The organism is Streptomyces melanogenes (assembly GCF_014649795.1).
Taxonomy (GTDB): Bacteria; Actinomycetota; Actinomycetes; order Streptomycetales; family Streptomycetaceae; genus Streptomyces; species Streptomyces noboritoensis.
The window spans coordinates 1-115,343 of sequence record NZ_BMTS01000022.1; the positions used below are offsets into that span (position 1 = coordinate 1).

The following is a 115,343-nucleotide window of genomic DNA, read 5'->3' on the forward strand; positions in this document are numbered from 1 at the left end:
GAGCCACCACCGCCCGCCGCTCCCGCCGACGCGAGCGTCATGCCCCGGGGCTGCCCCGCCTGATCCAGCAACCGCTGCCAGCTCTGCGCGTACACGTACTCCCCACCCTCCCCGGCGGCCCTCCCGCCACATCCGCAACGACGTTAACGGGTCCGACCTGGGGGTACGCAAGCGCAAACGAGGTCCTGAGCAGGAAAAACGCGGCAGCACGTAGCACTGGTGCCGCAGTCCGTGCAAGAGCGGTCGGGCTCAGCCCACTGAGTCCGCGATATCAGCAGGCTCGAACGGTATTTGGCCATCTGGCTCAGATCGATCTTCTGGGCCGCGTCACCCGCGCCCTGACCGACCCGCCCGTCCGGACGCGGCCTGGGCCGCCAAATCCCGCGTCCCCGACCCCGCCACCCCACCACCAGCACGCCCCCGCCCCACCACCCCACTCCGCACCACCACTTGAAACGCCCCCAGCAGCAAGACCGTCACAAGCGCGCTGTGCCACAGCAAGATGTCCAGGTGGCCGGCCGAGAGGTAGGCGCCTGCGGCTACCGCGGCCAGGGCGCATACCGCTCGGTCCACGATGCTTTCCACTGAGAGGAGCGTGGCGCGTGGGGCGTCCGGTGGGACCGCGTCGTTCACCAACTTGCGTTGGATCGGGTACGCGAAACCCGTCGCGGCGGCGAAGAGGCAGAGCAGGGCGATGACCGCCCATGAGCCTCCTAGCGTCATCGCTGCCAGTGTGCCCGCGAGCACCAGGCTGAGGATCGAGACCCAGGCCACCGGTGGCAGGCGACGGCTCAGCCACTGGGGACGGGCCGAGGCCACCGCCTCCGCGACCGTCATCGCGGCCAGTACTCCGCCGTGCGAGGCCTCGCCGATGCCGTGGTCCAGCAGGATCGGCTGGAAGAGGTTGACCTGGCAGATCCGGGACAGCGTGAAGACCGCCACGCCCTGCACCATCACCAGGGCCAGCCACGGCGAAGCCGCGACGCAGCGCAGCGCGGAGCCCGCGTCCCGCAGGAACGCCCCACCCCTGTCCCCCCGGACCCCCTCCCCCGCAAGCCGCGGCAGCGCAACCGCGCACGCCAGAGACCCCGCCGCGCTGGCCGCGCTGAGCACGTACGGCGCCGCGTGCGCGAACGTCATCAGGGGCCCGACCAGCGGCCAGCACACCACCTTCGCCGCCAGGCCCAGGGCCCGCGCCGTGCCCTCCGCCTTCAGGTAGTGCTCGTCGCACTTCTCGGCCCGTAGGCCGTCGTAGAGGTACGCGCTCGCTGCCCCAGAGGTCAGGGAACGGCCCGCGGCTATGGCCAGGAAGTGGACCAGGAAACCCGTGTACGAGGCGCTGAGCACCGGCGCCAGGTTCGCCGCCGTCATCACCACCGCCCCGGCCCGCAGGCAGTTGCGCGCGCCGATCCGGTCGGCGATCAGGCCCGTCGGGATCTCGAACAGGCAGAAGGCCACGTAGTAGATGCTCTGGATGCCGAAGATCTGGCCGTTCGAGAGCCCGGCCGCCTTCTGGTACGCGTAGAACACCGGCATCCACCACAGCAGGTTGAACAGCAGCTGGAAGCCGTAGTTGAGGCGGATGATCCGGCGGGCCGTGTCCGTCAGCGGACCAGCCCCCCGCTCCGGGCCGATGCGCCGCCTCACAGCGCGTACGGGCGGATCTGGACCAGTCGGAAGTCGCCCCGTTCGGTCATCAGCCACTCGATGTCCAGCGGCCTGTCCACGTCCACGTCAGAACCGCCGTCGGACCCGCTGAAGTGGGACTGCAGCAGCCGCCCCGTCAGCGACAGGTCCGCCAGCCGGGCGCGGGTGGCCGCGGGCAGTCCGTCGCCCCAGGAGCCCAGGGCTACGGTCCGGCCGCCGCCCTCCACCGTGTTGTACAGGTACTGCTGCGGCAGCACCGAGCCGTCGACGACCCGCTCCGGGGAGCCGGGGGAACAGTTGAGGTACACGTTACGGAAGTCCTCGCGGCGCGTCGGGTCGCAGGTCACCAGGACGCCGCCGAGCGAGGCGGGCACGTACTCCTGGATGATCACGCCCATGTACGTGTCGTCGAGCGAGATCCCGACCTGGTGGCGCAGCCGTACGCTGCGGGGCGACACCAGGGAGGCCCACACCTGGCGTACCGCGTCCAGGAGTTCGGCGGTTCCGTGCACGGCGGTGACGGAGTCGTAGACGCCCGCCGCCGAGAAGCCCGGGAGGTCCTCGGCGTTGGACGAGGAGCGCACCACAAGCCGCCCTCGCGCGGCCGCCGGGGCTGGGAAGGCCTGGCTGATCTGCCGGGTGACGGACTCGGGGACCGGCGTGTGCCGGATCAGCTGCTGGAGTTGCAGGCACAGCGGGTCCAGGACGTCGGTGGCGTCCAGTTCCAGCGCCATCTTGAGCTTGCCGATGCCCTGCTGGAGCGCGGGCGAGGAGGCGAGGAAGTGCTGTTGGAGCGAGAAGGGGAGCGCTACTCCCTCCGGGGCGCCCACTGTGCGGGACACGAAGTCGGCTGCGCTGGAACGGAGTTCGGCCATGGTTGGCGAACTCAGGCCCAGCCTCGCCGCGAGGTGCCCGTACAGGTCCTCGCGCGGCGGGCGCGGTTTCCTGTAGAAGGCGGTCAGGTCGGCGGTACGGCTGTCGAGTACGTGGTGCAGCTCGCCCAGGTTGGCCGCCTTGGTGCCGTACCGGTCGCGGTCGGCGGCGCGCAGCCGGTGCAGGGCCAGTACGGGGGCGTCTTCGAGCAGCGGGGGTTCGAGACGTATGCGCTGCTGGTGCCAGGCCGGAGCCCGTAGGGCCGGTTCCCCCTCCAGCCGCTCCAGGGAGATCTCGTCCTCGCGCACCCGGTAGCGGACCCACGCGCCGTCCAGGCCGTCCTGCTCGACGAGCTGCTCCAGGTCGAGCACGATCGCGTTGGGTATCCCCCAGCCGGAGGCCAGGACGTTGGTGTGGGAAAGCGGGGTGATCGGCGCGGTGTTGAGGAATCCGGCCACCCGGGGCACGTCGTCCGGCAGGCACGGCATGGCCACGATGTCCGCCCAGCCGAGCCCGGCCTCCTCGGCCGCGTACTCCTCGTACGTACGGAAGAACCGCAGCCGTCCGGTGGCCTCGCCGGGGTTCAGCGGCGTCCGGGTCCGGGAGCCGAAGAGCTCGTGGCTGAGGATGCGCGGCACGCGGCGTTCGCTGATCGCCGCCAGCTCCTCCTCCTGCCCGTGGTTGGCGGGTTTGAGGAGCAGCGGGAGTCTGCCGTCGACCCGTGCCCGTACGAACTCGTAGAAGAACGCGAGGAGTTCGCCGTTCATGGTGTCGGCCTCGGTCGTCTCCAGGACGAGGAAGGTGCGCTCGCGGCCCTCCGCGTCCTCGTCGGTGTGCAGGGAGAGCACACCGAGCAGGAAGCGGCGCTCGGGGTCCATGTAGACGGAGGCGTTGAAGGCGTCGAGGTCCGCGTCCAGTGCGGCGAGTCCCATGCCCAGGACGCGGGTGGCCACGTAGTTGACGTGGAAGGGGTGCGCGGCCGTGTCGAGCAGGTGCCAGGTGGCCTCGGCGCGGTCGACGACGACCTTGAGGTAGGGGTGACCGGCCAGGACCCCGGAGAGGGTACGGAAGAGCGGCAGGGAGAGGTTCTCGCCGACGACCGTGCGGTCCACGGCCGGTTCGGCGGCACCGGTGACCAGCTGGGCGGTCATACGGAGACCTCCTCGGGCTGTACGGCACAGGGCCGCACGGCGGGCAGGACCCGCGGCAGGGCGTCCACCAGCGTCTCGAAGTCGCGCAGCACCGTCCGCGGGTCGGTGGCGGAGAGCAGGCACAGGGCCGCCATGGTGTTGGCGCCCGCGGCCGGGTCGTACACCGGCACGACGCTGCCGTCGGCGAGCGAGCTCTCGGCGACCACCGACAGCTCGCTGCCCCGGCTGAGCGGCACGACCGCCGAGACCGCGGGGAAGTCCCAGACCCTGCGGTCCCGCCAGGCCTCGCCCCGGCCGTCGACCGCGAGGACGACTAGGGAGCCGGCCGCGCCGTGCGCCTGCGCCGGGGTGAGGGCCTGCTCGGGCCAGTCGACCGGGCGCCCGATGAGGTGGTCGACGAGCATGCCGACGAGGTCGAGTCCGAAGACCTCCTCGATCTGCGGCACGGTCATCGCGCCGCCGAACCGGGCGGCCGTCTCAATCAGCCACATGCCGCCGTCCGCGCCGAGCTTGATCTCGGTGTGCGTCCCGCAGTCGCGCAGGCCGAGGGCGTCGACGGCCTCGCGGGCGAGCGCCACGATACGGTCCTGGGCGTCCGGGGAGAGCAGGGCGGGGGTGATGCCCGCGCGCTCGGTGAACGGTTCGACCGTGGGCATCCGGCCGCTGAGGCAGACCGGGTGGAAGGTGCCGTCCGCGACGACGCCCTCGACGCTGACGTAGTCGCCCCAGCCGGGCTCCTCGAACCAGTCCGATACGGATCCGGTGACGATCCGCTCCACCACGAAGTCCCCCTCGGCCTTCGCCACATGGAGTTCGGCGAAGCCCAACTGGGCGGATTCGGCCATCACTTCGCGCGAGCGGCGCCAGGCGGTGGGCACCTCGCGCGGGGAGCGGATGATCTGGTGCGCGGTGGAGCCCGCGCTCCAGGCTGCCTTGAGGAGCAGCGGGCACGGCAGCTCGGCGGCCGCCTCGCGCAGGTCCGCCTCGGTGGCGACGGCGCGGAACTCGGGCTGCGGCAGGCCGTGTTCCTGCCAGGTGCGCCGCATCAGCCGCTTGTCACGGGCGAGCGCGGAGGCGCCGCCGGCCCCCGCGAGACCGAGCGCTTCGCACGCCTCGGCGACGGCCACGACCGCGTACTCGGAGAAGGTGAGCACCGCGTCCGCGCCGACGGCCTCGGCGCGCGAGACGATCAGGGACACCAGGTCGGAGCGGTGCGCGTCGGCCGGCTTCACGACCGAGGCGCACAGTCTCCCGGCGGAGCCCGCCACGGCGGGAGGCAGAGCGCTGAGCGCCAGCAGGTGCACTTCCGCCCTCGCGGCCGTCCGGGACAGGACGTGCCCGAGCGGCGGACCACCCTTGGCATGCACTAACAGCACCTTGCTCACTGAAGTTCGTCTCCATTCGTCCGTGTCGGTACGTGCCGTACGCGTCGCATCTCTCGTGTGTGCCGCCGTACGTGTCGTCGTACGGCTCGGTGATGCGCGTCGGGCGCGGGGAATCTCCCGGTGTACGTGTCGGGGCGTGTTCACCCGCACACTCAAGAGGACCACGCGACGGCCGTCCCAAACGCCACCAGGGGCGTCTGGGACTCAGGCAAATGCCTGAATAGCAAAGCCATTTGGGGCGTGAGAGGACTCCGAGAGGCTCTCAGGGGCCGCCACTTCGGCCGAGAACCGAGCATGCGCGGGATCGGGACGGGATACCCATCGGGAGGTGACTGTGCGTCAACCAGTGGCGTACGGGCCGTATGGGAACGGAGGGACCGCTGTGGACGATGCCGGTGCCGCCTTCGCGGGCCTCGTGGACCTCGCCCCGGCCGCCGCCTTCATCCGCGACTGCCAGGGCCGCTACCTGTGGGCCAACCACGCCTACGCGCACCTCTACGGCGCCGTTCCGGAGGAACTCGTCGGCAAGTGCATCGAGGACTTCGACGCACCCGCCGAGGCCGTCCAGTTCCGCGCCCTCGACCAGGAGATCCTCAGCCGGGGGACGCCGGTGCGCCACACCCTCGACTACCGGCGCCCGGACGGCAGCGCGGGCCGGGTGGTGGGCCACCGGTTCCCCGTCCGGGAGAACGCGCGGACCTGCGTGGCCGGAATCTACGTGGACGTCACGGACCAACTGCGCGCCATGGTCCAGTGGCAGGAGGCCGAGGACAACCTCCAGGCCCTGCGCGACCACAGCGGGCTGCCCTGCGCGCTCCTTTCGGCGAACGGGCGCGTGGTCGAGGCGAGCGCGGCGGCCGCCGAGCTGTTCCGGATCGGCCTGCCCGACCTGGTGGGCCGCCGCGCGCACACCCTGCTCGCCCCCGACCCGGGCCTCGACCGGCTGCATCGCAGGTGGAACGGGCTGATAGCGCGCCGCACCAGGCGACTTGAGACGTCGGCGGTGCTCGTCGACGCGCAGGGGCGGCAGCGCCGCGCGGAGCTCCATCTGACGACGGTGGGCCACTCCGCCGCCCGCGCGCGGCACGTCTGGGCCGTGGTCACTCATCTGAGCCTCGCCCACGAGGCCCATCCGTCACTCACCGCCGCGCAGGTCCGCATCCTCTCGCTGCTGGCGGCGGGCAGCAGCAACGGCGACATCGCCAGCTCGCTGAAGCTGTCCCGGCAGACGGTCGACTACCACCTCAGCCGACTGCGGGACGTCCTGGGCGCGGCGACCCGCCCCGCCCTGGTCGCCCGCGCCTACGTACTCGGCATCCTCGCCCCGCGCGCCTGGCCCCCGCGCTCGGCCACGGCGGCCCATCCGCTCAGCACGGCCTGACCGGGCGCGGGGCCGCGCGGTCAGGAGGTGGCCGCGTTGCGCCACACCGTGAGGTCCACGCCGACGAACTGGCTCGGCGACTCCTTGGGGGCGAATCCGCGCACGGTGACCAGGCCGTAGTGCCCGGAGCCGGTCTTCACGCAGATCCGGGACCCCTTGCCGAGCTTGTCCTTGGTGATCGACGTGGTGTACCGGGTGTTGGCGCGGCAGCCGTCCAGGGTGCCGGGCTCGCCGGCGTCCAGCAGCGCCATCGTGTTCTTGGACCGGTTGGTGGCGAGGGCGTCCCCGTTGACCATGTCGGCCGCGTAGCCGAAGTCGCCTTCGTAGAACACGTCCATCTTCTGCGGCTGGGGCGGCTCGTCGGCGAACTTCACGGAGTAGCCGATGGGGATGCTCATGTTGTTGTGCGTGGCCGCCTTCGGCGCCGCCGGGGCCTTGGTGCTTCCGCTTCCGGCGCCCGCTCCCGAGGCCGCGCCGCCGGGCTGCGCCGACGAGGTGTCCTTCTTGGCGCTCTTGTTGCTGTCCTGACCGCCGTCCGAGTCGCTGCCGGAGAGCTGCCCCACCAGGTACGCGCCGCCGCCGATGAGCGCGGCGGCGACCGCTGCCGCGACGACGAGTGCGGCACGGTTCCGCTTGCGCGACGGCTGCGGCGGCACCTCGCCCACCGGAGCGTGAACCGACTGCGGCTGTACGGGGTGCGGCTGCGCAGGGTGCGGATACGCGGCCTGTGTCGGCGCGTACACCGGCGGCGGTGTGTGCGGGGCGGCCTGCGTCGGCGGGTACACCGGGGGTGCGGCCTGCGTCGGGGAGTACGCCGGGGGTGCGGCCGCGGCCGCCCGCGTCGGCGGATGGGTGGGCTGCGGCGGCGGGGTCGGGGCGGCGGCCTGGGTGAGGTCGGCCGCGTACGAGGAGGGCAGCCAGCCCTCGGGGCGGCGCAGCGCCGGGTCCTGGGACGCCCGGCCGCACATCTCGATGACCTGGGCGGGGGTCGGCCGCCGCGCCGGGTCCTTGCTCAGACAGGCGGTGACGATCTCCCGCAGCTCGCCCGGCAGGCGCGACAGGTCCGGGTCCTCGTGCACGATCCGGTAGAGGACCGCGTGCGAGGAGCCGTCGCCGAAGGCCGCGGCCCCGGTCGCGGCGAAGACCGCGATCTGGCCGAGCGCGAAGACGTCGGTCGCCTCCGTGCAACTGGTCCCGGCCGCCTGCTCGGGCGACATGAAGGAGGGCGTGCCGACACTGACGCCCGTACCGGTGAGCGCGGTGGCGTCCGCGGCCCTGGCGATGCCGAAGTCGATGACGCGCGGCCCGTCGACCGCGAGCAGCACGTTGGACGGCTTGAGGTCGCGGTGGACGATGCCCGCCTGGTGAATCACCTGGAGCGCCTCGGCGATCCCGGCCACCAGCAGCAGGACGGTCGCCACCGGCATCGCGCCATGGGAGGCGACGGCCGCGTGCAGCGAGGGCCCCTGGACGTACGCCGTGGCCAGCCAGGGGTGCGGGCCGTCGGTGTCGCTGTCGATCACGGGCGCGGTGTAGAGGCCCTGCACGCGCTGCGCGGCCCGCACCTCCTGCTGGAACCGGCGCCGGAAGTCCGGGTCCTCGGCGAACTCAGGGCGGATCACCTTGATCGCGACGGGCCGCCCGCCGGGCGTGTACGAGAGGTACACCTTGCCCATCCCACCGGCACCGAGCCGGGCACTGAGCAGATATCCGGCCACGGAACGAGGGTCGTCCTCGGCCAGCGGCTGAAACACCCCGGGATCCGCTCCCGGACCCCCCGCTCCGCCCACACGGACCGATTGATGCTGATGATCCGTCACAATTGCCCCCGCATGTCCCTTTACTTGGCGCTTACGGCGCCGAGCCTATCGAAGCGCGCGGTGGACACACGTCCGAGGCAACGTCCTGCCGCCGTTCACCCGGCCTCTCGTACAGGTCGCATCGCGGGCGGCCGTCCGGGGGCGGACGGGAGCGGCGGCCGCACCCGATGCAGCAACGGCCCCGTCATCAACGTAGTGATCACCGCCATCAACACCATCGCCGTGAACAGCCGCGTGTCGATGACCCCGAGGCCCAGGCCCACGTTGAGGATGACGAGTTCGGTCAGGCCTCGGGCGTTGAGGAGTACGCCGAGGGCCGTCGCCTCGCGGGGGGTCGCGCCCGTGAGGCGGGCCGCTCCGAACGCGCCGGTGAACTTGCCCAGGCAGGCCGCCACCAGGACCACCGCCGTCATGGCCAGGCCGCGGCCGCCCAGGCCGGAGATGTCCACGGACATGCCGGTGACCGTGAAGAAGACGGGCAGGAGCAGCAGGCTGGTCTGTTCGATGCGTTCGGGGACCTGCGGGGCCGTCTCGTCGATCCGGGCGCGCGGGACCACCGCGCCGAACGCGAACGCGCCGAAGACCGCGTGCAGGCCGATCTCGTCGGTCGCGACGGCGGTCAGCAGGACCCCGACGACGAGGACGGCGTGGGTGAGCGCGATGCCGCCCGCCCACGGTCTGGCGGGGTCCAGGAGCCAGGCGAGGCCCGGGCGTACGAGCAGGACGAGTGCGGCGAGCAGCAGCGCGGACTCCAGCGCCATCCGGGCCAGCGGCCACGGCCCGCTCGCGCGGACCACCACGACCACGGCCGCCAGGATGCACCACGCCAGGAAGTCCTGGACGGCCGCGCAGGCGAGCGAGATGGAGCCCAACGGGTCCTTGTACAGGCCGCGTTCGGCCAAAATGCGGGCCAGGACCGGGAAGGCGGTGATGGACATCGCCGCGCCGAGGAAGAGCGCCGGGCCCAGCGGCCCGTCCGTCTTCAGCTCGGACTTGCTCAGCCACGGGTAGATCGCGTACGCCAGGCCCGCGCCCAGCGCGAACGGCAGCGCCACCGAGCTCAGCGAGACCGCCGCCACCTGTCGTTTCGCGGTGGGTGTGCGCAGATGCCCGATGTCGAACTGGTAGCCCACGCCGAACATGAAGAGCACCAGGCCCAGTTGGGACAGGAGCTGGAGGTAGGGCAGCGTGGCGGGTGGGACCAGGTGGGTCTCCAGCTCGCCCGGGAAGAGGGAGAGCAGGCTCGGGCCCAGCAGGATGCCGCCGACGATCTCCCCCATCACGGCGGGCTGCCGAATTCGCTGCGCCAGCCGGGCCAGTACGAAGGCCACCGTGAGGATGACGGCGAGGGCGAGGAGGAACCGTCCGGTGGGGGGCGCGGTGGATCCGGCGAGTAGGAGATGCGTCTGCACGTCGGCTCACTCCTGTCGGGCCGCAGGGTGTGGCGCTGTTCTACAGGCGATTTACGCAATCGCACAACTCCCGTTCAACACCCCGTTCAACCGCGTGTTTTTTGACATTGAACAGGTCTCGTCACCCCTCACCATATGGCTATAGAATTCCGGCGGACCCAAACCCCGTACGGGACTTGGAGGGAGTTGGCGGATGGATCGCGACGAGGAACTCCGGATCCTGGACCGCGCCCTGGAGCACCTTCGCGACAAGCGACTCCCGCTGACCGACACGGACACCCGGGTCAGCGTCGACCGCTATCGGTCACCGGAGTGGTACCGGGCGGAACTCGACCGCATTTTCACCAAACTGCCCTCAATGCTGGTGCACAGCTCCGAGATTCCGGCTCCCGGCACCTTCGCGACCCTGGAGCATTTCGGCAGGCCGCTGATCGTCAGCCGCGACCAGGACGGCGTGGCGCACGTCTTCCTCAACGCCTGCCGGCATCGCGGGGCGCGCCTGGAAAAGGACCCTTCCGGCGAGCGCAGACAGTTCATCTGCGGTTATCACGCCTGGCGTTACGACCTGGACGGTACCCTCGCCGCGATCCCGAGCCCGCACTGCTTCCCCGGTGTCGAGCGGGGAAAACGCAACCTGGTGGCGCTCCCGGCGGTGGAGGCGTACGGATTCGTCTGGCTGATGCCCGAGGAGAATCCGGGCCGCGTCGACCTCGACGCGTTCCTCGGCGACTTCCTTCCCGACATCGCGGATCTCGATCTTTCCTCGTACGAGATCTACGGGGCCGAGAGCCAGGAGTGGGAGATCAATTGGAAGCTGGTCGTCGAAGGCACGCTTGAGGGTTACCACTTCCCGTTCCTGCACGCTAAGAGCGCCAACCCGCTCTTCGAGAACAGCACGTTCTTCTTCGACTCGTTCGGACCCCATCTGCGGTCGATCCTGCCGAAGCGGTCGATAAACTTCATCACGAAGACGGAACGCAGCGAACGGCGTCTTCTGTCGGTGGCGAACGTGATCCACACGATCTTTCCCAACGAGACCGTGCTGCACCAGTCGGACCACTTCCTGTGGATTACCAGCCACCCGCTGGGCCCGACCCGTACGCTCGTGAAACTGCGCCTCATCGTGCCGAAGGGATCGGTGCGGGAAGGCAGCGTCGAGCAGTGGGAGGAGAACCGGCAGCTGACCTATCAGGTGCAGTACGAGGACCTCGAAATCTATCGCGAGATCCAGATCGGTCTGACGACCGGCGCCAACGAGGAACACTGCTTTGGTACGCAGGAGTTCGCGCTCCAGAAGTACAACGAGGCCATCGAGGCCCATCTCTTCGGAGAGTGATGCCCAGCCCAGCAGCCCTCGCCAAGAATCACTTCGTCGGCAGTCGCCGTTTCGCCGCGTACAGCGCGCCCCCGGCCAGCAGCCCCCAGAACGCGCCGCTGATCCCGAAGAACTGCACCCCCGACACCGTCACCACCAGCGTGACCACCGCGGCCTCCCGGTCGCCCGGGTCGGTCACCGCTCCCACCAGCGAGTTGCCGAGCGCGCCGAGCAGCGCCAGGCCCGCCACCGCCTCGATCAGGGTGGGCGGGGCCGCGCCGACGAACGCGACCGCCGCGCCCGCGCCCAGGCCGAGCAGGACGTAGGCGCCGCCGCCGATCGCCGCCGCCCGGTAGCGCTTGCGGGGGTCGGGGCCCGCGTTCTCGTCGGCGCACAGCGCGGCGGTGATCGCGGCGAGGTTGACCGCGTGGCCGCCGAACGGCGCCGAGGCCAGGCCGAAGGCGCCGGTCCAGCCGAACAGCGGTCCCGGCTCCGGCTCGTAGCCGTTGACGTTCAGGACCGCGATGCCCGGGATGTTCTGCGAGGCCATCGTCACCACGTACAGCGGCAGGGCGATGCCGATCACGGCCGCCGCCGTGAAGTCGGGGGTGACCAGGACCGGCTTGGGCCACAGCGGTCCGAGGTCGGCGGCGGAGATGTGGGTGGTCGCGGTGATCAGGACGATCGCGACGACGACCGCGGCCGGTACCGCGTACAGCTTCTTGAAAGTGCCGACGGCCGCCCAGACGACGACGATCGCCAGGCCCACCGCCGGTTTCTCCTGGACCGCCTTGGCGGGGGCCAGGCACAGCGGCAGCAGGATCCCCGCGAGCATGGCGTTGGCCAGCGGTTTCGGGATGGCCGAGACCCAGCGGCCGAGCGGCTTCCACAGTCCGGTGACCACGATCAGCGCGGCGGTCACCAGGAACGCGCCGACGGCCGCGCCGAATCCGCCCTCGACCGCGGCCGAGCCGGCAAGGAGAGCCGCGCCCGGTGTCGACCAGGCGACGCTGATCGGCATCTTCAGCCGCAGGCTGAGGAAGATCGCGCAGGCGCCCATCGAAACGGAGAGGGCCATCAGGCCGGACGCCGCCTCGGCGCGGTTGGCGCCGACCCGGGTGAGGCCTTCGAGGACGATCGCGAACGAGCTGGAGAACCCCACGAACGCGGCGATCAGCCCGACCGTACCGGCCCTGACCAGCTCGGACGCCAGGCCCGGGCGCTGCCGCGGCTCCGGCTCGGGGTTTGGTGGGCCGTCGGCGTTCGCCGCCTCCGTCTCGGACGTGGTCACGGCAACTCCTCGTATCCGCTCTGTACGACGATGTCGCGCATGACCTCGCTCGCTCCGGCGGCGACGGTGGCGGCTTGGGCGTCATGCACGGTCTGGACGATCGGCGCGCCCTCGCGGAAGCCCTCGGAGCCGTGCAGATGGCGGCATTCCTCGGCGACGGTCCGGGCCACTTCGGTGGCCTTGAGCTTAGCCATCGAGCAGGCGGTGATCGAGAGGGGGTCGCGGGCGTAGCTCCAGGCCGCGTGGTGGGCGAGCTGGCGGGCCGCCTCGACCTCGGTGAGCAGATCGGCCATCTTGTGGCGGACGGCCTGCTTGGCGCTGAGCGTCGACTCGAACATGCCCCGGTTCTTCAGGTATTTCCACGTCATATCCAGGCAGTTGGCCGCGTCGCCGACCGCCGAGATCCCCGCCGCAAGCCGCTCCAGCTGCATGTTCCGCATGATCTGTACGAAGCCGGAGTTGCGGCGGCCGATCACGTTCTCCCTGGGCACCCGCACCCCGCGCATGCTGATGTCGGCCATGCCGGAGGCCCGCCAGGCGATGGAGTCGTTGGGAAGCACGTGGACGCCCTCGGTGGCGCGGTCCACGACCAGCAGGGTCAAGCTGCCCTGGTTCACCGGGCGTTGACCCGTGCGGGCCGCCGTCACGAAGAAGTCCGCGAAGGCGCCGTTGACGATGAAGCGCTTCTCGGCGTGGACCACCAGATGGTCGCCGTCCTCGACGGCCGTCGCCTCCAGTCGGCCGAGGTCCGAGCCCGCCTGCGGTTCGGTGATCGCGAGGGCGGCGATCAGGTCGCCCGATACGGCGGGGCGCAGATAGCGCTGGCGCAGCTCGGGCGAGCCGTTGGTGGCGAGGTAGCTGGTGCCCATGTAGGCGTGGAGCGCGACCGCGAACCGCACTCCCCCGAAGCCGGTCCGGCCCAGCTCCTCCAGGAAGACCACCGAGTGGAAGAAGTCGAGACCGGCGCCGCCGACCGAGGTGGGGTGGTTGAGCCCGAGCAGCCCCTCGGCGGCGAAGGCCTGCCAGGCCGAGCGGGGCATCGCGCGCCGCCGCTCCCACTCCGCCGCGTACGGCACGACCTCCTTGCGGAAGAACGTACGGACCGAGGCGCGGAACTCCTCGTGTTCCGGGGTGAGATGGGGAGACGGTCCGCTCAGCAGGTCCGTCATGGCGCGCCCCCCGTCCCCAGCCGCCCGCAGATCGCCGCGAGCACGGCCTCCTCCTCGTCGCGCAGGAAGAAGTGCCCGGCGGGAAAGGACCGGATCGCGAACTCCGCCGTCGTGTGGTGCTTCCAGGCCACCATGTCCTCGTACGGGTCGATGTCGTCGCCCTCGCCACACAGCGCCAGGACCGGCGCGGCGATCCGCCCCGGCGACGGCTCCCAGGTCTCGGCGAGCCGCAGATCGGCCCGGAGCACCGGTTCGAGGAGCTTCATCAGGGCGCGGCTGGCGAGGACTTCGGGCGGGACGCCGTTCATCTCGCGCAGTCGTCGGTGCAGGGTGGGCCCGTCCATGGTGTGCATGGGCGGGGTGCGCGGTGCCACGCCCGGCGCGCGGCACGCCGAGACGACCAGGAGCTCGGGCGGGCGAAGGCCGTCGGCGGCGAGCCGGTGGGCGAGTTCGTACGCGAGCCGGGCGCCCAGGCTGTGCCCGAAGAAGGCGTACGGCCCGCGCTCGGTCTCCGGGGCCAGGGCCTCGGTCAGCGCCCCGAGCGCCTGCGGCCAGGAGTCGAAGGGCCGCTCGCGGAAGCGCTGTTCGCGCCCGGGCAGCCGGATGCCGGTGACCCCGACGTCCGGCGGCACCCGCTCCTGCCAGCCGCGGAAGACCTGGGTGCCGCCGCCCGCGTACGGGAAGCAGAACAGCCGGGTGGTGACCGCGGCGTCGCCGGAGAACCGGGCGAACGGGCTGCCCGTCGCGGTCCCGGGCGGCGCGGCGGCGCGGGGCGGGGGGCGCACGGCTACGCCATCGCCTCGTCGACGGCCTTGGCCAGACTGCTCAGCCTGGCGTCCTCGTAGAGCGTCTCGGGCAGCAGCACGTCGACGGCGAAGCGCTCCTCGACCCGGGACAGGAACTTGATGGCGGTGAGCGAGTTGCCGCCGAGCTCGAAGAAGTCGTCGCCGACGGCCACTTCGGTGATGCCGAACAGACCGCGCCAGATCTCGGCGATCGCCTCCTCGGTCGCGGTCATGGGCGGCGTACCGAGCGCCGCCTGCGAGTCCTGGGAAGTCATGGTCTCTCCTCCGTCCGGTCAGTCCCGCGAGGCCACCGGCCGGGCGGCCGGGGCGGCGGGTGGTGGGGTGTGGCTGTCGTGCGCGGCGAGCAGCGCGCGGCCGTCGACCTTGCCGGTCGCCGTCAGCGGCAGCGCCTCGCACAGGTGGATGCGGGCCGGGACCAGATACGCGGGGAGCCGGGTCCGCAGGTGGTGGCGCAGGGAGGTGGGTGTGACGGACTGGTCGTCCGTCACCACGAAGGCCACCAGGGCCCGTTCGCCGCGCTCGGAGCTCACCGTCACATGGCTGCGCCGTACCGAAGGGTGGTGGTCGAGGTGGTGGGCGACCTCGCCCAGTTCGATCCGGAAGCCGTTGATCTTGACCTGGTCGTCGTCGCGGCCCTGGAAGACGAGCGAGCCGTCGGGGAGCAGGGTGCCGTGGTCGCCGGTGCGGTAGAGCCGTTCGGTCACACCGTCGACCAGCCGCTCGACGAAGCGGTCGGCGGTGAGCTCCGGCATGCCCACATAGCCGGGCGAGAGTCCGTCGCCCGCCAGGCAGATCTCGCCGGTACGGCCCGGCTCGCACAGGGTGTCACCGTCGATCACATAGAGGCGGGTGTTCTGGATGGGGGTGCCGATCGGCAGCAGCCCGGAGTCGGGGAGCAGCCGGTCGACGGGGTGGTAGGTGGCGAAGGTGGTCGCCTCGGTGGGTCCGTACACATGGACCAGACGGCCCGGTCCGTACCGCCGCAGCGCCGCCGCCACGTGCGGGATCGAGTGGAGCTCGCCGCCCATCAGGACGGTCTCGGTCCCGTCGACGGCCTCGGGCGCCTCGTCGACCACGGCGTTGAACAGGGCCGTGGTGAGGAAGACGACGGTGACGCCGTGTTCGTCGATGACCCGCCCGAGCCGGGAGAGCCGCACCAGGCCCTCCGGGTAGAGCACGCACGTACCGCCGTTGAGCAGCGCGCCCCAGATCTCGAAGGTCGCCGCGTCGAACGTGACCGGCGCGAGCTGGAGCAGCCGGCTGTCCGCGTCGAGCCGGGCGAACCGGGCGCCGAGGACGAGCCGGGCGATGCTGCGGTGACGGACGGCGACGCCCTTGGGGCGGCCCGTGGAGCCCGAGGTGAAGTTGATGTACGCGAGGGAGTCACCTGTGCTCTCGACCGCCGGGACGGTCCCGGCCTCCTCCAACTTTCCTTCTACTGCAATGACTTGACATTCACTCAGCCGCTGGGAGAGCTGTTCATGGCGATCGGTCAGCACCCAGCGGCAGTCGGCGTCCGTGAACAGGCCGTGCAGGCGCTCGTCCGGCCAGCCCACGTCGAACGGCAGATACGCGCCCCCGCACTTCAGCACCGCGAGCAGCGCCACGATCAGCTCGGGCGAGCGCGTCAGACAGACCCCGACGGTCGCCCCGGGCGGGAAGCCCTCGGCGAGCAGTCGGCGGGCGAGCCCGTTGGAGAGCCGGTCCAGCTCCCCGTAGGTGTACGCGCGCCCGCCCTGCACGACCGCGGGCGCGTCCGGGTCGCGGGCGGCGCTCGCGGCGAAGAGCGCGGGCACCGAGCTGTCCCGGGGGTAGTCGGATGCGGTCCGGTTGATCCGGCGGTGGAGGGCGAACGCCTCCTGGGTGCCGGTGAGTCGGGTCCCCGTTTGTCTTTCCAGCGCAGACACCCCTCGGGATGTGGCGACGACGGTCGTGGTCGGACGGGGGTCAGTGGGCAGGCCGGAAGGGCGTGCCGTTGACGGTCCGGTCGACGAAGCGGTTGTGCTTGTACGTGTCCTCGCCGGAGACCAGCACGCAGCCGAACTTGTCGAGGCTGGCCTCGCCGCCGAACTCCTGGAGGGCGTCCGAGAACGGGTAGACCTGCACCTGGGTGGGCAGATAGCGGGCCGCGTACCCCAGACGCATGTTGTCGGTGAGGCCCGCGTGCGGGTGCGAGGCGTGCATCAGGGTCGACCAGAAGACGATGAACTGGCCCTGCTTGAGCACCATCGACTTGGCCTTGGACTCGTCCGGGCTCCAGTTCGGGTCCTTCTGGAGCTGGCGGTAGTCGTAGCCGAAGAAGCCGCGCCGCACCCCGCCTTTCTCCACCTTGCCGATGGAGTCGGCGTCGTACGTCATGACCTTGGACTCGTCGTAGTTCATGGTCCGGTGCGAGCCGGGGATGAACTGGAGGCAGCCCATCTCCACGCTGGCGTCGGTGAACGCGGACCAGACGGTGATGGTGCCGCCGAACTCGGAGTCCTCGGGCCAGACGATCTGCGGGTGCTTGGATCCGGCCACGTTGGAGAAGTTGTCGGCCTGGTGCCAGTCGGTGCCCTCGTCGCCGGGGTACTTGGGGAAGAACTCGGTGCGCCAGCAGAGCACGTCGGGGCCGAGCAGGGAGGCCACGCGGTGCACGATCTCGGGGCGCGTGATGTGGTCGGCGAGGTAGTCGACGTCCAGGTGGCGGTCGTAGTTGGCGAGGTTGGTGACGCCGGAGACCGCCTTCTCCTGCCCGTAGATCGCCCGCTTGGTGTTGAGCAGCTTGGGGCGCAGGGCGCGGAGGTTCTTCTCCATCTCGGCGGGTTCGTACATGTCGAACGGGCCGATGTAACCGTCCCGGTGGAACTGTTCGATCTCCCGTGCGCTCAGGGAGAAATCGGTGCTCGTGGTGCCGGCCAGGTCGTCCATGCATCACCTCTGTGTAAGCGACACTCCGCTACGGCAGCGGACGGGTAAATGCGTGCTGTTCCGGTCAACTCTCGCCATCAGAGGGCGAGTTGTGACCTGTTTAACACAGGACCGCCTTCGGACGCTTCCATTCCCTTCGGAGTTGCACAGGCGCACACGTCGCGGTGGACATCGTGCGGGTGGCGGGGGTACGGAGCCGCCGGGCCGTAGCACGGAACGGATCGGACGGAGGCGGCGGCGCGGCCCGCCGGGACCGCGCACAATCGGCCGCGCGAGAGAGCTTCGGGCGTACGCTAGCAAAGGCCCTGAAAACGGGCAGTGGGCGGATCCCCGGAGCCGCGCTCCGCGCACGGCGGGTTTTCCCCGGGCGTGCGACGGCCCGCCAGGGCGCGCGACTTGCGCCTTTCGGCCCTTGACGCGGCATCCCGGGGTAGAGAAGACTCCTGCTGATAATCCGCATCACTGACGATGCCCTCCGGGGCCGTTCCGGGAGGACCCCGTGCGTCTGTCCCCGCCCTTATCCACGCCGCTGCGGATCGCGTCCGCGACGCTCTGGCTCCCGGACCGGCGCGAGACCACCGAGGCCGCGCTGGCGGCCGGCCGGGTCGACGAGGAGACGGCGGCCCGCCTGCGCTACCGCGAAGTGTCCGTCAGCCGCGACCACGCGGCGCCCGAGATGGCGGTCCTCGCCGCCACCGACGCGCTGGCGGCCGCGGGATGGGACGGGTCGGGCCTCGGCATGGTGGCGCACGCCTGGACCTACCACCAGGGCCACGACTTCTGGTCGCCCGCCCACTACGTCGCCCACCACATCGGGGCCCCGACCGCCAACGCCGTGGGTGTCCAGCAGATGTGCAACGGCGGAGCCGCCGCACTCGAAGTCGCCGCCGCCCGCATGATCGCGGACCCGGGCGTGGCGCGCGCCGCGGTCACCACCGGCGACCGCTTCCCGCCGCCCGCCTTCGACCGCTGGCTCGGCGACTACGAACTCGTCTACGGCGACTCCGGGACCGCCCTGCTCCTCGACCGGACCCAGGGCCCGTACGAGCTGCTGTCGGTGGCCACCGTGGCCCGTTCCGAGTACGAGACGATGCACCGCGGCGACGACGAGTTCAGCTCGATGCCGCGCACCCTGCCCCAGGTCGACGTGCGCCGCACCAAACGGGCCTTCGTCGCCTCCGGGGCCGAGCCCGCCTTCGACGCGGCGCTCATCGAGGCGGTGGTCGAGGTGGTGGGCACCGCGCTCGCCGAGGCGGGGCTCGCCCCCGACGACCCGAAGGTGCGGTTCCTGACACTCCCCCGGCTCGGCGCAGGACCGCTGGAGGAGTTCTTCCAGCCGGCCGTGGACCGCCTCGGCCTTCGCCACGCCGAGGTCCTCGACCTGGGCGGCGGGACCGGGCACCTGGGTGCCGGGGACTCCGCCGCCAACCTGGCCACCCTGCACACCGAGAAGCGGCTCGCCCCGGGCGAGGTGGCGCTGCTGCTCAGCCTGGGCGGCGGGTTCAGCTGGTCGTGCGTCGCGGTGCGGGCGGTGACCCGATGAGAGCACGGGCGGCGGGCGGGAAGCTCACCGACCGCGGGGTGGTGGCCGTCCTGTGCGCCGGGTTCTTCCTGCTCGACTTCGACCTCGTCGTCATCAACCCGATCCTGGTCCCCGTCTCCAAGGACTTCGACGTCAGTCTGGGCACCACCGCGTTCGCCCTCACCGGCTATCTGGCGATGGTCGGCATCATGCAACCGGTGCACGGCGCGATCTCGGACCGCGTGGGCCGGGTGCGGGTGTTGCGCACCGCGCTCCTCGGCCTCGGCGTCGCGGACCTGGCGGCGGCCCTGGCTCCCAATGCGGCGCTGCTGATTACGGGCCGCGCCATCGCGGGCGGCTTCGCCGCCGCGCTCATCCCGGTGACCGTCGCCTATGTGGGCGACCACATCCCGATGGAGCGCCGCCAGCGCACGATGGCGGCGATCATGTCCTCCAGCGCGGTCGGCGCCGCCTCCGCGACCGTCGTCGCGGGCGCGCTCACCGAACTGCTCGACTGGCGCTGGCCACTGCTCATCCCGGCCGTCGCGGCCCCGCTGCTGGCCCTGGTGTACACCCGGCTGCCGGAGGCGCCCCGGGTCAAGGGCGCCGAGGGGCCGAGCGTACGGGAGCGGTTCGCCCAGGTGCTCGGGGACGGCTGGTTCCGGTTCCTCATCCCGTTCACCTTCATCGAGGGCGCGGCGATGATGGGCCTGTTCAACTTCTTCAACGCGGCCCTCCAGAAGCACGGCAGCAGCGTCCTGATGTCGGGCCTGGTGACCAGCGCGTACGGCGTGGCGGCCATCGGGGGCAGTGGGGTGGTCCGGGCCGTCGACGCCCGGGCGACCGGCGCGGGCATGTTCGGCTGGGGCACCGGGCTGCTCTTCGTCGGCTACCTCACGGCCGCCTTCACCCAGTCGGTCGCGGGCATCCTGGTCGCCAGCGCGCTGGCCGGACTCGCCCTCGCCGTCGGCCAGTCCGCGCTCCAGGCGTGGGTCCTGGAGGCTGCCGCGCCCGAGGCGCGCGGCAGCGCCGCCGCGGTCATCGCCTGCTCGGTCTTCACCGGCGCCGCCATCAGCACGGCCGCCGTGGGCCCGCTGGCCGGGCGCGGCGACTTCGGGCTGCTGTTCGGCATCGCGGCCGCCGCGACCGTGACGGTGTCGGTCGTCGGCACCCTCGCGCGGGCGCGCTTCGCCCGCTCCGACCGCGCCCTGCGGATGCCCGCCGGGCCGCCCGTGGACCAGGAAGCCCCGAACCCACTCAAGTGAAGGAGAGTCATCCATGGCGCTGTTCGCGGTGATAGCCAAGCGGGCCCCGGTCGGCATCGGCATCGAGGAGTTCCAGGAGAAACTGGCCGAGGGCTTCCGCTACACCCAGGAGCTTCAGGAGAAGGGGCTCATCAGGGACCGCTGGATCCTGGTCGGTGCCTCGGCGGGGCTGAACGTCTACGACGTCGAGTCGCACGAGCAGCTGATGCAGCTGCTGTACCGCAGCCCCGCCGGACTGCACCTGGAGTACGAGGTGTATCCGCTGATCAGTCCGCCGAGCTACGACCCGACGGCCGAGGGTCCGGCCCACTGAAGAACGCCCGCTCGATCCGGCTCAGCGAGCGGAAGTCGTCGAGGTCGAGGGTCTCGACGTCGACGGGCCGCCCGCTGAGCCGCTCGATCAGCACGATGAACTCCAGGAAGCCCAGCGAGTCGATGAGCCGGCTCTCGATCAGGTCGTCGTCCGGGCCGATCCCGGTCGCCTCCGGGTGGCGCCTGCCGATCCAGGCGACGACCTCCGCCAGTTCGGCGGCCGGCGCCCTCACCGCTCGGCCCCGCCGGTCAGGGCGCCCGCGTCGAGCGCGGAGGCCGCCTCCACCACGGCCTCCGTCGCTGCCTCCCAGCTTCCGTACCTGGCGTACAGCACCGACAGCCAGCGCTCCAGGCCGAAGGCGGCGCAACTGGTGTGCACGGCCTGGCCGGTGCCGTCGAGGGTGATCCCGCACCGCTCGCCGAAGAAGTTGCGGTGGACGTTGAGCGAGGCGATCGCCAGGCCGTCGACGAGGAACTCGTGCTTGACCGGCGAGAGCCGCTGGAGCAGCGCCCGCTGCCCGCCCCGGTCGTAGAAGGGGTCGGTCGCCGCCTCCTTGCGCACGGCGAGGCCGAGCGCGTCCGCGAGGGCGGTGATGCGCTCCTCGAACCGGCGCAGGTGCCCCTGGGTGAACTCGTACGAGCCGAGCGCCACGATCTCGCGCATGTGGAAGCCCAGCAGGCGCCGCAGCCCGTCGTAGTGCTCCTCGCGGCGGAAGCAGCGCCCGAGCACGGTCACCGTCGTACCGTCGGGAACCGTGCGGCCCTCGTGGTGCAGGTAGACGGCGAAGCACGCGGCCGTGGGGAGACCGAAGAACGCGGGTTCGAGGGCGTCCGAGGCGAACTCGTCGTGTTTTTCGCCCTCTTGATGCTGCGTCAGGTCGAGCGTGCTCACCACGAGTGCCTGGTGCGGGAAGTTGTCGTACACGTCGAGGCGGGAGAGCGCGGCGACCGGCAGCAGCGGCGGCATGATCATGGGGGCGGCGCCACTACCCGTTCCCAGGCCCTCCAGGAGGGCGTCGAGCCGCTTCAGCAGGACGGTCGCACCCGGCGAGAGGGCCTGCAGGCCCGGGGCGTCCGCCGGGGCCGCGGTCATGAGACGACTTCGGCGGTGGCGCCGCCGAGCGCGAGCCGCAGGACGTCCTGGGCGCAGCCCCAGGACAGGCCGACGGCGATGCCGCCGTGGCCGTAGTTGTGGATCACCCGCGCGGAGCCGACCGGCTCCACTTCGAGGCGGGTCTGCGGCCGCGAGGCCCGCAGGCCGACTTCGACGCCGGTGACGGCGGCCCCGGCTATCCGGGGCTCCACGGCGATGCAGCGCGCCAGGATCTCCTCGGTGCGGGCCGGGTCCGGTTCCATGCTCCACACCTCGCGCTCGGCGGTGCCGCCGCACACCAGACGGCGGCCGTGCGGGAAGTAACTCGTGGAGTTCGGGCCGGGGTTCTGCTCGAAGAAGAACTCGTCGATCCCCGGGTTCTCCACGATCACGTGCTGGCCGCGCACCGGGAAGACCTTCGGGTCGTCGGCCAGGGAACGCGCGCCCACCCCGGTGCAGTTGACGACGAGAGGCGCCTCGGCGGCCGCCGCCTCCAGCGAGTCCACCACGCCCACCTCGACGCTGCCCCCGGCGGCGGTGACCCGCGAGGCCAGGTACTCCAGGTACACGGGCATGTCCACGATCGGCAGCTCGACCCGGAACGCCACCGGGAAGCCGCCGCTCTCCACCTCGCCGCAGGGCGTGTAGCCGGGCAGATGGGCGGCCCACTCGTGGCCGACGGCGGCCTGCCGGTTGGCCAGGCGGCCACGGGTCAGCCGGACGCCGCTGTCCGGCTGCTTGGCCAGCGCGGTGAACTCGGCCAGGCTCGCCTGGTGCCAGGGCCGGGTGATCGCGGTCGGCGAGAACTTGGCCTCCGCCTCGGTCTCGTCGGCGATCGCCGGGCCGCCGATGATCGCCCCGGCCACGGCCGACGTGGTCTCGCGGGGCGGGCGCTCGGCGACGACGCGGACCGTGAAGTCGCGCTCGGCCAGACACACCGCCGTGGTCAGTCCGGCCACACCGGCACCGATGACCAGGGCTTCGTTGCGCTCTGTCATGGGATTGCACCTCTTCATGTCTTCATGGGGAAGATGTCGTGGAAGATGTCGTGAAGGTGTTCGAGACAGCTGTACGGGGACGCCGCACGGGAAAGACGTTCCTCGGCGCCCGGGTGTGACACCCGGCGCCCTATTCGTGGGATATGGCGACGCAGGACCAGGTGAAGCCGTTGCCCGCGCTCAGGAACAGCGCCACCTCGCCCGGCGCGAGCCGGTCGTCCGCCTGGAGGGTGGCGAGGTTGGCCACCGGGTCCCCGGCGCCGAGGTGCCCGGTGTCGCGGCCCAGGTCGAGCAACTCCGTGTGGGGCAGGGCGAGTTCATGGACGGACGGCCCGTAGAACTGGCTGAGCGCGCCCGTGCTGAGGCGGGGCAGGACCAGGTAGCGCAGTCTGGGGTCGGCCGGGGTGAGCCCGGCGTCCGCGATGGCGTCGAGCACCACGCGCTGCACGGACCGGCGCAGCACGGCGACGAACTTGGGCCAGCCGCCGCCCGCCCGGAAGGAGAGTTTGGTGCGCCGGGCGCTGATCGTCCCGTACGTGCCGCGCGGCGCCGGGGTGAAGGCGTCGTCGCCCCGGTAGAGCACCTCGTACTCGGGGACGCTCACGGACGCGATGGCGAGCAGCCGGTAGGGGCCCGCGTCGCGGTCGAGGAGGAGCGCGGTGGCCGCGTCCCCGTACGCCACGTCGATGTCGCCGGACCAGCGGTCGAAGCCGGGCTCCACGAACCGGTCGGCGGTGGTCACCAGGCACCGGTTGACCGTGGGGTCCAGGGCGAGCCGGGCGGCGGCCACCTCCAGGGCGGCGACGCCCCCGTTGGAGGTCTGCTGCACCCCGATCGGGGTGGCGTGGCGGGCGCCGATGCCGTGGGCCACGTAGTGCGGCGCGGACCAGAAGTCATGGCCCTGGTGGTAGATCCAGGAGTGGACGACCAGGCCCAGGTCGTCGCCGGACCAGCCCGCGTCGGCGAGCGCCTTCTGGGCGGCGAGCACGGCCATTTCGGGGGCCGCCCGGTCGGGGCTCTCGCTCAGTGCTCTGTAGCCGAGCCGGTCGGCGGTCTCCTGGTCGAGCCGCCCGTCCGCCACCGCCCGTGCGGTGTCCAGACGGCGGGACGGGAGCCAGAGCACGGCGGCGGCTATGCCCGGCGGTTCGGGTAACGGCGGACTCAGTCTCACGGGGCTGCCTCCTCGGACGGGCCCGTCGACTCGGGCCGTACCTCCCGGCTGCCCACTATATTGTCAGCGGTATTGATTGTCAGGCATCTGTCTCTCAAGTTGGCGCACAACCGGCGTGTTTCAGGCGTTGCGCGCCGGGGCGGCGCCGGGTGTCGTTCACCGTGCGCCGTCGTTCTGCTTGGTTGACGTGGTTCCCCAGTGCGTTCCCCCGTGCGTTCCCCCAGTGTGAGGAGATACGAGGTGTCCCACCCGCCCGCCCCTCTCGGCGCCGACGCGGTCGTGCCGCTGTCGCCGATCGGCTATGTCGTCACCGATTACGCCCGCCCCCAGGAGACGCCGCCGCAGGCGACGCTGGCCTACGGGGACCAGGGCCACGTCGTGCTCTACGAGCCCTATGCGGGAGGCCTCGACGGCATCGCCGAGGGCTGGTACGCATGGCTGCTGACCTGGCTGCACGACCAGACCGAGGAGGAGACCGCGCCCCTCCAGGTGGTGCCGCGCGGCTGGGAGGGGACGGGCCGCACGACCGGCGTCTACGCCACCCGTACGCCCAACCGGCACAACCGCATCGGCCTGAGCCTGGTGCGGGTGCGCGAGGTGAAGGGCAATGTGCTCCACTTCGACGGCGTGGACCTGGTCAACGGCACACCGGTGCTCGACATCAAGCCGTATTCGCCGACGTCCGACACCCCGCCCGAGTCGGACTAGGCGGGGTGCCGGAGGGTCAGAACTCGTCGACGGTGTGCGGGAGTCGGTCCGGGCGCAGCGCCGCGCCCAGGGCCGCCGCCGCGCCCGGGGTGTGCTCGGTGATCAGGCCCGCCGCCACGAGGTGGCGCGGGTCGGTGCCGCCGAGGTAGCAGGCGCCGAGGTCGCGCACGTCCAGGGCCAGGTCGGGCCGGGCGTCCGTCGGTCCGTACGAGGCGGTGTACGACGCGGGGTCCGTGCCGGTGCCCGGTCCCGGCGCGACCGTGAGCCGGAAGCGACCCGCGTTGGCCGGTACGCGCTCGTCGCGCACCTCGACGACCAGGTCCGCCGGGGCCGCCCAGGAGCGCGCGGTGAGCGCGGCGCGCACATCGAGCAGGCGCAGCCACAGCGCCGGGAACGTCTGGGTGACGCGGACCTGGTCGCGGTCGGCCGCGAAGTGATGCAGCGGGTCGTCGGGGGCGCCGCCCCAGTACCGGACCCGGCCGGTCAGGTCGATCGCGGCCAGATACCGCCACAGCGCGGCCGCGCCCGCCGGGGTGTCGGCCTCCAGCTCGTCGACGCGGACCAGACCCGGCGTACCGGCGTCCTCGTCACCGCCCTTGGTGCGGTACACCGCGTACCCGCCGAGGGGCTCGTCCGGGGAGCCGAGGGCGACGATCCTCGGCGGGCTCAGCTCGTCGTCCTCCTGGTCCTTGTCGGCCAGCCACTCCTTGCGCCAGCGGACCGCGTCGCGGGCGATCCGGCCGGGCGTGCGGGCGCGGGTCGCGTCGTAGTACGGCCCGAGGAGCGCGGGGGCGTCCAGCGGATCGACCAGCCGCAGCGGACGCTCGTCGGGGGCGACGCGCAGGGCGAGCGGACGGCTGGAGTCGATCTCCACGGTGGCGCCGTGGGTGGCCGAACCGTAGCCGTAGCGGCCGTAGATGGCGGCCTCGGAGGCCCACAGCGCGGCGACCGCTCGCCCCTCGGCGGCGGCGCGGCGGAAGAGCTCGGCCATCATGCCGGTGAGGACACCCCGGCGGCGGTGGGTGGGGGCCACGCACACGAACGTCAGCCCGGGGCAAGGGAGTTCGCCTCCGGGGACGGAGATCGTGAACCGGAAGGCGGCGAGGAAGCCGACGAGGACGTCACCGTCGTAGGCACCCACCCGGTCGCAGTCGAGGAGTGCCTCGCGGTGGTACTTGCGGATCTCCTCGTCCTCGGGCCGTTCGTGGAACGCGAGGTATCCGAGTGCGAGAGCGCGGTCGACATGGGCTTCGGGAACATCGCGGAAGCGCAGTTGATCCATTCCTCGACACTAACCCGGCCGAATCGGACAGTCATCCGAATTTCGGGGCGGGCGGCTCAGCCGGGTGAACCGGCCGCCACCTTGCCGCGGTCGACGGCCCCGCGCCCGGCGAGCGGCACGGTGACGGTCCCGGCCGCCAGGAACAGCGTGCCGAGCAGCAGCCAGCCCGGCGCTCCCCCGTGCGTGACCAGCGCCGCGACCAGGAGCGGGCCGCCCGCTCTCGCCACGTCGGAGCCGAGGCTCCAGGCGCCCAGGAACTCGCCCAGGCGATGGGGGTCCCCCCTGCTCGTTAGAGAGCTTGGGGGAGGGTCGGCGAGGCCGTACGAGATGCCCCAGCCGCTCGCCGAGGAGAGCAGTTCGCCCGCCGTCAGCAGGACCACGCCGACCGCGAGCACCAGCACGGCGGGCACCGGCGGCAGCGCGGCCGTGGTGGCCGTGGCCGCGCAGGCTCCGAGCAGCGCCCAGCCGGCACGCCGGCCCGCGACCGCCGCCCCCGCAACGGTGTCGCTGCCGCGCGCGGCCCGCACCTGGAGCAGGATCACCAGCCCGGTGTTGAGCAGCATCAGCACCGCGACCGTCCAGGTCGGCGCGTGCGTACGGGACGAGATCCACAGCGGGAGGCCGAGGTTGAGGATGTCGGCGTTGACGTAGAGCAGCCCGGAGAGCGCGGCGAGGGCGAGGAAGCGGCGGTCGCGCAGGGCGCCCCGGCGGCCGGCGGGCCGGTCGGCCGCCTCCGGTGCCGCGCGCGGGCCGTCGTCCGGCATCCGGACCACGATGGCGGCGACGATCGCGTACGAGAGGCAGTTGCCCAGGACGAGGGCCGCGTATCCGGTACGGGAGTCGGCGGCCAGGGCGGCGCCCGCGCCCAGACTGCCCAGCGAGAAGCCGATGTTGAGCATGACGCGGGTGTACGCGCTGACCGCGACCAGCGCCGAGTCGTCCGCGATGCGGGCCAGGTAGGCGCCGCGGACCGGCCGGGACGCGCTCTCGGCCAGGGCGATCGCGCAGACGACGGCGAGGAAGGCGGCGAAGCCGTCGACGAGCAGGTATCCGGCGAAGGCGACGGCCCGGACGAGCACGGTGGCCAGATAGACCCGGCGGTGGCCGAAGCGGTCGCCGAGCCGCCCGGCCGGGACGGCGACGGCGGGTCCGAGCAGGGCGGCGATGGTCAGGCCGAGGCCGACCTGGGTGGCGCCGAGCCCGACGACCCGGGTGAAGAAGAGGGCGGCGCCGGTGTGGAAGAGGCCGTTGCCGATCCAGTCGACGAGGGTGGTGAGGGCGTATGCGCGCAGCGGGCCGCGGGGTGGCAGCAGGGCTGCCACCCCGGAGGAGGTGGAGGACATGCCCCCAGCCAACGGCCTTCCGCCGCGCGGCGACAGACATTTAGGCTGGGGCTCAATGCTCAGCTACCGACTCGGCGTCGACGACCTCGCCGACATGCGCTTCGCCTGCTCGCCGCTCCTGGAGACCGCGACCAGCCTGTGGGCGCTGCGGCGCGCCGACAAGTACACGCTGCACCTGCCGTGGGTGCGGCGCACCCGGGCGGCGCTGGAGGCCGCGTCCGGGCTCGACCGGGAGTTGCTCGGGGAGCTGACCGTGCGTGGCAGCGGCTGGATCCCGGACTTCGTCACGCCGCGCCCCGACTCGCCGCTGCCGGAGGTGGGGGACGAGCTGCGGCGGGTGCGGGCGACGCCGCCGTCGAAGGCGCTGGCGGACGTACGGGCGGCGTACGCGGGCCGCGAGCTGCCGCCGCGCCTGGCCGAACTGGCCGTGGATCCCCGCGGGTTGCGGGACGCCGTCGCCGATGTGGTGGAGGCCTACTGGCTGCTGGCGCTGGCGCCGCACTGGCCGCGGATGCGGGCCGTCCTGGAGGCGGACATGGTGTGGCGGGCGCGGCTGCTGGCGCGCGAGGGGGCGGCGGCGCTGCTCACGTCGCTGGATCCGACGGCGGTGTGGCGGGGCGGGGAGCTGACGCTCTTCGTGCACCGCGATCTGCATCTGGGGGCTTCGGTGGACGGGCGGGGGTTCTGGCTGGTGCCGACGCTGTTCGCGCAGCACGCGATCAGTCCGGTGGGGCCTGCTGAGCCGCCCACCATCGCGTATCCGGCGCGGGGGGTGGGGACGCTGTGGGAGGCTCGTCCGCCGCGCCCGCCGGGTGCCCTGGCCTCGCTGGTGGGCGCCCCCAAGGCGGCGCTGCTCGTGTCCCTGGACGGCCCGGCGTCCACGACGGAACTGGCCCGCCGCCTGTCCGTCACGCCGAGCGCGGTCTCCCACCACCTGTCCGTGCTGCACCGGACGGGGCTGGTGAGCCGGGCTCGGGCGGGGAGGGTGGTGCTGTACGCGCGGACGGGGCTGGGCGACGCGCTGGCGTCCCCGGAGGAGAGCCCCTCCCCGCCCCTTCCCTGAACCCTCCGGGGGTGGGGGGTTCGTCTGCGGACCGTGGATGGCTGGTCGCGCAGTTCCCCGCGCCCCTGAAGATGCCGCTACGCGGCAATCCCCTGAGCGGCCCGAAGGGGCGCATCTAAGGGGCGCGGGGAACTGCGCGACCAGTTGGGGACGGCCCGCAGACGACGAATCAAGCCGCCCGGCCGAGGGCTTTCGGGAAGGGGCGAGGTGGGGTGGGGTGGGGTGGGGGAAGTTACGCCACCGAACCTATCCGGCCCACCGGCGCCTCCGGGCCGTCGTGGTGGATTGGGGTGTGCGCGCCCGTCAGCGACGCGCCCGTCCCGCCACGGCGGTTCGCCACGATCTCCGCCGCGATGGACAGCGCCGTCTCCTCCGGCGTACGCGCACCAAGATCGAGGCCGATCGGCGAGCGCAGGCGGGCCAGCTCAAGCTCCGTGACGCCGACTTCACGCAGCCGCGCGTTGCGGTCCTCGTGCGTACGGCGCGACCCCATCGCACCCACGTACGCCACCGGCAACCGCAGCGCCAACTCAAGCAACGGCACATCGAACTTCGCGTCGTGGGTCAGCACGCACAGCACCGTACGAGAGTCGACCTCCGTCGACTCCAGGTACCGGTGCGGCCACTCCACCACGATCTCGTCCGCGTCCGGAAACCGCGTCGCCGTGGCGAACACGGGCCGCGCGTCGCACACCGTGACCCGGTAGCCGAGGAACTTCCCCACCCGCACCAGCGCCGACGCGAAGTCGATCGCACCGAAGACGATCATGCGCGGCGGCGGCACGCTCGACTCGACCAGGACCGTGAGCGGCTGCCCGCACAGCCGGCCGTCGGCGCCCAGCGTCAGCGTGCCCGTGCGGCCCGCGTCCAGCATGGCCCGCGCCTCGTCCGCCACCGCCCGGTCCAGCTCGGGGTGGCCGCCGAGGGCGCCCTCGTACGTACCGTCGGGGTGGACCAGGAGCGGGCGGGCCACCAGGTCGGCGGGGCCCTCGGTGATGCGGGCGACCGCCGCCGCCCCGCCGCGCGCCGCCGTGGCCAGTGCCGAAGCGAACACCGCCCGGGCGGGCGAGTCCGCGGGGACCGGGGTCACCAGGATGTCGATGACGCCGCCACAGGTGAGGCCGACCGCGAACGCGTCCTCGTCGCTGTAGCCGAAGCGTTCGAGGACGGGCTCGCCGTCCTCCAGCGCCTGCTGGCACAGCTCGTAGACCGCGCCCTCCACACATCCGCCGGAGACCGAGCCGATCGCCGTGCCGTCGGAGTCCACCGCGAGGGCGGCGCCGGGCTGGCGCGGAGCGCTGCCGCCGACGGCCACCACGGTGGCGACGGCGAAGCTGCGGCCCTGCTCGACCCACCGGTTGAGCTCTTCGGCGATGTCCAGCATGTTCGGTCTCCTTAACCAGCGGATGGGTGGAGGGCGTCCGGTCGTACGCCCCGGTCGGTGCCTACTTGACGTTCAGCCAGCTCTCGATGGGGCTGAGGGCGAAGTAGACGAGGAAGATGCCGGACAGGGCCCACATGAACCCGCCGATCTCCCGCCACTTGCCCTGCGCCGCCTTGATGACGGTGTAGGCGATGACGCCCGCGCCGACTCCGGCGGTGATGTTGTACGTGAACGGCATCAGGGCCACGGTGAGGAACACCGGGATCGACACCGAGCGGTCGTTCCAGTCGACGTGCCGCGCCGCGCTCATCATCATCGAGCCGATCACGACCAGGGCGGCCGCGGCCACCTGGGCCGGGACCAGCTGGGTGAGCGGGGTGAAGAAGAGACAGGCCGCGAAGAAGAGACCGGTGACGACCGAGGAGAGGCCGGTGCGCGCGCCCTCGCCGGCGCCGGTCGCGGACTCGATGAAGACGGTCTGGCCGGAGGCGCCGGAGACGCCGCCGATCGCGCCGCCCGCGCCGTCGATGAACAGCGCCTTGGACAGGCCCGGCATCCGGCCCTTGTCGTCGGCGAGCTTGGCCTCCTGGCCGACGCCGATGATGGTGGCCATCGCGTCGAAGAACCCGGCGAGCACCAGGGTGAAGACGATCATGCCGACGCTGATGGCGCCGATCTGGCCCCAGCCGCCGAACTCGACGTCGCCGAAGAGTCCGAAGTCGGGCTTGGAGACCGCGCTGCCGTTCAGGCCGGGGGCGGCTCCGCCCCAGTCCTTGTCGGACAGTCCGCCGGCCTTGGTGACGACGAGCGAGAGGACCGTGCCGGTCACGATGCCGATCAGGATCGCGCCGGGGATGTTGCGCGCCTGGAGGGCGAAGATCAGGAGCAGGGTCACCGAGAAGAACAGGACCGGCCAGCCGACCAGTTCACCGGTGGCGCCGAGGGTGACGGGGCCGCCCTGGCCCTTGCCGACGAAGCCGGCCTTCACCAGGCCGAGCAGGGCGACGAACATGCCGATGCCCATGGTGATCGCGTGCTTGAGGGGCAGCGGGATGGCGTTCATGATCATCTCGCGGAGGCCGGTGACGACCAGCAGCATGATGACCACGCCGTACATGACGCACATGCCCATGGCCTGCGGCCAGGTCATGTTGGGGACCACCTGGGTGGTCAGGGCCGCGGAGACGTTGAGTCCGGCGGCGAGCGCGAGCGGGACCTTGCCGATGAAGCCCATCAGCAGGGTGCTGACGGCGGCCGCGAGGGCGGTGGCCGTCACCAGGCCCGCATGGCCCAGCGTGTGCTTGTCGACGTCGGGCGTCGAGAGGATCAGCGGGTTGAGCAGGAGGATGTAGCACATCGCCATGAAGGTGGTGATGCCGCCGCGCACCTCTTGCGCGACCGTGGATCCTCTGTCCGTTATGTGAAAGTACCGGTCGAGCCAGGACCTTCCGGCGGGGACGCGCGAGCCGGAGCCCGCCTCCTCGGCGGTGGTCTTGGGCTCCACAGACTGCTGGGTCATGGTGCCTACTCCCAAGGTTCAAAGGGGCACCCGCATAAGACTTGAGATCTCAGTCAGACAAGCTGCGGGATTTGGGATGGTGCGTGGGCTGCACGACCCGGGGGACGGCCCGAGACGAACGTTTCCGCGTACGGCGGGGGTACCGGTCCGGTACCGCCGTACGGGGATGCTGCTGGGTCATTCGGGTACTGCTCATGGGGTACTGCCTTGTGGTGCTGGTGGTGCGGTGGTGAAGGACCGCGAGCGGTGCGGTACTTCTGTGCTCCGGGCGGTGCGGGCGGCTGGGAAGTGTGACGTTCCTGGGAGGCACGCACCGCCCGGAGGGTTCGGGGGGTCAGGACGACTCGGTGCCCGTGAGGTGCTCGGGGCGGACCGGGGTCCTGTTCAGCTCCAGGCCCGTCGCGTTCCGGATCGCCGCGAGGACGGCCGGGGTGGACGACAGGGTCGGGGCCTCGCCGATGCCGCGCAGCCCGTACGGGGCGTGCTCGTCGGCGAGTTCGAGCACGTCGACCGGGATGGTCGGCGTGTCGAGGATGGTGGGGATCAGGTAGTCCGTGAAGGAGGGGTTGCGCACCTTCGCGGTCTTCGGGTCGACGATGATCTCCTCCATGACCGCCACGCCCAGGCCCTGGGTGGTGCCACCCTGGATCTGGCCGACGACGGACAGCGGGTTGAGCGCCTTGCCGACGTCCTGGGCGACCGCCAGCTCGACGACCTTGACCAGGCCGAGCTCGGTGTCCACCTCGACGACCGCGCGGTGCGCGGCGAACGAGTACTGGACGTGGCCGTTGCCCTGGCCGGTGCGCAGGTCGAACGCCTCGGTGGGGCGGTGGCGCCACTCCAGCTCCAGCTCCACCGCCTCGTCCTCCAGGACGTCGACCAGGTCCGCGAGGACCTCGCCGCCGTCGGTGACGACCTTGCCGCCCTCCAGGAGGAGCTCGGCGGTGGCCCAGGCCGGGTGGTAGGAGCCGAACTTGCGGCGGCCGATCTCCAGGACGGCCTCGCGGACGTGCTCGCAGGTGTTCTTGACCGCGCCGCCGGTGACGTACGTCTGACGCGAGGCCGACGTCGAACCGGCCGAGCCGACCTGGGTGTCGGCCGGGTGGATGGTCACCTGCGTGACGCCGAGCTCGGTGCGGGCGATCTGCGCGTGGACGGTGACACCGCCCTGGCCGACCTCCGCCATCGCGGTGTGCACGGTCGCGACCGGCTCGCCGCCGACGACCTCCATGCGCACCTTGGCGGTGGAGTAGTCGTCGAAGCCCTCGGAGAAGCCGACGTTCTTGATGCCGACCGCGTAGCCCACGCCCCGTACGACACCCTCGCCGTGCGTGGTGTTGGACAGGCCGCCGGGCAGCGCGCGCACATCCGCCTGCTCGCCGGCGGTCGCCCACTGCTGCTCGGGCGGCAGCGGACGGGCCTTGATGCGGCGAAGCAGCTCGGCCACCGGGGCCGGGGAGTCGACCGGCTGGCCGGTCGGCATGATCGTGCCCTGCTCCATGGCGTTCAGCTGCCGGAACTCGACCGGGTCGATGCCCAGCTTCGCCGCCAGCTTGTCCATCTGGGCCTCGTACGCGAAGCACGCCTGGACCGCGCCGAAGCCGCGCATGGCGCCGCAGGGCGGGTTGTTGGTGTAGAGCGCGATCGCCTCGATGTCGACGTCGTCGATGACGTACGGGCCGACGCTCAGGGAGGAGGCGTTGCCGACGACCGCCGGGGAGGCCGACGCGTAGGCGCCGCCGTCCAGGACGATCTTGCACTTCATGTGCGTGAGCTTGCCGTCCTTGGTGGCGCCGTGCTCGTAGTAGAGCTTCGCCGGGTGGCGGTGGACGTGGCCGAAGAAGGACTCGAACCGGTTGTAGACGATCTTGACCGGCTTGCCGGTGCGCAGCGCCAGGAGGCAGGCGTGGATCTGCATCGAGATGTCCTCGCGGCCGCCGAAGGCGCCGCCGACGCCGGAGAGCGTCATGCGGACCTTCTCCTCGGGCAGACCGAGGACGGGGGCGATCTGCTTGAGGTCCGAGTGCAGCCACTGGGTGGCCACGTACAGCTCGACGCCGCCGTCCTCGGACGGCACGGCGAGACCGGACTCGGGGCCGAGGAAGGCCTGGTCCTGCATGCCGAAGGTGTACTCGCCCTTGACGATCACGTCGGCGCGCTTGGCGGCCTCGTCGGCGTTGCCGCGCACGATCGGCTGGCGGTGCACGATGTTGGGGTGCGGGACGTGGCCGATGTGGTGGTCGTCGCGGCCCTCGTGGACCAGGATCGCGTCGGGGGCGGTCGCGGACGCCTCGTCCGTGATGACCGGCAGCTCCACGTACTCGATCTTGATCTTGGCGGCGGCGCGGCGCGCGGTCTCCGGGTGGTCGGCGGCGACCAGCGCCACCGGCTCGCCGTGGTGGCGGACCTTGCCGTGGGCCAGGACCGGGGTGTCCTGGATCTCCAGGCCGTAGTTCTTCACCTCGGTGGGCAGGTCGTCGTAGGTCAGCACGGCGTAGACGCCGGGCATCGCGACGGCCTCGGAGATGTCGATCGACCTGATCTCGGCGTGGGCGACCGTGGAGCGCAGGGTCTGGCCCCAGAGCATGTCCTCGTGCCACATGTCCGAGGAGTACGCGAACTCGCCGGTGACCTTGAGGGTGCCGTCCGGGCGCAGCGTCGACTCGCCGATGCCGCCCTTGGTCTTGGAGCCCTGGGTGATGTTGGTGGGAGTACCAGTGGTGGCCATGATCGTCAGACCGCCTCTTCCTGACGGGCGGCCGCGAGGCGGACCGCGTCGAGGATCTTCTCGTAACCGGTGCAGCGGCAGAGGTTGCCGGAGAGGGCCTCTCGGATGTCCTGGTCGGACGGGGAGGCGTTGCGCTCCAGGAGCTCGTCGGCGGCGACCAGCAGACCCGGGGTGCAGAAACCGCACTGGACGGCGCCGGCGTCGATGAACGCCTGCTGGATCGGGGACAGGGCGCCCGCCTCTCCAGTCTGGCCGTCGACGGGCTTGGCCTGCCAGCGCTGGGCGGCGTCGATGGAGGTGCCGCAGGCCCCGGAGGCGCAGCCGCCACCGGGGTGGGCGTCCTCCCGGTGCTTGGCGTAGTCGGCCAGGCCCTCGACCGTGACGACCTCGCGGCCCTCGACCTGACCTGCCGCGACCAGGCACGAACAGACCGGCACCCCGTCCAGGCGGACCGTGCAGGAGCCGCATTCACCCTGCTCACAGGCGTTCTTCGAACCCGGAAGACCCATGCGCTCGCGCAGGACGTAGAGGAGGCTCTCGCCCTCCCATACGTCGTCGGCTTCCTGCTTGCGGCCGTTGACCGTGAAATTGACGCGCATGGTTATGCAGCTCCTTCAAGCGAGCGGCCGGTGCCGCGGTACTGCTCCCAGGTCCAGCCGAGCGTGCGGCGGGCCATGATGCCCACGGCGTGCCGGCGGTACTTGGCAGTGCCTCGTACGTCGTCGATCGGGTTGCAGGAGGCGGAGGCGAGCTCCGCGAACTGCTTGGCGATCGAGGGGGTGATGATCCTGCCGCTCTCCCAGAACCCGCCCTCGTCGAGCGCGGCGTTCAGGAACTCCTCGGCGGCCTTGGCGCGGACCGGGGTCGGGGCGGCCGAGCCGATGCCCGTGCGGACCGTGCGGGTCTCGGGGTGCAGCGCCAGGCCGAAGGCGCAGACCGCGATGACCATCGCGTTGCGGGTGCCGACCTTGGAGTACTGCTGGGGGCCGTCCGCCTTCTTGATGTGGACGGTCTTGATGAGCTCGTCCGGCGCCATCGCGTTGCGCTTCACACCGGTGTAGAACGCGTCGATCGGGATCAGCCGGGAGCCGCGCACCGACTCCACCTCGACCTCGGCGCCCGCGGCGAGCAGCGCCGGGTGGGCGTCACCGGCGGGCGAGGCCGTGCCGAGGTTGCCGCCGACACCGCCGCGGTTGCGGATCTGCGGGGAGGCGACGGTGTGCGAGGCGAGCGCCAGGCCCGGCAGCTCGGCCCGCAGGTTCTCCATGATCTGGGTGTACGACACGGACGCGCCGAGCCGTACGGTCTCCTCGCCGACTTCCCAGGCGCGCAGCAGCTCGATGCGGTTGAGGTCCAGAAGGTACTCGGGCCGGCGGTGGTCGAAGTTGATCTCGACCATCACATCGGTGCCACCCGCAATGGGCACAGCCGTGGGGTGCTCGGCCTTGGCGGCGAGCGCCTCCTCCCAGCTGGCGGGGCGAAGGAAGTCCATGAGTGGCTCTCTTCTTCTCAATCGGGGTCGTTCGCGCGAGTCCCGGGGACGGCAGGCCCTCGGCTGTTGAGGTCGTTCATGTGCTGTTAACGCTGTGTGGCCCCAGTACACAAGCCTCACTCCGCCGGGTGCAGTCACCGAAACCATGAAGGAGTTGGCTGGTCTCCATCTACGTCTTGTAGATTCGTATGAAAGGCGGTGCTCAGTAACCCCACCGCTTTCCACCGGCAACAACAAGACAGATCGGCGGCGACACGCGATGCGGCTGCGCGCACTTCTGGAGACCGACGCGCTGGGGCTGCGGCTGCTCGGCGGCGAGGACGAGCTGGACCGCACCGTACGCGGTGTGATGACCACTGACCTGCGCGATCCGAGCCGCTATCTCTCCGGCGGCGAGCTGGTCCTGACCGGCCTCGCCTGGCGCCGCGACGCCGACGATTCCGAGCCATTCGTACGGATCCTGGCCGGAGCCGGGGTGGTCGGCCTGGCGGCCGGCGAGGCCGAGCTGGGCGCGATCCCGGATGACCTGATCCGTGCGTGTGCACAGCACCGGCTGCCGCTGTTCGCGGTGAACGAGTCGGTCGCCTTCGCCACCATCACCGAGCACGTGGTGCGCCAGGTCTCCGGCGAGCGGGCCGGGGACCTGGCGGCCGTGGTCGACCGGCACCGGCGGCTGATGACGTCCGGCCCGGCGGGCGGCGGCCCCGAGGTCGTCCTGGACCTGCTCGGCTCCGACCTGGACCTGCGGGCCTGGGTGCTCTCCCCCACCGGGCGGCAGATCGCGGGCGCGGGCGAGCCGCTCGCCCCGTCCGTCGGCGCCACCCTGGCGGGCGAACACCTCGGTGCGACCCGCACCGGCCGCCGGGGCCCGCACCGGGCGCTGGTCCAGGGCACCACGTACTCGCTGTTCCCGATCCGGCACAGCGGGCGCGGGGCCGCCCCGGCCGCCCGCGACGTGCGCGAGACGGTGCTGTCGGACTGGCTGCTGGCCGTGGAGGCGGACGCGGGCGACTGGCCCGCCGCCCGGCTCGACCTGCTCCAGGGCGTCACCCAGCTGATCGCCGTGGAGCGCGACCGCCGCGACGCGGCCCGTACGGTACGCCGCCGGCTCGCCCAGGAGGTCCTGGAGCTGGTGCAGACGGGCGCCGCGCCCGCCGAGATCGCGGCCCGGCTGCGGGTCGCCGCTCCGGTGCTGCTGCCGGGCCTCGGCTCGGCGCCGCACTGGCAGGTGATCGTGGCCCGGGTCGACTGGACCCAGTCGGCGGCCGCCGGCACCGAGGTCGCGGGCGGCCCGGTCGCCCAGGCCCTCCTTGAGGAAATACTGGTCGACCCGGCCGTGACGGGCTCCGAGTCCTCGGACCGGATCGCGGTCGCCCACGCGGGCGACGAGGCCATCGCGCTGGTGCCGCTGCCCGCGGTCGGCGAGGGCACGGACGGCGGGCTGCACGCGGACGCGCTGCTCGCCGCGGTCCAGGCGCCGCTCTCGGCGGGCCTGGCCGACGACGGGCGCCTGACACTCGGTGTCAGCGCCGCCGTGCACTCGGCGGAGGGGCTGCGCGGCGCCCTGGAGGAGGCCCGGCACGCCCGCCGGGTCGCCGCCGCCCGCCCGGGCCGGGTCTGCGCGGCCGGCCACCACGAGCTGGCCTCGCACGTGCTGCTGCTGCCGTTCGTCCCGGACGACGTGCGCCGCGCCTTCACGGCCCGGCTGCTCGACCCGCTGCGCGACTACGACCGGCGCCACCGTGCCGAGCTCATCCCGACCCTGGAGGCGTTCCTCGACTGCGACGGCTCCTGGACCCGCTGCGCCACGCGACTGCATCTGCACGTCAACACCTTGCGCTACCGGGTGGGCCGGATCGAGCAACTGACGGGTCGTGATCTTTCGCGCCTGGAGGACAAACTGGACTTCTTCCTGGCCCTGCGGATGAGCTGAGGGGGCGCGCGGACGGCGCGGCCGGGCCGGAACACCACCTGGACGCACCGCAATTCGCCGTTTGTGAAGGAATTCACGCATTGCCCTTGGCCCGGCGTGCCAATCCGTGCTGAGATTCGCCACACGACTCAACAGCTCGGACTCAACGGCTCAATGGCGCGCTCGGGGAGGGCAACGTGGCGTACTCCGCCATGTCTGATTCCGGAACGACTGCAGAGAACGGGGATCCGCTCCAGACCGCGGTATGGCGGCTGCGCTCGCGCGGCTGCTGGACGGACGCGGCCGCCCTGCTCGAACCGCACGGCGCCGAGCCCGCCGCGGCGCTCCAGCGGGCCGCGCTGCTCACCGAGCGCTGTCTGTACACCGGGGACGGCTGGGCGGAGGCCGAGGAGGCGCTGCGCGGCGCCGAGGCGGTGGCCGGGGACGACGAGGAGCGCGGTGCGGCGGCGTGCGAGCGCGGCCAGCTCGCGTACGCCTCGACGCTGCTCGGGGTGCGCGACCGCGCCGACGAGGCCCGGTCGGCGCTGGGCCGGGCGGCCGCGCTGATCGCCCCGGCCGCGCGGAGCCGGGCGCTGCTCGACTTCCGGCGTGGGCTGCTCGCGGAGAACGTGGCGGACGCGCCGCAGGCGGCCCGCGCCGCCTACCGCCGCGCCCACGCGGGCGCCACCGCGCACGGCGACACGCTGCTGCTCTCCTTCACCTGGCGCCATCTGGCCGGACTCGCCCTGCGCGACGGGGAGTTGGCGGAGGCGCGGCACGGCTTCGCGGAGTCCCTGCGGATCCGCGAGGAGCTGGGCTATCTGGTCGGCACGGCCCCGGCGCTGGCCGCCCTGGCGGACGCGGAGCCGGAGCCGGAGGCGGCCCGTCTGCGCACGGAGGCGGCGCGGCTGTTCCGCCTGCTGGGTGGCGTGCCGACGTGGCTGGCGAGCCATCTGACGCCGACAGCGGCGGCCACGTGACCGATTAGGCGCGTCTTTGTCTGCGGGCCGGTGGTGGGCTGGTCGCGCAGTTCCCCGCGCCCCTAAAGGCGGATGCCGCGAAGCGGCATTTAAGGGGCGCGGGGAACTGCGCGACCAGCCACAGCGGACCCGCGCCCGACCGCGCAGCGTTAAAGCGCCGACCCCGTGAAGTGCTCCCGCACAAGGGTCTGCACAACCGTCAGATCCTGGGCGATCAGTGCGTCCAGCAACGCCAAGTGCTCCGCCGCGTCCGCCACCAGCTCCCCCTGCCGGGCGACCGGCGCGGCCGTCAGGGGCCACTGGGAGCGGCGGTGGAGGTCCTCCGCCACCGCGAGCAGCTGCTGGTTCCCGGCGAGCGCCAGGACCGCACGGTGGAAGGCGCGGTCCGACTCCGCGTACCCCGCCCGGTCCCCCACCGCCGCCGCCTGCGTCGTCGCCTCGGCCAGCGGCCGCAGCTCGGCCCAGCGCGCGGCGGGCACGGACCGGGCGAGCCGCAGCATCACCGGCACCTCGATCAGCGCCCGCACCTCCGCCAGCTCGGCCAGCTCGCGCGGCCCCCGCTCGGTGACCCGGAAGCCCCGGTTCGGGACGACCTCGACGGCGCCCTCGGAGGCGAGCCGCTGCATCGCCTCGCGCACCGGGGTGGCCGAGACGCCGAACCGCTCGCCCAGCACCGGCGCCGAGTACACCTCGCCCGGCACCAGCTCGCCGTCGACCAGCGCGGCCCGCAGCGCCTCCAGGATCTGGCCACGTACGGAGTAGCGGCGGACCTGGGGCGCGGGCGGCTCGCTGTGGGTGTGCTCACCGCGCGCCTCACCACCCCGTACGGCCGTGAAGGGATCACCCTCCACCCGGGCCTGCGCGGGCACACGGGGAGACCCGAACGGCGGCACCGCCGTCTCGCGTGCTCTGCCCTGCTCCACCCCAGGCCCTCCTACCGCTCGGTATTCCCCCAGCACCATAGGCGGACAAAGCGGCAGTTCAAACATCGCGCACATCCGCTAAGGTAAGCCTTACCTGCAAACGATCGTGATTCGGTGGTCCCTGCATGACTGTGTCCACGCTGCTCCCGAGCCCCTTGGCCGCGTCCTACGCGCGCCTCGCCGATGTCTACCCCGGCGTCCGGGTCCATGAGCTCGCGGACGGCGAGCGGGCCCCAGAATCCCCCGGCTGGGTCGGCGCGCACCAGCTCGCCTCCGGCGGGGACGCCCTGGACGCCTTCCTGGGCTGGGACGACGAGCAGGTCCTGCGCGACTACGGGCAGCGGGCCCGCCCCGACGTCATCGCCTCCTTCGGCTTCCACCGCTACGCCTGGCCCGCCTGCCTGCTCATCACGGTGCCGTGGTTCCTGCACCGCCGGGTGCCGCGCGTGCCCGTCGAGGACGTCTCCTTCCAGCGCACGCTGGGACGGCTGACCGTGCGGGTGCGCGAGTTCGCGTGCCTGCCCGGGGACCCCGCCGCCGCCCTGCCCGGCGCCCGGGTCGTCCCGGACGAGGAGGCGCTGCGCGCCGAGGTCCGCGCGGCCGTCGCCGAGCACCTCGGCCCGGTCCTCGACGGCTTCGGGCCCCGGATGCGGCGCGGCAGGCGGGCGCTGTGGGGCATGGCGACCGACGAGGTCGTCGAGGGGCTCTGGTACGTGGCGGCGCTGCTCGGCGAAGAGCGGCGGGCGATGGGCGAGCTGGAGCTGCTGCTGCCTGGTTCCACCAAGCCGTACGTGGGCGCCGCGGGCTTCCGCGAGCTGAGCGGTCCGGCGGGCGAGCCGCTGCCGACCCGCGACCGGGCCAGCTGCTGCCTCTTCTACACCCTGCGCCCCGAGGACACCTGTGTCACCTGTCCGCGTACCTGCGACGCCGACCGGGTGGCCAAGCTGAGCGCCGCGTCCTGAATCCACGCCACTCGTCCGGGTGAGCCGGATTCGAACCCAACTCGCCCCAGCACCACGCCAGTTCGAGCAGATCGCACCTATCCGTATGCCACTGGCCGCCAATGGCGGCCTCTTGCCCCGAAAACGCCTGCGGCCCGGTGCGGCAGGAGCACTATGGCGCCCGGAACGCCTTACGTGATTCAAGGGACACCGCATGCGACTGACCGACATATCTCTGGACTGGCTGCTTCCGGGCGGCGTGATGATCGTGGGGGTCGTCGTGGCGTTGGTCGTCCTCACGCGCGGCAAGCGCTCGGGTGAGAGCGCGTCCGGCGACGACACCTGGGAGCGCAGCGAGGAGCGCCGCCGCCGCAAGGAAGCCGTCTACGGCACCGCCTCCTATGTGCTGCTGTTCTGCTGCGCGGCCGTCGCCGCCGCGCTCTCCTTCCACGGTCTGGTCGGCTTCGGCCGGCAGAACCTCGGCCTCACCGACGGCTGGGAGTACCTCGTCCCCTTCGGCCTCGACGGCGCCGCCATGTTCTGCTCGGTGCTCGCGGTGCGCGAGGCCAGCCACGGCGACGCGGCGCTCGGCTCGCGCCTCCTCGTGTGGACGTTCGCGGGCGCGGCGGCCTGGTTCAACTGGGTGCACGCGCCGCGCGGCATCGCCCACGCGGGCGCCCCGCAGTTCTTCGCCGGGATGTCGCTTTCGGCGGCGGTGCTCTTCGACCGCGCGCTGAAGCAGACCCGCCGGGCGGCGCTGCGCGAACAGGGCCTGGTGCCGCGCCCGTTGCCGCAGATCCGGATCGTCCGCTGGCTGCGGGCCCCCCGCGAGACGTTCGGCGCCTGGTCGCTGATGCTCCTGGAGGGGGTGCGGACGCTGGACGAGGCGGTCGAGGAGGTCCGCGAGGACCGGCGGGCCAAGGAGCAGAACCGGCTGCGCCGGCGCGAGCAGGAGAAGCTGGAGCGGGCGCATCTGAAGGCGCTCAGCCGTCAGGGCCGCGGCAGCCTGGGCCGGGTGCGGCCGGGCGGCCGCCAGGTCGACGTCCCGTCCATGGCGAGTGCGGGCTCCGGGCAGCCGAAGGCTGTCGCGGAGCCCGCCATAGAGCCGGGACAGCTGCCCCTTCGCAACCGGCCCTCCCTTCAGGCCGTCACGCACGCTGACTCCCTGACGGCGTCCAGGACCGTCGACCTCACGGCCGAGGACGACACCCAGACGCTGCCGCGCCTGGACCACCTGGAGCGCAAGCTCAAGGATCTGGAGCAGCAGTTCGGCTGAGCGCGGACGGCGCCGGAGGCTTCACGCCGTCCCGCTGCCGAGTTCGAACCAGACGACCTTGCCCGCCTCGTGCGCGCGCACGCCCCAGGCGTCCGCGAGCGCCTGCACCAGCAGCAGCCCCCGGCCGTGCGTACCGTCGTCGGCGGACGGTACGTACGGATCGGGCAGCACCGGCGTGAAGTCGTGCACCTCGACGCGGAGTCCGGTCGGTGCCACGGTGGCCGTCACCACCGCCCCCTGGTCCGTGTGTATCAGCGCGTTGGTCACCAGCTCGCAGGTGAGCAGCTCGGCCACGTCGACCGGCCCCTGGTGCTTCCAGTGCCCCAGCAACTCCCGCAGCGCGCGCCGCACTTCCGGCACCGCCGTCAGGTCCGACCGCCCCACCCTGCGCCGCAGCTGCCCCTGGAGCACCGCACGCGCACCCGTTCCCCGGAACGCCCCGTTGATTTCGGGCCCGCCCCCTCCCTGACGCTCAGTCATAGCCCCCACCCGCACGTCGTCACGTCCCTTTCCGTCTCGAACACCCTCACGGGATGCATGCCCCACCGACCCCCCGTCACGCATGGTGATTCCTCAACGACCGACGGAATACGCCGCGGGAGCGGTTCCACGGCTCGTGGCGCGGATGCGGGCCGGTCACGGGAGGGGAGGGCAGTCCATGGCAGCGCCCCTTACCCACAGGCGAGTCACAGGCTGAAAACGGCCACCGGCCCCGGATTCGCTCGTGCGCGGCCGGATGCGCCTGCGGTTGCGCCCGCCTTCCGGCCACCCGCCCGGGAGACGCACTGACCACGGAGGATCACCCCATCGCCAGACGGCCGGGTGGACATCTGCCTTACGGAACCCCTGAACGGCCTTACGGGCGCGGCACGTTGCGCAGGTTGGAGCGGGCCATCTGGAGCATCCGGCCGACCCCGCCGTCCAGCACGATCTTGCTCGCGGAGAGCGCGAAGCCGGTCACCATCTCGGCGCTGATCTTCGGCGGGATGGAGAGCGCGTTGGGGTCGGTGACCACGTCGACCAGGGCGGGCCCCTTGTGCTTGAAGGCGTCCTTGAGCGCGCCCGCGAGCTGCTTGGGCTTCTCCACGCGTACGCCGTACGCACCGGCGGCGCGGGCGATCGCCGCGAAGTCGGGGTTGTGGTTGCTCGTCCCGTACGACGGCAGCCCGGCGACCAGCATCTCCAGCTCCACCATGCCGAGCGAGGAGTTGTTGAACAGCACGATCTTCACCGGCAGGTCGTACTGGACCAGGGTCAGGAAGTCCCCCATCAGCATGGAGAAGCCGCCGTCCCCGGACATCGAGACCACCTGGCGGTTCCGGTCGGTGAACTGGGCGCCGATCGCCTGCGGCAGCGCGTTGGCCATCGAGCCGTGGCTGAACGAGCCGATGATCCGGCGTCTGCCGTTGGGCGAGAGGTAGCGGGCGGCCCAGACGTTGCACATGCCGGTGTCGACGGTGAACACCGCGTCGTCGTCGGCGAGTTCGTCGAGGACGGACGCCACGAACTCGGGGTGGATCGGCACGTGCTTCTCCACCTTGCGGGTGTACGCCTTGACGACGCCCTCCAGCGCGTCGGCGTGCTTCTTCAGCATCTTGTCGAGGAAGCGCCGGTCGGTCTTGGCCTTCACCCGCGGGGTCAGCGCGCGCAGCGTCTCCTTGGCGTCGCCCCACACCGCCAGATCGAGCTGCGAGCGCCGCCCCAGGTGCTCGGGCCGCACGTCGATCTGCACGATCTTGACGTCGTCGGGCAGGAACGCGTTGTACGGGAAGTCGGTGCCGACGAGCATCAGCAGATCGCACTCGTGGGTGGCCTCGTAGGCAGCGCCGTAGCCGAGCAGCCCGCTCATGCCGACGTCGTACGGGTTGTCGTACTGGATCCACTCCTTGCCGCGCAGCGCGTGCCCGACCGGGGCCTTGACGCGCTCGGCGAACTCCATCACCTCGGCGTGGGCGCCCGCGGTGCCGCTGCCGCAGAAGAGGGTGACCCGTTTGGCCTCGTCGACGAGCCGGGCGAGCTTCTCGATCTCCGCGTCGCCGGGCCGTACCGACGGCAGCGCGGTGACCAGGGCGTGCTCGACGGCCTTGTCGGGGGCGGGCTCGGAGGCCACGTCGCCCGGGAGCGCCACCACGCTGACGCCGCCCCGGCCGATGGCGTGCTGGATGGCCGTCTGGAGCAGCCGGGGCATCTGCTGCGGGTTGGAGATGAGCTCGCAGTAGTGCGAGCACTCGCGGAAGAGCTGGTCGGGGTGGGTCTCCTGGAAATAGCCCAGGCCGATCTCGGACGAGGGGATGTGGGAGGCGAGGGCGAGGACGGGCGCCATCGAGCGGTGGGCGTCGTAGAGGCCGTTGATCAGATGGAGGTTGCCCGGGCCGCAGGATCCGGCGCAGGCCGCGAGGGTGCCGGTGAGCTGGGCCTCGGCGCCGGCCGCGAAGGCGGCGACCTCCTCGTGGCGGACCTGGATCCAGTCGATGGCGGAGGTACGCCGGATGGCGTCGACGACGGGGTTGAGGCTGTCGCCGACGACGCCGTACATCCGCCGCACTCCGGCGCGGGCGAGGATGTCCACGAACTGCTCTGCCACGTTCTGTCTGGCCATGGCTCCCATTCATCCACGGCCCGCCGCGTCACGCCTCCCAGACGGCGACCGCCGTACGGTCGTCGGCGTACCCCTTCACCCTGAGCTGGACGTCCGCGAGGAACTCGGCGAGCCCGGGCGGCCCGTCCCCGGCCCACCGCTCGGCCAGCTCCTTCGCCAGCGCGGGCTCGCCCCGCAGCGGCTCGGCGAGCCCGCCGCTGCACAGCAGCAGGGTGTCGCCCGGGCGGGCGACGGAGGCGCGGAAGCGGAAGGGTTCGGCGGGCGGGGGCGGCGGGTCGATGTACGGGCGGGCGGGCTCCACGGTGTGCAGGTCCATGGTGAGCCGGTCGCCCTCGGCGGTCTCGGCGGGCGGCGAGCCGAAGCCGACGACGGGCGCGCCGCTGACCTCGCCGGGCTCCGGCGGGGCGGGCTCGATGTCCTGCCAGACGCCCGACCGCAGCCGGAACAGGCCGCCGGGGCCGACCCCGAAGAAGACCCGGGTGCGGCAGCTCGGGTCGGCGGAGAGCAGCAGACAGCGCAGGCCCGCCGTGTACTCCTCGGGCTCCGCGCCCAGCTCGGCGGCCCGGGCGCGCAGTCTGCCGTAGCTGCGGTCGGTGAGCCGGTGCAGCCCGGACTTGAGGTCGCCCCGGCGCCCGGCCCTGATGTCGTCGGCGAGCCGGGCGTGGCTGCGGCCGATGGCACCGCCGATCCAGCGGCAGGCGTCGGCGGCGGCGAGGTGCGCGCCCTCGAAGGCCCGCATGCCGCTGGCTACGGCGACCAGGACCAGCGCGTCCTCGCCGTTGCCGAACCGGGCGGTGAGCAGGGCGTCGCGGCGGGGCTCGCCCCGGTAGCGGGCGGAGTCGCCGCGCACGGAGGCGGCGCGCAGTACGTACGCCCCGTACCGGGCGCCGTCCAGGACCGTGTCCGCGACGAGCTCGTCCAGGCCGTCGGGCCGGGCGTTCGGCAGTGCGGTGGGATCGGCGTCGTAGGTGGGCGGCCGGTCCCCCACATGGCCGATACGAGGCCGGGGCGCGGGGGGCGGCGGCGGTTCGGGGGCCGCTTCGGACGGGGCGGTGACGGTGGCGGGGGGATCGGGCGGGGCCGGTGGCGGCTGGACCCGCTGGGGTTCCGGCGGCCGCGCCGGCGGCGGGGGGACGGCGGGCTCGTACCCGGGCGGCGGCGGGGCCAGCGGCGGGAGGGAGTCGGCGGGCTCCCACCAGCCGCCGGTGCGGCGGGAGCCGGGCGGTGCCGTGCTGCCGGGCGGCTGCCAGGGGGCCCGGGGCAGGATCCCCTGGGGGATCGGACCCGGCATGTCCTCGGGTTCGGGTCCGGCCGTCTCCGCAGGATCGATTCGGTCCTGCGGTGCGGGCTGGTCCGGCACGCGCGGCGCGTACTGCGGAGGCCGCGGCCCGGACCGGGGGTCCGGCACGGGCGGACTCACCGCCTCCGCAACGGAGTTGAAGCGGTCGTCGAGGGTGTCGCCCGCGGCGGCGGGCGAGTTGTCCGGGGCGGGCTCGTCGTACAGGCGAGCCCACCAGTCGTCGTCCGAGGTGCGCCTCTCCCCCTGCTGACTCATGCCCTTATTGTCCACCGCACGGGCCGTACGAAAACGGTGGAACGGGTAAAAGTGGTCAGCACACAAATCCGCACCCCGCACGCGAAGGCGAGCGGACATGCCTCCGCCGGGCGGCCCTTCCCCCACAGTCAGGGCCGCCCGGCGAACCGTGGTGACTACCGCACGGCGTACGCGCGTGTCACTGTCTGCGTGACGGAGTTGCCGTGGGCGTCCGTCAGTTGGGCCTTCAGAGTGACCTGTCTGCCGGTCGCGCCCACGTGGTCGACCGAGGCCGACCAGGAGTCGCCCCGGTGGGTGACGGCGGCCTCGGTCCAGGTGGCGCCGTCGTCGTACGAGTACGACAGGCGGGCCGAGGTGAGGGCCGCCGGGGTGTACCCCGCGTGGCCCGTCACCGACAGGCCGATCCGCTGACCGCTCGCCGCCGGGAGGGTCTTGAGGCCGTCCTCCGGCAGGGAGTAGCGCGGGAAGAGGATGCCCAGGCCCTGCGAGTAGACGTTCTCGTCGAGCTTCGAGCGGAACCTCCACACCGTCTGGACAGCCGTGGAGCGCTGCCAGACCTTCGCCGGGCCGCCGATCTTCTCGACGCGCTGCTCCAGTTCGTACGCGCTGTCCTGGGCCGGGACCTCGAAGACCCCGAACGGCCAGCCGCTCTCGCCGATCACCTCGCCGTCGCGGCGCAGGACCAGACCGCCGATGTCGCCGAACGAGCCGGGCTGCGCGTAGTGCCCGCCGTCGCCCCACATCGCGGCGGCGAAGCCGATCAGGTTGCCCTGCCGTTCGGCGGCGAGGACCTCCTTGCCGTCGGTGTCGCGCGGGGCGACCGGGGAGACGACCCCGTCGTACCAGCTCTCCCGGCGGCTCTCCCCCGCCGTGTACGTGCGGCGCCGGTCGGTCATCGACTCGCCGAACGGGAAGCTGGAGGAGGTGAGGTGGTCCCAGGCGGTGTCGCCGGGCGAGTAGTACTCGGTGCGGATGCCGGGGGCCGGGACGAGGTCGATGGTGCCGGAGTAGACGGCCGCGCCGGAGGGGCGGTAGGCGGCGGCGCTGTCGATGTAGTCGGTGGCGACCCCCATCGCCCGGTAGGTCGACTCGGCCTTGCCGAGGCGGCCGTCGCGGACCCGGTAGGTGCGGTCGGAGCCGATCGCCCCGGACTCGGGGAAGGCGAGGTTGTAGACGTACGGGCTCTTCGCCGTGGCCTTCCAGCGCAGCTCCACCTCGCCCGCGCCCAGCTTGGCGAGCAGGGCCGCCGCCTCGCCCGACTCGACCGCCAGGACCGGGAGTTCGGGACCGGTGAAGCCGCCCGACGGAGCCCAGCGGGCCGGGGAGGAGCGGTGGGCGAGGACGGCCACGGCTCCGGCCGCCTTGGCGTCGCGGGCGGTCTGGGAGACGGAGGTGCCGGTGTCCGGGATCCGTACGAGCGCGATCGCGCCCCGCGCCCCGGCGGCCTTGAGCTCCTCGGGCGTGCCGGATCCGGCGTCCACCAGGCGGGCGCGGCCGGTGCCGTCGAGGTTGGTCGAGCCGGTGCCCGCGGTGACCGGGTGGAGCGCGGTGCCGTCGGCGGTGCGCAGCTCGGAGACGAGCGGGGCGTAGGCCCGCCAGTAGCTGCCGAACTCGAACGTGCCGTCGTGGGCGCGGCCGTCGACCGAGGCGTAGTAGCCCTTGATCGAGGAGCCGCCGGAGGCGGTCCCGGCGTGCAGCCAGTAGCCGTCCCAGGCGCGGGAGAAGGCGAGGGTGGTGGCGCGGGCCTCGCTGGGCCGGTCGGTCGCGATGCCGAGCCGGTGCGCCTTGCGGGCGTCGAGGACGACCGTGGTGTCCTTGGTCAACTCCAGCTGCGGGCGCCCCAGATAGGTCAGCGAGTCGTTGAGCGTCGCGCCTTGGCCCGCGTCCGGCGTGGCGACGAAGGAGGAGAGGAAGTACGCGCCGGGGCGCAGGGTGTAGAGCTGGTCGGCGGCGCCCTCGTTGAAGCGGCGCTCGCCGGTGGCGTCGTCGATGCCGATCACGTCGAGCGAGGAGGGGCCGTTCGCGGGCCTGCCGAGCCGGTCGATCACCTTGACCCGCAGGGTGACCGTGCGCGGCTGGACGTAGAGCGAGAACGGGGTGGAGACGCTGACGCCGTCGGCGGTGGCGAGGACCCGGCCGGTGACGTCGCCGTACTGGCTGCGCTCCAGGTGGGCGGCCGGGTCGAGCCGCAGCGGGACCTGGACGGTGGCCCCGGCGGGGACGGTGACCGTGCGCCGGGCGAGCACGGCGATGGAGGAGCGCACCCGCGAGCCGTCGTTGCCGGTGACGCCCCGGACCGCGAGGGAGAGCGTGACGGGCTTGGCGGCGGTGTTGGTGTACGGGACGTCGACGCTGGTGCGGTCGCCGCTGTCCTGCGGCCAGTTGAAGGTGCCGCCCTGGACGGCGGGGGCGCCGAGCACGGTGGCGTCGATCGCCGCCTTCACGTCGAGGCGGCCGCCGCCGGTCTCGCGGACGTCACCGGGGACGTCGGCCTTGGCGGAGGAGACGAGCGCGGCCTTGATCTGCCGCGCGCTCCAGTCGGGGTGGCGCTGCTTGACGATCGCGGCGGCGCCGGCGACGTGCGGGGTGGCCATCGACGTACCGCTCATGGACTGGTACGCGTAGATGCCGCGCCCGCCCGCGTTGGCGGCGGATACGCCCACGCCCGGGGCGGCTATCTCCGGCTTCAGGGTGTGCGAGACGGGGGCCGGGCCCCGGCTGGAGAAGTACGCGGTGGAGTCGTCGCGGTCGACGGCGCCGACGGTGAGGACGCTCGGGGCGCAGCCGGGCGAGGAGACGGTGTTCTGGCGGGGGCCGGAGTTCCCGGCCGCGACCACGAACAACGTGCCCTTTTTCTGCGCGAGTTGTTCGGCGGCGGTGCTCATCGGGTCGGTGCAGTCGGTGGGTTCGGGGCTGCCGAGGCTCATGGAGACGACGTCGGCCCCGCTGTCGACGGCCCACTCCATTCCGGCGATGATCCACGACTCGGCGCCGGAGCCGCTGTCGTTGAGGACCTTTCCGGCGAGCAGGGCGGTGCCGGGGGCGACCCCCTTCTTCTTGCCGCCGCTGGCCGCGCCCGAGCCGCCGACGGTGGAGGTCGTGTGGGTGCCGTGGCCCTGGTGGTCGTCGGTGGAGTCGGAGTCGGTGAAGTTCCTCGCGGCGGCGATGCGGCCCTTGAGGTCGGGGTGCTCGGCGTCGACGCCGGTGTCCAGGACGGCGACCTTGGTGCCCTTGCCGTCGTATCCGGCGGCCCAGGCGAGGTCCGCGCGGATCTGCCTGGTCGACTTGTCGAGGTTCGCCTCGACCTTCCGGTCCAGCCAGAGCTTCTTCAGGGAGTTCGCGGCGCGCGAGCGGGGGGCGGTGACGTCCGCCCAGAAGTCGGCGGCCTTCGCCTTGTCGGCCTTGAGGGCGACGCCGTCGACGGCGGGCAGGGCGGGCCCCCGGGTGGCACCGCGCGGGGCGGGGGCGAGGGAGCGGGCGCCCGCCGGGTCGTAGACGGCGATCAGCGGCAGGGTCTTCGTGTGCGCGTCGTCGTAGCCCTGGCGGATCAGGCCGGAGACGTTGAAGAGCTGCTCGTCCGCGCGGTGGGCGGCGAGGGCGGTGACGGCGCCCTCCGGGTAGACGTACAGGTCGTCGCCCGAGCGGCGGGTCTGCACCAGCGCGGTCGTGCCGTCCTCGCGGGGCAGCGCGGTGGCCGCGACCGCCTTCCCGGCGGAGTCCCGGCTGACCAGGACGCGGTCGCCGGTGACCAGGGTGACGGTGACCGGCCGCCCCTGTTGGCGGGCGGCGGCCTCGCCGCCGGTGATCGGTCTCTTCGCGGTCGCGGCGTCCGGTGGTGTGGCCACGGACGGCGACGAAACCGCGGTGACGGCCAGGACGGCGGCGGTCGCCACTCCCAGAGCCGTACGCGATATCGGACGCATCGCTCTCCCCAGGTGAATCCGGAACAAAACACTCCGCGCGCAAAGCGCACAAATGCCTTGTTGCCGACGGCTGTTGGTACTGCGGTTGCGCCACCTTGGCAGAGCGACGGAAGGTGCGGGGATGATGTTGTGAGGCGGGTTTGCGCCGTGGCCGTTTCCCGCCACGCGTGGACAGCGGGCGCGAGAGGGGCGGACGAGGGTGCTCGGAGCGATAGGCCTGGACGAGACGCAGGAGTCGGCGTACCGGACGCTGGTGGCGCTGGGCGCGGCCGAGGTCGCCGACCTCGCGCACCGGCTCGCGCTGCCCGAGCCCGACACGGAACGGGCGCTGCGCCGCCTGGAGCGCCAGGGCCTGGCCGCCCAGTCCTCGGCCCGCACCGGGCGGTGGGTGGCGGCCCCGCCCGGCGTCGCGCTCGGCGCCCTGCTCACCCAGCAGCGCCACGAGCTGGAGCAGGCGGAGCTGGCGGCCGCGCTGCTCGCCGAGGAGTACCGGGCGGAGGCAGCCGAGCCCGCCGTGCACGACCTGGTGGAGGTGGTGACCGGCGCGTCCGCCGTCGCCCACCGCTTCCACCAGCTCCAGCTCGGCGCGACCGACGAGGTGTGCGCGCTGGTCACCGGCAATCCGATCGCGGTGACCGGGATGGACAACGAGTCCGAGGAGCGGGCCGCGACCCGGGGGGTCGTCTACCGGGTGGTCATCGAGCGCGAGGTGCTGGCCCTGCCCGCCGGGATCACCGAGGTCACGGCGGCGCTCGGGCGCGACGAGCAGGTGCGCACGGTCGACCGGGTGCCCACCAAGCTGGTGGTGGCCGACCGGAGCCTGGCGATGGTGCCGCTGACCGGACGGGACGCCGAGCCCGCCGCCCTGGTGGTGCACGCCAGCGGCCTCCTGGAGTCCCTGATGGGCCTCTTCGAGGCGGTGTGGCGGGACGCGCTGCCGCTGCGGCTCGCGGGCACGGCGGTACGGGAGGAGTCGTCCGGCCCCGACGCGACCGACCTGGAGGTCCTGTCGCTGCTGCTGGCCGGGATGACGGACGCGAGCGTGGCCAAACAGCTCGATCTGGGGCTGCGGACGGTACAGCGCCGGGTGAAGGGCCTGATGGAGCTGACGGGCGTCACCACCCGGCTCCAGCTGGGCTGGCACGCGTACGAGCGCGGCTGGGTGGCCCGGTAGCGGCCGGGCGGCGGGGGCGTGATCCGGCCGGATGCGGGGCCGGGGGCCGGGCCCGGACCTGCGGAGACGTTCTCTTTACTGCACGCTGGGCAGGTGGGCGTGTGGCAGCTCCTGGAGATGGGCCTGGTGATGCTCCTCGGGCTGCTCGGCGTGCTGGTGCCCGGGGTGCCCGGGCTTGCGATCGTGTGGGCCGCCGTGGCGTGGTGGGCTCTGAGCGACGCCACCGGCACGGCCTGGGCGGTCCTGGCAGGGGCGACGGGCCTGCTGCTGCTCGCCCAGTCCCTCAAGCTGGTCATGCCGCCCCGGCGCCTCAAGGCGGCCGGCGCGCCCCGGCGCTCCCTGCTGACCGGCGGCGTCGCGGCCATCGCCGGGTTCTTCCTGCTCCCGGTGGTCGGCGGGATCCTGGGCTTCCTGGGCGGTCTCTACGGGGCCGAGCGGGTGCGGCTCGGCAGCCACGGGGCGGGCTGGACCTCGGCCCGTACGGTGCTGCGGTCCGGCGGGTACTCGGTCCTGGTGGAGCTCTTCGCGTGCCTGCTGGTGGTGGGCGCGTGGGTGGGCGTGGCGATCTGGGCCTGAGCCGGTGCGTCCCGGCCGAGGTGAGGACGTAGGTCGTACGGCCCGGGCGCTCTGGTTCCCGGAGCCGATGACCTTCGGCGGGTACGCGTGTGACGCTGGGGCCATGACCGAATTCAGCGCGGCCGAGCGCGCGTACCTGAAGTCCCAGCGGCTGGGGCGGCTGGCGACCGTGGACCCCAAGGGCCAGCCGCAGGCGAACCCGGTCGGGTTCTTCCCGCAGGACGACGGCACGATCCTGATCGGCGGCTACGCCCTCGGCACCACCAAGAAGTGGCGCAACCTGCTGGCGAACCCGAGGCTCGCGCTGGTCGTGGACGACGTGGTGAGCGTACGGCCCTGGCGGGTGCGGGGCGTGGAGATCCGGGGCGAGGCCGAACTGCTCACCGGGCCGCACGAGTTGGGCCCGCACTTCAGCGAGGAGCTGATCCGGATCCGGCCGCGGAAGATCCACAGCTGGGGGCTGGAGGACGCCTGAACTACGCCCGGCTCGCCGGGTCGGAGCCGTCGTGGGCCACCTCGGCGAGGCGGCGCAGCAGCGGGCCGAGCGCGACGACCGCCCTGGCCTCCTCGGCGCCGAGCGCGCCGAGCCGCCAGGCCAGCACCTCGGCCTCGGCGCGGGCGGCGTCCACCAGGGCGCGGGCGCCCTGTTCGGTGAGGACGATCCGGGCGGCCCGGCCGTCCGTGGGGTCGCTCTCGCGCAGCACGAGCCCGGTCGACTCCAGCCCCGCGACCGCCGAGGTGGCGGTCGGCTGGGAGCACGGCACCCGGGCCGCGAGCTCGCCGATGCGGGCGGGCCCGCTCTCGGCGAGCAGCGAGAGCACCACTATCTGGGTGGGCTGGATCCCGTCGGCCGGGGCGGCCCGGCGCAGACTGCGCAGCAACCGGTGCAGCGAGATCACCAGTTGCAGCGCCGCATCGTCGTCGATGATCATCGCCCGTCCGTCGCCCCCCGCACCGCATCCAGGTCAGGCGAGTGTAATCCTCGGCGCGTACATGTCGAACCAGACGGCCAGGTCGAGGGCGTGCTCCAGCCCGCTGCGGGCGGCCTGGGTGGTCTGCGGGGCCGCCTCGCGCACGGCGGCCGACAGGCGCCCCGGGTCGACGAGTTGGAAGACGGGGTGCCCGCTGCGGGCCAGCAGGTCCTTGCCGTGCTCCTGGAGGGCGGCGGCGTACTTCGGGTCCTGCGTCGAGGGGTACGGGCTCTTGACCCGGTCGTAGACCGACCGGGGCAGCACGTCCGCCGCCGGCTCGCGCAGCAGGCTCTTCTCACGCCCGTCGAAGGACTTCAGCGCCCAGGGCGCGTTGTACACGTACTCGACGAGCCGGTGGTCGCAGAACGGCACCCGCACCTCCAGCCCCACGGCCATGCTGGCGCGGTCCTTGCGGTCGAGCAGCATCCGGACGAACCGCGTGAGGTGCAGATGGCTCATCACCCGCATCCGGTACTCCGACCCGCTCTCCCCGTCGAGGCGTTCGACCCCGGCGGCGGCCGTGTCGTAGCTGTCCTGGACGAACGCGGGCAGGTCGAGGGCGGCGGTGACCTCGGGCCGCAGCAGGGAGGTGCCGTCGCCGAAGTCCTGGTCGTGGTGGACGAGCCAGGGGAAGGTGCGGGCGGTGCGGGCCTGTTCGCTGAAGAACTGCCGGTAGCCGCCGAAGACCTCGTCGGCGGACTCGCCGGAGAGCGCGACCGTCGAGTGCTCGCGCACCGCCTGGAAGAGCAGGTGCAGCGAGGTGTCGAGGTCGCCGAGGCCGGTGGGCAGGTCGCGGGCGCGGACCACCCGGGCGCGCAGCTCCGGGTCGGCCAGGGCGTGCGCGTCGAGGACGATGTCGCGGTGCCGGGTCCCGGCCGCGCGCGCCACGTCGTGGGCGTACGGGCTGTCGGGGGTGGGGCGCAGGACATCGGCCACGAAGTTCTCGGTGCGGCCGACGAAGTCCACCGAGAAGCTGCGGACGCGCTCGCCCTCGGCGGCGAGGCGGCGGGCGGCGAGCGCGGTCAGCGCCGAGGAGTCGAGGCCGCCGGAGAGCAGGACGCAGCGCGGCACGTCGGCGACGAGCTGGCGGCGGACGATGTCGTCGAGCAGCTCCCGTACGCGGGCGACGGTGTCCGCGCGGCCGTCCTCGTGCGGCCGGGTCCGCAGCGACCAGTAGACGTGCCGGCGCAGCCCGCCCCGGTCGACGGTGACGACGGTGCCCGGCTCGACCTCGCGCATCCCGTCCCAGACGGCGTGGCCGGGCGTGCGCACGGTGACGAACAGCTCGCGCAGGCCGTCGGCGCCGACCGAGCGGCGGGCCAGCGGGTTGGCGAGGACGGCCTTGGGCTCGGAGCCGAAGAGCACGCCGTCGGCGGTCTCGTAGTAGTAGAACGGCTTGATGCCCATCCGGTCGCGGATCATCACCAGGCGCTGCTTCGGCTCGTCCCAGACGGCGAACGCATACATCCCGTTGAGCCGGTCGGCGACGGCCTCGCCCCACTCCAGATAGCCGCGCAGCACGACCTCGGTGTCGGACTCGGTGGCGAACCGGTGGCCCCGGGCGGCCAGTTCGGCGCGTAACTCGGTGAAGTTGTACGTCTCCCCCGAGTAGACCAGGACGACGCTTCCCTCGTCGGTGCGGGCGGTCATGGGCTGGCGGCCGCCCGGCAGGTCGATGATGGCGAGCCTGCGGTGGCCGAGGGCGGCGGGACCGGAGATCCAGGTGCCCCGGTCGTCGGGGCCCCGGCAGTCCATCGTCTCGGTCATCGCGTCGACGGTGGCCCGCTCGGTCCGCAGCTCGCGGTCGAAGGAGATCCAGCCGGTGATGCCACACATGGGATGCCTCCCGCTCTCCGGCCGGGCGGGGATCCCGGCCGACCAAGATGTATCCAGCATCTATATTTTGATCGTGCGTCATCGGCCCGGGGCGCGTCAACACGGCGGCGGGCGGGGCGGCTTGGGAGCGTCGTGTTCCGGCCGTCGGGTCAGGGGCTGACCGCGAGCACCAGATATCCGGCGAAGAGGGCCAGGTGGACGCCGCCCTGCATCGGGGTCGCGCGGCCCGGGACGACGGTGAGGATGCCCACGCCCACGGTGAGCGCGAGCAGCACCATGTGGCTGGCGCCGAGCCCCAGGACCAGCGGCCCGGACAGCCAGACCGAGGCCAGCGCGACGGCCGGGATGGTCAGCCCGATGCTCGCCATCGCCGAGCCGAGCGCCAGGTTGAGGCTCGTCTGCACCCGGTCGCGGGCGGCGGCCCGGGAGGCGGCGATGGTCTCGGGCAGCAGCACGAGCAGGGCGATGACCACGCCGACGACGGAGGCGGGCAGCCCGGCGGCGGCCACCCCGCGCTCGATGGTCGGCGAGACGCCCTTGGCGAGGCCGACGACCGCGACCAGGGCCACCCCGAGCAGCCCCACGCTGATCAGCGCGGTGCGGGCGGACGGCGGGTCGGCGTGCTCCTCGTCGAGCACCTCGCCCTGCTGGGTGACGGGCAGGAAGTAGTCGCGGTGGCGCACGGTCTGGGTGGCGACGAACAGCCCGTACAGCGCCACCGAGGCGAGGGCGGCGAAGACGAGCTGCGCGGTGGAGAACTCCGGGCCCGGCTTGCTGGTGGTGAAGGTCGGCAGGACCAGGCTGAGCCCGGCGAGCGTGGTGACCGTGGCGAAGGCGGCGCCGGTGCCCTCGGGGTTGAAGACGGCCAGTCTGCGCCGGAGCGCGCCGATGAGGAGGCAGACACCGACGATCCCGTTGCAGGTGATCATCACGGCGGCGAAGACGGTGTCGCGGGCGAGCGTGGCGTTCTTGTCGCCGCCGTCCGACATCAGGGTGACGATCAGCGCGACCTCGATGATCGTCACGGCGACCGCGAGCACGAGTGAGCCGAACGGCTCGCCCACCCGGTGCGCCACGACCTCCGCGTGGTGCACCGCCGCCAGCACCGCGCCCGCCAGGAAGCAGGCCACCAGCGCGACCAGGCCCGAGGGCAGCGACCGCCCCCAGGTGAACGCGAGCAGCACCAGGGCGAGCGCCGGCACGAGCGCCGACCACCGGTCCAGGGGGACGCGGGCGAGACGGATCATGTACCGACGTTCCCAGACGGGGGCGGGGTGCGCGCGTCGGCCGAGGCCGTACGGCCCTATGCGGTCGCGCTCAGGTGCCGATGGGCGTACGAGCGCCAGGGGCGCCAGAGTTCGGCCTCCTCGTCGAAGCCGACGTCCGGCTCGCCCAGCGCCCGCATGCGGATCTCCGCGATCGTGCGGGCGTCGAGGCCCGGCAGGGTGTGCAGGGTCCGTACCGCCTCCTCGCGGTCGGCGCCCGCGTCGAGGCGCAGGGTGCCGTCCGCGAGCGCGGTGGTGAGCGCGGCCAGGGCCGGATCCGGGTGGGCGGCGAGCGTGCCGGGCTCCGGGAAGAGGTGGGTGAGCTCGCCGCACGGCACGTCGAGCCGCTTCCCGTACGCCTCGGTCAGCTCCCCCGCCGCCTCCCGGCCCACCAGCGCCCGTACCGCGTACTCGTCCGGGTCCGCCGCCCCCGGCGAGCGCACCCCGGGCCGGGCCGCGACCAGCGGGGCGAGCCGGGGGGCGGCCGCCAGGCGCTCGTCCACCGCGTACGGGTCGGCGTCCAGGTCGAAGAGGCGGCGCAGCCGCTGCACGGCGGTGGTGAGGTCGCGCAGGTCGGTGAGGTGGATCCGGGCCTCCAGCCAGCCGCCCCGGCGCGGGCGCGCCTCGTCGACGGCCACGATGCCGGTGCCGTACGGCAGCCGCAGGGTGCGGCGGTAGGTGCGCGCGCCCGGCTCGCCGGTCATCTCCTCTACCCCGGCGACGGCCTCCTCGGCGAGCAGGTCGAAGACCGCCCGCGCCGCGTACGGGCCCCGGTGCGCGAGCCGCAGCGGGATCCCGGCGGCGAAGGCGGCCGAGCCGCGTCCGGTCCTCGTCCCGGACTCCTCGCGCAGGGCGCTGGGCGTACGGGCGTAGATCTGCCGGATGGTGTCGTTGAACTGCCGCACGCTGGCGAACCCGGCCGCGAAGGCGATGTCGGTGACCGGCAGCCCGGTGGTCTGGAGCAGCACCCGGGCGGTGTGGGCGCGCTGGGCGCGGGCGAGGGCGACCGGGCCCGCGCCGAGCTCCGCGGTGAGCTGGCGCTGGACCTGCCGGGTGCTGTACCCGAGCCGCACCGCGAGGCCGGGGACGCCCTCGCGGTCCACCACGCCGTCGCCGATCAGCCGGACGGCGCGGCCCACCACGTCGGCGCGGACGTTCCACTCCGCCGAGCCGGGCACCGCGTCGGGGCGGCAGCGGCGGCAGGCGCGGAAGCCGTGGCCCTGGGCGGCGGCCGCCGTCGGGAAGAAGCGGACGTTCTTGCGCTTGGGGGTCACGGCCGGGCAGCTGGGGCGGCAGTAGATGCCGGTGGTCGACACAGCGAAGAAGAACTCGCCGTCGAAGCGGGCGTCCCGGCTGCTGACGGCTTCGTACCGGGTCTCGTCGGTCTCGTACGTCTGGGTCTCTTCGTACGTGGTCACACGTCCAGTGTGCGCGAGGCCGGGCGGTTCGACTCGCGGGATTCGGACACGGCGCTCGCGGCGCCGTGTCCGAATCCCCGGGGCCGTCAGCGGCCGCCGCCCCGCTTGGCCGCGTAGTTCGCGCGGCCCTCGGCCGACTTGATGCGCCAGTCGCGGCGGATCTCGTTGCGCAGGCGCGCGTCGGTCTTGGCGACGATCCGCCGGTTCTCGCGGATCAGCTTGCGGTAGCTCTCCAGGCGCCGCTCGGCAAGCGAGCCGTCCTCGATCGCCGCGAGCACCGCGCACCCCGGCTCCGCCTCGTGGGCGCAGTCGTGGAAGCGGCACTGCCCGGACAGCTCCTCGATCTCCGCGAAGACCTGCCCGACGCCGCTCTCGGCGTCCCAGAGGCCGACCCCGCGCAGCCCCGGTGTGTCGATGAGGACGCCGCCGCCGGGCAGAGCGAGCAGATTGCGGGTCGTGGTGGTGTGCCGGCCCTTGCCGTCGACGTCCCGGATGGCCTGCACCTCCATCACGTCCGCGCCGAGCAGCGCGTTGGCCAGCGTCGACTTGCCCGCGCCGGACTGGCCGAGCAGCACGCTGGTGCCGCCCGAGACGATCGCCCGCAGCACCTCGACGCCGTCCCCGGTCGCCGAGCTGACGGGCAGGACCTGGACGCCGGGCGCGGCGGTCTCCACGTCCTGGACCAGGTAGGACAGCCCGACCGGGTCGGGCACCAGGTCGGCCTTGGTGAGGACGACGAGCGGCTGCGCGCCCGACTCCCACGCCAGGGCCAGGAACCGCTCGATCCGCCCGAGGTCCAGCTCGGCCGCGAGCGAGACCGCGATGATCGCGTGGTCCACGTTGGCCGCGAGGATCTGCCCCTCGGACCGGTTGGAGGAGGTGTTGCGTACGAAGGCGGTGCGGCGCGGCAGGTACGCGCGGACGAACCGGGGGTCGCCGGCGGGTTCGACGGCGGCCCAGTCACCGGTGCAGACGACCCGCATCGGGTCGTGCGGGGTGACGAAGGCGGTGTCGGCGCGCAGCAGCCCGCCGGCGGTGACGATGTCGCACTGGCCCCGGTCGACGCGGACGACGCGGCCGGGCAGGAGGCCCTGGTCGGCGTAGGGCGCGAAGGCGGCGGCCCAGTCGTCGTCCCAGCCGTAGGGAGACAGGGCGTGCGCGGTGGAGGACTGCTGCGAGGACGACTGCTGGGAAGCAGAGGAGGAAGACAAGGGGAGACCCTTCACAAGGGTGGCCCCGGCGGTGCGTTGGGTTCAGCCGGCGGCCACGGGAGTGGAATGGATGTGCTTCTGGATGAGGGCAGCGCCCATCGCAATGACAGCCATCGGTCACACCTCCCGGGTCGATCTCACAGCCGGAGTACGTCGGCCAACGGCCACCGTACGGAACGCAGTCACCATAACGCCGGGCCCCGACCCCGGCCAACTGATTTGTTCGCGCCCGTTCACCACTCCCCCGCCAGCGCCAGCAGTCGGTCCCGTACGCGCGTGACTTGGGGGTTGTCGGGGGCGCCGGGGCGCTGGACCAGGTACGCGGTGTTGATCGGCGCGTCCTCGGGTTCGAGCAGGGCGACCAGGCGGCCCGCGTCGAGGTCGGCGCGGCACAGGTAGCGGGGCAGGACCGTGAAGCCCGCGCCCGCCGTCACGGCGGCCAGGACGCCGCGCAGGTCGGGGACGGTGAGCGCGGCCTCGCCGCTGAGGCGGCGGCCGAAGACGTGGCGCCAGTAGCGGCGGGCGATGGGCAGGTCCTCGGCGTACGTCACCAGGGGCACCCCGGCCAGCGCGGCCGGGCCGTCCGCCGCCACGTGCCCGGCGCCGATCCGCCGAGCCCACTGGGGCGCGGCCACCAGCACGAACTCCTCGTCGGCCAGCGGTACGGCGGTCAGGGTGCGCCCGCGCGGCCGCACGGTCGAGACCACCAGGTCGTGGCGGCCCGCGCGCAGCCCGTCGAGCAGCTCGTCGGAGAGGCCGGTGACGACGTGCAGCCGCAGCCCGTCCGCGACCAGCGGCGCGAGCGCGGGCAGCGCGGTGACGCAGAGGAACTCGGCCGGTCCGGCCAGGTGCACGGGCTGCGCGGGCGCGCCGTCGCCGGGGCCCCGGTCGGCGACGGCCGCGAGCGCGTCGAGCGGGGCGGCGACGCGGGCGGCGAGGTCGTCGGCGTACGGCGTCGGGGCCACTCCGCGCGGCAGCCGCTCGAACAGCTCCCGCCCGAGCTGCCGCTCCAGGGCGCGGATCTGCGTGGTGACGGTCGGCTGGGACAGGCTCAGCAGCCGCGCGGCGGCGGTGAAGCTGCCGGTGCGGTGGACGGCGAGGAAGGTGCGCAGGTGGGTGAGGTCGAGGGGGGCGTGGGGGCGGGCGGGGCGGTCCGGGGCGGGCGGGCCCGGGCGGTGGGGCGATGGCGCGGCCGACCCATTCGGTTTTCTATCCGTCACCCGTCAAGTATCGATCCGCCCTATGGATTGGGCCGCCCTGTGGACCGGGCCGTCCGCTCAGGTCGCGGCGCGGCGCACGCCCAGGGCTCGGGGTGCGCGGGCCGGGCGTTCCTGGGTCCGGGGTGCGGTCGCCGCCTCCGGGGCCGGGACCTCGGCGGAGGGCTCGGCGCTCGCCGCGAGGGCGACCAGGGACGCCTCCTCCAGGAGGCCGCGTACGCGGGGACCGGCGGCGCGGTAGTAGATGCGCGTGCCCTCCCGGCGCGAGGTCACCAGACCGGCCGTGCGCAGCCGGGCCAGGTGCTGGGAGGTCGCGGCGACGTGCGCGCCCAGGAGCTCGGCCAGGGCACTCACCGGCAGCTCGGCGCCGCTCAGCGCCCACAGCAGCCGGTAGCGCGAGGGATCGGCCACCGCCTTCAGCACCGCTACGGCGCGGTCGGCGCTCTCCGTGTCCCAGCCTTCGACTTGCGCTCCCATGCAAAGAGCTTAACGGAGGGCGGTCCCGGGAGCGGGTGCCAGGAAGACGTACCAGACCGTCCCCGTCCGGGGCGTGACCACCTTGTGGGCGGGCCACGACCGGGCGTAGGCGGGCGGGCCCGGCGTCGGCTGGACCAGGGCCAGCGGGGTGCGCCGGGCCGCCGCGACGATGCCCGGCACCGTCTGGGTGCGGTCGGCGCGGTCGCTGGCCTGCGAGGAGCAGCCGCCGTAGAAGGCCTGCGGCTGGGACTGCTCGCCGACGATGGTGCAGGGCGGGCGGATGCCGTACTCGCCGAGCCGGGCCACCAGCCACTCGTCGTCGGAGCGCAGTGCCTGCTGGCGTGCGGTGCGCCGGTCCATGATCCCGTACTGGCCCCAGAGCTGGAGCCCCAGGCACACCGCGAGGGCGGCCACCACGACCGGTCGCCACCGCCCCTTCGCCGCCTCCACCGCTCCGGCCGCGCACTCCGCGACGACCAGCGCGAGCAGCGCGTACGCGGGGATGAGGAAGCGCGGCGCCGCATAGCCGATGCCGAAGAGGTAGGGCACGCCGAGCGCCGCCGCGCACCACACCGCGAGCAGCGCCGTGCGCGCCCGCCCCGCGCGGGCCGCGCACAGCACGCCGAGGGCGGTGAGCAGGGGAAGGGCCAGCCACCACACCGCGCTCACCTGCGGGTTGGGCCAACCGGAGGTGCAGGGGCGGCACAGCAGCGGGCCGTTGAGGGTCATCAGGTTCATGCCGAGCGCGTTGTGCAGGCTCAGCCCACCCTGTGCCTCGCCCGCGCCGTGCACCCGTTCCAGGAGGCCGCCGAAACGCAGATACGCCTCGATCACCCAGGGCAGCACCCCCACGGCGAGCCCGCCGAGCACCGCTGCGGCCAGGCGCGGATGCCGCCAGGCCCGTACCGCGAGGACCGCCGCGAGCAGGGCCAGCGCCAAGTAGCCGCCGTCGTACGGCCGCACCAGCGCCGTGAAGGCCACGCTCAGCGCCACCGCGAGCAGTGGTCCGCGCCGCCGGTCGCGGTCCCCGCCGGCGTGCAGGAACCAGCCCGCCCCGGCGAGCGCGCCGTACGCCACGTACAGGTTGGGCATGACCTCACCCGCGTAGAACTGCACCACCCACAGCCCGGCGAAGAGGACGGCGGCGAGCAGCACGACCCGGCGGCCGACCAGGGTCAGCCAGGGGCGGAAGGCGAGCGTGAGCCCGGCGGCCGCGAGCAGCAGCATCCAGGCGCGCAGCACCGGCACCGAGCCCGTGAGCTGGGCGGCGGGCGCGGCGAGCCAGCTGATGCCCCGGGCCCGGGGTTCGCTGAAGAAGGCGTCGGGGACCCGGGGGTCGACCTGGCTGACGTACACGGTCTCGTCCCAGCCGAGCGGCAGCCGCCAGGCGCCGGTGGCCAGTTGGACCGCGCCGCAGGCGAGCGCGAGCACGGCGCCGACCAGGGCGAGGCGGACGGTGTCCGCATGCGGAGGGCGCGCGGCCGGTCGGCTCGGCGCGGTCCGGGTCACTTGATCGGCGGCAGCCATGCGCCCACGCTACGCGGCCGGACGCCGCCGGGCAGGGAGAGTGCGCCAAGGGAGGTGCGGAAGCGGAGCGCGCGCCCCGGCGGCTCCGGGCCCGGGCGGCCGCGTCCATGTCCGTTTCGTACAAGACCCCTGCCGGGGCCGCGCCTACGTTGAAGCCATGAACGCACGATTCGACTCCATCGGCCTGATCGTCTCCGACATGGCCGCCTCGCTCGCCTTCTACCGCCGCCTCGGCCTCGACATCCCGGCCGGGGCCGACAGCGAGCCGCACGTGGAGCACACGCTCCCGGGCGGCACCCGGATCCTGTGGGACACCGAGGAGGTGATCCGCTCCTTCGACCCGGACTGGACCCGCCCGCAGGGCGGCGGCCGCGCCGACCTGGCCTTCGCCTGCGACAGCCCCGACGAGGTGGACCGGGTGTACGAGGAGCTGGTGGCGGCCGGGTACGCCGGTCACCTCAAGCCCTTCGACGCCTTCTGGGGGCAGCGCTACGCGACGCTCCACGACCCGGACGGGGTGGGCGTCTCGCTCTTCGCCGCCTCGGCGTAGGCGGTGAGGGTGGTGCCGGCCAGGCCGCGCATCTCGCGGGCGAGGTGGGCCTGGTCGGCGCACCCGGCGGCGAGCGCCGCCTCCGCGTACGGCACGCCCGCCAGCACGAGGTCGAGCGCCCGCTGGAGGCGCAGGACGCGCGCGAGCGTCTTGGGGCCGTAACCGAAGGCGTCCAGGGAGCGGCGGTGCAGCTGGCGGGCGCCGAGCCCGACCGCCTCGGCCGTCGCGGCGACCGGGGCGCCCGCCGCGAGCCGCTCCGCCACCGACCGCATCAGCGGGTCCGGCTCCCCGGTCCTGGTCAGCGCCACGGCCTCGAGGGCGGTGGCCGGGTCCGGTGCCTCGGCGATCCGTTCGGCGAGGCGGCGCACCTCGCCGCCCGGCCAGAGCGCGTCGAGGTCCACGCGCCGGTCGCGCAGCTCGTGCGCCGGTACGCCGAGGGCCGCAGGTCCCGCGCCCGGTGCGAAGCGCACGCCCGCGAACCGGGCCCCGGCGTCCGCGTCCGGTACGTACGCGTGCGTGTCGGGACCGGCGACGAAGAGCTTCCCGTCGCGCCACAGCAGGTCCATGCAGCCGTCCGGCAGGACGGGGCGGACGGCGCCCGGCTCCACCGTGCGCGCCCAGACCACCGCGCCGGCCAGCCGCGAGGCACGCTCTCGGTACATGTCTTCGAGGCTAACCCGGACAGCGGCGGGGGTGCTCCGCCACAATGGTCGCCCGGTCCGGCACGGCTGCGAGGGGGCGGCGATGGGTGCGCTGATGGAGTTCCAGACCGACGAAGGCGCGCAGGTCGTGGTGGAGGTCGAACGGCACGCCTCCGGCGCCAAGTTGGTGCGCCGGGGCGACAACTCGGTGTCCGAGGCGGCCCGTACGTTCGACAGCGCCCTCGAAGGCATCCGGGCCGCCGCCGAGTCCGCGCTGCACGTCTTCCGGGACGGCCGGCTCAAGCCGGACGCGGTGGAGCTGGAGTTCGGCGTGAAGCTGACCGCGGAGGCGGGCGCGGTGATCGCGAAGACGGCGGTGGAGGGCCATCTCATGGTGAAGCTGTCCTGGTCGCCCGGGACCGCCGCAGCCACCACCCCGGCCCCCGGAGCCACGGCAGCTCAGTGATGGCGTCACCCTCCTGGCACGCGTACATCGAGTGCGGCGGCGCGGTCGGCGCCGGGTTCCTGTTCACCGACCGCCGGGTGCTGACCTGCGCCCATGTGGTGTGGCAGGAGGAGCGGGCCGAGGTGCGCTTCCCCGGGCTGCCGGGGCGCGAGCCGGTCGCGGCGCGCGTGGTGGCGCGTGGCGGCTGGGCGGGCGGCGCCCGGGACCCGGGCGACTGGGCCGTGCTCGAACTGGCCGAGGCCGTCCCGGTCCGCCCCGCCCGCTTCGCGCGCCCCGACGCGCCGTACGCGTACCCGCCGCCCAAGCTCCTCGCGCACGGCTTCCCGGAGGACTACGAGGAGGGGGTCATCAGCGAACTGCGCGTCGGCTCGGCCGAGTTGACCAGCAACGAGTGGACCCAGCTGGAGGACTGGAAGGGGTACGGGACGCCGGTGAGCGGCGGGTTCAGCGGGGCGGGCGTGCATCTGGCCGAGGGCGGCGAGGCGGTCGGCATGGTCTCCTCGATGGACCCGGTGCGGATGGTCTCGGCGCAGGTCCTCGCCCGGTCCTGGCCGCCGCTCGCCGAGCACGTGCCGACCCCCGGCCACCAGGCCGCCGAGAAGCGCGCCCTGGCCTCGCTCCTGGCGCGCGTGCCCGAGGGCGCGGCCGACCCGGACCGGCTGTTCCGGCAGGCGGTGGGGCCGCTCGGCCTGGCGCCCCCGGACGGCGGCTTCGCCAATCTGTGGGAGGCGGTGTGGCATCTGCTGGCGGAGTCGGTGCCCAGGGCGGGCGCGCTGCCTCTGGCCGAGTTCGCGGTACGGCTCGCGGCGGCGGCCGACGAGGGTCCGGCGCCGGACCCCGGCCTCGGGAGCGGGCTGCGCGAGTGGGCCCGTGCCTACCGGGCCCGCTTCAACGACCCGGGCGGCGGCCCCGGACGGGCCCCCGACCTGGGCTGGTCGCCGGTCCTGGTGGAGATCAACCGCAGCGGCGAGGGCAGGAACGCGCTCCTGGTCGAGGTGTACGCGTACCGGGACGGCAGCCGCAGGCTCGTCGACGCGGCCACCGTCACCGGCGAGAGACAGCTGCGCGAGTGGGTCCTGGACCGGGTCGACGCGGCGTTCGGGGACCTCGACGACCGGGGCCGGGCGCTGGTCGCGTTCGCGCTGCCGCGCAACTGGCTGCACAAGCCGGTCGACCAGTGGGTGCGGCGCAAGGGCATCGAGCCGCCGCTCGGCTGTGTGTCACCGGTCGTCGTCATGGACCGGCTGCGCCGCAAGAACCCGCGGCTCCAGTGGACGCTGCGCCAGATGTGGGAGACCCTCGACGGCCGCAGCGGCTCCCCCGTGTACCGCATCGAGTGCGGCAGGGCGCCCCGCCCGGACAAGCTCTCCGTACAACTCCAGGACGTGTACGGCCCGGTGGGGTTCGCCCGGCCGCCGGACCCGGCGCGGGCGGCCACCGAGCCGCACGGGGCCGCGCTGAACGCGCCCTCGCCGATCGTGCTCTGGCCGCACACCGGCTGCACCGGGGCCGCCTGCGACGGCGGGTGCCGGGGCAGCGGCTTCCTGGACGAGCTGGGCCGCTGGCTGGCCGACCTGGCGCCCGGTGAACTCCCCGGCCACGTCCTGAAGTTGCGCAAGGAGGCGTTCATGCACGACGAGGGCGGGCCGCACTGGGCGGCCGGGCTCACCCTCGTCTGGGAGGACCCGCGCCGCTTCCCCGCCGTCGCCCCGCCCGACCGGTCCCCGCTGAGCTGAAGGAACTGGAGCAGCGCGAATGTCCCTGTGGCCCGTGTACACCGGCGGCGGCGAGCCGCACGACGGCATCACCCAGCTGCCTCCGCCGCCGCCCTGGCGCGCCTTCGACGGGAAGCCGGTGCTGCCGCCGCCGTCCGAGGACCCCGACGACGCGGCCTCCTCGCCGGACCGCACCCACCGCGCACAGACGTACGTGGTCACCGAGCAGAGCGTCGAACTGGTCAACGCGGCCCTGTACTTGAGGCGCCCGCTCCTTGTCACGGGCCCGCCCGGCAGCGGCAAGTCGAGCCTTCCGTACGCGGTGGCGCGCGAGCTGATGCTGGGCCCCGTGCTGCGCTGGAACGTGACGAGCCGCAGCACGCTGGACGACGGGCTGTACCAGTACGATCCGCTGTCGCGGCTGTACGCGGCGCGGGAGGAGCGGACCGAGGCCTTCGGGACCCCGAGCGACATCGCCGAGCATCTGCGGCTCGGCCCCCTCGGCACCGCCCTGCTCCCCCACCAGCGCCCCCGGGTCCTGCTGATCGACGAGATCGACAAGGGCGATCTGGATCTGCCGAACGACCTGCTCAACGTCCTGGAGGAGGGCCAGTTCGAGATTCCGGAGCTGGTGCGGACGGCACACCGCCATCCCAACGCGGCCGTCATGGTGGCGGGCGCGGACCTACGGGTGCCGGTGCACCGGGGCCGCGTCCGCTGCCACGCCTTCCCCTTCGTCGTGCTCACCAGCAACGGCGAGCGCGAGTTCCCGCCCGCGTTCCTGCGCCGCTGTGTGACGCTGGAGCTCAAGCAGCCGGACAAGCAGCAGCTCAAGGCGATCGTGGAGGCACATCTGGGCCCACTCGACCACCACGCGCTGGAGCTGGTCGACACGTTCCTGCACCGCGCGTCCGGCGGCGAGCTGGCCACCGACCAGCTCCTCAACGCGGTGTATCTGACCCGCACTTCGGGGCTCCAGGGCACCTCGCGCGAGCAGCTCGCCGAGCACCTCATGCCGTATCTGAGCCAGGCGCTGGAGCCGGAGGGCCTGCGGCCCGATGAGTTCTGAGCCCGCCGGGCAACGGCATCTCGCGGACCGGCTGCGGCGCGTGCTCGCCGCGGCGGGCGGCCGTGCGCCGACGGGGCGGGAGCTCGCGGAAGCGCTGTGGCTGGCAGGGCACATAAGGCCGGAGCCGGAGGTGCGCAGTGGCACGGACGCCCGGCTGCCGCTGCCGCCGCTCCCCGACGACGTACGGGAGCGGGCGGCCCGCGAACCCGAGGAGGCCGCCGGGGAGAACCCCGCCGAGCCGCCCTACGAACCCGAGCGGGTGCCGCTGCGCACACCCCCACCCCCCGCGCCCGCGCCGGAGCGCGCTGGCGACCACGCGCCCCTCCTCACGCCCGCGCCCGCGATGCTCGCGCACCCCCTGGCGCTCCAGCGGGCCGTACGCCCGCTGAAGCGGCGGGTGCCGTCGGCGTACGAGCGGGAGTTGGACGAGACGGCGACCGCCCACCGGGGCGCGCTGGTCGGCGACCGGCCCGAGTGGTGGTTCCCGGTGCTGCGCCCGCGCCCGGAGCGCTGGCTGCACCTGCGGATCGTCTTCGACTCGGGTCCCACCATGGCGATGTGGCGGCCGCTGCTGCGCGACCTGCACCGGGCGCTGGCCCAGACGGGCGCGTTCCGCACGGTGGAGGTGCTGCCGCTGGCCGCCGACGGCGGGCTCCCGGCGCGCCCGGCCGCGACCAGCCGTACGGCCGTGCTCGTCCTCAGCGACTGCATGGGCCCGCAGTGGCGGGACGGCCCGGCCGGGCGCCGCTGGTACCGCACGCTGCGCGGCTGGGCTCGGACCCTGCCGGTCGCCGTGGTCCAGCCGCTGCCGGAACGGCTGTGGCAGTACACGGCGTTCGCGCCCGCCGCCGGACTGCTGAGCGCGCCGGGCCCGGGCGCGGCCGGGACGTCGCTGACGTTCCTCCCGTACGAGAGCGACGCGGCCGCGCCCGCACCGGGCGGCATCCCGGTGCCGGTCCTGGAGCCGTCGGCGCGCTGGCTGCGCAACTGGGCGGAGCTGGTGGGGGCGCGCGGCGGGACGCAGGTGCCGGGCGCGGCGGCGGTGCTGGGGGTGCGCCCGCCGCACGGCGATCCGGCGTCCCCGGTCCCCGATCTGCCCGCCGACGAACTCGTGCTGCGGTTCCGGTCGGTGGCGTCCCCGGCCGCGTTCCGGCTCGCGGCGCATCTGGCGGTGGGGTGCGCGCATCTGCCGGTGATGCGGCTCGTGCACGCGGCCGTGGAGCCGCACCCGCAGCCGCAGCACCTGGCCGAGGTGGTGGTCCTGAGCGGCATGCTCACGGCGGTACCGGGCCCGCCGGGCGCGTACGACTTCCGGCCCGGGGTGCGCGAGGTCCTGCTCGGCACCCTGCCGCACACGGCCCACGTCCGTACGACCGGCCTACTGAGCCGCGTCAACGCCCGCATCGAGGCGATGGCGGGCGCGGTCCCGGGCGAGTTCCGCGCCCTGGTCGCGGCGCGGGGCGGGCCGGTGGGGGCGGTGCCGGGGGATCCGTTCGCGCTGGTGAGCCGGGAGAGCGTGCGGTTGCTTCGGGGGCCGGAGGGGGTGGGTGGGGGCGGGCGGGTGCTGGCGGGGCGGTACGAGTTGCTTGAGCTCATCGGGCCGCGCCCGCCCGGCGAGGTGTGGCGGGCGTCCGAGCTGACGTGGCGCCGGACGGTGGCGGTCACGCTCTACCGCTTCCCGTCGGACGGCCGGCCCGCCCCCACGCACGGGTTCCTGGCCGACGCCCGCCGGGTCGCCACCGTCCACCACCCCCAGCTGCTGCTGAACTTCGACGCGTTCGCGGCCGAGGACGCCTGGTGCCTGGTGACCGAACTGGTCGAGGCGCCGACACTGCGCGAGTCGATGGCGCGGCACCCGGACGGCTGGCCGGCGGAGGACATTCTTCGTACCGGGCGGGAGCTGCTGTCCGGTCTCGGCGCGCTGCACGAGGAGGGCATCGTCCACGGCGGCGTACGCGCCGAGAACGTCCTGATGTCGGACGAGCGGGGAGCGCTGCTGTGTGACCCGGGCGTGCGGCACGATCCGGGGCCTCGGCCGGAGGACGATCTGCTGGAGGTGGGGCGGCTGCTCTTCGAGGTGGCGGTCGGCACCCGGCTCACGGACGAGGGCCTGGCCACGGCCCCGGCCGTGCTGCACGAGTACCGCACCCCGCTCTCCCTGGCCGTTCGGTCGGCGATCGCCGGGCTCCTTGACAGCTCGCTCGGAGTCCGCCGCCGCGCCGCCGCCGAACTACTCGACGCCCCCTCCACCACCCGCCGCGTCTACCGCCTGCTCGGCCCGCCCGAGGCCTGGGTCGACGGCATTCCGGCGCCCGACTCCGACGGCCCCGAGCTGCGCATGCTGTGCGCGCTGGTGCTCGCGCGCGGGGAGCGGGTGGCGGGCACGGAGCTGTGGGAGCCGGAGTGGCGGCACGACGTCCACGCCGTGGCGAACCGGCTCAGGCGCCTGGGCCACCCGGTCGAGGGCACGGCCGACGACACGTACCGGCTGACCCTCAAGGGCGCCGACGTCGACCTCCTCGGCGCCGAACAGCTCGTCTTCCAGGCGGAGGCGGCCGAGTCCTCCGGCGACCGCGACCTGGCCCTGGAGCGGTACGAGACCGCGCTCGGCCTGTGGGCGGGCGAGCCGCTGGAGGGGATGCCGGGGTACTGGGCGGCGCGGCACCGGGGGGAGCTGGCGGAGCTGCTGCGGACGGTGGTGGAGCGGCGGGATGTGCTGCTGCTGAGGACGCCGCACACCGTGGTGGTGATCAGGGTCCGGTCCCGGGAGACAGAGGTCATCCCCGTCGCGTTGCCCGCGACCCTGGAGGCCGTGTTCGGGGCTACCCCGCAGGCCGAGGATCCGTACGGCGCCGCCCACCTCGTCCTGCGGATCGACGAACCTCCGCATGCTGTTCTGCGTTCGGTGGTCGAAGCACTGCCCCAGGCACTGGACGAAGCCGTGCGGCGCGGCGTCCTGGATCCCTTGCTGCTGCGCGTTCTGGTACAGGCCCCTGACCGGTCGGAAGACGGCCGGTTCCTCCTGGAGGTCCCGCCGGAAGCCGTCGAGGGAGTGCGTACCGCGACCGTGGAGGTCTGCGTGCCGCAGGCCCTCTTCGAGACCCTCGAAAGTCCGGCACCCACCTACTACGGCCGTTTCGAGCGGGATGGCGTCCCGGTCTGGTTTCGACGCGTCACGCCGACCGCAGAGCACCACGCCTCACTCCTCATCCCCCTTCCCAGCGCCGTGGACGGGTTGGCCTTCGCCGCCGAAGCAACCGTCACCTGGGTGGAGCATCCGGCCCCCGTACTGAACGAGGTCACGCGGCGACTGAGCATGGAACTCGCCCCCTTGGTGCGCGAGCACGGGCTCGCCCAGATCGACCTGGTACAGGCGGCGGTGGACTCACGCCTGAGCTGGCCCCTGCCCATGGGTCCGGGCGGTGTGGGCTTCCGTGCCCGCGTCACCCTCCACCCCTCCCTCACCCCCCTCCGCACCCTCCTCACCCCCACCCGCACCGTCCTCGTCGACCACGACGGCACCCTCTCCCGCCCCCACGCCCGCGAGGCGATCCGGGCCCTCACCGGCTCCGGGCGGCGGGTCGTCGTCGTGACCGGCGGGGCGGAGGCTTCGGTCGAGCGGGTGCTCGGGGACGTGGCCGTGGACATCCGGGCCAGGACGCAGATGGGCGAGGACGCCATCCTCCAGGCCGTCGGGACCGTCGCCGACGCGCTCGTCGTCGGGCGCATGCCCGGTGCTGCGGCCGCCGCCGCCCGGCTCGGCGTCCCGTACGTCGGGATCGCCGACGGGGCGGCCTCGGCGGCGGACCTGCGGGCGGCGGGGGCGACCCTCGTCACCACCTCGCTGTCCGCGATCGCCCAGGCGCTGGCGGACGGCTAGGGCTTGTCGCGCCCGTGCGGATCCCGCGTCCCGTGCAGCCGGGACTTCACGTCGTCCGGCGGGAGGAAGCGCGACCACCGCTCCGGGTACTCCGACGGCATCCCGGGGTCGGCGGGGTCGTAGTCGTCCGGGTCGGCCTGGTAGGCGGCCCGGGCCTGGGCCGCGCGGGCCACGATCTCGGCGGCCTGGGCCGTCTTGGCCCGCTCGTTGGCGGCTCGGGCGGCGGCCGTGGCGACCGACGGCCACACCCGGTCGATCGCCGCGTTGACGGCCGCGCCCACCAGGACCGCGAAGGCCGAGACGCCGATCCACAGCAGCACGGCGACCGGCGCGGCCAACGAGCCGTAGATCGTGGGGCCCTCGACCGTGTTGGTGAGGTAGATCCGCAGCAGGAACGATCCGAGCACCCACATCGCCAGGGCGACCAGCGCGCCCGGCACGTCCTCGATCCAGGGCGAGCGGACCGGCACCGAGACGTGGAAGAGGGTGGTCAGGAATGCCACCGAAAGGAGGATCATCACGGGCCAGTACAGAACGCTGATCAGATCCGTCCCCCACGGGATCAGCTCGACCACCCGGTCCGGGCCGACCACCGCCAGCGGCAGCACCACCGCGCCGATCAGCAGGGCCACGATGTAGAGGAGCAGCGAGAGCATCCGGGTGCGCACGATGCCCCGGTGGCCGTCGAGCCCGTACATCACGGTGATGGTGTCGATGAAGACGTTGACGGCCCGGGAGCCCGACCAGAGCGCGAAGGCGAAGCCGATGGAGACGATTTCCGGCCGTTTCCCCTTGGTGACGTCGGCCAGCAGCGGCTCGGCGAAGTCGTGGACGCCCCGGTCGGAGAGGACGGACTGGGCGGCGGTGAGGATGTTCTTGTTGATGCTGGCGACGGTGTCCGTGTTGGTCCAGCCGTCCACGTAACCGAGCAGCGCGATAAGGCTGAGCAGCAGCGGAGGCAGCGAGAGCAGGGTGAAGAAGGCCGCTTCGGCGGCGAGTCCGAGGATGCGGTACTCGATGCACGAGTTGACGGTGTCCTTCAGGAGCAGCCAGGCCATCTTCCGCTTCGATACGTTGCGGTAGAGGACGCGGGCCCGGTGGAGTCTGCTCGGGGCCCGGTGGAGTCGGCCCGATGGCCGCTCGGGTGTTTCATTTGCTGGCTGCACGTCCTTACCGTATCGGCATGGCAGCCACCACCCACACAGTGACCAACCAGGCTCCGCCCCTGGTGGGATACGACGTCTTCTTGTCCGACCGCGCTCTCGCCGAGGGGGTGGAGCGGCATCTGGCGCCCGGTCTCGTCGAGGAGGCGCGGGACGAGCTCAGCGCCCTCGGGCGCACCGCGGGTTCCGCCCAGGCGCAGGAGTGGGGCGTCCTGGCGAACGAGAACCCACCGAAGCTGCGCACCCACGACCGCTACGGCAACCGGATCGACGAGGTGGACTTCCACCCGAGCTGGCACCGGCTGCTCGAGCACGCCGTCGGGGCGGGCCTCACCGACGCCTGGGGGCGGCCGGGCGGGCACGTGCGGCGCGCCGCCGGGTTCCTGGTGTGGACGCAGGCCGAGGCGGGCCACGGGTGCCCGCTGTCGATGACGCACGCGGCGGTGCCCGCGCTGCGCACCGACCCGGCGCTGGCGGCCGAGTGGGAGCCCCGGCTCACCTCCCATGTGTACGAGGAGGGGCTGCGGCCGGCCGGCGACAAGGCCGGGGTGCTCTTCGGGATGGGCATGACGGAGAAGCAGGGCGGCAGCGACGTCCGGGCCAACACCACCCAGGCGAGGCCGCTGGGGGACGCCGGTGAGTACCTGCTGACCGGGCACAAGTGGTTCTGCTCGGCGCCGATGTGCGACGGGTTCCTGGTGCTCGCGCAGGCGCCCGGCGGGCTGACCTGCTTCCTGGTGCCCCGGGTCCTCGACGACGGGACCCGCAACACGTTCCGGATCCAGCGGCTCAAGGACAAGCTGGGCAACAGGTCCAACGCCTCCAGCGAGGTCGAGTTCGACGAGACGTGGGCGCGCCGGGTCGGCGACGAGGGGCGCGGGGTGCGCACCATCATCGAGATGGTGGCGGCGACCCGGCTGGACTGCGTGGTGGGCTCGGCGGCGCTGATGCGCCACGGCGTGGCGCAGGCGATCCACCACGCCGCGTACCGCAGCGCGTTCGGCGGGGTGCTGATCGAGAAGCCGCTGATGAAGAACGTGCTGGCGGATCTGGCGCTGGAGTCGGAGGCGGCGACCACGCTGGCGCTGCGGCTCGCGGCGGCCAACGACTCCGGTTCGGAGCAGGACCGGGCGCTGCTGCGGCTCGCGGTGCCGGCTGCCAAGTACTGGGTGACCAAGCGGTGTACGCCGGTCGTCGCCGAGGCCCTCGAATGTCTGGGCGGCAACGGGTACGTGGAGGAGTCCGGGCTGCCCCGGCTGTTGCGCGAGTCGCCGCTGAACTCGATCTGGGAGGGCTCGGGTAACGTCCAGGCGCTGGACGTACTGCGGGCGCTCCAGCGCGAGCCGCACGCCCTGGACGCCTTCCTGCAGGAGGTCGGCCGGGCGCGGGGCGCGGACCACCGCCTGGACGGGGCGATCAAGAACCTGCTGACGGAGCTGGCGGACCTGGACGGCATCGAGGCCCGGGCGCGCCGCCTGGTGGAGCGGATGGCGCTGGTGCTCCAGGGGGCGCTGCTGGTGCGCTGGGCGCCGTCGCAGGTCGCGGACGCGTTCTGCGCGTCCCGCCTCGGCGGCGACTGGGGTACGGCCTTCGGGACGCTGCCGCACACGCTCGACCTGGGCGCGGTCGTGGAGCGGGCGCGGGCGGAGGCCTGACCAGCGTTGCGAGAAGGGCGGGCGCCCGGGCCTTCAGCGGCCCGGGCGCCCTGACCGGAACGTGCGTCGGGGGTGGTGCTGCGCCGACACGGCACCACCCCCGCACTCTCATGTGCCCTCACGGGCCATGACGACCGGACGTCCGGTGTTCCACCACCTTCGTACACACGCACAGCCGTTCGCGAGAGTTGCAAAGGGTTGCAACCCTTGTGCGGCATATCGCCGCGCGCGAACGCCCGGGCGGGCACGATGAATTCGTGGCACCCGCGTTCAACTCCCCCTCGGAACGCCGGTGCCGGCAGGAGGACCCAGTGCAGGACACCACCCCCCTCGACCCGGCCCGGCTGGCCGCGATGGACGTGCGGGAAGCCACTCGGCTGCTGAAGGGCATGCGGGCGGCCGCGCTCGCCGGACTGCCCTCCAAGGTCGCCCCGCGCGCGGAGATCGACGCGTCCTGGCGCCGGGTGCTCGGCCACGGCGTGGACCCGGACGGCGCCCGCCAGAGCGGGCTGCTGCCGCTGGCGGAGGTGGAGCGGCGGCGCCAGGCCTCCCCGCTCAGGGAGGTGCTGCCGGTGCTGCGGGAGGCGCTGGTGTCGGTCGCGGACGCCGCGCAGCACATCATGGTCGTCTCCGACGCCGACGGGAAACTGCTGTGGCGCGAGGGGCACGCCTCCGTCCTGCGGAGCGCCGACGCGCTGGGTTTCGAGGTCGGGGCCGACTGGAGCGAGGGCGTGGTGGGGACCAACGGGGTGGGCACCCCGCTGATCACCGGCCGCCCGATGCAGGTGTACTCGGCCGAGCACTTCGTCTCCACCCACCACACCTGGACGTGCGCGGGCGCGCCGATCGTCGACCCGCGCGACGGGCGGCTGCTCGGCGTGGTGGACGTGAGCGGCCCGCTGTCCACGATGCACCCGGCGACGCTGGCGTTCGTCACCTCCGTCTCGCGCCTCGCCGAGGCCGAGCTGCGCACCCGCCACCTCGCCGCCGTGGAGCGGCTGCGCACGGTGGCGGCTCCCGTGCTGTGCCGGGTCGGCGGCCGGGCGCTCGCCGTGGACACCAACGGCTGGACGGCGGCGGTGACGGGGATGCCGCCGGTGGACCGGCTGCCGCTGCCGAAGTCGTTCCGGGCGGGCCGCGTCTGGCTGCCCTCGCTCGGCATGTGCGCGGTCGAGCCGCTGCCGGGCGGCTGGCTGGTGCAGGCGGTGGGCGACGACGTACGGCCGGCGGACGCGATACCCCTGCGGGTGGTGCTGGACCTGAGCCGTCCGCGCCGCTCGTCGGTGACGGTCTCGGGGGACGCGGGCAGCTGGACCCAGGAGCTGAGCCCGCGCCACGCCGAGCTCCTCTACGTACTGGCCCTGCACCGCACCGGCCGCACGGCCGCGCAGCTGGCCCACGACATCTTCGAGGACCCGACGCGTACGGTAACGGTACGGGCGGAGATGTCCCGGTTGCGGCGCCATCTGGCCGAGGTGCTGGCCCATCGGCCGTACCGGTTCGCGGAGGACGTGGAGGTGGAGGTGGTCCAGCCGCCCCACCCGGCGGACCTGCTCCCCCACTCGACGGCCCCGGCGGTGCGGGGGGGCCGCCACCACCCGTACTGACCTGCGCTTGAACGGGGAGCCCCGGCCGTGATTCGGTGACGGCATGAACATCCCCGTCACCACCTGGTCCCTGGAACAGACGTCCCCGGCGGACCTGCGCCCCGCCGCCGAGCCCACCGAAGACCTCCGGATCGTCCGCGCCGAGGTGCCCTCACCGGAGTTCAGCCGCTTCCTCTACACGGCGGTCGGCGGCGACATCCACTGGATCGACCGCCTGTCGTGGTCGTACGCACAGTGGCAGGAGTTCCTTGCCAGGCCCGGCGTGGAGACCTGGGTGGCGTACGAGAACGGCACCCCGGCGGGTTACGTCGAGCTCGAAGCGCAGGACGAGGGCGCGGTGGAGATCGTCTACTTCGGCCTGATCCCCGCGTTCCGGGGCCGCCGCATAGGCGGCCCCCTGCTGTCGTACGGCATCGCCCGCGCCTGGGACCTGGCGGACCGCTGGCCGGACCTCGACGCCACCAAGCGGGTGTGGCTGCACACGTGCTCGCTGGACGGGGAGCACGCGATGGACAACTATCTGCGGCGCGGGTTCCGGCTGTTCGACACGAAGGTGGCGCAGGAGCCGGAGGTGGAGACGCCGGGGCCCTGGCCCGGGGCGAACTAGTCGCGGAGTTCAGGCGCCGCCGGACTCACGGCGGTTCAGGTGCTGCCGGACGAAGCGGCGCAGGGGGGTGCGTGCGGCGTCGGCCCGGGCGGTGAGCACGTACCCCCGCAGGACGAGTGCGGCGAAGGCTCCCAGGACGCCCAGGGCGACCGCGAGGGCCGGTTCGGATCCGAACCAGTCGTGCCAGGCGGCGACGGCGCAGAAGCAGGCGACGGGCAGCACGGCGAGCCCGATCGGCTCGTCCACGAAGAACAGGCCCCATCCGCCGACGACGAGGAACACGGTCGCCCAGTCGAGCCACACCGGCCCCCACGGCTGCCGGCCGACGACCGCGTCGGCCATCCGCACCAGGCCACACACGGAGACCGCCGCGGCGAGGACGAGCGTGAGCGTGTAGTGCCAGCTGTTGACGTAGTCGTAATCGGGCTGCTCGACGGGGGTGTTGGCCTCTTCCCAGGCGGCGACGGAGATCGGGGAGGGCTGGTCGACGAGCAAGCGGGCGGCCGCCTCGATCTCGGGCGGAAGCTGGTGGAACATCCGGGTGCGTACGGCAGAGGTGCCCGCGTCCAGCAGGGCATTGCCGGGCGGGGCTTCGTGGTGCACCAGGCCCAGCGCCACCACGATGCGCGGATCCACCTCCACCTCGGGCGGCGGCTGCGCCCCCTCCCCGAGGATCCCCGCCGCGATCCTGCTCACCCGCCGGACGAGAGGATCATCCGCCCCGACCGCGAACGGCTGCCAGACCCACAAGTATTCGGACACGCCTGCCCGCTGCGGCGTCCGTCTCAGCGCGTCCTCGATCGCCCGGTCCCGCAGCAGGTCTGCCAGGTAGAACGCGACCTCCCCCGACGGCGAGTCGGCGAGGAAGGCCGTGAGCGCCACCGCCGAACGCGGGGTCCGGATCTGCCACAGCGCCCTCAGCGCCTCCCGCCACCCCCGCAGGGCGGCCATCTCCAGCGAGGGGACCGCCAGGTCGCCCATGGACACGAGAGCGGGTGCGGCCGCCGGGACCCCGGGCAGCAGTTCGGCGAGGCGCTCCGCGGCCCTGGGCAGATTGGTGGCGGCGAGCGCGGCCAGGGCCGCCGCCTGGCGTTCGGCGCCGCGCACGTCGGCCGCGAGCGTCGAGAGGATCGCGAACACCGCGTCGCCCCGCGCCCGCCGGTCCCCCGCCACCACCCCGAACGCCCCGATCACCGCCTGCCGCTCCGCGCCGGTCGCCCGCCCCAGCCGGACCCAGAACCTCCCCACGATCTCGTCGGCCAGCCCCTCGTCCACCACCTGCGCGTCCGCCAGGCACTGGAACGCCAGCACGGGGTCGACCGCGAGCACCGCCCGCACCACCTCCGTGCAGTCCCGCGTCTCCGCCCCGCACCACAGCCGTACCGTCTCCCGCCAGGTCGCGGAGTCGTGGCGGTAGCGGGTGAGGAGGCCGGTGGGGTCCGCCGCGAGGCGGGTCGCGGCCAGGTACTCCTGGAGGGTGAGGTGGGCGAACTGGTAGCGCTCGCCGCTGTCCACCGCGAGCAGCAGGCCGCTGCGCTCGACGATCTCCTCCAGGACGTCCTGGGCCTTCTCCGCCGGTCGGCCCTGCTCCTCCAGGGCCGCCCGTACGCACGCCAGGACCTCCCGTTCCGGCAGGGCCAGGCGGTCGTGGACGTGCGCGGGGACGTCCTGGGCGGCGAGGGCGAGGGCCTGCAGGACCGCCTTCTTCACCGGGTGCGAGAAGCGCGCGTCGCGCCGGCTGTCGCCGAGCAGGCTGTCCGTGACCTGCTTGTAGAAGTCCGCGCGGGTGTGCGGAAGCACCTGGTCCGTGCCCGCGTACACATTGCTGTACAGGTACGCGATCATCGTCAGGAGCAGCGGGTTGCGGGCCAGCGGCATCAGCTGCGGGGTGTCGCGCAGCGCGCCGAGCAGCTGCTCCACCGTGTCCGGCGCCAGGTGCTGCGGCCAGGGCCAGCCGTGCAGGAAGCGGCGGACGAGGTGCTCGTCGAACTCCTGGACGCGCAGGGTGCGGTCGGCGTCCTCGGTGAACTCGCCCCGGTAGACGGCGATCCGGCAGGTGATCACGGTCCGGCACTTGGCGTGGGTGCGCATGAACTGCCCGATCGCGTCCGCTACCTGTTTGCGCCGGTCCGTCGGCACCTCGTCCAGACCGTCGAAGTAGACGGCGAGGCGACCCTCCCCGAGCGCCCGGTCGGTCCACTTCCCGGCGCCCGGGAAGTCATGGTCCGCGAAGTGTTTCACGATGTGGTCACGGAGGTCCCCCTTCTCCAGGTTCACCTCGTGCAGCTTCAGCAGGACCGGTACGTCGACCAGCTCGCCCGGGTCCGCCTTCGGCGGGCGGCGGCGGCCGTACCAGGCGCGGCGCGGCGGCCCGTCCGGGCGGTAGCGCTCGCGGCACCAGGCGAGGACGGTGTGGCGCAGCAGCATCGTCTTGCCCGCGCCGGGCACGCCGAGGACCACGGCCCGGCGGGCCTCGTGCAGCGACGCCGCCGCCTCGCTCTGCTCGGCGCCCGCGCCGAAGCCGGACGCGGTGCGCAGCGGGACGTACACCGACGACATGTCCATGGCCTGCGGGTCGTCGACGCGGAAGGAGACGGAGAAGCGCTCGTGCCGCTCGTGGACGCGGACGATGTAGCGGCGCAGGGCCGTGCGGGCGAGCAGGGCGCTGCCCGCGAGCCGGTCGTAGAGGAGGGCGCCGATCTTGTCGACGAGTGACTTGAACCAGTCCTTCAGTTTGAGGACCAGCACCCCGGCGGCGAAGGCCGCGACGGCCGGGCCCCACGTCTGCGGCTGACTCCACACGAGCGTGCCCCCTCACCCCCGGCGCCTCCCCGGCACAAGGCAGGATAGGAGCGGCGGCGGTCCCGCGTCCGGTGGACGCCCGAGGTGACCCACAGCACACCGTCTCGCGATTCGGGACATTGTTGTCCACATTTTGGATAGTGGTGGACTGGCCCGAGATGCCCGTGACACGCTTCCGTCATGTCCGGAACTGGAATTGCCTTGGTGAGTCGACGACACGTCGACCTGGGCCGCATGTCCAGCGCCATCTGTCCGGCCCGCTGAGAGACCCCAGCACCGCCGCCCCCAGCTTCTCCACCGTTCTTGCGCACCACCGCGCCCGCAGCGCGAGTGTGCAGGTCAGAGCCGCCCTCCTGCAGTCCCGAAGGACGTATCCCCATGGCCGCCACCCCAGACAAGCCCGCCTCCACCGCCCCCCGCCGCAAGCCGGGGCGCCACCGTGGTGAAGGCCAGTGGGCCGTCGGTCACTTCACGCCGCTCAACGGGAACGAGCAGTTCAAGAAGGACGACGACGGTCTCAATGTGCGGACACGTATTGAGACGATTTACTCCAAGCGCGGATTCGACTCCATCGACCCCAACGACCTGCGCGGACGCATGCGCTGGTGGGGTCTGTACACCCAGCGCAAGCCCGGGATCGACGGCGGCAAGACCGCGATCCTGGAGCCGGAGGAGCTCGACGACTCGTACTTCATGCTGCGCGTGCGGATCGACGGCGGGCGGCTGACCACCGAGCAGCTGCGGGTGGTCGGGGAGATCTCGCAGGAGTTCGCGCGCGGGACCGCCGACCTCACCGACCGGCAGAACATCCAGTACCACTGGATCCGGATCGAGGACGTGCCGGAGATCTGGCGCCGCCTCGAAGCCGTCGGTCTGTCGACCACCGAGGCGTGCGGCGACACCCCGCGCGTCATCCTCGGCTCGCCGGTCGCCGGCATCGCCGAGAACGAGATCGTCGACGGCTCGTCGGCGATCGACGAGATCCAGCGCCGGTTCATCGGCAACCCCGAGTTCTCCAACCTGCCGCGCAAGTTCAAGTCCGCCGTCTCCGGCTCGCCGCTGCTCGACGTGGCGCACGAGATCAACGACATCGCCTTCGTCGGCGTCGAACACCCCGAGCACGGCCCCGGCTTCGACCTGTGGGTCGGCGGCGGGCTCTCCACCAACCCCAAGCTGGGCGTGCGCCTGGGCGCCTGGGTGCCGCTGGAGGACGTGCCGGACGTGTACGGCGGCGTGATCGGCATCTTCCGCGACTACGGCTACCGCCGGCTGCGCACCCGCGCCCGGCTGAAGTTCCTGGTGGCCGACTGGGGCGCGGAGAAGTTCCGCCAGGTCCTGGAGGACGAGTACCTGAAGCGCGAGCTGACCGACGGGCCCGCGCCCCAGCAGCCGCCCGCGGTCTGGCGCGACCACCTCGGCGTCCACAAGCAGAAGGACGGCCGCTTCTACGTCGGCTTCGCGCCCCGCGTCGGCCGCGTCGACGGCACCACCCTGACCAAGATCGCGGAGCTCGCCGAGGCGCACGGCTCGGGCCGGCTGCGGACCACCGCCGAGCAGAAGATGATCGTGCTCGACGTGGCCGAGGAGCAGGTCGAGTCGCTGGTGGCGGGCCTGGAGGCGCTGGACCTGAAGGTCGCGCCGTCCCCGTTCCGCCGCGGCACCATGGCCTGCACCGGCATCGAGTACTGCAAGCTGGCGATCGTCGAGACCAAAGCGCGCGGCGCCGCGCTCATCGACGAACTGGAGCGCCGCATCCCGGACTTCGACGAGCCGCTCACCATCAACATCAACGGCTGCCCGAACGCCTGCGCCCGCATCCAGGTCGCGGACATCGGTCTCAAGGGCCAGCTGGTCCTGAACGACGAGGGCGAGCAGGTCGAGGGCTACCAGGTGCACCTGGGCGGCGCGCTCGGCCTGGAGGCGGGCTTCGGCCGCAAGGTCCGCGGCCTGAAGGTCACTTCGGCCGAACTGCCCGACTACGTGGAGCGGCTCCTCAAGCGCTTCGAGGCCGAGCGCGAGAGCGGCGAGCGGTTCGCCGCGTGGACCGCCCGCGCCAGCGAGGAGGCCCTGTCGTGAGCGAGCGAGCGGCGCCCTTCTACTGCCCCTACTGCGGCGACGAGGACCTGCGGCCCAGCGAGCAGGGACACGGTGCCTGGGAATGCGCGGCGTGCAGCCGCGCATTCCAGCTGAAGTTCCTCGGGCTGCTGTCCCGGGGACTCCAGCGGGCCGACACCGGAGGGAACGAGCAGATATGACGACGACTCAGGAGCAGCGCACCGGCGCTGAGTTGAAGGCACTGGCCGAGCAGGCCGGGCGCGACCTGGAGGACGCCTCCGCCCTGGAGATCCTCCAGTGGGCGGCCGACACCTTCGGCAAGCGGTTCTGCGTGACCTCCTCGATGGAGGACGCGGTGGTCGCCCACCTCGCCTCCCGCGCGATGCCCGGCGTGGACGTCGTGTTCCTCGACACCGGCTACCACTTCCCGGAGACCATCGGCACCCGGGACGCGGTGGCCGCCGTACTGGACGTCAACGTCATCACATTGACGCCGCGTCAGACGGTGGCCGAGCAGGACGCCGAGTACGGGCCGAGGCTGCACGACCGCGACCCCGACCTGTGCTGCGCGCTGCGCAAGGTCAAGCCGCTCCAGGAGGGCCTGACCGCGTACTCCGCGTGGGCGACCGGGCTGCGCCGCGACGAGTCCCCGACCCGGGCGAACACCCCCGTGGTCGGCTGGGACGAGAAGCGGCGGAAGGTCAAGGTCTCCCCGATCGCCCGCTGGACGCAGGACGACGTGGACGCGTACGTCGCGGAGCACGGCGTGATCACCAACCTGCTGCTCATGGACGGCTACCCGTCCATCGGCTGCGCGCCCTGCACCCGCCGCGTGGCGGAGGGCGAGGACGCGCGGGCCGGCCGCTGGGCCGGGCGCAACAAGACCGAGTGCGGGCTGCACGGCTGATGACCAACACCCAGGAGAACCAAGTGAGCGCGGCGACCACCGGAGCCACCGTCTGGCTGACCGGGCTGCCCAGCGCGGGCAAGACCACCATCGCGTACGAGCTGGCTCAGCGGCTGCGCGGGGAGGGCCACCGGGTCGAGGTGCTCGACGGCGACGAGATCCGCGAGTTCCTCTCGGCCGGGCTCGGCTTCACCCGCGAGGACCGGCACACCAACGTGCAGCGGATCGGCTTCGTCGCCGAGCTGCTCGCCTCCAACGGCGTCAAGGCGCTGGTGCCGGTGATCGCGCCGTACGCCGACAGCCGCGACGCGGTCCGCAAGCGCCACCAGTTTGAGGGCACCCCCTATCTGGAGGTGCACGTCGCCACTCCCGTGGAGGTCTGCTCCGAGCGCGATGTGAAGGGCCTGTACGCCAAGCAGGCGGCGGGCGAGATCAGCGGGCTGACCGGGGTCGACGACCCCTACGAGGCCCCCGAATCGCCCGACCTGCGGATCGAGTCGCACCGCCAGACCGTGCGCGAGTCCGCGTCCGCGCTCCACGCACTGCTCACCGAGAGGGGTCTCGCATGACGACGCCCGCTGCCGCCCTGACCGAGGGCACCGACAGCCCGTACGCGCTGAGCCACCTCGACGCCCTGGAGTCCGAGGCGGTGCACATCTTCCGCGAGGTGGCGGGCGAGTTCGAGCGGCCGGTGATCCTCTTCTCCGGCGGCAAGGACTCGATCGTCATGCTGCACCTGGCGCTGAAGGCGTTCGCCCCCGCGGCGGTCCCCTTCACGCTGCTGCACGTCGACACCGGGCACAACTTCCCCGAGGTCATCGAGTACCGCGACCGGGTGGTCGCCGAGCACGGGCTGCGGCTGCACGTCGCCTCCGTGCAGGAGTACATCGACCGCGGCGACCTCAAGGAGCGCCCGGACGGCACCCGCAACCCGCTGCAGACCGTGCCGCTGACCGAGGCCATCCAGCGGCACCGCTTCGACGCCGTGTTCGGCGGCGGGCGGCGCGACGAGGAGAAGGCCCGCGCCAAGGAGCGGGTGTTCTCGCTGCGCGACGAGTTCTCCCAGTGGGACCCGCGTCGCCAGCGCCCCGAGCTGTGGCAGCTCTACAACGGCCGGCATGCGCCGGGCGAGCACGTGCGGGTCTTCCCGCTCTCCAACTGGACCGAGCTGGACGTGTGGCAGTACATCGCCCGCGAGGAGATCGAACTGCCGCAGATCTACTTCGCGCACGAGCGCGAGGTGTTCCAGCGGGCCGGCATGTGGCTGACCGCGGGCGACTGGGGCGGCCCCAAGCAGGGCGAGAGCGTCGAGAAGCGGCTGATCCGCTACCGCACGGTCGGCGACATGTCCTGCACCGGCGCCGTCGACTCCGACGCGACGACGCTGGACGCCGTGATCGCCGAGATCGCCGCCTCCCGGCTCACCGAGCGGGGCGCGACGCGCGCCGACGACAAGATGTCCGAGGCCGCGATGGAAGACCGCAAGCGCGAGGGGTACTTCTAGATGTCCACCACGATCGAGCAGTTCGCTGACCTGTCCGCCACCACCCTGCTGCGCTTCGCGACCGCCGGGTCCGTCGACGACGGCAAGTCCACCCTGGTGGGCCGGCTCCTGCACGACTCCAAATCGGTCCTCACCGACCAGCTGGAGGCCGTCGAGGCCGCCTCCGCCAAGCGCGGCCAGGACGCCCCCGACCTGGCGCTGCTCACCGACGGCCTGCGGGCCGAGCGCGAGCAGGGCATCACCATCGACGTCGCCTACCGCTACTTCGCCACGCCCCGGCGCCGGTTCATCCTGGCCGACACCCCCGGGCACGTGCAGTACACCCGGAACATGGTGACCGGCGCCTCCACCGCCGACCTCGCCCTGGTCCTGGTCGACGCCCGCAACGGCGTGGTCGAGCAGACCCGCCGACACGCCGCGGTCGCCGCCCTGCTGCGGGTGCCGCACGTGGTGCTGGCGGTCAACAAGATGGACCTGGTCGGGTACGAGGAGGCGGTCTTCGCGGCGATCGCCGAGGAGTTCACCACGTACGCCGCCGAGCTGGGCGTGCCGGAGATCACCGCGATCCCGATCTCGGCGCTGGCCGGCGACAACGTGGTGGAGCCGTCCGCGCACATGGACTGGTACGGCGGCCCGACCGTCCTGGAGCACCTGGAGACGGTCCCGGTCAGCCACGACCTCACCGGCTGCCACGCCCGGCTGCCCGTGCAGTACGTGATCCGTCCGCAGACCGCCGAGCACCCCGACTACCGGGGCTACGCGGGCCAGATCGCCGCGGGCACCTTCCGCGTCGGCGAGAGCGTGACCGTGCTGCCGTCGGGCCGCACCTCGAAGATCTCCGGGATCGACCTGCTCGGCGAGTCGGTGGACGTGGCCTGGACCCCGCAGTCCGTCACGCTGCTCCTCGAGGACGACGTCGACATCTCGCGCGGCGATCTGATCGTGCCGAGCGGGGACGCGCCCGCGACCACGCAGGACGTGGAGGCCACCGTCTGCCACGTGGCGGACCAGCCGCTCGCCGTGGGCCACCGCGTGCTGCTCAAGCACGGCACCCGTACCGTCAAGGCGATCGTCAAGGACATCCCGTCCCGGCTGACCCTCGACGACCTGTCGCTGCACCCGCACCCGGGGCAGCTGGTCGCCAACGACATCGGCCGCGTCAAGATCCGCACCGCCGAGCCGCTGCCGCTCGACTCGTACGCCGACTCGCGGCGCACCGGTGCCTTCATCCTGATCGACCCGGCCGACGGCACCACGCTCACCGCGGGCATGGTCGGCGAGTCGTTCGCCTCCCCCGAGCCGGTCAAGGCCGACGTCGACTACGACGGGTGGGACTTCTGACGATGAGCGCCCAGGACTTCTACTCCACGTTCGCGAAGGAGGGCGGCCGCGTAGGCAGCGGCGCCCTCGGCAGCGGCCAGGGCGGGGTCGGCCGATGTGCGCGATGACGTACGCGCACCGCTCGCGCGCCCTGCGGCTCCACCCGCACGACCCGCTCCATCCGTACAGACGAAGACCTGCCGCTCTCCCGGCCATCTTCCCCGTCCCCAGGGGGACTTGACCGCCGGGCCAACGAGAGGAACACCTCCCGTGCCTGCCAACCGCACCGCTCTGCGCCGAGGCCTCGCCGCCGCCGCTGCCCTCCCGCTGCTCTTCCTGGCCGCGTGCAGCTACGGCTCCGAGAAGAAGTCCGACGACAGCCAGAAGGCCGGGTCCGCCTCCGACGCCAAGAAGCTGTCGGCGGACACCGTGAAGATCGGCTACTTCCCGAACCTCACCCACGCCACCGCGCTGGTCGGCGTCCAGGAGGGCCTGTTCCAGAAGGAACTGGGCGGCACCCAGGTGAAGACCTCCACCTTCAACGCGGGTCCCTCCGAGATCGAGGCGCTGAACGCCGGGTCGATCGACATCGGCTGGATCGGCCCGTCCCCGTCGATCAACGGCTACACCAAGTCCAAGGGCCAGAACCTGCGCATCATCGGCGGCTCCGCCTCGGGCGGCGTGAAGCTGGTGGTCAACCCCGACAAGATCAAGTCCCTGGACGACGTCAAGGGCAAGAAGATCGCCACCCCGCAGCTGGGCAACACCCAGGACGTGGCCTTCCTCAACTGGATCGCCGAGAAGGGCTGGAAGGTCGACGCCCAGAGCGGCAAGGGCGACGTCTCCGTGGTCCGCACCGACAACAAGATCACCCCGGACGCCTACAAGTCCGGCTCCATCGACGGCGCCTGGGTGCCGGAGCCGACCGCGTCCAAGCTGGTCTCGCAGGGTGCGAAGGTCCTCCTGGACGAGGCCGACCTGTGGGCCGACAAGGAGTTCGTGATCACGAACATCATCGTGTCGCAGAAGTTCCTCAAGGCGCACCCCGACGTCGTCGAGGCGGTGCTGCGCGGCTCGGTGAAGACCAACGACTGGATCAAGGCCAACCCGGACAAGGCCAAGGCCTCCGCGAACGCCGCGCTGAAGACGCTCAGCGGCAAGGCGCTGCCCGCCAACGTCCTGGACCCGGCCTGGCAGTCGATCAAGACCACCGACGACCCGCTGGCCGCCACCCTCGGCATCGAGGCCGACCACGCGGTCAAGGCCGGTCTGCTGAAGAAGCCCGACCTGGACGGCATCTACGACCTGGCCCCGCTCAACAAGGTCCTCAAGGCCCTGGGCAAGCCCGCGGTCGCCGACGCCGGCTTCGGCGTCAAGTAACCCCGTACCCGTACCAGTTCCCAGGAGGTGACGACCATGGCCACCGCAGTCGCCGAGGCCGAGGAGCGAGCCGCGACCCAGTACGCGGCCCGGATCGGGCACGTGTCGAAGTCGTTCGCCGGTCCCGCCGGCCCCCAGCTCGTGCTCGACGACATCACCCTCGATGTCGCGCCGGGCGAGTTCGTCACCCTCCTGGGAGCCTCCGGGTGCGGCAAGTCGACGCTGCTGAACCTGGTGGCGGGACTGGACAAGCCGACCGCCGGGACGATCGAGACGCCCGGCGGGCGGCCCGCCCTGATGTTCCAGGAGCACGCGCTGTTCCCGTGGCTCACCGCGGGCAAGAACATCGAGCTCGCCCTGCGGCTGCGCGGCGTGCCCAAGGCCGAGCGCCGCGAGCGCGCCGAGGAGCTGCTCGAACTGGTGCGGCTGACCGGCGCGTACGGCAAGCGGGTGCACGAGCTGTCCGGCGGTATGCGCCAGCGCGTGGCGATGGCCCGCGCGATCGCGCAGGACAGCCAACTGCTGCTGATGGACGAGCCGTTCGCGGCGCTCGACGCGATCACCCGGGACGTCCTGCACGACGAGCTGACCCGCATCTGGCGCGAGACGAACCTGTCCGTCCTGTTCGTCACGCACAACGTGCGCGAGGCGGTCCGGCTCGCCCAGCGCGTGGTGCTGCTCTCGTCCCGGCCGGGCCGGGTGGCGCACCAGTGGACCGTGGACATCCCGCAGCCGCGCCGCATCGAGGACTCCGACGTCGCGGAGCTCTCCGTAGAGATCACCGAACAACTGCGTGGGGAGATCCGCCGCCATGGCCAGCACTGAGACGTCGACGGGCGACCAGCCCGTCAAGACCGTCAAGGCCGACAAGGACACCCACGACCTCGCCGGTCTGGAGGCGGGCCTCGACGCACTGGAGACGGTGCACAGCGGCCGCACTCCGCTGCGCGAGACCCTGGTCCAGAAGGTCCTGCCGCCGCTGTCCGCGATCGCGCTGGTCCTGGTGGTCTGGCAGGGCCTGGTGTGGGCGGAGGTCGCCGACGAGACCAAGCTGCCCTCGCCGTCCTCGGTCTGGTCGGGCCTCAAGGAGCTGTGGCTCCAGGGCACCCTGCTCGACATCGTCTGGACCAGCGTCTCGCGCGGGCTCCTCGGCTTCCTGCTGGCGCTGGCGATCGGGACGCCGCTGGGGCTGATCGTGGCCCGGGTGAAGTTCGTCCGCGCCGCCATCGGCCCGATCCTGTCCGGCCTCCAGTCGCTGCCGTCGGTGGCCTGGGTGCCGCCGGCGGTGATCTGGCTCGGTCTGAACAACTCGATGATGTACGCGGTGATCCTGCTCGGCGCGGTGCCCTCGATCGCCAACGGCCTGGTCTCCGGCGTCGACCAGGTCCCGCCGCTGTTCCTGCGCGCGGGCCGCACCCTGGGCGCCACCGGGCTGCGCGGCACCTGGCACATCGTGATGCCCGCCGCCCTGCCCGGCTACCTGGCGGGCCTCAAGCAGGGCTGGGCGTTCTCCTGGCGCTCGCTGATGGCCGCCGAGATCATCGCGTCCTCGCCCGATCTGGGCCTGGGGCTCGGCCAGTTGCTGGAGAACGGCCGCAACAACTCCGACATGCCCGGCGTCTTCCTCGCCATCTTCCTGATCCTGATCGTCGGCATCGCGATCGACCTGCTCATCTTCAGCCCGCTGGAGCGCTATGTGCTGCGCAGCCGCGGTCTGCTGGTGAAGAGCTGAGCCACGATGTACGGACCCGTCCTCCTCGTCATCGCCCACGGCAGCCGCGACCCGCGGCACGCGGCGACCGTGCACGCCCTGGTGCGGCGCGTACGGTCGCTGCGGCCCGGGCTGCGCGTGGAGACCGGTTTTCTGGACTTCAACGCCCCTTCCGTGCCAAGGGTCTTGGAGCGCCTGGCCTTCGAAGGCGTACGGGAAGTGGTGGCCCTGCCGCTGCTGCTGACCCGGGCCTTCCACGCCAAGGCCGACATCCCGGCGGTGCTCGCCCAGGCGCCGCCGCAGCTGGACGTCCGCCTCGCCGACGTCCTCGGCCCGTCGCCGCTGCTGCTCTCGACGGTGGAGCGACGGCTCCAGGAGGCTCTGTACGAGGCGGGGCTCGCCCCCGCCGACAAGCGCTCGACCGGGGTCGTCCTGGCCTCGGCGGGCTCCACGGACCCGGAGGCGATCGCAGTGATCGCAGACGTAGCGCGGGAGCTGCGGCACACCGGTTGGTGCGCCGTGCGACCTGCGTTCGCCTCCGCTGCTCTGCCCCGTACCGAGGACGCGGTACGGGAGCTGCGCGCATCCGGCGTGCGGCGCGTCGCCGTCGCCCCGTACGTCATCGCCCCCGGCTTCCTGCCGGACCGCATCGCCCGGGGCGCCCAGGACGCGGACGTGCTGGCCGATGTGCTGGGCGCGGCCCCGGAGCTGGCCCGGCTGCTGCTCGTACGGTACGAGGAGGCCCGGGCACGGGCGGCGGGACCGGCCGCGCTCACCGCCTGAGCAGGTCCTCGGCGAGCGAGGTGCGGGCGTACTGGACGCCCCGGCCGCGCCGGGCCCGGTGCAGCAGCCCCGCGTCGTAGAGCACCGACAGGTGCTGGCTCACCGCGCCCGGGGTGATCTCCAGCCGCCGGGCCAGCTCGGTGGTGGTGGCCGGCTCCGCGAGCAGGGTGATCAGCCGGGCGCGGGCCGGGCCCAGGAGGCGGGTCAGGGCGCGGTCGGAGACCGGCGGCGGCAGCTCGCTGAGCGTGCCCCGGCCGTGCGCCGGGTAGTTGAGGACCGGCGGCAGTCCGGGGTCGACGGTGGAGATGGCGCCGCGCGCGAACGTGGTCGGCATCAGGACCATGCCCCGGCCCGCGACCCGGATGTCGGCCGCGGGCCACTTGTCCGGCATCGGGTGCTTGAGCCGCACCCGGTCCCCGTGCCAGGTGAGCCGTTTGTCGAGGTCCGGGAAGAGCACGGCCGCGCCCTGCTCGGCCAGCACCCTCGACTGATGGGCGAGGTCGGCCTCCAGGACCGCGCGGGCCCTCGGCCACCAGTCGGGGGCGAGGCACTCGTGCCAGTAGCGGTCGAACGCGGCGGCGACCCGCTCCAGGAAGGCCGCCGGATCGGCGAGCCCGTCCCGCAGCAGCGGCGGCAGCTCCGCCTCGCCGAAGGTGCGCAGCACGTCCGGCCCGATCACCTCCAGCGGCGTGGCCCGCAGCTGCGCCAGCTGCTCGGCGAACGTGGCCCGCACCTTCTCCGGCCGGGGCGTCAGGAAGTCCGGGATGAAGCCGTGCGGGGCGACCAGGGCGGCGAACAGCTCGGTGTCCTGGCGCTCGTAGAGCGGGCGCAACCGGCGCAGCCAGGGCCGCTGATGGGGAAAGCGCGACCCGTCCCACCAGGCCCACAGGGAGAACACCGCCTCCTGGAACGGCGAGTACGCGAACGACGTGCTCGCGAGGTCGCCGACGCCGAACCTGAACTCGATCACTCCCGGCCCCCGCCGTCCCCCGTGGTCCCACCCTTTAGCCGGACACTAAATGATTGCCCCTGGCGTGTACACACCGGGTTGAGTGACGGCATGACCGCCACCACGCAGACCCCTGCCCCACCCTCCCCGCCCGCCACCAGAGCCGCCGGACTCCTCCCCGTCGATCCGGTGCTGCGCCGGCTCGCCGTGATGACGTCCCTCAACTCCTTCGGCAACGGCCTCTTCTTCCCCGTCAGCGTGCTGTACTTCACCCGCGTCTGCGGCATCGGCGCGACCCACGTCGGGTTCGGGCTCACGGTGGCCGGGCTGTTCGGGGTGGCGGCGGGCATCCCCGCCGGGCGGGCCTCCGACCGCTGGGGCAGCCGTCGGGTGATCGCCGCGCTGTGGCTGGGCTGCGGCGTCACGATGGCCGCGTACTCCCTGGTCGACGGCTATGCGGGCTTCCTGATCGCGGCCATCTGCTACGCCTCGCTCAACCAGTCGAGCTGGGGCGTGAAGTCCGCGCTCTTCGCGGACGTGCTGCCCGCCGCGACGCGAGTGGAGGCGCGCGGCTATCTGCGGATGGTCACCAATGTGACGATGGGCGTGGGCGGCGCGATCGGCGCGGTGGCCCTCCAGGCCGACACCCGCGCCGCGTACCTCGCCCTGATCCTGGTCAACGCGGCCACGTACGTGGTACCCGCCGTCATGGTCCGAAGCCTGCCGCTCAACGCCGCCGCGGCCGCGCGCGGCGCGGACAGCACGGCCGACACCCCGGCCGAGAGCCGCTGGCGGGCGATCCGCGACCTCCCCTACCTGGCGGTCACGGTCCTCAACGCGGTGACCGTCCTCCAGTTCAGCCTGCTCGAAGTGGGCATGCCCCTGTGGATCGTGGAGAACACCGACGCCCCACGCTGGTCGGTGGCCCTGGTGATGATCGTCAACTGCGTGCTGGTGGCACTGCTCCAGGTACGGGCGACCCGGGGCGCCTCCGACGTACCCGGCGCGGTTACGGCGATGAGCCGCGCAGGTCTGCTGCTCGGGGCGGCGTGCCTGGTCTTCGCCCTGTCCGCCGGCCTCTCCCCACTCTGGGCGGTGGCAGTCCTGGCCGCCGGCGCGGTGATCCAGGTCTTCGGCGAGGTCCTGTCCTCGGCGGGCGGCTGGACCCTGGGCTACGAACTGGCCGACTCCCGCGCACAGGGCGTCTACCAGGGCGTCTTCAGCTCGGGCAGCGCGGTGGCGATGATGGCGGGCCCGGCCCTGATCACGATAACGGCAGTAGGCCACGGCTTCGCGGGCTGGGCGATCCTGGCGGCGCTGTTCGCGGCAGCGGGGTTGGCCGTGCGACCGGCGGTGCGGTGGGCGGAGCGGGATGGGGAGTGGAGGGGGGAGCGGTGACGGGGGCGAGCGCCGTGCTGCCTGGGGGCGCGGAACGCTGATGGGGACCGCGCCCCGTACTACCTAGGGGCGCGGGGAACTGCGCGCCCAGCCACGCACGATCCGCAGCCGACCGACCACCCCCTACGCCGCAGGCGTCGTGGCCGTCACGCTCGCCACCGGCCCCGTACCCGCCGCCGTAACCGCGGCAACCGTAAACGTGTACGAAGTAGCGGGCTCCAGACCCCCCACCACCCGGAACATCCCCTTACCCGACGGCCGGGTGACCAGCACGTCCCGCCCACCAACGGGCAAAACCCGCCCGTCGGAAACGGTGATCCGATACCCGATCACCTCGGCGTCGCCGGTGGACGTGGGCGGGGTCCAAGCGACCGTCACCGCACGAGCGGCCGCACGCACCTTCGCACCAGTGGGCGCGGCGGCCACCACAGACACCCCCGTCGGCGTGACCGGGGCCGAAGCCAGCGAGCCCGCACTCTCCCCGTACGCGTTCCGCGCGGTCACCACCACCCGGAACGGCCCCTCCCCCGCCCGGAGCTGCCCGACCCGCACCACCGCGACGCGCTTGAACGACGCCGCGTCGACACTCGCCCGAGAAGCCTCCGTACCGTCGGGACGCAGGGCATACGCCGTATACCCCGTGACCGGCGAACCACCCTCGACATAGCTCGGGTTGAACGTGACGTACAGCCCGTCACTCCCCGCCGTACTCGTCCCCACCCGGGCAGGCGCCTCCGGCACGGAGACCGCCCCAGTCGCAACGGCGAGCACACCACGGTACGCGGGCTCGATCCCCGCATTGGCGAGAACCTCCGGAGGCACATCGGACAGCCCGGCCATGAGGTGGTTCCCACGGGTCACCAGGCCCTTGTTGGAGCTGTCGGCGGCCCCCTCCTCCCACCAGTTGCCCGCGATCAGCGTCGGATCGTTGTTGCCGAGCGCATCGCGGTAGTCGGTGTGGCGACTGGCGACGTTGGCATAAGCGGCCCCGTACAACACATTGCCCTGCACGGTCTCGTACGTACAACCGTTGTCGGTGTAGACGCTCTTGCCCAGGCCCCACTGGTCGTGGATGACGTTGCCGGTGACCTTCTCGCCGTCGGCCATCGAGGTGCCGGTCAGGCCCTGGGTGTAGACGCCTCCGCCGTCGTCGAGCAGCTGCATGTAGTCGAAGACCAGGTTGTCGCGCACGGCGTTGTCGTGGCTCGGGTTGGGCGTCGCGGGCGAGCCGATCTTGTCGGGCCAGCCGCCCCAGCCCAGGGAGATCGCGCTGTAGCCGAGGTGATCGAGCTGGTTGTGGGCGATCGTGGTGTGCTGGGTGTAGCCGTTCAGAATGCCGACGCCGCCGTGGTACTCGCGCGGCAGGGCATAGAGATGATTGTTCGTCACTTCAACGCCAGACACCGGCGGTTGGCCATCCACACCACCGATCTCCAAGCCATTACCCGAGATGTCGGTGAAGACACTGCCGCGCACGGTCGAGTCCGTGGTCCCGGCTCCCAGATCGAGCCCGGCCGCACCCAGATGCGCGAAGACGCTGTCGCTGATACCGATGCGCTGCCCGTACGCGAAGGACACATTGCCCGGCATCTTCGTCCAGGCGGCGAACGGGCAGGTGCCGCCGTCGACGAAGCCGCACAGACCCTGCGTCGCCCAGCCCTTCGGACCGGTGATGGTGTAACCGGCCTGGATCTCCGAGAACCCCTCGGGCCCGGACGGCGTCAGCCAGGTGGCGTAGCCGAACTGGAGGCCCTGGAAGGCGATGTCGTGCAGGGGCGCGGCCTTGGTACCCCGCCCGTCCACGAGCTTCTCGGCAGCGGCCGCCTCCACATCCGCGCGGCTCAGGTCCTCGCCCGTGCGCGGCAGGTAGTAGACGGTGTGCGCGGAGCGGTCGAGGTACCACTCGCCGGGCTGGTCGAGGAGTTCGTAGGCGTTCTCCACATACGAGGCCCGGCCGCCGTTGGTGAGACGGCCCGGGCCCACCATGCTCACGGTCCGCCCGGGCCGGTCGGGGAACTCCACGCGCTTGGTGGAGTTGTCCCAGCAGGGCTGGACCATCGTGATCGCGGTGCCCGTCGCGGACGCGATCCGGCAGCGCGGCTCGGTCCACTGGCCGAGGCCGTTGCGCTCGACGTTCCACAGCGCCTCGCCACTGGTGTAGACGAACTCGGCGTCGGAGGGGCGGCGCCAGCGCGCGAGGGTGTCGGCGGAGGCGGTGTAACCGGTCGCCGTCATGGTCAGCCCGACCGGGACCTCGCCGCGCGCACGCTGGGCGCGCACCCCGTCGACGTACAACTGCCGGGTGTCGGTGAGCCCTTGAGGGGCGGGGGCGGACCAGAGCCCGGGACGCCCGGCCACTGGCCGCCACCCCTCGACCTTGCGCCCGCCGCTGATCAGCGTCGACTCCGCGCCCGCGCCCTGCCAGACGATCCGGTGCCCGGCCGGGCCGGAGTCGCGCGCGTCGAGGACGAACGGCCCGGTCGTGCGGTACGTACCGGCGGCGAGGTGCACGGTGATGTCGCCGGAGTAGTGGGCGGAGCCGTAGTGCGCGGCCTTGTCGCGTGCCAGGTCGCGGGCGCGGGTCAGGGTGCGTACGGGATGGCCCGCCGTGCCGTCGGCGGCGTCCCGGCCGGACGGGGAGACATAGACGTCGGCGGTACGGGGCCCGGCCCCGGCCGACGGCACCAGCCCGGGGCCCGCCAGGACCAGGGCGGCGAGCACCCCGGTCAGGACGGCTCGTACGGGCGTGCTCCGGAACGCGGGCATGCTGCCTCCTCGGGATCGACCCGGGAAACATAGGAGCACTTCCCCGGAGCGGTCAACGCATGAGGTGAAGTTGCTCCGAGAAAGCGCTCAACTCCCGCCATTCATCGGATCACTTGGGAGCCGACCTCACACAGCTCAGTCGAAGTCGAGACCACCCGTCCGGGTCCGCTTGAGCTCGAAGAAGTCCGGGTGGGAGGCGATCACACGCACGCTGTCGAAGAGCCGGGCCGCCTCCTCGCCGCGCGGGATCGATCTCAGCACCGGACCGAAGTAGACGGTCCCGTCGAGGTGCATCGTCGGCGTGCCGACGTACGCGTCGGCCTCCGGGTCCTTGCCCGCGTCGTGGCTGCGCCGCACCGCCTCGTCCCACGCGGGGTCGTGCGCGGCGTCCGCGAGCGCCGCCGGGAGGCCGAGCTCGGCCAGCGCCTGGGCGATGACCTCGTCGAAGTCCTCGTTCTTCTGCTGGTGTATCCGGGTGCCGTACGCGGTGTAGAGGTCGCGCAGCACCCCGTCCCCGTGGTCCCGCGCGGCCGCGACGGCCACCCGTACCGGGCGGATCGACTTGTCGACCAACTCCCGGTACCAGTCCGGGAGTTCGTTGCCGATGTTGTGCAGGTACAGGCTCATCACCCGGAACCGCAGGTCGATGTTCCGGTGGCGCTCGACCTCCAGCATCCAGCGCGAGGTGATCCAGGCGAACGGGCAGGCGGGGTCGAAGTAGAAGTCGACGGTGGTGGGGCCGGTGTGCTCGATGGTGTCCATAGGACGAAGGTAGCGGCGGATTGGCACCGGGGTCCGGGCCATTCGCACACCGGTCGAGTGGGCCACTTTCGGTCAGCGGCCCGGCGTCGGCGGACGCTCAGGCTCCGGTCATCTCCACCAGCGCCTTGACCGTGTTCCAGTTGCGGGCCGTCGCCTCGACGCCCTTGAGCAGCGCGGGCTTCGCGAGCGCTTCGGCCAGCTTGGAGCGGCCGATGCCGTCGGGCGCGTACAGATAGAGGACGCGGTCGCCGAGGCGGAACGCGTCGGGCAGGAACACCTTGGTGTCGATGCCCGCGAAGCGCTCGGGGTCGACGGGACCGGAGAAGAACGTGGCGTGCAGCTGCTTGCCCTCCAGCTCGTCGGCCGGGAAGGGGCAGGCGTCCACGACGGCCTTGAGATAGGCGCCGGTGCGCACCATGCAGGCGACCCGGAAGCCGAAGTGCTTCTCGATCGCCTGCTCCAGGTCGGCGGCGAGCGCGTCCTGGTCGTCGGAGTCGCTGCTGAAGACGGCGTTTCCGCTGTTCAGATAGGTGCGTACGGAGCCGTGGCCGAGCTCGGTGAGCAGTGCTCTGAGCTCGGCCATCGGGACCTTCTTGTTGCCGCCCACATTGATCCCGCGCAGCAGGGCGGCGTACATCGTCGTCATGTCCACACGATAGGACGGCCCCCGTGCCTCGTGGGGGATGGCACGGGAGCCGTCGTTCACGACTGCGTGGGAACGGCTACTCGACGACCTTGAGCAGCTTGTTCGGGGTGCCCGCGCTGGGGTTGGAGATCTTGTCGGCGGTGGCTCCGCCGGTCAGCGCGTCCGCGACCTGGGCCGGGGTGGCGTCCTTGTGGCCCGCGAGGTAGACGGCGGCGGCGCCGACGACGTGCGGGGTCGCCATGGACGTACCCGAGATCGTCTTGGTGGCGTTGTCGTCCGTGTTCCAGTCGGAGGTGATGTCCGAGCCGGGGGCGTAGAGGTCCACCACCGAGCCGAAGTTGGAGAAGTCCGACTGCTTGTCGTCCTTGGTGGAGGAGGCCACCGTGATCGCCTCCTTCACGCGCGAGGGCGAGCCCTGGCCCGCGTCGGCGGACTCGTTGCCCGCCGCCACCGCGAAGGTCACGCCGGAGGCGATGGCCTTCTGCACGGCCGTGTCGAGCGCGGGGTCGGCGCCGCCGCCGAGGCTCATGTTGGCCACCGACGGGCCCTGGTGGTTCTTGGTGACCCAGTCGATGCCCGCGACGACCTGCTCGGTGGTGCCCGAGCCCTCGTTGTCGAGGACGCGGACGGCGACGATCTTCGCCTTCTTGGCGACGCCGTGCGCGGTTCCGGCGATGGTGCCGGCGACGTGCGTGCCGTGGCCGTTGCCGTCGTCGGCGGTGTTGTCGTTGTCGACCGCGTCGAAGCCGGAGGAGGCCCGGCCGCCGAAGTCCTTGTGACTGATGCGCACACCGGTGTCGATGACGTACGCGGTGACGCCCTCGCCCGCGCTGTCCGGGTAGGTGTACTTGCCGTCACCGGCGGTCTCGGCCTGGTCGATCCGGTCGAGCCCCCACGACGGCGGGTTGGGCTGGCTGGCGGTGATGTGGAACTTCTTGTTCTGGACGACCTTGCCGACGGCCGGGTCGGCGGCGAGCCGCTTGGCCTCGGTCTGCGAGAGCCCGCTCGCCGAGAACCCGTTGACCGTGGAGGTGTAGTCGCGCTGGAGCGTGCCGCCGTACTGGTCGGCGAGCTTGCGCTTGGCGTCCGCGGAGGCCTTCTCGTCCAGCAGGACGATGTAGCTGCCGTCGATCGCGCCCTTGGCGTCGAGCCCGAACACCGTGCCCTCGGCGGGCGCGGCCGCGCCCGCCATCTGGGTGGTCATGACGGTGGCTCCGGCCGCGGCCGCCACGGCGGTTATCCCGGCCGTGAGCTTGAGGCGGCTTTTGCGCTTGTGAGTTGCCATGAAGTGGCGTCTCCTCGTCGGTTTTTGTGGGGGGTTCGGCCTACCGGATGGAAACCTTCCGGGGCTGGTTCGAAACCCTTGCCGATTGACGAGCGCAGATCAAGAGCTCCACGCAGCTGTGACTTACACAACAAGGTTTCGTAATAAAGAACAGGCCAGCGCAGGTCAACTGGCCCTATGTGCAGGCTTGGTGGACACCTCGTGGCGACACGCAAGCGGAACTTCCCCCTCAATCGGCTTTACGTGTAAGGGGCTTGAATGCGACTTGTAGGGGATGCCCCCACATCGCAGGGAGTAGATACCGGAGGTCCGGTTCACCAGCGAGCACGAGGAGACGGCTGGATCCTGCCCCTAGCGTCTTAGTGGGATGGCGGCGCCGGGCTGCCACCGCTCATCAGGGGGCAGGCTCGTCATGGTCAATGGGGTTACGAGAGTGCGCGGCGTGGCCGCGCGGGCGGGCGGATGGAGCGCCCGCCACCGCTGGGCGGCGGTGGTGATCTGGGTGCTCTTCGTGGTCCTGGCCATGGGCATCGGCTCGGCGGCCGGGCGCATCAACGTCAAGGACAACCAGCTTCCCGGCGAGGTCGGCCAGGCGCAGACGATCATCGACGACGCGGGGCTCGAGGAGCCGGCCGGCGAGACCGTCTTCATCCAGGCCCGCGACGGCTCGGTGAAGGCGACCGACCCCGAGTTCCGCGCGGCCGTGGACGCCGTGCTCAAGGCGGTCGACGCCACCGGCCAGGTCACCAAGGTGACCTCTCCGTATACGGCGAAGACCATCTCCAAGGACGGCCGCAGCGCGCTGGTCCAGTTCGACGTGCGCGGTGAGGCCGACACCGCGCCCGACCGCATCGAGCCGGTGCTCGACGCGGTGAAGAAGGTGCAGGGCGAGCACAAGGGGCTGCGGATCGAGGAGATCGGCGCCGCCAGCATGGGCAAGACGTTCAAGGACGCCTTCGGCGACGACTTCAAGAAGGCCGAGTACTCGGCGGTCCCGGTCGCCCTCGGCATCCTGCTCATCGCGTTCGGCGCGCTGGTCGCCGCCCTGCTGCCGGTGGCACTCGCGCTCACGGCGATCATCGCCACCATGGGCCTGATGGCCATCGTCAGCCACGTCCAGGCGATGAGCGACACCGCCAACTCCGTGATGCTGCTCGTCGGTCTGGCCGTCGGCGTCGACTACTGCCTCTTCTATCTGCGCCGCGAACGCGAGGAGCGCGAGGCCGGGCACGACGCCCAGACGGCCCTGCGCATCGCCGCCGCGACCAGCGGCCGGGCGATCATCGTCTCCGGTGTCACCGTCTGCGTCGCGATGGCGGGCATGCTCTTCACCGGGCTCGCGGACTTCGAGGCGATGGGCCTGGCCTCCCTGATGGTGGTCGCGGTGGCCATGGTCGGCTCGGTGACCGTGCTGCCCGCGCTCCTGTCGCTGCTCGGCGAGCGCGTCGAGAAGGGCCGGCTGCCGTTCCTGAACCGCCTCAAGCGCGGCAAGCGCAACAGCAACGGCGAGAGCCGCGTCTGGCGCGCCGTCCTCGGCTCGGTGCTGCGCCGCCCGAAGGCCGCCCTGGTGCTGGCGGCGGGCGCGCTGATCGCGATATCCCTGCCCGCGCTCGGCATGCACACCCAGAACCTGACCCTGGACCAGGAGTTCGGCGACTCGCTGCCCATCGTCGGCACCTACGACCGCGTCAACCAGACCTTCCCCGGCGGCGCCAGCCCCGCCAACGTCGTCATCAAGGCCGCCGACATCAACGCGCCGGAGGTCAAGCAGGCCATCGCCGACTTCCGTACGCAGGCGGTCGCCCGGGGCGCCTCGGACGGCCCCGTCAAGGTCACCCTGCACAGCGCGGAGAACGTGGCGGTCGTCGACGTCCCGCTGATCGGCGGCTCCGACCAGAAGAAGGCGGAGAAGAGCCTCGACCTGCTGCGCGACCACGTCCGGCCCGACACCCTGGGCAAGGTGCGCGGCCTGGACGCGCCGATCACCGGTCAGGTCGCCGGGTCCAAGGACTTCAACGCCAAGATCGTCGGCGCGGTCACCCCGGTCTTCGCCTTCGTGGTGGTCTTCGCCTTCCTGCTGATGCTGCTCTGCTTCCGCTCGCTGACCATCGCCATCACCGCGATCATCCTCAACCTCCTCTCGGTGGGCGCCGCCTACGGCGTCCTGACCGCCGTCTTCCAGCACGGCTGGGGCGCCTCGCTGGTCGGCGCGGAAGGCGTCGGCGCGATCGTCTCCTGGCTGCCGCTGTTCCTGTTCGTGATCCTGTTCGGCCTGTCGATGGACTACCACGTGTTCGTGGTGTCGCGGATCCGGGAGGCCCGCCTCCAGGGCCGCTCGACCCGGGACGCCATCCAGCACGGCGTGGTGACGACGGCCGGTGTGGTGACGAGCGCGGCGGTCATCATGGTGGCGGTGTTCGCGATCTTCGGAACGCTGTCGATGCAGTCGATGAAGCAGATGGGCGTCGGGCTCGCCACCGCCGTCCTGATCGACGCCACGGTCATCCGGGGCGTACTGCTCCCGGCGGTCATGGCCCTGCTGGGCGAGCGCAACTGGTACCTGCCGAAGTGGCTGCGCTGGCTGCCGGACCTCACCCACGACGAGTCGTCCGTCGCACCGCCGGTCACCGCCCACCACGGCGACGAGGACCGGGAGCGGGTGGCGCGGGTCTGACGCCCTAGTGGATGTGTGGATGTTACGGGCAGGGGCCCGGGGAGCGATGCTCCTCGGGCCCCTGCCCGTTGAGGCCGTGGAGGTTCCGGTTGGTCCTGCGCGACGGGCTACGGGGTCCACGCCGGACGTCACCCCACCAGCGCCGCCTCGATCAGGTCCGCCGCCCGCCGGGTGCCGCCCTCACCGGCCATCGCGCTGCGGACGGCCTCCGCGCGCTCGGCCACCTCGGGGTCCTCGACCAGCGCCAGAACCGCTTCCCGCAGGGCCTCGGCCGTGGCCTCCTCCATCGGTACGTGCCGGGCGACCCCGAGCGACTGGAGCATCTCCGCGTTGCTGAACTGGTCGACGGCCTGCGGCACCGCGACCATCGGCGTCGCGGTGGCCAGACCCTCCTGGCTGCCGCCCGCGCCCGCATGCGTGATGAAGGCATCGGCCTGCCGCAGCACCGCCAGCTGGGGAACCCAGTGGTGCACCTCCACATTGGCGGGGACCTCCCCCAGGTCGGCGATGTCGACGAACTTGCCTATCTGGAGCACCACATGCCACCCCGGCAGGTCCCCGAACGCCTTCACGCACTCGCGGTAGAACCCGGGCTGCTCGGTGAAGGTCGAGCCGAGCGAGACCAGCAGCACCTTCTCGGCGCCCTCGGGCCGCTGCCACTCCCCCTGCTCGGCGCGGTCGCCCTGGCAGGCACCGACGAAGGTGTAGACGGACTCGTCGACCCGGTCGGCGTGGGGCTGGAGCGCCCTCGGGATCAGGACGATCGAGCGGCCGGGACGGCCGACGAGCCGGTCGGGGTCGGTGTGGTGCATCCCGTGCTCGTCGAGCCAGGCCCGGTACCGGGCGTAGTACGCCTTGCCCCGCTCGGACGCGCGCAGCTCCGCGTACACCGAGTCCGCCACCTCCTCCTCGTACCCCTCCCACGCCACCAGGTTCGGCGAGAGCTGGAGGTAGGGCACGCCCCAGCCGTGGGCGAGCACCGGCGCCGGATACGAGGTGATGTCGCTGATGACCAGGTCGGGCCGGTCGTCCTCGAAGGCGTCCGCGAGCTGGGGCAGCGCCTGGATGGCGTCGTTCAGGAACGGCTCGATGTTGTCGATCAGTTCGGTCCCCCACTCCTCCGGGTGGTCCTCGGTGGGCAGCGTCGACCGGTAGATCACCGGCTCGGCCCCGGTCACCGCGACCTTGGCGGCGAACGACTCGGGGATCGCGTAACTCACCCGGTGGCCACGGGCGACGAGCTCCCTGATGACCTCCAGGCTCGGGTTCACATGCCCGTGGGCGGCGATGGAGAACATGGCGATGTGGGCACGCTTCGATGCGGTCATGATCCGACCGTAAGCGAGACGAGACGTCTCGTGCAATCCATTTACGCCCCGCCAGGGCGCGAACTCAGCGCTGGTACCGGGCCAGCACCAGATTCCCGTCCTTGGCCAGGCGTTTTCGCAGCTGCCCGAGATCGATCGCCCCGCTGTAGTACTCCTGGAGCGCGGGGGTCGCCACCTTGTCCTTCCACTCCGGGTACCCCCGCACCGACTGCGCGGGCGCCGAGCGCAGCGCCCCCGCGAGCGCGGCACCGGTCGCCCAGCCGTACCGCGCGGTGTGCAGCGCCGGGTCCTTGAGCGCGGTGGTCCCCGTAGGCAGCATCCAGTCGCCCTGCGCGAGCCGGACCATGTTGCGCGGTTGCAGCAGGAAGCCGATGAACTCGGCCGCCTCCTTCTTGTGCGGGCTGTCCTCGGCGACCGAGAGGGTCTGCGGGCTGACCCCCTGCGCGAGCCCTCCGCTCCCGGCCGGAGCGGGGAGCACGGTCCACTCGAACCCCTTGGGCGCCTGCTGGACGATCTGCTGACGGTACGAGAAGCCCAGCGCGGCCATCGCGTACCTGCCGCCGAAGAAGCCCGGCAGGGTGTCGGACCCGCCCATGCCGAGCGTGGTCCGCGCGGCACTCCCGTCCACGTTGACCTGGTCGTGGACGACCGAGGGAACGGCCGCGTCACCCTCCCCGAACGCCACCCGCACCTTGCCGTCCGCCGCCCGGTGGAACAACTGCCCGCCGGTGGAGAGCCCCAGGTTGAGCGTGATCGACACGGGCTCCCTGAGCGGCCAGGCGATCCCGTACCGCCCCTTGCCGCTCAGCCGCTTCGCCACCTGCCGGAACTCCTCCCAGGTCCAGGGCTGTTCGGGAGTCGGTATCCGCACCCTCGAGGACGCGAGGATCTTCGTGTTGGCGATCAGGACCCTCGGCTCCTGAAGGAACGGCACCCCGAACACCCCCTTCCCGAACGTCGCCGTCTCCCAGCTCCGCGCGGGAATGTCCTCCTTGAGCGCGGCGGGCAGCAGGGGACGCAGATCCGCGAGATAGCCGCCGTAGGCGAAGTCCGCGAGGTCGTCGGACGCGTCGTGGATGACGTCCGGCGCCTCACCGCCCTCGAACGCGGTGAGCAGCTGGTCGTGGACGGTGTCCCAGCTCCCCTGTACGTACTGGACCTGGATCTCGGGGTGGGTCGCGTTCCACTCCTTCACCAGCTCCTTGGTGGCCGCCACCGACTCCTTCTGCCAGGCCAGCGACTGGAAGCGTAGCCGGACCTTCCCGCCGCCCGAGCCGCTGTCCGAGCAGCCGGTGAGGGTGGCGAGCAGCAGGGCGAGCATGGCCCCGGCCAGGATCAACAGGCGTGCGCGCATCAGCTCTTCACCGCCCCGGCGAGCATCCCGCTGGTGATCCGCCGCTGGATGACCGCGAAGACGGCCAGTGAGGGCAGGGTGGCGAGGAAGGCGGCCGCCGCGAGCGGACCGAGGTCGGCCGCCCCCTCCGCCCCGAGGAAGTGGGTGAGGACGACCGGCAGGGTCTGCTTCTCCGGTGTCTTGAGGAGGACGAGCGCGAAGAAGAATTCGTTCCACGCGGTGATGAAGGCGAAGAGCCCGGTCGCCACGATCCCGGGGGCGAGCAGCGGCGCGGTGACCGAGACCAGCGTGCGCAGCCGCCCCGCCCCGTCCACGGCCGCCGCCTCCTCCAGCTCCAGCGGTACGGCCCGGACGTACCCGACGAGCATCCACAGCGCGAAGGGCAGCGACCACACCACGTACACCATGACCAGCCCCGCCACGGAGTTGATGAGGTGGAGGCTCTTCAGGACCAGGAAGAGCGGAATGATCAGCAGCACGAAGGGGAATGCCTGGCTGACCACCACCCAGCCGGTCGCCGCCGTCGCCAGCCTGCCGCGTCTGCGCGCCATCACGTACGCCATCGGGGTCGCCACGACCACGGCGATCAGCGCGGCCGAGAGCGCCGCCACCAGGCTGTTGAACCCCGCGCGCAGCAGCGGCTGTTCGTCGAAGGCCTGGCGGAAGTTGTCGAGGGTAGGGCGCCTGGGGATCCACGTCGGGTGGAGCGAGCCCAGTTCGCGCGCGGGCTTGAAGGCCGTGGAGATCAGCCACAGGAACGGGAACGCCAGGAAGACGAGATAGCCGAGGAGCGCCAGATACTGCCCGGCGCGACCCCATGATCGGGCCGAGCCCGCCGAACCCGCCGAACCCGCCGAACCCGCCGAACCCGTTGAACCAGTACGGGACTTCATGCGCCCTCACCCCCGCCGAGCCGTGCCACCAGGTGGAACGCCAGGAACACCGAGATCACCGCGACCATCACACAGCCCATCGCCGCCGCGTACCCGAACTGCCCGTACCGGAAGGCTTCTTCGTAGGCGAAGAGCATGGGCAGCCTCGTCTTGCCGCCGGGGCCGCCGTTGGTCAGCACATAGACCAGGGCGAACGAGTTGAAGTTCCAGATGAAGTTGAGTGCGGTGATCGCCAGTGCCACGGGTCTGAGCGCGGGCCAGGTCACCGTGCGGAAGCGGCGCCAGGCGCCGGCGCCGTCGATCGCGGCGGCCTCGTGCAGCTCGTGCGGGGTGTTCTGGAGCCCGGCGAGCAGCGCCACCGTCGTCTGCGGCAGGCCCGCCCAGACGCCGACGACGATCACGGCGGGCAGCGCGGTGCCGAGTCCGGTCAGCCAGTCGCGGCCGTCACCGAGCCCGAGGTCGCCGATCGTCTCGTTGAGGATGCCCGCGTCCGGGTTGTACACGAGCCGCCACATGATGCCGACGACGACCTCCGGCATCGCCCAGGGGATGATCGCGAGCGCCCGCGCCAGCCACCGGAAGCGGAGGTTCTGGTCGAGCAGCAGGGCGAGTCCGAGCGCGAGCAGGAACTGGGGCACGGTGACCCCGACCGCCCAGAGCAGACCGATCCTGAACGACTCCCAGAACAGGGTGTCGTGCAGCAGGTCCCTGAAGTTGAGCAGCCCGGTCCACTGGGTGGGCGCGGTGCGGCCAGCCTGGGAATCGGTGAAGGCCAGGGCGATGCCGTAGAGCAGTGGTCCCACGCTCAGGACGAGGATCGGGATCAGCGCGGGCAGGACCAGGAACCAGGCCCCGTGGTCCGGGGGTTTCCCGGAGCGCCTGCCGGAACGTCTCCCCGTCCGTGCCGTTGCGGTGACCGATGTCATTGTTCGACCCCTTTGCCGGGATTGCCGAATGACCCCCGTCATCGTGCTGACGGTCCGTCGGTTCGTCAAGACAACCTGCCTCCTCACCAAGACGACCTGCGCGAATGCGAGACTTGCCCGGTACGGAACGATCACCGGGAGTGAACAGTGGACGAGGCACGGGCGCGCGAGCTACTGGCCACGGCAGGACTCGGCGCGACGCGGCGGCCGGTCACACCGGAGGCGGGCGCGGCGGGGGCGGGCACCCCGGGGGCGGCGGGCGAGCCTGGCGAGGCGGGTGCGAACGGCCCCACGGACAGCCCCACAACCGGCTCCGGGGAAGCCCCCGCCGAGCTGCTCGCCCTCGGCGAGAACGCCGTCTTCGCGATCGGCGACCTGGTGGTCAAGGTCGGCCGCGATGCCACCCGCCACCCCGAACTCCTGGCGCGCGCCGAGCGCGAGCTCGCCATCGCGGGCTGGCTCGCGGAGTGCGGAGCTCCGGCGGTGCGGGCCGCCGAGCCCGCGCCCCGGCTGGTGGACGGCCACCCGGTGACGCTCTGGCACCGACTGCCCGCCGCCGTCCGCCCCGCAGGGCCGCGCGACCTCGCCGAGCTGCTGCGGGTCGTCCACGCCCTGCCCGCCCCGCCGTTCGCCCTGCCCCGCCGCGAACTGCTCGGCGGGGTGGAGCGCTGGCTGCGGCTGGCCGGGGACGCGATCGACCCCGCCGACGCGGCCTATCTCCGCGCCCGCCGGGACGGCTTCGCCGAAGCGGCCGCCGCGCTCACCCCCCACCTCCCGCCGGGCCCGATCCACGGCGACGCGCTGCCGCGCAACGTCCATGTCGGCCCCGACGGCCCGGTCCTGGTCGACCTGGAGACCTTCTCCGCCGACTTCCGGGAGCACGACCTGGTGGTCATGGCTCTCTCCCGGGACCGGTACGGACTGCCGGACGACCAGTACGCCGCGTTCACCGAGGCGTACGGGTGGGACGTGCGGGAGTGGGACGGGTGCGCGGTGCTGCGCGGCGCCCGGGAGACGGCCAGCTGCGCCTGGGTCGCCCAGCACGCCCCGGCCAACCCCAAGGCGCTCGACGAGTTCCGCCGCCGGGTCGCCTCCCTGCGGGACGGGGATCCCGAGGTCCGCTGGTACCCGTTCTGAACCGCCGCGCGTCGCTCCGCGCGGGAGTACAGCCCGGGTCCGACCGGGTTCCGTCGGCCGTCGCCGCCTGCCGTCAACCCTGGGCCGGGACCAGTTCCCGTACCGGCCAGGCCGGGTCGACTATCGCGTCCGGTGTGCCCTTCCGGCGCAGGAAGCGCTGGAAGTCGGCCGCCCACGCGGCGTACCACTCGATCTGCTGCTCGTGCAGCTCCGCCGGGGCCAGCCGGGCGACCTGCGGATGGCGGTCGGCTATCGCCACCGCGACCCGGACCGCCGCCAGCGCGTCCGCACCCGCCTCATGGGCGCCGTCGAGCACCACTCCGTACTCCACGCACACCGCCTCCAGCGTCCGCTTGCCCTTGCGGTAGCGGTCGACCGCACGGTCGATCGTGTACGGGTCGACGACCGGGCCCATGGCCGCGCCCCCCAGCCGGTCGGTGAGCGACGGCAGTCCGTGCCGGTGCAGCTCGGCCGCCAGGAGCGTCAGGTCGAAGGCCGCGTTGTAGGCCACGACCGGCACGCCCTGCGTCCAGTAGCCCGTGATCGTCTCCGCTATCTCGTCGGCGACCTCGCGCACCGGGCGGCCCTCCGAGACGGCCCGCTCGTTGCTGATGCCGTGGATCGCCGAGGCCTGCGCGGGGATCCTGATGCCCGGGTCCGCCAGCCAGTTCCGCTGCCGGACCGCCTCGCCGCCCCGGACGCCGACGACCGCGGCCGTCACGATCCGCGCCTCCAACGGGTCCGTACCGGTCGTCTCCAGATCGAATCCGACCAGCGGTTCGCGGTGCCACCCCATCTTGGCCCTCCCTTTTGGTGCTCTCCCCCAGTGACGACCAGCCTCGCACGCACCACTGACAACGGGGCCCGGACCGCCCGACGGCCGGTCAGGAGACGGGCCGCGAGTCGGCCCACACCGACTCGAATTCCTCACGGTATGTCTCGAAAAGCCCGTGTTCGGCGTCCTGGTCGGGGCGCACGACGTCCCGCCGCGCTCCCCCGCGCAACACCAGCACCGGCGCCTCCATCCCCCGCGCCCGGCGCAGATACGACTGGACGACCGCGAGGCCGTCGGTGCCGTCCCCGTCGACCAGGTACGCCGTGAAGCGCGGGGTCTCGTCGAACACCTGGATCTCGAAGGCCCCCGGGTCGCGCAGCCGGGCCCGCACCCGCCGCATGTGCAGGATGTTCATCTCGACCGAACGGCTCAGCTCGCCCTTCTTCAGCCCCAGTTCGCGCTCGCGCCGCTTGACCGCGCTGCTCGCCGGGTTGAGGAAGAGCAGCCGCACCCGGCAGCCCGACTCGGCGAGCCGCACCAGCCGGCGCCCCGAGTAGTTCTGGACCAGCAGATTGAGGCCGATGCCTATCGCGTCGAGCCGGCGGGCGTGGCTGAACAGGTCCTCGGCGGGCAGCTGGCGCTGCAGCCGCACCCGGTCGGAGTGGACCGAGACCACGTCCGCGTACCGGTCGCCCACCAGGTCCTCGACGGCGTCGATGGGCAGCCGGTGCGCGGCGGGCGCGCCCGCGCCGCCGCCCAGCACGTCGAGCAGCCGCGCCGAGGCGCGCTCGGCCTGGGCCAGGACCGCCTCGTTGAGCGCGCGGTTGCGCGAGACCACGTTCCGCGCGACCTCCAGCTCGTCCAGGGCGAGTTCGACGTCGCGCCGGTCGTCCACGTACGGCTCGAAGCAGGGCCAGTGCTGCACCATCAGCTCGCGCAGCTGGGGCAGGGTGAGGAAGCTCAGGACGTTGTCGTCGGCGGGGTCGAGCAGATACCCCTTGCGGCGCGAGACCTCCCGTACGGCGACGGCCCGCTGCACCCACTCCTGCCCGGCCGGGCCCGCCGCCGCGACCACCCAGTCGTCGCCGTGGACCGGCTCGTAGATGGGGCGCAGCACGGCCGCCACCACGGCCCGCAGCCGCTGCTCCACCAGGTTCAGCCAGATGTAGGCCCGGCCGGCCCGCTGCGCGCGCGTGCGCACCTCGCTCCAGGCGTCCGCGCCCCAGTCCAGTTCGGCCCCGATCTCCACCGGACGCGCCACGGACACCGCGCCGGGCGGGATGTCGCCGGACTCCCCCTCGTGACCCGTGTCACCAGGGGGCAGCTCCAGCCCTCCCGAGCTCACCCGCGCACCGCCTTCCGGTCCCCCTCCAACGATCAAGGAAGAGTACTCCGCGAGCAGGAGGCGGTGCAGCCGGTTGGAAAGGCTGTTTCCCAACTCCCTTGTTGACGTGATCCGTTCCGTGCCGCGCGTTCGGCGGGAGTGAGCTGATTCATAGCGGTTCACCTGCGCCGGGACCCTCGGCGGCCTCCGGTTCTGGCCGGATCCGTCAGGCGCAGGCCGTCCGGATCGCCCCGGGTACCGGTGTCCTTACGGGGGTAGCCGCTGTGGGGATCACCCTCCGGAGCACTCCGGCGTCCTAGGGGACGGACTTCTTTTCCGGGAGGATCTGCGTCAAGTGCCCCTCAGTACCCGGATCAGAAGTGGAAGAGTCTTGCCCATGCAGGTGTGGCCGGGACAGGCGTACCCACTCGGCGCCACGTACGACGGCGCCGGGACCAATTTCGCGGTCTTCTCGGAGGCCGCCCGCCGGATCGAGTTGTGCCTCCTGCACGACGACGGGTCGGAGACGGCCGTGGAGCTGCGCGAGAGCGACGCGTTCGTGCGCCACGCCTATCTGCCCGGCGTGATGCCCGGGCAGCGCTACGGCTTCCGTGTGCACGGCCCGTACGAGCCGCACAACGGCCACCGCTGCAACTCGGCGAAGCTACTCCTCGACCCCTACGCGCGCGCCATCAGCGGAAGCATCGACTGGGGCGAGGCGGTGTACGGCTACTACTTCGACCGCCCCGACGCCCGCAACGACATGGACTCGGCGCCGCACACCATGACGTCGGTGGTGGTCAACCCGTACTTCGACTGGGGCGACGACCGGCCGCCGCGCACCGAGTACCACCGCACGGTGCTCTACGAGGCCCATGTGAAGGGCCTGACGATGCTCCACCCGGAGCTGCCCCCGGAGATGCGCGGCACCTACGCGGCGCTCGCGCACCCCGCGGTCATCGGCCATCTGACGGAACTGGGGGTCACCGCCCTGGAGTTGATGCCGGTGCACCAGTTCGTCAACGACCACCGGCTCGCGGACGAGGGGATGTCCAACTACTGGGGTTACAACACGATCGGATTCTTCGCCCCGCACAACACCTACGCCTCCTGGGGCGACCGGGGGCAGCAGGTCCTGGAGTTCAAGCAGGCGGTACGGGCCCTGCACGAGGCCGGGATCGAGGTCATCCTGGACGTGGTCTACAACCACACGGCCGAGGGAAACCACCTGGGCCCCACGCTCTCCTTCCGCGGCCTGGACAACGCGCAGTACTACCGGCTCGCCGACGATCCGCGCTACTACGAGGACACCACCGGCACCGGGAACTCGCTCCTGATGCGCTCGCCGCACGTCCTCCAGCTGATCATGGACTCGCTGCGGTACTGGGTGACCGAGATGCACGTGGACGGCTTCCGCTTCGACCTCGCGGCGACGCTGGCCCGGCAGTTCCACGACGTGGACCGGCTGTCGTCGTTCTTCGACCTGGTGCAGCAGGACCCGGTGGTGAGCCAGGTCAAGCTGATCGCGGAGCCCTGGGACGTCGGCGAGGGCGGCTATCAGGTGGGCAACTTCCCCCCTATGTGGACCGAGTGGAACGGCAAGTACCGCGACACCGTGCGGGACCTGTGGCGGGGCGAGCCGCGCACGCTCGCCGAGTTCGCCGGCCGTCTGACCGGCTCCTCCGACCTCTACCAGGACGACGGGCGGCGGCCGCTGGCCTCCATCAACTTCCACACCTGCCACGACGGCTTCACCCTGAACGACCTCGTCTCGTACAACCAGAAGCACAACGAGGCCAACAAGGAGGGCAACCGGGACGGCGAGAGCCACAACCGGTCCTGGAACTGCGGCGTGGAGGGCGACACCGGGGACGCGGGCGTGGTGGAGCTGCGCGAGCGCCAGATGCGCAACTTCATCGCCACCCTGATGCTGTCGCAGGGCGTGCCGATGCTCAGCCACGGCGACGAGTTCGCCCGCACCCAGCACGGCAACAACAACGCCTACTGCCAGGACAGCGAGCTGAGCTGGGTGCAGTGGCCCGAGCCGGGCGGCGACCCGGAGGGGACGCTGCTGGCGTTCACCCGGACGATGGTGTGGCTCCGGCGCGACCACCCGGTGTTCCGGCGGCGCCGCTTCTTCCACGGCCGGCCCGTGGAGGGCACCCACGACGAGTTGTCGGACATCGCGTGGTTCACCCCTGAGGGTGAGGAGATGACCCAGCAGGACTGGCAGGCGGCGAGCGCCAAGGCGCTGACGGTCTTCCTCAACGGCAACGCGATCTCGGAGCCCGGCCCGCGCGGCGAGCGCATCGCGGACGACTCGTTTCTGCTGATGTTCAACGCGAGCGCGGAGACCATCGACTTCCTGGTGCCGGTCAACCACGGCAGGCAGTGGCAGGTGGTGGTCGACACGGGCCGCCGCGAGGGGGTGCCGCCGGGCGAGGGCGCCAAGGTGACGGCGGGCGAGCGGGTCACGCTCGTGGGGCGGAGTCTGACGGTGCTGCGACGTCCGGCCTGAGCGGGCCCGGGACTGCCCTCTGCGGGGCCGAGGACTCCTCGGCCCGTCCGGGACCCGCCAGGCCCCGTACGGACCACGAGAGGGCCGCGCACAGCACCGCCGCGACCACCATGACCGCGAAGGCCGCCACCGGCCCGTGGTCCTGGGCCAGCCGCCCCGACAGCGCGAGGGCGAGCGCCTGCCCGCCGACGATCCCACTGGTCAGGAACGCCATGGACTCGGCCAACCGGGCGGCGGGGACGAGCCGTTCGGTCAGTCCGAAGAGGGTGATCAGATGCGGGGCGTACGCCACGCCGAGAACGACCACCGCCCCGTAAAGAGTTCCCAGCGACGGCACGAAGAGCAGCGGTACGGAGAGCACCACCAGGGCCGTGGTGGCGATCCGCCAACGCGCGCGTAGCGCGAGCCTTTCCGGTACGGCCACCATGGCGAGGCCCGCCGCCGCGCTCATCACGCCCATCGCGGCGTACACGAGTCCGGTCTGCGACGCCCGGCCCAGCCGCTCGGTGAAGGCGGTGATGCCCGCCTGGGAGGCCCCGAACATGGCGCCCTGGAGCACCATGGTGACGCGCAGCGCGTACACCGCCCCCGGCAGCCGGGTGCGCGGCGTCCTGACGCGCTCCTCGACCACCACCTGCCCGGCGGTCGGGTGCAGGGCGAAAGCGGTGCCGCAGACGGCGAGCAGCCCGGCCGCGACGAGCAGCGCGACCGCCGGATGGGCGAGGGCCGCGGCCAGTCCCACGAAGGCGGGGCCGAGCACGAACGACACCTCGTCGAGGGTCCCTTCGAAGGAGAGCGCCGCCGCCACGGTCCGCTCGTCGGCCCCCGCGCGCCGCGCCAAGGACACGGTCCGGCTCCGGGCGAGCGGCCCGACCTGCGGCACGCTGGCACCGGCGAGCGCCCCCAGGAGTGCCAACAGACCGGTTCCCGCATGGGCGAGCGCGGCCAGGACGAGGGCGGTGACGGCGGCCGCGTTGACGAGCGCCGCGACGAGCACCACGCCCCGCTGGCCGTGCCGGTCGGCGGCGCGGCCCAGGAGCGGGCCGCCGGCGGTCTGCCCGAGGGCGAGCGCGCCGCCCGCGAGCCCGGCGGTGGCCAGGCTCCCGCTCGTCTCGGCGACCAGCAGCACACTGCCCAGCTGGCACATGGCCGTCGGCAGCCGCCCGAGGAACGAGACGACGGGGAGCAGCGGCCCGGTGAGGGCGATGACCTTGCGATACGCGTGCAGGGCTCCGGACATCAGGCGAAGCTAACGCGGCAGACGGGTGCGGACGCATGGGCCGAAGGCACAGAAGCCGCGTTGCGGGGTACGTACGTTCGCATGACACCCACTGCGACCTACCGGCTGCAGCTCCAGCCGGACTTCCCCTTCCGTGCCGCCGAGCGCGCCGTGCCGTATCTGGCCTCGCTCGGGGTGTCGCATCTGCATCTGTCGCCGGTCCTGGAGTCGGTTCCGGGGTCGACGCACGGCTACGACGTCGTCGACCACGCGCGCGTACGCGAAGAACTCGGCGGCGAGGACGGGCTGCGGCGGCTCGCCCGCACCGCACGGGCGGCCGGGCTCGGCCTGGTGCTCGACATCGTCCCGAACCACATGGCTGCGGCGCCGCGCCACAACCGGCAGCTGTGGGAGGTGCTGCGCGAGGGCCCCGACTCGCCGTACGCCGCCTGGTTCGACATCGACTGGGCGGCGGGCGGCGGCAAAGTGCTGCTGCCGGTCCTCGCCGGGCCGCTCGGGGACGAGCTGGACCGGCTGACGGTGGACCGGGGCAAAGGAGTACTGGCGTACGGGGAGGCGCACGAGTTCCCCTTGCGCGCCGGCACCGAGGGGCTGCCGCTGCCCGAGCTCCTGGACGCCCAGTGGTACCGGATCGGCTGGTGGCGCCTCGCCCGCACCGAGCTCAACTACCGCCGCTTCTTCACGATTTCGGAGCTCATCGGCGTGCGGGTGGAGGACGAGGCCGTCTTCGCCGCCACCCACGCCAAGGTGCTGGAGCTGGTCCGGGACGGCGTGGTGGACGGACTGCGGGTGGACCACCCGGACGGCCTCGCCGACCCCGAAACGTATCTGCGACGCCTGAGCGCGGCGACCGGGGGCGCGTGGACGGTGGTGGAGAAGATCCTCGCCCGCACCGAGCCGCTGCCGTCCGGCTGGACGGTCGCCGGGACGACCGGCTACGACGCGCTCCACCGGATCGACGGCCTCTTCGTCGATCCGGCCGGACATCGGGAACTTCTGGCCCACTACCAGGAGTTCACAGGTCAGGACGATGGCGGTGGTGACCGGGGCGGGCGCTGGGAGCCGACCGCACGTCGTGCCGCGTACGAGGTGGTCACGCACGACCTGGCCGCCGAAGTGGACCGCCTGACGCGCGCGGCGGCAGGGCTGTGCGCCCGCACCCCGGGGCTGCGCGACCACGCGCCGTGGGCCCTGCGGCTCGCCCTGCGCGAGCTGCTGGTCCGGATGCCGGTGTACCGCCCGTACGGGACGGACGCGCAGGAGGTGCTGACCCAGGAGACGACCCGCCGGGCACGGGAGGCCTTCGCGGTACCGGACGAGGCGGAAGCGGTCGACGCCGTACGGGATCTGGTGCTCGGACGGTACGAGGCTGGTTCGGAGGGCGACGGTCGCGAACTACAGGCGTTCCAAGCCCGTTTCGCGCAGACGTCATCAGCATTGCGCGCCAAGTCCCTCGAAGACACGGCGTTTTATCGATATGTGGTCCTGTTGTCCGCCAACGAGGTGGGCGGCGATCCCGGGCAACCATCCGTGCCCCCCGAGGAGTTCCACTCCTTCTGCGCGCGGATCGCCCGCGACTGGCCGACGACCGGGACCGCGCTGTCCACGCACGACACCAAGCGCAGTGCGGACGTACGGGCACGGATCGCCGTGCTGTCCGAGTGTCCCGGGCAGTGGCGGGCCCTGCTCGACCGGCTCTCCGGGGTGCTCGCGCCCGATCCGCAGTTGGCCTGGACCGCCTGGCAGACGGCGGTCGGCCTCGGCGGCACCGGCCTCACCGAGGAGCGGCTGGGCGGGACCCTCCTCAAGGCCGCGCGCGAGGCGGGGCTGCGCACGAGCTGGACCGAACAGGATCCGGTGTACGAGCGGGCGCTGACCGACTTCGCCGCGTCGGGCCCCGCCGGGGCGTTCGCGGCCAGGATCGCGGAGTTCTCCCGGGGCCTGGCGTCGGCCACGCGCGCGAACATCCTGGGTGCCGCGCTGGTGCATCTGACGATGCCGGGCGTGCCGGATGTGTACCAGGGCACGGAGTCGGAGTGCCTGACGCTGGTCGACCCGGACAACCGGCGGCCGGTGGGCTTCCCGGAGACCGGCCTGGACTCTCCGCCGAACGAGAAGGCCGAGGTATCCGTGGCAGCTCTTCGGCTCAGGCGGGAACTTCCGGAGATGTTCGGGGAGTTGAGTACGTACGAGCCGCTGATCGCCGGCGGCCCGGCCGCCGACCACTGCCTCGCGTTCTCCCGTTCCGGCGAGGTGGTGACAGCGGTGACCCGGCTCTCCCTGCGGCTTGCCGAGTCGGGCGGCTGGGGCCCGACGGAGCTGGCGCTGCCGGAGGGGGCGTGGACCGACGTCCTGAGCACCGAGCACTCCCGACCGGAACTCAGTGGGGTCGTGCAGCTGCGCGATCTGTTCGCCGACCGTCCGGTCGCACTGCTCAGGCGGGTCGTACGAGAAGGGTCCGCGGGGCCCGGGTGAGCAGCCCGGTCTCGGTGGGCCGGAAGCCCTCGGCCCAGCGGAGCTCCGGCATGGCCTCGCACAGGGCCCGTGCCGCGCACTCCGCCTGGAGTTCGACCACGCGCGCGGCCGGGCAGTCCGGGGGCCCGAACGCGAGCTGGGCCGGAGCGGTCCGGCGGGGGTCGAAGCGGTCCGGGGCGGCGAACCGATCGGGGTCCCGACCGGCGGCCCCGACCAGCAGGGCGACCGCGGCACCCTCGGGGACCGTGCCGTCGGCTATGCGGATGTTTCCGCGTGCCCGTCTCAGCACGACATGGACAGGCGGGTTCCGCCGCAGGGACTCGCGCCACGCGGCGGTGAGGGCACCCGGTGTGTCCCGTACCGCCGCCCACTCATCCGGACGATCAAGGAGGTTGGCGAGAAGGGAGGCGAGCGCCTTGCCGATCAGGGCGGACCGGTCGGCGCAGAGGACCGCCAGGGACGCGGCCGGGCCCGCACGTCGGCCCCCGGCCCGGCTGCCGCGTGCCAGCTCCGCGTACGACAGTCCCAGTGCGGTGGCGGCGGTCCCCACGGGCAGCCAGTGGCAGAACTCCTCCGCCAGGTCGGTCACTTCGCGCTGCGCCAGTCGCCGCGCGAGCACGAAAGCGGTCCGCGCGGACACCTCCCGCAGCACCCCGAACGCCTCGTCGTCCACCTCGCGGCGAGGCCCTTCGCACCACACCTCACCGGGCCAGCAGCACGGCCCACGCCGTCGGGGCCGGACGAGCCCGGGGTCACCCAGCGCGGCGGCCACGTCCCCGTACCGGCTGACCAGCCACGCCCCGAGCCGGTCGTCCCACACGAGGGGGTGGGACTCGCGCAGGGTGCGATAGAAGCCGTACCGGTCGCTGACCGCTTCGGGACCGAGGAGCGAGGGGGCGGCGGGCCCGCCGGGCTCGGGGGCGGCCGCGGCCCCGGCCACCACAGTCCCGGCACCCGCGATCCGTCCCATCGGCGCGGCCGGAAGCGGTGGCGTCGGTATCGGTGCGCCCGGGTCGACCGACATGAGGTGTCCTCCCCGGTCGGCGCCCCGGCGGGCGCGGTTGTTCTCAGCGGACCACCTGCGCCTCGCAGTCGCGATCGGCGTTCGGCCGTACGGGTGACACACCCTTGCCCCCGTACGGCGCGGACCCTCGCAGCAGCTCGGCGAAGGCGGCCGCCGCGCCGGTCAGCTCCACGCGGGAGAAGACCGCGAGGGCACGCTTCCACGGCGGGTCGACGGGCAGCACCACACAGTCCTCGCCGATCCCGCCCCGGACCACATGCGAGGGGGCGGCGACGACGCCGACCCCGGCCGCGGCCATCCGTACCGCCGTGGAGGTGTGCTCGGTGCGCAGGGCGGTGCGGGGCGCGAAGCCCGCCCGGCCGCAGACCAGGTCGAGGAACGGCACCCCGTCGACCAGTGGCTCCATCGCGCACCGCACCCAGTTGTGGTCCGCCAGCTCTTCCAGCCGCACGCTGGACCGCCCGGCGAGCGGGTCGTCGAAGGGGACGATGAGGGCGATCTCCTCGTCCCCGACCTCGATCACCGGCCCGTCCCAGCGGCGCGGCCGGGGGCCCACGGCGAGGTCGGCCGCGCCGCGTTCGAGCTCTTCCTCCAGCGCCTCGGTGGAGGCGTACTCGTGCAGGACGAGGCCGACGCCCGGGTGGTCGCGGCGCCAGCGGGCGAAGACGTCGGGGAGCACCCCGACGGCCACCGAGTGCACGGCCGCGATGTGCAGTTCGCCGCCCTGCGCCCCCGCCGAGGCGCGGGCCGCCCGCTGGGCGCGTGCGGCGCTGCGCACGGCGAGCTGGGCGTGGGGCAGGAAGGCGCGGCCCATGGGGGTGAGCCGCACCCCGCGCGGCAGCCGTTCCAGCAGGTCGCCGCCGACGGACTTCTCCAGCGCCTTGATCTGGTGGGAGAGCGCGGGCTGGGTGACGTGCAGCAACTCGGCCGCGCGCGTGAAAGAGGACTCCTCCACGACCGCCACGAAGTACTCCATCTGCCGAAGACTCACTCGGCCCCCACCCCTCCCAATAAGCGCGCCCCCGTGCGCGTTCTCCCATAAGCATTGTGCATCGGCCCCACAACAACATTGCCTTGGACGCATGGCAGGGTCCGGGCGGAGGCTGGACCCATGATCGAGAACGCCGCAAACGCCGTAACCCCCGTACTCCCCACCTCAGATGCGAACCGGGCGCCCGATGTGATCGTGATCGGCGGTGGCACCGGTGGCTACTCCACCGCGCTGCGCGCCGCCGCCCTCGGTCTGACGGTGGTCCTCGCCGAGCGCGACAAGGTCGGCGGCACCTGCCTGCACCGGGGCTGCATCCCGAGCAAGGCGATGCTGCACGCCGCCGAGCTGATCGACGGCATCACCGAGGCCCGCGAGCGGTGGGGCGTGAAGGCCACGCTCGACTCGGTGGACTGGCCCGCCCTGGTCGCCACCCGCGACGACATCGTCTCCCGCAACCACAAGGGCGTGGAGGGCCACCTCTCCCACGCCCGGGTCGAGGTGGTCCGGGGCAGCGCGCGGCTGACCGGGCCCCGGACCGTACACGTAGAGGGTCACGGCGAGTTCACCGCCCGGCGCGGCATCGTCCTCGCCACGGGCTCGCGCCCCCGGATGCTGCCCGGGCTTGAGGCCGACGGGCGGCGCGTGGTCACCAGCGACGACGCCCTCTTCGCCCCTGGCCTTCCGCAGTCCGTCCTGGTCCTCGGCGGCGGCGCCATCGGTGTCGAATACGCCTCCTTCCACCGCTCGATGGGTGCCGACGTCACCCTGGTCGAGGCCGCCGACCGGCTCGTGCCGCTCGAAGACACCGATGTGAGCCGCCACTTGACCCGCGGCCTGAAGAAGCGCGGCATCGACGTCCAGACCGGCGCCCGCTTCCTGAGCGCGGAGCTCCTGGAGAACGGCGTGCGGGCTACCGTGCGCACCGCGCGCGGCGAGACCCGTACCGTCGAGGCCGAGCGGCTGCTGGTCGCCGTGGGCCGCGCTCCGGTGACCGACGGACTCGACCTGGCCGCGGCCGGACTGGCCACGGACGAGCGCGGGTTCGTGGCCCCCGCCGACTGGGCCCGGCTCGAAACGGCCGTACCCGGCATCCATGTCGTCGGCGATCTGCTGCCCCCTCCTTCGCTCGGCCTGGCCCACGCCTCGTTCGCCGAGGGTCTGCTGGTGGCCGAGACCCTCGCCGGTCTGGCGTCACCGCCGGTCGACTACGCGGCGGTGCCCCGTGTCACGTACTCCTCCCCGCAGACCGCCTCGGTGGGTCTGACCGAGGCGGACGCCCGCAACCGCGGGCACGACGTCGTCGTCAACTCGATGCCCCTGACGGCCGTCGCCAAGGGGATGGTGCACGGCCAGGGCGGTGTGGTGAAGGTCGTCGCCGAGCGCGGCGGGCAGGTCCTCGGCGTGCATCTCGTGGGACCCCACGTCTCCGAGATGATCGCCGAGTCCCAGCTGATCGTCGGCTGGGACGCCGAGCCGTCGGACGTGGCCCACCACATCCACGCCCATCCGACCCTGTCGGAAGCGGTCGGCGAGACGTTCCTGACCCTCGCGGGACGCGGCCTCCACCAGCAGTGACGGGGGCGGTGGCACGCGGAGCTACCCGGAGACGCGGTCCCGGTCGACCGGAAGCGAGTAGCGCAGCTTCTCGCTTCCGGTCGCGCCCAGGCGGTCGTAGAACCGGCGCGCGCCTTCGTTCCACACCGGCGTCTGCCACTGCACCTGGTCCATCCCGAGCTCCCGGGCCTCGGCGGCCACCGCGTCGACCAGCAGGGCGCCCAGGCCAAGGCCCCGGTGGGCGTCGCGCAGGAAGAGGCAGTCCATGTGCAGGTACTCGCGCGCCTGCCAGGTGGAGAACTCGGGGGCGCAGCTCGCGTACCCGACGACCTCGCCGCCCGGTATCTCGGCGACGAAACAGCGCATCCGGGGCCTTTCCCTGCCGAAGAGCAGGGCTCCGAGCCGCTCCGCGAGATCGGGCGCGGGCGGCGCGGCCTTCTCGTACACCGCGTGCTCCGCGGCGAGTTCGGCCAGGCGCGGCAGGTCGGACGGGCGGGCGGGCCGCACCAGGGGCTGCTGGTCCTCGTTCATACCGCCATGATGAGGGGCACCACTGACAACGGCCCCGGCAGAGGCGTTCGCCCAGCTCAGCGCGGTGCGAGCCAGGCCGGCGGGCTCCGGGTCAGTGCGTCGCGAGCCGGAAGCTCATCCGCCCGAAGCTCACCTGGTCGCCGTCGTTGACCACCAC

At 72.6% G+C, this 115,343-nt stretch carries 93 protein-coding genes (1 of these 93 running past the window's edge); 39 read left to right on the plus strand and 54 right to left on the minus strand.

All coding sequences use genetic code 11. The annotated features are described in order from the left end of the window. Positions 1–327: 327 nt before the first annotated feature. The 3 genes from IE252_RS34175 to IE252_RS34185 are packed head-to-tail and all read right to left on the minus strand — an operon-like array spanning position 328 to position 5,038. Positions 328–1,647, minus strand: a complete 1,320-nt coding sequence (locus tag IE252_RS34175; protein ID WP_229848968.1) for an MFS transporter — start codon at positions 1,645–1,647, stop codon at positions 328–330. Then, positions 1,644–3,671, minus strand: a complete 2,028-nt coding sequence (locus IE252_RS34180; protein ID WP_190093347.1) for a PEP/pyruvate-binding domain-containing protein — start codon at positions 3,669–3,671, stop codon at positions 1,644–1,646. The genes IE252_RS34175 and IE252_RS34180 overlap by 4 nt, the downstream gene beginning before the upstream one ends. Continuing rightward, positions 3,668–5,038 (minus strand): ATP-grasp domain-containing protein, encoded by a 1,371-nt coding sequence (locus IE252_RS34185; RefSeq protein WP_444545964.1) that lies wholly within the window; start codon positions 5,036–5,038, stop codon positions 3,668–3,670. The genes IE252_RS34180 and IE252_RS34185 overlap by 4 nt, the downstream gene beginning before the upstream one ends. Before the next feature lie 400 nt (positions 5,039–5,438). On the opposite strand from IE252_RS34185, the gene IE252_RS34190 reads away from it, so the two are divergent. Further along, positions 5,439–6,437 (plus strand): PAS domain-containing protein, encoded by a 999-nt coding sequence (locus IE252_RS34190; protein ID WP_229848969.1) that lies wholly within the window; start codon positions 5,439–5,441, stop codon positions 6,435–6,437. A gap of 20 nt (positions 6,438–6,457) precedes the next feature. Here the strand turns inward: IE252_RS34190 and IE252_RS34195 are convergent, their stop codons facing one another. Next, on the minus strand, positions 6,458–8,191 hold the full coding sequence (locus IE252_RS34195; protein WP_229848970.1) for a serine/threonine-protein kinase: 1,734 nt from the start codon (positions 8,189–8,191) through the stop codon (positions 6,458–6,460). Between the two features lie 161 nt (positions 8,192–8,352). Next, positions 8,353–9,669, minus strand: a complete 1,317-nt coding sequence (locus tag IE252_RS34200) for a cation:proton antiporter (RefSeq protein WP_190093349.1) — start codon at positions 9,667–9,669, stop codon at positions 8,353–8,355. A gap of 193 nt (positions 9,670–9,862) precedes the next feature. Between IE252_RS34200 and IE252_RS34205 the strand changes: the two genes are divergently transcribed. Then, a complete protein-coding gene (locus IE252_RS34205; protein WP_190093350.1) occupies positions 9,863–11,005 on the plus strand; it encodes an aromatic ring-hydroxylating oxygenase subunit alpha in 1,143 nt (380 codons plus the stop codon). A 28-nt stretch (positions 11,006–11,033) separates the two neighbouring features. Here IE252_RS34205 and IE252_RS34210 read toward each other — a convergent pair whose 3' ends face one another. From IE252_RS34210 to IE252_RS34235, 6 genes are read right to left on the minus strand one after another with little or no spacing between them, the layout of a single operon-like run. Beyond that, positions 11,034–12,275, minus strand: coding sequence for a benzoate/H(+) symporter BenE family transporter (locus IE252_RS34210; protein WP_229848971.1), 1,242 nt, complete (start codon positions 12,273–12,275; stop codon positions 11,034–11,036). Further along, positions 12,272–13,444, minus strand: a complete 1,173-nt coding sequence (locus IE252_RS34215; RefSeq protein ID WP_190093351.1) for an acyl-CoA dehydrogenase family protein — start codon at positions 13,442–13,444, stop codon at positions 12,272–12,274. Before IE252_RS34215 ends, IE252_RS34210 begins: the two co-directional genes overlap by 4 nt. Further along, positions 13,441–14,229 carry a thioesterase II family protein gene (locus IE252_RS34220; protein ID WP_190093352.1) on the minus strand — a complete coding sequence of 263 codons (789 nt, stop codon included), beginning with the start codon at positions 14,227–14,229 and terminating at the stop codon, positions 13,441–13,443. Before IE252_RS34220 ends, IE252_RS34215 begins: the two co-directional genes overlap by 4 nt. A gap of 2 nt (positions 14,230–14,231) precedes the next feature. Further along, complete coding sequence (locus IE252_RS34225; RefSeq protein ID WP_190093353.1) at positions 14,232–14,504, minus strand: phosphopantetheine-binding protein; 273 nt, start codon at positions 14,502–14,504, stop codon at positions 14,232–14,234. 18 nt (positions 14,505–14,522) lie between these two features. Beyond that, entirely contained in the window at positions 14,523–16,157 is a 1,635-nt protein-coding gene (locus IE252_RS34230) for an amino acid adenylation domain-containing protein (RefSeq protein WP_229848972.1), read from the minus strand. Between the two features lie 40 nt (positions 16,158–16,197). Beyond that, positions 16,198–17,160, minus strand: coding sequence for a chlorinating enzyme (locus IE252_RS34235; RefSeq protein ID WP_190093354.1), 963 nt, complete (start codon positions 17,158–17,160; stop codon positions 16,198–16,200). Positions 17,161–17,659: 499 nt separating this feature from the next. Here IE252_RS34235 and IE252_RS34240 point away from each other — a divergent pair, with 499 nt between their 5' ends. From IE252_RS34240 to IE252_RS34250, 3 genes are read left to right on the plus strand one after another with little or no spacing between them, the layout of a single operon-like run. Beyond that, entirely contained in the window at positions 17,660–18,703 is a 1,044-nt protein-coding gene (locus IE252_RS34240) for a 3-oxoacyl-[acyl-carrier-protein] synthase III C-terminal domain-containing protein (RefSeq protein WP_229848973.1), read from the plus strand. Then, on the plus strand, positions 18,700–19,947 hold the full coding sequence (locus IE252_RS34245) for an MFS transporter (protein ID WP_190093355.1): 1,248 nt from the start codon (positions 18,700–18,702) through the stop codon (positions 19,945–19,947). The genes IE252_RS34240 and IE252_RS34245 overlap by 4 nt, the downstream gene beginning before the upstream one ends. A gap of 13 nt (positions 19,948–19,960) precedes the next feature. Further along, positions 19,961–20,260, plus strand: a complete 300-nt coding sequence (locus IE252_RS34250) for a muconolactone Delta-isomerase family protein (protein ID WP_190093356.1) — start codon at positions 19,961–19,963, stop codon at positions 20,258–20,260. Here the strand turns inward: IE252_RS34250 and IE252_RS34255 are convergent. The 4 genes from IE252_RS34255 to IE252_RS34270 form a co-directional block, all read right to left on the minus strand. Continuing rightward, on the minus strand, positions 20,214–20,492 hold the full coding sequence (locus IE252_RS34255; RefSeq protein WP_229848974.1) for a phosphopantetheine-binding protein: 279 nt from the start codon (positions 20,490–20,492) through the stop codon (positions 20,214–20,216). The two genes, IE252_RS34250 and IE252_RS34255, sit on opposite strands and share 47 nt — an antisense overlap. Next, positions 20,489–21,352 (minus strand): class-II aminoacyl-tRNA synthetase family protein, encoded by an 864-nt coding sequence (locus IE252_RS34260; protein ID WP_190093357.1) that lies wholly within the window; start codon positions 21,350–21,352, stop codon positions 20,489–20,491. Before IE252_RS34260 ends, IE252_RS34255 begins: the two co-directional genes overlap by 4 nt. Next, on the minus strand, positions 21,349–22,350 hold the full coding sequence (locus tag IE252_RS34265) for an FAD-dependent oxidoreductase (protein ID WP_229848975.1): 1,002 nt from the start codon (positions 22,348–22,350) through the stop codon (positions 21,349–21,351). The genes IE252_RS34260 and IE252_RS34265 overlap by 4 nt, the downstream gene beginning before the upstream one ends. Before the next feature lie 130 nt (positions 22,351–22,480). Continuing rightward, complete coding sequence (locus IE252_RS34270; protein WP_190093359.1) at positions 22,481–23,521, minus strand: ketoacyl-ACP synthase III family protein; 1,041 nt, start codon at positions 23,519–23,521, stop codon at positions 22,481–22,483. A gap of 240 nt (positions 23,522–23,761) precedes the next feature. Between IE252_RS34270 and tsaA the strand changes: the two genes are divergently transcribed. Continuing rightward, positions 23,762–24,229, plus strand: a complete 468-nt coding sequence (tsaA, locus tag IE252_RS34275; protein WP_229848976.1) for a tRNA (N6-threonylcarbamoyladenosine(37)-N6)-methyltransferase TrmO — start codon at positions 23,762–23,764, stop codon at positions 24,227–24,229. A 16-nt stretch (positions 24,230–24,245) separates the two neighbouring features. Here tsaA and IE252_RS34280 read toward each other — a convergent pair whose 3' ends face one another. Further along, on the minus strand, positions 24,246–25,511 hold the full coding sequence (locus IE252_RS34280) for a GNAT family N-acetyltransferase (protein WP_190093360.1): 1,266 nt from the start codon (positions 25,509–25,511) through the stop codon (positions 24,246–24,248). A gap of 56 nt (positions 25,512–25,567) precedes the next feature. Next, the gene (locus IE252_RS34285; protein WP_190093361.1) at positions 25,568–26,854 is read right to left on the minus strand and encodes an MFS transporter; all 1,287 of its coding nucleotides are present in this window, start codon (positions 26,852–26,854) and stop codon (positions 25,568–25,570) included. 55 nt (positions 26,855–26,909) lie between these two features. Here IE252_RS34285 and IE252_RS34290 point away from each other — a divergent pair, with 55 nt between their 5' ends. Next, positions 26,910–27,917: an ArsR/SmtB family transcription factor gene (locus IE252_RS34290; protein ID WP_190093362.1), complete on the plus strand. Its 1,008-nt coding sequence runs from the start codon at positions 26,910–26,912 to the stop codon at positions 27,915–27,917. A gap of 232 nt (positions 27,918–28,149) precedes the next feature. On the opposite strand, the gene IE252_RS34295 is transcribed toward IE252_RS34290, so the two are convergent. The 5 genes from IE252_RS34295 to IE252_RS34315 form a co-directional block, all read right to left on the minus strand. Next, positions 28,150–29,301, minus strand: coding sequence for an XdhC family protein (locus tag IE252_RS34295; RefSeq protein WP_190093363.1), 1,152 nt, complete (start codon positions 29,299–29,301; stop codon positions 28,150–28,152). A 61-nt stretch (positions 29,302–29,362) separates the two neighbouring features. Then, on the minus strand, positions 29,363–30,820 hold the full coding sequence (locus tag IE252_RS34300; protein ID WP_190093364.1) for an NCS2 family permease: 1,458 nt from the start codon (positions 30,818–30,820) through the stop codon (positions 29,363–29,365). A gap of 334 nt (positions 30,821–31,154) precedes the next feature. Next, entirely contained in the window at positions 31,155–33,548 is a 2,394-nt protein-coding gene (locus IE252_RS34305; protein WP_190093365.1) for a xanthine dehydrogenase family protein molybdopterin-binding subunit, read from the minus strand. Positions 33,549–33,553: 5 nt separating this feature from the next. After that, positions 33,554–34,147: a (2Fe-2S)-binding protein gene (locus IE252_RS34310; protein WP_190093366.1), complete on the minus strand. Its 594-nt coding sequence runs from the start codon at positions 34,145–34,147 to the stop codon at positions 33,554–33,556. 2 nt (positions 34,148–34,149) lie between these two features. Further along, positions 34,150–35,040 (minus strand): FAD binding domain-containing protein, encoded by an 891-nt coding sequence (locus tag IE252_RS34315; protein ID WP_190093367.1) that lies wholly within the window; start codon positions 35,038–35,040, stop codon positions 34,150–34,152. A gap of 259 nt (positions 35,041–35,299) precedes the next feature. Here IE252_RS34315 and IE252_RS34320 point away from each other — a divergent pair, with 259 nt between their 5' ends. Beyond that, the gene (locus IE252_RS34320; protein WP_190093368.1) at positions 35,300–36,973 is read left to right on the plus strand and encodes a PucR family transcriptional regulator; all 1,674 of its coding nucleotides are present in this window, start codon (positions 35,300–35,302) and stop codon (positions 36,971–36,973) included. Between the two features lie 191 nt (positions 36,974–37,164). Beyond that, the gene (locus tag IE252_RS34325) at positions 37,165–37,932 is read left to right on the plus strand and encodes a hypothetical protein (protein WP_190093369.1); all 768 of its coding nucleotides are present in this window, start codon (positions 37,165–37,167) and stop codon (positions 37,930–37,932) included. Positions 37,933–38,081: 149 nt separating this feature from the next. On the opposite strand, the gene IE252_RS34330 is transcribed toward IE252_RS34325, so the two are convergent. After that, the gene (locus IE252_RS34330) at positions 38,082–38,855 is read right to left on the minus strand and encodes a GntR family transcriptional regulator (protein WP_190093370.1); all 774 of its coding nucleotides are present in this window, start codon (positions 38,853–38,855) and stop codon (positions 38,082–38,084) included. Between the two features lie 125 nt (positions 38,856–38,980). Between IE252_RS34330 and IE252_RS34335 the strand changes: the two genes are divergently transcribed. Further along, a complete protein-coding gene (locus IE252_RS34335) occupies positions 38,981–39,817 on the plus strand; it encodes a (2Fe-2S)-binding protein (RefSeq protein ID WP_190093371.1) in 837 nt (278 codons plus the stop codon). A 193-nt stretch (positions 39,818–40,010) separates the two neighbouring features. Continuing rightward, entirely contained in the window at positions 40,011–41,072 is a 1,062-nt protein-coding gene (locus IE252_RS34340) for a DUF2637 domain-containing protein (RefSeq protein WP_190093372.1), read from the plus strand. A gap of 21 nt (positions 41,073–41,093) precedes the next feature. On the opposite strand, the gene IE252_RS34345 is transcribed toward IE252_RS34340, so the two are convergent. The 4 genes from IE252_RS34345 to IE252_RS34360 form a co-directional block, all read right to left on the minus strand. Then, positions 41,094–41,552 carry an ATP-binding protein gene (locus IE252_RS34345; RefSeq protein ID WP_190093373.1) on the minus strand — a complete coding sequence of 153 codons (459 nt, stop codon included), beginning with the start codon at positions 41,550–41,552 and terminating at the stop codon, positions 41,094–41,096. A 376-nt stretch (positions 41,553–41,928) separates the two neighbouring features. Continuing rightward, positions 41,929–43,671 (minus strand): pyruvate dehydrogenase, encoded by a 1,743-nt coding sequence (locus tag IE252_RS34350; RefSeq protein ID WP_190093374.1) that lies wholly within the window; start codon positions 43,669–43,671, stop codon positions 41,929–41,931. Positions 43,672–43,699: 28 nt separating this feature from the next. Beyond that, the gene (locus IE252_RS34355; protein WP_190093375.1) at positions 43,700–45,226 is read right to left on the minus strand and encodes a protein phosphatase 2C domain-containing protein; all 1,527 of its coding nucleotides are present in this window, start codon (positions 45,224–45,226) and stop codon (positions 43,700–43,702) included. Between the two features lie 155 nt (positions 45,227–45,381). Beyond that, complete coding sequence (locus IE252_RS34360; protein WP_190093376.1) at positions 45,382–49,149, minus strand: S8 family peptidase; 3,768 nt, start codon at positions 49,147–49,149, stop codon at positions 45,382–45,384. Positions 49,150–49,348: 199 nt separating this feature from the next. Between IE252_RS34360 and IE252_RS34365 the strand changes: the two genes are divergently transcribed. The 3 genes from IE252_RS34365 to IE252_RS34375 all read left to right on the plus strand — a co-directional run bounded on the left by IE252_RS34365 (position 49,349) and on the right by IE252_RS34375 (position 51,374). Further along, the gene (locus IE252_RS34365; RefSeq protein ID WP_190093377.1) at positions 49,349–50,323 is read left to right on the plus strand and encodes a helix-turn-helix transcriptional regulator; all 975 of its coding nucleotides are present in this window, start codon (positions 49,349–49,351) and stop codon (positions 50,321–50,323) included. Positions 50,324–50,416: 93 nt separating this feature from the next. Then, the gene (locus IE252_RS34370; protein WP_190093378.1) at positions 50,417–50,899 is read left to right on the plus strand and encodes a DUF456 domain-containing protein; all 483 of its coding nucleotides are present in this window, start codon (positions 50,417–50,419) and stop codon (positions 50,897–50,899) included. Positions 50,900–51,002: 103 nt separating this feature from the next. Beyond that, positions 51,003–51,374, plus strand: coding sequence for a PPOX class F420-dependent oxidoreductase (locus IE252_RS34375; protein ID WP_190093379.1), 372 nt, complete (start codon positions 51,003–51,005; stop codon positions 51,372–51,374). 1 nt (position 51,375) lies between these two features. Here the strand turns inward: IE252_RS34375 and IE252_RS34380 are convergent, their stop codons facing one another. From IE252_RS34380 to IE252_RS34415, 8 genes are all read right to left on the minus strand, one after another. Further along, on the minus strand, positions 51,376–51,831 hold the full coding sequence (locus IE252_RS34380; RefSeq protein WP_190093380.1) for a MarR family winged helix-turn-helix transcriptional regulator: 456 nt from the start codon (positions 51,829–51,831) through the stop codon (positions 51,376–51,378). A 33-nt stretch (positions 51,832–51,864) separates the two neighbouring features. Next, positions 51,865–53,706, minus strand: coding sequence for an asparagine synthase (glutamine-hydrolyzing) (gene asnB / locus IE252_RS34385; RefSeq protein ID WP_190093381.1), 1,842 nt, complete (start codon positions 53,704–53,706; stop codon positions 51,865–51,867). 149 nt (positions 53,707–53,855) lie between these two features. Next, positions 53,856–54,953: a calcium:cation antiporter gene (locus tag IE252_RS34390; protein ID WP_190093382.1), complete on the minus strand. Its 1,098-nt coding sequence runs from the start codon at positions 54,951–54,953 to the stop codon at positions 53,856–53,858. A 56-nt stretch (positions 54,954–55,009) separates the two neighbouring features. Next, entirely contained in the window at positions 55,010–56,389 is a 1,380-nt protein-coding gene (locus IE252_RS34395; RefSeq protein ID WP_190093383.1) for a DNA-3-methyladenine glycosylase 2 family protein, read from the minus strand. An 86-nt stretch (positions 56,390–56,475) separates the two neighbouring features. Further along, a complete protein-coding gene (gene rsgA, locus IE252_RS34400) occupies positions 56,476–57,600 on the minus strand; it encodes a ribosome small subunit-dependent GTPase A (protein ID WP_190093384.1) in 1,125 nt (374 codons plus the stop codon). Positions 57,601–57,833: 233 nt separating this feature from the next. Further along, positions 57,834–58,712, minus strand: a complete 879-nt coding sequence (locus IE252_RS34405; RefSeq protein WP_190093436.1) for a LysR family transcriptional regulator — start codon at positions 58,710–58,712, stop codon at positions 57,834–57,836. 165 nt (positions 58,713–58,877) lie between these two features. Then, a complete protein-coding gene (locus IE252_RS34410; protein WP_190093385.1) occupies positions 58,878–59,294 on the minus strand; it encodes an ArsR/SmtB family transcription factor in 417 nt (138 codons plus the stop codon). 9 nt (positions 59,295–59,303) lie between these two features. After that, on the minus strand, positions 59,304–60,821 hold the full coding sequence (locus IE252_RS34415) for a hypothetical protein (RefSeq protein WP_190093386.1): 1,518 nt from the start codon (positions 60,819–60,821) through the stop codon (positions 59,304–59,306). A gap of 157 nt (positions 60,822–60,978) precedes the next feature. Between IE252_RS34415 and IE252_RS34420 the strand changes: the two genes are divergently transcribed. Then, the gene (locus IE252_RS34420; protein WP_190093387.1) at positions 60,979–61,371 is read left to right on the plus strand and encodes a VOC family protein; all 393 of its coding nucleotides are present in this window, start codon (positions 60,979–60,981) and stop codon (positions 61,369–61,371) included. Here IE252_RS34420 and IE252_RS34425 read toward each other — a convergent pair. Then, positions 61,311–62,033 (minus strand): DUF6597 domain-containing transcriptional factor, encoded by a 723-nt coding sequence (locus IE252_RS34425; RefSeq protein WP_190093388.1) that lies wholly within the window; start codon positions 62,031–62,033, stop codon positions 61,311–61,313. The two genes, IE252_RS34420 and IE252_RS34425, sit on opposite strands and share 61 nt — an antisense overlap. A gap of 82 nt (positions 62,034–62,115) precedes the next feature. Between IE252_RS34425 and IE252_RS34430 the strand changes: the two genes are divergently transcribed. The 4 genes from IE252_RS34430 to IE252_RS34445 are packed head-to-tail and all read left to right on the plus strand — an operon-like array spanning position 62,116 to position 69,142. Then, positions 62,116–62,478 (plus strand): CU044_2847 family protein, encoded by a 363-nt coding sequence (locus IE252_RS34430; protein ID WP_190093389.1) that lies wholly within the window; start codon positions 62,116–62,118, stop codon positions 62,476–62,478. After that, positions 62,478–64,214 (plus strand): VMAP-C domain-containing protein, encoded by a 1,737-nt coding sequence (locus IE252_RS34435; protein ID WP_190093390.1) that lies wholly within the window; start codon positions 62,478–62,480, stop codon positions 64,212–64,214. Before IE252_RS34430 ends, IE252_RS34435 begins: the two co-directional genes overlap by 1 nt. Positions 64,215–64,233: 19 nt before the next feature. Beyond that, complete coding sequence (locus IE252_RS34440) at positions 64,234–65,262, plus strand: AAA family ATPase (RefSeq protein ID WP_190093391.1); 1,029 nt, start codon at positions 64,234–64,236, stop codon at positions 65,260–65,262. Beyond that, positions 65,252–69,142 (plus strand): SAV_2336 N-terminal domain-related protein, encoded by a 3,891-nt coding sequence (locus tag IE252_RS34445; RefSeq protein WP_190093392.1) that lies wholly within the window; start codon positions 65,252–65,254, stop codon positions 69,140–69,142. The genes IE252_RS34440 and IE252_RS34445 overlap by 11 nt, the downstream gene beginning before the upstream one ends. On the opposite strand, the gene IE252_RS34450 is transcribed toward IE252_RS34445, so the two are convergent. Further along, positions 69,139–70,308, minus strand: coding sequence for a YihY/virulence factor BrkB family protein (locus IE252_RS34450; protein WP_190093393.1), 1,170 nt, complete (start codon positions 70,306–70,308; stop codon positions 69,139–69,141). The two genes, IE252_RS34445 and IE252_RS34450, sit on opposite strands and share 4 nt — an antisense overlap. 17 nt (positions 70,309–70,325) lie before the next feature. Here IE252_RS34450 and IE252_RS34455 point away from each other — a divergent pair, with 17 nt between their 5' ends. From IE252_RS34455 to IE252_RS34465, 3 genes are all read left to right on the plus strand, one after another. Beyond that, the gene (locus IE252_RS34455; protein WP_190093394.1) at positions 70,326–71,960 is read left to right on the plus strand and encodes an acyl-CoA dehydrogenase family protein; all 1,635 of its coding nucleotides are present in this window, start codon (positions 70,326–70,328) and stop codon (positions 71,958–71,960) included. Between the two features lie 353 nt (positions 71,961–72,313). Beyond that, positions 72,314–73,567 (plus strand): helix-turn-helix domain-containing protein, encoded by a 1,254-nt coding sequence (locus IE252_RS34460; RefSeq protein ID WP_190093437.1) that lies wholly within the window; start codon positions 72,314–72,316, stop codon positions 73,565–73,567. Positions 73,568–73,610: 43 nt separating this feature from the next. Continuing rightward, positions 73,611–74,174 carry a GNAT family N-acetyltransferase gene (locus IE252_RS34465; protein WP_190093395.1) on the plus strand — a complete coding sequence of 188 codons (564 nt, stop codon included), beginning with the start codon at positions 73,611–73,613 and terminating at the stop codon, positions 74,172–74,174. A 9-nt stretch (positions 74,175–74,183) separates the two neighbouring features. On the opposite strand, the gene IE252_RS34470 is transcribed toward IE252_RS34465, so the two are convergent. Further along, positions 74,184–76,976, minus strand: coding sequence for an NACHT domain-containing protein (locus IE252_RS34470; protein ID WP_190093396.1), 2,793 nt, complete (start codon positions 76,974–76,976; stop codon positions 74,184–74,186). A 180-nt stretch (positions 76,977–77,156) separates the two neighbouring features. Between IE252_RS34470 and IE252_RS44380 the strand changes: the two genes are divergently transcribed. The 11 genes from IE252_RS44380 to IE252_RS34525 all read left to right on the plus strand — a co-directional run bounded on the left by IE252_RS44380 (position 77,157) and on the right by IE252_RS34525 (position 86,636). Next, positions 77,157–77,240, plus strand: coding sequence for a putative leader peptide (locus IE252_RS44380; RefSeq protein ID WP_310591794.1), 84 nt, complete (start codon positions 77,157–77,159; stop codon positions 77,238–77,240). Between the two features lie 114 nt (positions 77,241–77,354). Beyond that, complete coding sequence (locus IE252_RS34475; RefSeq protein WP_190093397.1) at positions 77,355–79,052, plus strand: nitrite/sulfite reductase; 1,698 nt, start codon at positions 77,355–77,357, stop codon at positions 79,050–79,052. Then, positions 79,049–79,231 carry a hypothetical protein gene (locus IE252_RS34480; RefSeq protein ID WP_190093398.1) on the plus strand — a complete coding sequence of 61 codons (183 nt, stop codon included), beginning with the start codon at positions 79,049–79,051 and terminating at the stop codon, positions 79,229–79,231. The genes IE252_RS34475 and IE252_RS34480 overlap by 4 nt, the downstream gene beginning before the upstream one ends. Further along, complete coding sequence (locus IE252_RS34485; protein ID WP_190093399.1) at positions 79,228–79,938, plus strand: phosphoadenylyl-sulfate reductase; 711 nt, start codon at positions 79,228–79,230, stop codon at positions 79,936–79,938. Before IE252_RS34480 ends, IE252_RS34485 begins: the two co-directional genes overlap by 4 nt. Further along, positions 79,938–80,507, plus strand: a complete 570-nt coding sequence (cysC, locus tag IE252_RS34490) for an adenylyl-sulfate kinase (RefSeq protein ID WP_190093400.1) — start codon at positions 79,938–79,940, stop codon at positions 80,505–80,507. Before IE252_RS34485 ends, cysC begins: the two co-directional genes overlap by 1 nt. Then, on the plus strand, positions 80,504–81,442 hold the full coding sequence (gene cysD, locus IE252_RS34495) for a sulfate adenylyltransferase subunit CysD (RefSeq protein ID WP_190093401.1): 939 nt from the start codon (positions 80,504–80,506) through the stop codon (positions 81,440–81,442). Before cysC ends, cysD begins: the two co-directional genes overlap by 4 nt. Continuing rightward, a complete protein-coding gene (locus tag IE252_RS34500; protein ID WP_190093402.1) occupies positions 81,443–82,783 on the plus strand; it encodes a sulfate adenylyltransferase subunit 1 in 1,341 nt (446 codons plus the stop codon). A gap of 249 nt (positions 82,784–83,032) precedes the next feature. Further along, on the plus strand, positions 83,033–84,142 hold the full coding sequence (locus IE252_RS34510) for an aliphatic sulfonate ABC transporter substrate-binding protein (RefSeq protein ID WP_190093403.1): 1,110 nt from the start codon (positions 83,033–83,035) through the stop codon (positions 84,140–84,142). A 36-nt stretch (positions 84,143–84,178) separates the two neighbouring features. After that, positions 84,179–84,967, plus strand: a complete 789-nt coding sequence (locus IE252_RS34515) for an ABC transporter ATP-binding protein (RefSeq protein ID WP_190093404.1) — start codon at positions 84,179–84,181, stop codon at positions 84,965–84,967. Beyond that, positions 84,954–85,874, plus strand: coding sequence for an ABC transporter permease (locus IE252_RS34520; RefSeq protein WP_190093405.1), 921 nt, complete (start codon positions 84,954–84,956; stop codon positions 85,872–85,874). Before IE252_RS34515 ends, IE252_RS34520 begins: the two co-directional genes overlap by 14 nt. 6 nt (positions 85,875–85,880) lie before the next feature. Next, on the plus strand, positions 85,881–86,636 hold the full coding sequence (locus tag IE252_RS34525; RefSeq protein ID WP_190093406.1) for a sirohydrochlorin chelatase: 756 nt from the start codon (positions 85,881–85,883) through the stop codon (positions 86,634–86,636). Here the strand turns inward: IE252_RS34525 and IE252_RS34530 are convergent. After that, entirely contained in the window at positions 86,626–87,606 is a 981-nt protein-coding gene (locus IE252_RS34530) for an ArsR/SmtB family transcription factor (RefSeq protein WP_229848977.1), read from the minus strand. The two genes, IE252_RS34525 and IE252_RS34530, sit on opposite strands and share 11 nt — an antisense overlap. Positions 87,607–87,696: 90 nt before the next feature. On the opposite strand from IE252_RS34530, the gene IE252_RS34535 reads away from it, so the two are divergent. Then, entirely contained in the window at positions 87,697–88,983 is a 1,287-nt protein-coding gene (locus IE252_RS34535) for an MFS transporter (RefSeq protein ID WP_190093407.1), read from the plus strand. 123 nt (positions 88,984–89,106) lie between these two features. Here the strand turns inward: IE252_RS34535 and IE252_RS34540 are convergent, their stop codons facing one another. The 4 genes from IE252_RS34540 to IE252_RS34555 all read right to left on the minus strand — a co-directional run bounded on the left by IE252_RS34540 (position 89,107) and on the right by IE252_RS34555 (position 94,442). Further along, entirely contained in the window at positions 89,107–91,749 is a 2,643-nt protein-coding gene (locus tag IE252_RS34540) for a fibronectin type III domain-containing protein (protein WP_190093408.1), read from the minus strand. 135 nt (positions 91,750–91,884) lie between these two features. Further along, positions 91,885–92,511: a mycothiol-dependent nitroreductase Rv2466c family protein gene (locus tag IE252_RS34545; protein ID WP_190093409.1), complete on the minus strand. Its 627-nt coding sequence runs from the start codon at positions 92,509–92,511 to the stop codon at positions 91,885–91,887. Between the two features lie 97 nt (positions 92,512–92,608). Then, a complete protein-coding gene (locus IE252_RS34550) occupies positions 92,609–93,157 on the minus strand; it encodes a DUF1697 domain-containing protein (protein ID WP_190093410.1) in 549 nt (182 codons plus the stop codon). Between the two features lie 76 nt (positions 93,158–93,233). Beyond that, complete coding sequence (locus IE252_RS34555) at positions 93,234–94,442, minus strand: S8 family peptidase (protein ID WP_190093411.1); 1,209 nt, start codon at positions 94,440–94,442, stop codon at positions 93,234–93,236. A gap of 412 nt (positions 94,443–94,854) precedes the next feature. On the opposite strand from IE252_RS34555, the gene IE252_RS34560 reads away from it, so the two are divergent. Continuing rightward, positions 94,855–97,116 (plus strand): MMPL family transporter, encoded by a 2,262-nt coding sequence (locus IE252_RS34560; protein WP_190093412.1) that lies wholly within the window; start codon positions 94,855–94,857, stop codon positions 97,114–97,116. A gap of 128 nt (positions 97,117–97,244) precedes the next feature. Here the strand turns inward: IE252_RS34560 and mgt are convergent, their stop codons facing one another. From mgt to IE252_RS34580, 4 genes are all read right to left on the minus strand, one after another. Next, on the minus strand, positions 97,245–98,444 hold the full coding sequence (gene mgt, locus IE252_RS34565; RefSeq protein WP_190093413.1) for a macrolide-inactivating glycosyltransferase: 1,200 nt from the start codon (positions 98,442–98,444) through the stop codon (positions 97,245–97,247). A 64-nt stretch (positions 98,445–98,508) separates the two neighbouring features. Then, positions 98,509–99,798: an ABC transporter substrate-binding protein gene (locus IE252_RS34570; RefSeq protein WP_190093414.1), complete on the minus strand. Its 1,290-nt coding sequence runs from the start codon at positions 99,796–99,798 to the stop codon at positions 98,509–98,511. Further along, complete coding sequence (locus IE252_RS34575) at positions 99,798–100,691, minus strand: carbohydrate ABC transporter permease (protein WP_229848978.1); 894 nt, start codon at positions 100,689–100,691, stop codon at positions 99,798–99,800. The genes IE252_RS34570 and IE252_RS34575 overlap by 1 nt, the downstream gene beginning before the upstream one ends. Then, a complete protein-coding gene (locus tag IE252_RS34580; RefSeq protein WP_190093415.1) occupies positions 100,688–101,617 on the minus strand; it encodes a carbohydrate ABC transporter permease in 930 nt (309 codons plus the stop codon). The genes IE252_RS34575 and IE252_RS34580 overlap by 4 nt, the downstream gene beginning before the upstream one ends. A gap of 147 nt (positions 101,618–101,764) precedes the next feature. Here IE252_RS34580 and IE252_RS34585 point away from each other — a divergent pair, with 147 nt between their 5' ends. After that, positions 101,765–102,754, plus strand: coding sequence for a phosphotransferase enzyme family protein (locus tag IE252_RS34585; protein WP_373298663.1), 990 nt, complete (start codon positions 101,765–101,767; stop codon positions 102,752–102,754). 73 nt (positions 102,755–102,827) lie between these two features. On the opposite strand, the gene IE252_RS34590 is transcribed toward IE252_RS34585, so the two are convergent. Both IE252_RS34590 and IE252_RS34595 read right to left on the minus strand, forming a co-directional pair. Next, positions 102,828–103,550, minus strand: coding sequence for a 3'-5' exonuclease (locus IE252_RS34590; protein WP_190093416.1), 723 nt, complete (start codon positions 103,548–103,550; stop codon positions 102,828–102,830). A gap of 88 nt (positions 103,551–103,638) precedes the next feature. Beyond that, positions 103,639–104,874: a DUF5919 domain-containing protein gene (locus IE252_RS34595; RefSeq protein WP_190093417.1), complete on the minus strand. Its 1,236-nt coding sequence runs from the start codon at positions 104,872–104,874 to the stop codon at positions 103,639–103,641. Positions 104,875–105,250: 376 nt separating this feature from the next. Between IE252_RS34595 and glgX the strand changes: the two genes are divergently transcribed. Beyond that, a complete protein-coding gene (gene glgX / locus IE252_RS34600) occupies positions 105,251–107,371 on the plus strand; it encodes a glycogen debranching protein GlgX (RefSeq protein WP_190093418.1) in 2,121 nt (706 codons plus the stop codon). Here glgX and IE252_RS34605 read toward each other — a convergent pair. Next, complete coding sequence (locus tag IE252_RS34605) at positions 107,325–108,611, minus strand: MFS transporter (RefSeq protein WP_229848979.1); 1,287 nt, start codon at positions 108,609–108,611, stop codon at positions 107,325–107,327. The genes glgX and IE252_RS34605 overlap by 47 nt on opposite strands. A gap of 81 nt (positions 108,612–108,692) precedes the next feature. Here IE252_RS34605 and treY point away from each other — a divergent pair, with 81 nt between their 5' ends. Then, a complete protein-coding gene (gene treY, locus IE252_RS34610) occupies positions 108,693–111,086 on the plus strand; it encodes a malto-oligosyltrehalose synthase (protein ID WP_190093419.1) in 2,394 nt (797 codons plus the stop codon). Here treY and IE252_RS34615 read toward each other — a convergent pair. Together IE252_RS34615 and IE252_RS34620 are read right to left on the minus strand one after the other, a co-directional pair. Further along, on the minus strand, positions 111,046–112,110 hold the full coding sequence (locus tag IE252_RS34615) for a cytochrome P450 (RefSeq protein WP_190093420.1): 1,065 nt from the start codon (positions 112,108–112,110) through the stop codon (positions 111,046–111,048). The genes treY and IE252_RS34615 overlap by 41 nt on opposite strands. A 43-nt stretch (positions 112,111–112,153) precedes the next feature. Beyond that, complete coding sequence (locus IE252_RS34620; protein ID WP_190093421.1) at positions 112,154–113,086, minus strand: LysR family transcriptional regulator; 933 nt, start codon at positions 113,084–113,086, stop codon at positions 112,154–112,156. 135 nt (positions 113,087–113,221) lie between these two features. On the opposite strand from IE252_RS34620, the gene lpdA reads away from it, so the two are divergent. Next, a complete protein-coding gene (gene lpdA / locus IE252_RS34625; RefSeq protein ID WP_190093422.1) occupies positions 113,222–114,676 on the plus strand; it encodes a dihydrolipoyl dehydrogenase in 1,455 nt (484 codons plus the stop codon). 21 nt (positions 114,677–114,697) lie between these two features. On the opposite strand, the gene IE252_RS34630 is transcribed toward lpdA, so the two are convergent. Both IE252_RS34630 and IE252_RS34635 read right to left on the minus strand, forming a co-directional pair. Next, positions 114,698–115,186, minus strand: coding sequence for a GNAT family N-acetyltransferase (locus IE252_RS34630; protein ID WP_190093423.1), 489 nt, complete (start codon positions 115,184–115,186; stop codon positions 114,698–114,700). A gap of 91 nt (positions 115,187–115,277) precedes the next feature. After that, positions 115,278–115,343: the 3' end of an FHA domain-containing protein gene (locus IE252_RS34635; RefSeq protein ID WP_101390703.1), read on the minus strand. The gene runs 489 nt beyond the window's last position; only the last 66 of its 555 coding nucleotides appear in the window; its start codon lies off the right edge, out of view; it ends in the stop codon at positions 115,278–115,280.

Coding starts and splice junctions, on each gene's coding strand:
- IE252_RS34180 (WP_190093347.1), bottom strand. CDS start 3,671: ATGACCGCCCAGCTGGTCACCGGTGCCGCCGAACCGGCCGTGGACCGC.
- IE252_RS34205 (WP_190093350.1), top strand. CDS start 9,863: ATGGATCGCGACGAGGAACTCCGGATCCTGGACCGCGCCCTGGAGCAC.
- IE252_RS34215 (WP_190093351.1), bottom strand. CDS start 13,444: ATGACGGACCTGCTGAGCGGACCGTCTCCCCATCTCACCCCGGAACAC.
- IE252_RS34225 (WP_190093353.1), bottom strand. CDS start 14,504: ATGACTTCCCAGGACTCGCAGGCGGCGCTCGGTACGCCGCCCATGACC.
- IE252_RS34235 (WP_190093354.1), bottom strand. CDS start 17,160: ATGGACGACCTGGCCGGCACCACGAGCACCGATTTCTCCCTGAGCGCA.
- IE252_RS34245 (WP_190093355.1), top strand. CDS start 18,700: ATGAGAGCACGGGCGGCGGGCGGGAAGCTCACCGACCGCGGGGTGGTG.
- IE252_RS34250 (WP_190093356.1), top strand. CDS start 19,961: ATGGCGCTGTTCGCGGTGATAGCCAAGCGGGCCCCGGTCGGCATCGGC.
- IE252_RS34260 (WP_190093357.1), bottom strand. CDS start 21,352: ATGACCGCGGCCCCGGCGGACGCCCCGGGCCTGCAGGCCCTCTCGCCG.
- IE252_RS34265 (WP_229848975.1), bottom strand. CDS start 22,350: ATGACAGAGCGCAACGAAGCCCTGGTCATCGGTGCCGGTGTGGCCGGA.
- IE252_RS34280 (WP_190093360.1), bottom strand. CDS start 25,511: ATGGATCAACTGCGCTTCCGCGATGTTCCCGAAGCCCATGTCGACCGC.
- IE252_RS34285 (WP_190093361.1), bottom strand. CDS start 26,854: ATGTCCTCCACCTCCTCCGGGGTGGCAGCCCTGCTGCCACCCCGCGGC.
- IE252_RS34290 (WP_190093362.1), top strand. CDS start 26,910: ATGCTCAGCTACCGACTCGGCGTCGACGACCTCGCCGACATGCGCTTC.
- IE252_RS34295 (WP_190093363.1), bottom strand. CDS start 29,301: ATGCTGGACATCGCCGAAGAGCTCAACCGGTGGGTCGAGCAGGGCCGC.
- IE252_RS34300 (WP_190093364.1), bottom strand. CDS start 30,820: ATGACCCAGCAGTCTGTGGAGCCCAAGACCACCGCCGAGGAGGCGGGC.
- IE252_RS34305 (WP_190093365.1), bottom strand. CDS start 33,548: ATGGCCACCACTGGTACTCCCACCAACATCACCCAGGGCTCCAAGACC.
- IE252_RS34310 (WP_190093366.1), bottom strand. CDS start 34,147: ATGCGCGTCAATTTCACGGTCAACGGCCGCAAGCAGGAAGCCGACGAC.
- IE252_RS34315 (WP_190093367.1), bottom strand. CDS start 35,040: ATGGACTTCCTTCGCCCCGCCAGCTGGGAGGAGGCGCTCGCCGCCAAG.
- IE252_RS34320 (WP_190093368.1), top strand. CDS start 35,300: ATGCGGCTGCGCGCACTTCTGGAGACCGACGCGCTGGGGCTGCGGCTG.
- IE252_RS34325 (WP_190093369.1), top strand. CDS start 37,165: ATGTCTGATTCCGGAACGACTGCAGAGAACGGGGATCCGCTCCAGACC.
- IE252_RS34335 (WP_190093371.1), top strand. CDS start 38,981: ATGACTGTGTCCACGCTGCTCCCGAGCCCCTTGGCCGCGTCCTACGCG.
- IE252_RS34340 (WP_190093372.1), top strand. CDS start 40,011: ATGCGACTGACCGACATATCTCTGGACTGGCTGCTTCCGGGCGGCGTG.
- IE252_RS34345 (WP_190093373.1), bottom strand. CDS start 41,552: ATGACTGAGCGTCAGGGAGGGGGCGGGCCCGAAATCAACGGGGCGTTC.
- IE252_RS34350 (WP_190093374.1), bottom strand. CDS start 43,671: ATGGCCAGACAGAACGTGGCAGAGCAGTTCGTGGACATCCTCGCCCGC.
- IE252_RS34355 (WP_190093375.1), bottom strand. CDS start 45,226: ATGAGTCAGCAGGGGGAGAGGCGCACCTCGGACGACGACTGGTGGGCT.
- IE252_RS34360 (WP_190093376.1), bottom strand. CDS start 49,149: ATGCGTCCGATATCGCGTACGGCTCTGGGAGTGGCGACCGCCGCCGTC.
- IE252_RS34375 (WP_190093379.1), top strand. CDS start 51,003: ATGACCGAATTCAGCGCGGCCGAGCGCGCGTACCTGAAGTCCCAGCGG.
- IE252_RS34380 (WP_190093380.1), bottom strand. CDS start 51,831: ATGATCATCGACGACGATGCGGCGCTGCAACTGGTGATCTCGCTGCAC.
- asnB (WP_190093381.1), bottom strand. CDS start 53,706: ATGTGTGGCATCACCGGCTGGATCTCCTTCGACCGCGAGCTGCGGACC.
- IE252_RS34390 (WP_190093382.1), bottom strand. CDS start 54,953: ATGATCCGTCTCGCCCGCGTCCCCCTGGACCGGTGGTCGGCGCTCGTG.
- IE252_RS34410 (WP_190093385.1), bottom strand. CDS start 59,294: ATGGGAGCGCAAGTCGAAGGCTGGGACACGGAGAGCGCCGACCGCGCC.
- IE252_RS34415 (WP_190093386.1), bottom strand. CDS start 60,821: ATGGCTGCCGCCGATCAAGTGACCCGGACCGCGCCGAGCCGACCGGCC.
- IE252_RS34420 (WP_190093387.1), top strand. CDS start 60,979: ATGAACGCACGATTCGACTCCATCGGCCTGATCGTCTCCGACATGGCC.
- IE252_RS34425 (WP_190093388.1), bottom strand. CDS start 62,033: ATGTACCGAGAGCGTGCCTCGCGGCTGGCCGGCGCGGTGGTCTGGGCG.
- IE252_RS34430 (WP_190093389.1), top strand. CDS start 62,116: ATGGGTGCGCTGATGGAGTTCCAGACCGACGAAGGCGCGCAGGTCGTG.
- IE252_RS34435 (WP_190093390.1), top strand. CDS start 62,478: ATGGCGTCACCCTCCTGGCACGCGTACATCGAGTGCGGCGGCGCGGTC.
- IE252_RS34440 (WP_190093391.1), top strand. CDS start 64,234: ATGTCCCTGTGGCCCGTGTACACCGGCGGCGGCGAGCCGCACGACGGC.
- IE252_RS34445 (WP_190093392.1), top strand. CDS start 65,252: ATGAGTTCTGAGCCCGCCGGGCAACGGCATCTCGCGGACCGGCTGCGG.
- IE252_RS34455 (WP_190093394.1), top strand. CDS start 70,326: ATGGCAGCCACCACCCACACAGTGACCAACCAGGCTCCGCCCCTGGTG.
- IE252_RS34460 (WP_190093437.1), top strand. CDS start 72,314: ATGGACGTGCGGGAAGCCACTCGGCTGCTGAAGGGCATGCGGGCGGCC.
- IE252_RS34465 (WP_190093395.1), top strand. CDS start 73,611: ATGAACATCCCCGTCACCACCTGGTCCCTGGAACAGACGTCCCCGGCG.
- IE252_RS44380 (WP_310591794.1), top strand. CDS start 77,157: ATGTCCGGAACTGGAATTGCCTTGGTGAGTCGACGACACGTCGACCTG.
- IE252_RS34475 (WP_190093397.1), top strand. CDS start 77,355: ATGGCCGCCACCCCAGACAAGCCCGCCTCCACCGCCCCCCGCCGCAAG.
- IE252_RS34485 (WP_190093399.1), top strand. CDS start 79,228: ATGACGACGACTCAGGAGCAGCGCACCGGCGCTGAGTTGAAGGCACTG.
- cysC (WP_190093400.1), top strand. CDS start 79,938: ATGACCAACACCCAGGAGAACCAAGTGAGCGCGGCGACCACCGGAGCC.
- cysD (WP_190093401.1), top strand. CDS start 80,504: ATGACGACGCCCGCTGCCGCCCTGACCGAGGGCACCGACAGCCCGTAC.
- IE252_RS34500 (WP_190093402.1), top strand. CDS start 81,443: ATGTCCACCACGATCGAGCAGTTCGCTGACCTGTCCGCCACCACCCTG.
- IE252_RS34515 (WP_190093404.1), top strand. CDS start 84,179: ATGGCCACCGCAGTCGCCGAGGCCGAGGAGCGAGCCGCGACCCAGTAC.
- IE252_RS34520 (WP_190093405.1), top strand. CDS start 84,954: ATGGCCAGCACTGAGACGTCGACGGGCGACCAGCCCGTCAAGACCGTC.
- IE252_RS34525 (WP_190093406.1), top strand. CDS start 85,881: ATGTACGGACCCGTCCTCCTCGTCATCGCCCACGGCAGCCGCGACCCG.
- IE252_RS34535 (WP_190093407.1), top strand. CDS start 87,697: ATGACCGCCACCACGCAGACCCCTGCCCCACCCTCCCCGCCCGCCACC.
- IE252_RS34540 (WP_190093408.1), bottom strand. CDS start 91,749: ATGCCCGCGTTCCGGAGCACGCCCGTACGAGCCGTCCTGACCGGGGTG.
- IE252_RS34545 (WP_190093409.1), bottom strand. CDS start 92,511: ATGGACACCATCGAGCACACCGGCCCCACCACCGTCGACTTCTACTTC.
- IE252_RS34550 (WP_190093410.1), bottom strand. CDS start 93,157: ATGACGACGATGTACGCCGCCCTGCTGCGCGGGATCAATGTGGGCGGC.
- IE252_RS34555 (WP_190093411.1), bottom strand. CDS start 94,442: ATGGCAACTCACAAGCGCAAAAGCCGCCTCAAGCTCACGGCCGGGATA.
- IE252_RS34560 (WP_190093412.1), top strand. CDS start 94,855: ATGGTCAATGGGGTTACGAGAGTGCGCGGCGTGGCCGCGCGGGCGGGC.
- mgt (WP_190093413.1), bottom strand. CDS start 98,444: ATGACCGCATCGAAGCGTGCCCACATCGCCATGTTCTCCATCGCCGCC.
- IE252_RS34570 (WP_190093414.1), bottom strand. CDS start 99,798: ATGCGCGCACGCCTGTTGATCCTGGCCGGGGCCATGCTCGCCCTGCTG.
- IE252_RS34575 (WP_229848978.1), bottom strand. CDS start 100,691: ATGAAGTCCCGTACTGGTTCAACGGGTTCGGCGGGTTCGGCGGGTTCG.
- IE252_RS34580 (WP_190093415.1), bottom strand. CDS start 101,617: ATGACATCGGTCACCGCAACGGCACGGACGGGGAGACGTTCCGGCAGG.
- IE252_RS34590 (WP_190093416.1), bottom strand. CDS start 103,550: ATGGGGTGGCACCGCGAACCGCTGGTCGGATTCGATCTGGAGACGACC.
- glgX (WP_190093418.1), top strand. CDS start 105,251: ATGCAGGTGTGGCCGGGACAGGCGTACCCACTCGGCGCCACGTACGAC.
- IE252_RS34605 (WP_229848979.1), bottom strand. CDS start 108,611: ATGTCCGGAGCCCTGCACGCGTATCGCAAGGTCATCGCCCTCACCGGG.
- treY (WP_190093419.1), top strand. CDS start 108,693: ATGACACCCACTGCGACCTACCGGCTGCAGCTCCAGCCGGACTTCCCC.
- IE252_RS34615 (WP_190093420.1), bottom strand. CDS start 112,110: ATGTCGGTCGACCCGGGCGCACCGATACCGACGCCACCGCTTCCGGCC.
- IE252_RS34620 (WP_190093421.1), bottom strand. CDS start 113,086: ATGGAGTACTTCGTGGCGGTCGTGGAGGAGTCCTCTTTCACGCGCGCG.
- lpdA (WP_190093422.1), top strand. CDS start 113,222: ATGATCGAGAACGCCGCAAACGCCGTAACCCCCGTACTCCCCACCTCA.
- IE252_RS34630 (WP_190093423.1), bottom strand. CDS start 115,186: ATGAACGAGGACCAGCAGCCCCTGGTGCGGCCCGCCCGCCCGTCCGAC.